Raw genomic sequence first — 114,051 nt, 5'->3', positions numbered from 1 at the left:
TCCAGGACGCCGCAGACGCAGACGCCGTCGCGGGAGCGTTCGACGTCGCCGACATCGCGGGGGAGACGCTCGCCCTCGACCACGCGCTACTGCTCGAGGGCGAGGACGCGCACGTGCCGGCCGATGCCGCGATCGAGGTATGGCAGGCGGGCGCGTTCGGCGCCGCGCCGGAGCATGTCGCATACGTGCGCACCGGTCAGTACGCGAACGCAGGCGGCTTCTGGGTCGCCGTGACGAGGATCGAGGCAGCCGAGTGAACGACCGTAACCGCGCCGACGCCGTCTACGAGTCGCTGCTGCAGCGACAGGGGGAGCAGTGGGTGCAGCCGCGGGTCGAGCGCACGGCTCGCGTCCTCGAGCTGCTCGACGATCCGCAGAAGACCTACCGCGTCGTGCACATCAGCGGCACGAACGGAAAGACCTCGACGGCGCGCGTCATCGAGAGCCTGCTGCGCGCGCACGGCCTGCGCACCGGCCTGTTCACGAGTCCGCACCTCGAGCGGTTCACCGAGCGGATCACGATCGACGGCGAGCCGATCTCGGATGCCGCGATCGCCGACGCGTGGGACGAGATCGAGCCGTTCGTGGATATCGTCGACGCCGAACTCGCCGCCGCCGGCGACGCGGCGCTGACCTTCTTCGAACTGCTCACCGTGCTCGCCTTCGTCGCCTTCTCGGACGCGCCGATCGACGTGCTCGTGCTCGAAGTGGGCATGGGCGGCGCGTGGGACTCGACCAACACGGCCGACGGCGACGTCGCCGTGTTCACCCCGATCGCCATCGATCACGCCGATCGTCTGGGCGAGACCATCACCGAGATCGCGACCGTCAAGGCCGGGATCATCAAGGACAGCGCGGCGGTCGTCTCGGCACGCCAGCAGCCCGCCGTCGAAGCCGTGCTCAAGGCCGTGGCCGAGGCACGGGGCGCCACGATCTCGTTCGAGGGAGACGACTTCGCGCTCGTTTCGCAGCGTCTCGCGGTGGGCGGGCAGCTCATCTCGGTACGCGGCCTCGCGGGCGTCTACGAAGACGAGTACCTGCCGCTGTACGGCTCGCACCAGGGCTTCAACGCATCTCTCGCGATCGCCGCTGTCGAGTCGCTCCTGGGCGGTGCCACCCGTGCGATCTCGAGCGACGTGCTCGCCGAGGCCTTCGGCCAGACGACCTCACCCGGACGCCTGCACCTCGCCGGCACGCATCCGACGGTCCTGGTCGACGCGGCGCACAATCCGCACGGTGCACAGGCCCTCGCGACGGCTCTGCGCGAATCGTTCGACTTCGACGACTGGGGCGTCGTGCTGGGCGTGCTCGACGACAAGGACGCGGGCGGAATCGTCACCGCGCTCTCGGATGTCGCGACCCATGTCTTCGCGACCGCGCCGGCCTCGGAACGTGCGTCCGAACCCGACGCGATCGCCGACGTCGCCGAGGCGGCGGGCCTGTCTGTGACGGTCCATGACGACCTCAGCGCGGCAGTGGAGGCGGCACGAGAGTGGGCCGCAGCATCCGATCGTCGTGCCGTCGTCGTGACGGGCTCGGTCGTGCTGGCCGGCGAAGCGCTCACGCTCGCCGAGATCGAGGACTGGAAGTCGGGTTGGACATCATGACGGGAACGCAGACACCCCAGCCGCGCCGCCGCCGCGGCGCCGCGGAATCTCTCGCGTCGATCGTGCTCGCCTTCGAGTCGGTCATCGCCTTCCTGGGAGGGCTCGTCATCTTCGGGCTGGACACGCTGCCCGACGGCATCGAACGGTGGTGGGGCGTCGTGGCGGGAACGACCCTGGCCGTTCTCATGATCCTGACGGGTCGTCTCGTGCGCTACCGGTGGGGGATCGCGATCGGCTGGCTGCTGCAGCTCGTCGTCGCCCTCGGGGCGCTCCTCGAGCCCGTGCTCATCATCGTCGCGCTCATTTTCGGCGGCATGTACGGCTATGCCACCATCAAGGGAGCGGCTCTCGACCGGCGCAACGCCGCGATCGAGGCGCAGCAGCCCGACCAGGCCTGACAAACGGAATGGAAACACGCATGACCACGGAAGAGACCCTCGTCCTCATCAAGCCGGACGGCGTTGCCCGCGGGCTCACCGGGGCGATCCTCGCCCGCATCGAGGCGAAGGGCTACGCCCTCGTCGACATCCGCCTCGTCGAGCCCGACCGCGCCCGTCTCGAGCGGCACTACGCCGAGCACGAGGGCAAGCCCTTCTACGAGCCGCTCCTGGACTTCATGATGTCGGGTCCGTCGGTCGCGATCCGTGTCGCCGGCAACCGCGTCATCGAGGGCTTCCGCTCGCTCGCCGGCACGACCGACCCGACGACGGCAGCCCCGGGAACCGTCCGCGGCGACTTCGGCCGCGACTGGGGCCTCAAGGTGCAGCAGAACCTCGTGCACGGCTCGGACAGCCCCGACTCCGCCGCGAGGGAACTCAGCATCTGGTTTTGATACGAGACGGATCAATGCTGCGCAGCAGCGTTGATGCGGCTCGTATCAAGATCGAGTAGCAGCGCGAAGCGCAGCGTATCGAGATCTCGCGTCCCGGGATCAATGCTGCGCAGCAGCGTTGATGCGGCTCGTATCAAGATCGAGTAGCAGCGCGGAGCGCAGCGTATCGAGATCTCGCGTCCCGGGATCAATGCTGCGCAGCAGCGTTGATGCGGCTCGTATCAAGATCGAGTAGCAGCGCGCATCTCGATACGCGCTTCGCGCTACTCGATGACCGGGGGTTTGCGGTCCGCGCTACTCGATGACCGGTCGGGGGCTTCGCGCTACTCGATGAGCGGGGTTTCGCGGATCAGAACAGCGAGTTCACAATGCTCACGACGGCATTCATCTCGATCTGCGCGAGCAGAAGCACGAGCGCATAGCTGAGGATCGTCGCCAGCGGCACCCACGCCATGAGCTTGTCCGCAGTCCGGCGCACGCCGGCCGGCACGGCGAGCACTCCCGAGCGCAGCACATGCAGCGTCACAACATAGAACGTCGGGATCGTGACGGCCCACGTGACCATGCACCACGGGCACAGGGTGTGCAGGTTCGGCGCGTAGATGCTCTGGCCGATGAGCCAGATGACGAAGCCGAAGGCGAACGCGGTGCCGGCCCAGAACAGCAGCCAGAACCATCGCGCGAAGCGTGCGCGGGCGAGGATCGCGACGCCGACGGCGATCGGTGCCACCCAGCAGGCGAGCCCCAGCAACGGGTTCGGAAAGCCGAAGATCCTGCCCTGCCACGCGTCGAGGTTGGCGCTGCACTGCACGAGCACCGAGATGTCGCAGGCGGCGGCTGCACCGGGATTGGCGAGGCCGTCGAGCTTCGCGAGGGTGAGCGAAAAGGCTGCCCACCACCCGATCGCGCCGGCGATGATGAGCCACACCGCGAGGACGGTCGGGCGCGTGTGGGTCTGAGACGGGGGCATGCCTCGGATTATCGCAAAGATGGCCTATGGGTGAGGCGTGGGCGGGCCATGAAAGTCTTCACACGTCGATGTGTGAGCATTCGGTCCGGGAAAGTGCGATAATGATGCGGATGCGCCGCGGCCGCGCCGCCACCGCATCATCGAAGACTTCAGGGCGATGACAGCCCTTCGCAGCCTGGGCGCACAGCCGGCTGCAGACCGAGTGAGTTCGCGGCACCGCAGGTGCGGCACCGCACGAGATTTCGCCGGGCGACGCGCGGTGTCGCCCCGCAGGGAGTACGCCAGTGATGGCTGATGACAGCACCTCAGAACACCCCGACGGCGACGAATCGAGCGCCCCGACGACGACGGAGACCGCTCCGCCTGACGTGACCGGCCTTCCGGTCGCACTCGAGGGGCCCGACATCGACGTGCCGACCGATGCCGAGCCGCCGCCCGCCGTCGTTGCGGCCGGTGACGACGCGGACCCCGCCAGCGAGGCGCCCACCGGCGACGCCGGCGCACCCGCGTCGGACGAGTCCGACGACGGGTCGGATTCGCCGGAGACCGGCGGCGCGGTCGCGGACGAGCCGGAGCAGTCCGGCCCCGTCACGGCCGTCTCGCTCGGCCTGCTGCCCGAGACCTTCGTCTCCGCGGTGTCGACGGCGCTGCACTTCTACGCGCCCGAGATCGTGCCTCTGCCGGCCCTGCCGGACGAGCGTCCGCACCACGACGACCAGTCGTCGTCGAGCTCCCGTCGGCGTGGGCGTCGCCGCGGGGGAGACCCGCGCGACGACGAGCAGGCCGAACACCCCGCGCCGCACCGTCAGCGTGCCGTCGAGCTCATCACCGAGCCTCAGCGCATCAAGGGTTCCACCCGTCTCGAAGCGAAGAAGCAGCGTCGTCGTGACGGCCGCGAAGCGGGTCGCCGCCGCGCGGTCGTGACCGAGGCCGAGTTCCTCGCCCGCCGCGAGGCGGTCGACCGCGAGATGATCGTGCGATCGAAGAACGGCCGCGTGCAGATCGCGGTGCTCGAGGACAACGTGCTCGTCGAGCACTATGTCGCGCGCAACCAGGACGCATCCCTCATCGGCAACGTCTACCTCGGTCGCGTGCAGAACGTGCTGCCGAGCATGGAAGCGGCATTCGTCGACATCGGTCGCGGACGCAACGCCGTGCTGTACTCGGGCGAGGTCGACTGGGATGCCGTCGAGACCGGCAACCAGCCGCGCCGTATCGAGCTCGCGCTCAAGAGCGGCGACAAGGTTCTCGTGCAGGTCACGAAGGACCCCGTGGGCCACAAGGGCGCACGCCTCACGAGCCAGATCTCGCTGCCCGGCCGCTACCTCGTGTACGTTCCCGGCGGCGCGATGAACGGCATCTCGCGCAAGCTGCCCGACACCGAGCGGGCCCGCCTGAAGAAGATCCTCAAGGAAGTCCTGCCGGAGTCCTCGGGCGTGATCGTGCGCACGGCGGCCGAGGGAGCGACCGAAGAGCAGCTCACCCGCGACGTGCAGCGCCTCACGAACCAGTGGGAGCACGTCTCACGGCAGATCGATTCGATCCAGGCGCCGGCCCTGCTGCATTCGGAGCCCGATCTGCTGGTGAAGATCGTCCGCGACGTCTTCAACGAGGACTTCACGCGCATGCTCATCCAGGGCGATGAGGCGTACGCGACGATCACGAAGTACCTCGAGTCGGTCGCACCCGACCTGCTCGACCGTGTCGAGGCGTACGAAGACGATGTCGATCCGTTCGACGCGCACCGCATCACCGAGCAGATCGAGAAGGCTCTCGATCGCAAGGTGTGGCTGCCGTCGGGCGGATCTCTCGTCATCGACCGCACCGAGGCGATGACGGTCGTCGACGTCAACACCGGAAAGTTCGTCGGCTCGGGCGGCAACCTCGAAGAGACCGTCACGAAGAACAACCTCGAAGCCGCCGAAGAGATCGTCCGTCAGCTGCGCTTGCGCGACATCGGCGGCATCATCGTGATCGACTTCATCGACATGGTGCTCGAATCCAACCGCGACCTCGTCCTGCGCCGTCTCGTCGAGTGCCTGAGTCGCGACCGCACGAAGCACCAGGTGGCCGAGGTCACGTCGCTCGGCCTCGTGCAGATGACGCGCAAGAAGCTGGGCCTCGGACTGCTGGAGACTTTCAGCGAGGCGTGCGATGTGTGCGCCGGTCGCGGCGTCATCGTGCACCACGACCCCGTCGTCAAGCACCGCGGCACGACAGGCGGCGCATCGGGCGGACGTCGCTCGCGCGGCGGCTCGAACCCGCCGGCCGGTTCGAACGGCACGCATGTCATCACGGAAGGCGCGAAGTCCGCGCTCGCGCAGATCGCGGCGTCGACGATCCATCACCCCGACGAGCCGGCCGAACAGGCGCCGATCGTGGAGGCTCCCGTCGAGCGGCCGAAGAAGCAGCGCAAGAAGCGGCAGGACTCCGCCGCCAAGAACGCGGGCCCCGCAAAGAACGCCAACGCGTCCAAGACCGAGAAGGACCTTCTTCTCGATTCGGTTCTGAGTGCGCTTCCCGAGCCCAAGGCTCCGGGACAGGGACGGTCACGCCGTCGTGTCACGACGGCTGCGCTGACGGGGACTCCCGTCGCGCCGACGACAGCGCCCGCGAAGCCCGCGTCAGAGGACTGAGCCGTGTGTCACAGCCCGCGCCGCTCGCGGGCTGTGACACGCAGGCCCGACGCGATCAGGCGCCGCACCAGTTCGTGACCGCCGACGTGCTCGGCACCCGCGGCGACGAGCCGGGCATGGCTTTCGGCGGGCACGTCGTAGTGGTCGAGGTCGAATCCGCGGCGCGGGATGCCGTTCGCCGCGGCGAACTCGTGCAGTTCCGTCAGATCGGCGTCGCTCACCAGATGCGCCCACAGCCTCCCGTGAGCGGGCCAGACCGGGTCATCGAGGAGGATCGCCACGTCGAGAGCCTAAGCGCGACAGGCCGGAAGGCCGCGCTTTTGCGGCAGATCGCGGCATCCGGTAAAGTATCCCTTTGGTGCGTCCCATGTCGCACGCCTCCCGGCGTGCTTCGACAGCTCGGCCGCGGCTCAGCAGTCCGCACCAAGACTTTCCAGTCTCAATCGGAGCATCGTGCTCCCAGACGAAATCAGGTGTGAAGTGGTTTACGCAGTTGTGCGAGCCGGTGGCCGGCAGGAGAAGGTGGAGGTCGGCACGATCGTCGTCCTCGACCGTCAGGCTGCCTCGATCGGCGACAAGATCGAACTTCCGGCCGTCCTCCTCGTCGACGGCGATGCCGTGACGAGCGACGCCGACAAGCTCGCCAAGGTCACGGTCACGGCCGAGGTTCTCGGTGAGCTTCGCGGACCGAAGATCGTCATCCAGAAGTTCAAGAACAAGACCGGCTACAAGAAGCGCCAGGGCCACCGTCAGGACCTCACGCGCGTCAAGATCACCGGCATCAAGTAAGTCCAGGAAGAGACGCAGAGATGGCACACAAAAAGGGCGCAAGCTCCACCCGCAACGGTCGTGACTCCAACGCACAGCGCCTCGGCGTGAAGCGCTTCGGCGGCCAGACCGTCAACGCCGGCGAGATCCTCGTCCGCCAGCGCGGCACGCACTTCCACCCCGGCGCAGGCGTCGGTCGCGGTGGTGACGACACGCTGTTCGCCCTCGAGGCAGGCGCGGTCCAGTTCGGTCAGAAGGGCGGCCGCAAGGTCGTCAACATCGTCGCCGCCGCAGCGGCGGAGTGACCTCGGCAGGTTTCGGCTACCGACGGTAGTAGACCTTCAGCGAAAGGGGCGGGCTCTGGCTCGCCCCTTTTCGCATACCTCAGACAGATAGGAGACGCAGATGGTCACGTTCGTGGATCGAGTGACGCTGCACCTGCGCGCCGGCAAGGGCGGCAACGGCTGCGTCTCGGTACGTCGCGAGAAGTTCAAGCCACTGGCCGGACCCGACGGCGGCAACGGCGGTCAGGGCGGAGACATCGTCCTCGTCGCCGACCCGCAAGTCACGACGCTGCTGTCGTACCACCACTCGCCGCACCGTTCCGGTGGCAACGGCGGCTTCGGCATGGGCGACAACCGCTCCGGTGCCGCCGGCGAACCCGTCGAGCTGCTGGTCCCGGTCGGCACGGTCGTGAAGGATGGCACGGGCGAGCCGCTCGTCGACATGATCGAGCCGGGCATGCGCTTCGTCGTGGCCCCTGGTGGGCTCGGCGGCCTCGGCAATGCGGCACTGGCCTCGCCCAAGCGAAAGGCCCCCGGCTTCGCGCTGCTGGGCACCCCCGGCTGGGAGGGCGATGTCCAGCTCGAGCTCAAGACGGTCGCCGATGTGGCGCTCGTCGGCTTCCCGTCGGCGGGCAAGTCGAGCCTGATCGCCGCGGTATCGGCAGCGCGGCCCAAGATCGCGGACTACCCGTTCACGACGCTGCATCCCAATCTCGGTGTCGTGCAGGCGGGCGACATGCGCTACACCGTCGCCGACGTGCCCGGTCTCATCGAGGGGGCGAGCGAGGGCAAGGGCCTGGGCCTGGAGTTCCTGCGCCACGTCGAGCGCTGCACGGCGCTCGTGCACGTGCTGGACTGCGCGACGCTCGACCCCGGTCGTGACCCGCTCAGCGACCTCGACGTGATCCTCGAAGAACTCGCCGCGTATCCCGTGCCCGACGGGCAGACTCCGTTGCTCGATCGGCCTCAGCTCGTCGCTCTGAACAAGATCGACGTGCCCGAGGCCAGGGATCTGGCAGCGCTCGTGCGGCCCGAGCTCGAAGAGCGCGGCTTCCGCGTCTTCGACATCTCGACCGTCAGCCACGAGGGCCTGCGGCCGCTCACCTTCGCGCTCGGCGAGATCATCGCGCAGCACCGCGCCGAACTGGCCGCCGTGCCGGTCCCCGAGCGCATCGTGATCCGCCCCAAGGGCGCCGTCAAGGAGTTCGTCGTCCGCGTCGAAGGCGGCACGTACGGCAACGTCTACCGCATCCTGGGAGAGAAGCCCGTCAAGTGGGTGCAGCAGACCGACTTCCAGAACGAAGAGGCCGTCGGCTATCTCGCCGACCGGCTCGATCGACTCGGTGTCGAGGACGAGCTCTTCCGTGCGGGTGCGACACCCGGTGCGACGGTCGTGATCGGCGAGGGCGACGGCGTCGTCTTCGACTGGCAGCCGTCGCTCAGTTCGGCCGCCGAGCTCATGACGGCTCCCCGCGGCATGGATCCGCGTCTCGACGACAACGCACGGCGCACGACCGCTCAGCGTCGCGAGCGCTACCACGAGCGCATGGACGCGAAGGCGGCCGCCCGGGCCGAGCTCGACGCGGAACGGATCGCAGATCGGCAGCGTGACACCGGAGAAGCCGAATGACCGCACGCGAGCGCGCGGACATCCCCGGTGCACGACGTGTCATCGTGAAGGTCGGCTCGTCGTCGATCAGCGGCGCGCACGCGTCACGCATCCAACCCCTCGTCGCCGCTCTCGCGAAAGCGCACGGCCGCGGCACCGAGGTCGTCCTCGTCTCGTCGGGTGCGATCGCGACCGGCATGCCGTTCCTCTCGATCGAGGAACGTCCGAGTGACCTCGCGACGCAGCAGGCGGCGGCCGCGGTCGGCCAGAACGTCCTGATCTATCGCTATCAGCAGGCGCTGCACCCGTTCGGCATCGTCGCGGGACAGGTGCTGCTCACGGCGGGAGACCTCGAGAACCCCACGCCGCGTTCGAATGCGCGCCGAGCCATGGAACGACTGCTCGGCCTGCGCATCCTGCCCGTCGTCAACGAGAACGACACGGTCGCCACGCAGGAGATCCGCTTCGGCGACAACGACCGGCTCGCGGCCCTGGTCGCCGACCTCATCGGAGCCGATGCGCTCGTGCTGCTCAGCGACATCGAATGCCTGTATACGCGCCCGCCCGACGAGCCCGGCGCCCGCCCGATCGACCGTGTCGCCTTCGGCGAGGACCTCGGCGGCTTCGAGTTCGGCTCCACCGTCGTCAACAGTGTCGGAACGGGCGGTGCGGCGACCAAGGTCTCGGCCGCACGCCGGGCCGCGGCATCCGGGATCGGCGTCCTCGTGACCCGCACCGATCTCGTCGACCGCGCCCTCGCGGGCGATGCGGTCGGCACCTGGTTCGACCCCAACCCCGACCCCGTCGCGCCCGTCGCCACGGGCCCCGTCCGCACGTCGATAGGCTGAGCGGATGACGACCACCGCCGCGACGGCGCGCGATCGGATGCTGCGCGCCAAAGACGCCTCACGCTCCATCGCGCTGCTGAGCGATGAGAGCAAGCGCGCGGCGCTGCTCGCGATCGCCGACGGCATCGACTCCGCGGCATCCACCGTCATCGCCGCCAACGCGCAGGACATCGAGCGCGGACGCGCCGGGGGACTGTCGACGGCACTGCAGGACCGCCTCACGCTCGATCAGGCCCGCGTCTCGGCGCTCGCGGACGCGGTGCGCGAGATCGCGGAGCTGCCCGACCCGGTGGGCAGGATCCTCGACGAGCGCACGCTGGCCAACGGCGTCGCGCTGACGAAGGTGACGGTGCCGTTCGGCGTCGTGGGCGCCATCTACGAGGCGCGCCCCAACGTCACGGTGGACATCGCCGCGCTCGCCCTGCGCTCGGGCAACGCCGTCGTCCTGCGCGGCGGCACCGCCGCTGAGCGCACGAACGCCGAACTCGTGCGGGTCATGCGCGCCGCGCTCGGCGAGCAGGGGCTCGACCCCGAGGCCATCCAGACCGTCGACGAGTTCGGCCGGGACGGCGCCCGCGACCTCATGCAGGCGCGCGGCCTCGTCGACGTGCTCGTGCCGCGCGGCAGCGCTCAGCTCATCGAGACCGTCGTGACCGAATCGACCGTGCCCGTCATCGAGACAGGAGCCGGCGTCGTCCACATCGTGCTCGATGCCTCGGCGCCCCTGGATTGGGCGCGCGACATCGTCGTGAACGCCAAGGTGCAGCGGCCGAGCGTGTGCAACGCGGTCGAGACGGTGCTCGTGCACCGCGCCGCCGCCGACCGCGTCGTGGCACCTCTCGTCGCCGCCCTGCGCGAGCACGGCGTCGTCGTGCACGGTGACGAGGAGGTCGGCGCACGGGCATCCGATGTCGTTCCGGCGGCGGACGAGGACTGGTCGACGGAGTACCTGAGTCTCGACGTCTCGATGCGGATCGTCGACGACCTCGACGCCGCGCTCGCGCACATCCGGCAGTATTCGACGCATCACACCGAGTCGATCATCACGACCGACGAGGCCAACGCGGAGCGCTTCCTCGCCGAGGTCGACTCCGCCGTCGTCATGGCCAACGCCTCGACGCGGTTCACCGACGGGGGCGAATTCGGCTTCGGCGCCGAGGTCGGCATCTCGACGCAGAAACTCCACGCACGCGGCCCCATGGGCCTCGCAGAACTGACGAGCTCGAAGTGGCTCGCGCGCGGCTCAGGACAAGTACGCGCCTGACCGCCTAAACTGGAGCCGCGCTGTGCCACAGGCGCGGAGACACCCTCGAAACGGAGCCGGAATGACCATCGCCACGCTGCTCGCCTTTGCCGCCGAAGAGGCGGACCACGGGAACGTGGCCCTCGAGACCGTCGGGTACGGCATCGTCTCGATCGTCGTCTTCGCCTCGCTCGGTCTGGTGACCCTCTCGTACCGCAACGTGGCGAACCGTCACTCCGCCAAGGCCGCCGCGTACGCGAAGGCGCACGCCGACGACGTCCAGCACGCAGGGCACGGACACGGCCACTGAGGCCGAAACCGCATGACGGTTGCGCGCCCCCCGCGGATCGGGGTCATGGGCGGGACGTTCGATCCCATCCACCACGGACACCTCGTCGCCGCGAGCGAGGTCGCGCAGTCATTCGATCTCGATGAGGTCGTCTTCGTTCCCACGGGACACCCGTGGCAGAAGGAAGGCGTCACGCACGGCGAGGACCGCTATCTGATGACCGTCATCGCGACGGCGTCGAATCCGCGCTTCACCGTGAGCCGCGTCGACATCGACCGCGACGGACCGACCTACACGATCGACACGCTGCGGGAGCTGCAGGCCGAGCGTCCCGGAGCCGAGCTCTTCTTCATCACCGGCGCCGACGCCATAGCGCAGATTCTCAGTTGGAGGGACCATGATGAACTGTGGGATCTCGCCCACTTCGTCGCGGTCTCCCGCCCCGGCCACGTCCTGACCACCGACGGACTCCCGACCGACGGCGTCAGTCAGCTCGAGATCCCGGCCCTCTCGATCTCGTCGACGGACTGCCGGGAACGCGTGCGGAGCGGGAATCCCGTGTGGTACCTCGTTCCCGACGGGGTCGTCCAATACATTGCAAAGCACCACCTGTACCGGAGCGAGGCATGAGCACACCCGAGCAGCCGAACACCCCTCCGCTGACCCGCAAGCAGCTGCGCGAAATGCGCAACACGGGGGCGACGCCCATCGTGACGACGGATGCTGCACCAGCGGAGCCCGCCGAATCGATTCCGGTCGCACCCGCACCGCTTCCGCGGCCCGCGGAGCCGGTCGCGGTGCCCGCGCCGCCCGTCGACGATTCGTCGGTCGACCTCGACGCCGTACCGCTGACCCGGCGCCAGGCGCGCCAGCAGGAGCGGATCCGCACGGCTTCGGTGCCCGTCATCACGCCCGAGCTCGCGGCCGCCCACGCGGCATCCATCGCTGCCGTTGCACCCATCTCGACCGTGCCGCAGAGCGACGAGCGCGCAGATGACGACGTCGACGCGCTGCGCAGCATGTTCGCGCCCGCCGACGAGCACGAGGCGGACGACGTCGTCGAGGCCGAGTCAGAGGTGGTCGTCGAGGCCGAATCGGAGGACGTCGTCGAGGCCGAATCGGAGGATGTCGTCGAGGCGGAGCCCGGCGATGGCACCGCTGACGACGTCGCATCCGACCTCGTCGCGTCCGAGGTGGACGACAGCGGCGATCTCACCGACGACTCGGTGGAGATCGACGACCAGATCGACGAAGTCGCACCCGCTGACGTCGCCGAGAGCGACGTCGAAGCCGAGCCCGAAGCCGATGTCGAGGGCGCGCAGGCCGAAGCCAGCTCGCGTGAGGACACGACCGCCGAGCGCATCGTCAATCCTGCACTCGGCGCGGGTGTGATCGCCGGCGAACCCGTGCAGCTCGATCTTCCCCCGTCGTTCGATCAGCTTCTCGCGCGCGGAGCGACCGGCGCCGTGGGCACACCCAACGCCCTGATCCTGTCGCAGACGACGGGGGAGCTGCCCATGGTCGCGCCCGTCACCGCGACGGGTGACGTGCTCGTCACGGGCACCTTCACACTCCCCGAGGGCCTCGGCTCGACGGGGCATGCGCGCGGCACGACCGACGGCAAAGAGCTCGACGCCGTCCTTCTCGACGGCGAACTGCCGGCGCACTCGTCGCCGACGCCGATCGCCGCGAGCGCGGCCGTCAGCACCATCAAGCCTGCCGGCGAAGTCATCCGGCCTCCCGTACCCGAGAAGGGCAGCCGCCTCATGATGTGGCTCGCGATCACGGCGGGCGTGCTCTTCGCCGCCGTCGCCGGGCTCCTCATCGTCGCCGTCCTGACGGGGCTACTGTGATGGCCGCGGGTGCGCAGTCGCACGAGATGCTCGCGGTCGCCGCTGCTGCGGCCGATGCGAAGGGAGGCGAGGACCTCGTCGCGATCGATGTGTCGCAGCCGCTCCCGCTCGTCGATGTCTTCCTCCTCGTGACCGGACGCAACGAGCGGAACGTCGCTGCGATCGCCGACGAGATCGAGGACAAGCTGCTCGAGGCCGGTCACAAGCGGCTGCGCCGCGAGGGCCGCCAGGAGTCCCGCTGGGTGCTGCTGGACTTCGGTGATCTCGTGGTGCACGTCTTCCACGAGCAGGAGCGCGTGTTCTACGGTCTGGAACGTCTGTGGAAGGACTGCCCGGTGGTTCCCGTCGCGCTGCCGAAGCCCCAAACGGGCGAGTGACGCGGTCAGAAGACACCTCCGCCGTGTAGTAGCATTGTCGAGTTGCCTGGAGCGATCGAGGCAGTGTCAGGGCCTGTGGCGCAGCTGGTAGCGCACCTGCATGGCATGCAGGGGGTCAGGGGTTCGAGTCCCCTCAGGTCCACCATGATGCTCTTACTCGAACCCTCGACAAGAGCAATGAGATTATCGGACATTGTGTCCAGGGAGAGCCCGCCGGTTTCGGCGGGCTCTTTCGTTTTCCCCGTGCTGTCGGGGATTCCGGTGGTTGACTGCGCGCGCCGTGCGTCGTGGACCAGTGCTCGGCTGGCTGGGCTGTAGATGATGTCGAATGGCGTTGCGCAGGTCGCTTCCAGCTGGTGCTGGCCGTTGTCGTCGGTGGTGACGAGGATCTTGTCGAAGAGGAGCTGATTGAGCATGCGGCGGATGTGCTCGGGGGCTTGCCGGTAAGTGCTTCCGGCGTGTTGGGCGATGTCCAGCGCGATCGCAATGAGTTCGTCGGCTTCTGTGAGGTCGGCGGTGAGGTTGCTGAGGCTGCGGTTCGTGGCGGCAAGTTCCATGTCGAGGCGTCGTTGCTCGGTGCGGAGCATGTCGATCGGGATCGCGTCGTTGTAGTGAGCTTCGAGGAGCTTGCGTTGGCGGCGCTCGATGGTCTGCTTCGTGGCCTCGAGCTGTTCCCGCTCGGTATCGGTGTCGGTGCGCAGCAGTGTGATGCCGTGGCGGAGGAGTTGTTCGAGGTCGCGGCGGAAGTCGGGTGTGAGGCTGATGCGGTCGTAGAGGTCTTGGATGAGGTCTTCGGCATGTTCGATCTGGATCGATCGGAGGGTGCAGTCGGTGCGCTTGGAGTGTCTGCCGAGGCAGGAGTAGTACGGGTACGTCTCACCGTGACGGTTTTTCACGACCTGCACGACCATGCGGAAGCCGCAGTGCCCGCAGTGCAGGGTCGACTTCAGGTAGTGGTCGTGCTTGATGGAGCGTTCGCCGTTGATCTTCTCCTTCAGGATCGTCTGGACTTTCTCGAAGGTTTCGCGGTCGATGAGTGGCGTGTGGCTGCCGGGGTACTCGGCACCCTTGAACGTGGTGACGCCGGTGTAGTAGCTGTTGGTGAGCATTGAGTGCACGTGGCGGACCTCGACGGGCTTCTCAATCAGGCGTGCGGTGGGCACGGTTGTCAGGCCTCGGCGGACGAGTTCGGCGGTGAGGGTACGGATGGAGTGCTCGCCGGTCGCGTAAGCCGTGAACGCCCAGGCGACCAGGGGCGCGCGGCTGTCATCGACGGTGACGATGCGGTTCTCGCGTCCGTTCTCGATCGTGCGGGTGTTGAGGTAGCCGATGGGTGCTCGGCTGACGGATCCGCCGTTCTTCACTTTCTCGCTCATACCTTTGACGACTTCGTTGGCGAGGTTGCGGGAGTAGAACTCGGCCATCGAACTCATGATGCCGTGCAGCAGGATCCCGCCAGGGGTCTGGTCGATGTTCTCGCTGGTGGAGATGAGGCGGATGCCGAGCTCGTTGAAGCGCTGGTTGAGTGTGACGTCGTCGGCGCGGTTGCGTGCGAGACGGTCGAGCTTGTGCACGATGACGTAGTCGATGTTGCCCTGCTCTGCTTCGAGGTAGCGGAGCATCTCTTGCAGCGCGGGACGGTTGGTCGAGGTGCCCGAGACGCCGCGTTCGACGAACTCTTTGACGACCATAGCGCCAACAGCTTGCGCTTTCTTCTTGTTCGCGTCGCGCTGCGCGGGGATCGAGAACCCTTCTTCTCGGCCGCCGCGTTCGGCCTGCTCGCGGGTCGAGACGCGCAGATACGAGACGGCCCGCTTCGGGGTGAAGCTCTGGGTGAGTGCCGCGAACGGGTCGGCGGCGGGTAGCGGGCTGGCGGCGTGTGGAGTTGTGGTCATGTTTCCATTGACGCTCTCTTGCCCGATTGAGTCCAGTGTGAAATGTTCCTCCTGGTCAAGGTTTTCCACAGGACGCTGATGCGTGTCGGGGTCAGGGCTATGCGATGAAGACATGTACTTCGCCTCCTCGCTCGTGGAACTCGAAGTCGCCGCGCAGATGCTCGAGCATCGCGGCGCGGTCGAAGACGAGGATGTCGTTCGGGATCGCCCATTCGCGGGCGGCGTGGTCGCGGGCGTCGGCCCAGCCGAGGCTTTCGATGAAGTCGTCGATGAACTGCTCGATACGTTCATACGACGCCCAGTGCAGGTTGCTGAAGTCCGCTTCCATGTCGGTGATCGCTTCGACGCCGTTCCATACATGGTCGAGGTAAACGTCGAAGGCTGTGCCGTGTTCACGGCGGAGCCGGTCCAGCTGGCGGGCTTCGTGCCGCGTGGTCGGTTCAGGCGGTGCGCGTCGTTCGGGGGTCCTCGGTGAGGTTGTTCTGTTTTCGGCGTTGTCGCGCGTCAGACTATGTGGCAGGGCTGTTAGTTGAGTCCTGAACGGAGAGTCCGACATGGGAAGACCACCAGTGATTCCGGTGGAGAAGAAGACGAGGATCGTGCTCAGCATCCTCGCTGGCGAGATCACTATCGCTGAGGCCGCGCGCCGCGAGAAGGTGTCTGAGCAGTCGATCGGCAGGTGGAAGGCCGACTTCCTCGAAGCGGGGAAGACCGGGCTCGCGGCGGGCAAGTCCGGGCCGTCGACGCGGGAACAGCAGCTCGAGGCCGAGGTCGCGGACCTCACCCAGGCCCTCGGTGAGGCCGCGGTCGAGATCCGCGTGTGGAAGAAGTCCGCGGAGGGCCGCTTGGGCCCTTCGAAGACCTCGAGGTGATCCGCATCGAGGCGGGCATGTCGACTTCGAGGTTCGTGGAGCTGATCGACATGCCCGAACGGACCTGGCGGCGCTGGCAGGCCAAGGCGCGCCAGGAGCAGCCGCCGAAAGGGCCGTGGCCGCAGCCGGCGAGGGACGCTGCCCGCCCTCTGGTGACCAAGCACGCGTTGGCGAAGCCTGCGTGGGGTCACCGGAAGATCTGGGCGCTGACTCGTCACGACGGTCACAAGGTGTCGCAGGCGACCGTGCTGCGGTTGCTGCGCGATGACGGGCTGATCCTGCCGTCGGAGTATCAGAAGCAGCGCCGCGAACTGGCGAAGGATCGGAAGGCGGCGTTCGCGAAGAACCCGACAGGCCCGAACCAGGTCTGGCAGTTGGACTTCAGCGAGTTCGAGACCACGCAGGGCGGGACGTGGCGGATCGCGGGGTGCCGGGACTGGTACTCGAAGCTCGAGCACCCGTTCCATACCTCACCCACCGGGAACCAGTACGACGCGATCGCCGCGATCGAGCTTGCCCTCGCCGACTACGAGCACATGTTCGGGCACCCGCTCGTCGACACCTGCCCCGTCGATACCGAGACCGGTGAGCTGCTGCCGGTGGTGACGATCGTCACAGACATTCAAGCTGGGTGGGCAGCATTCGAGCAGGTTCGTCGGCCGGCGGGCATGATCGATGTTGTCCGGCACCTGCCCGCCGTCGTTTCATCACCGAGTGGAGCGCATCGGCGACTTCTTGCCTGTTGATCGCGTTGGCGGGTGGGGCCACTGCCGGAGCTCGAGATGCCCTGTTAGGAACCCGGAGACCTCGCCGCCACCGGTCGAGGATCCCTGTTAGCGAATGTCCGGTGCGGATCGACTCCCTCGCGCAGCACGGCCGCCGGCCACGGGATGAACAACGCGAAGGAGTCTCAGATGATCGTCCGAATCGGCGTGGACATCGCCGGCCGCGCCCCGCATCAAGCCACGCTTGCCGACGAACACGGTGACCTGCTGTGGTCCGGTTATCGGTTTCGCACCAGCCCTGCCGATCTTGAGCAGCTGTGGTCGAAACTGCCGGCGAGCGTCACCGCGGAAGACGTGACCGTGGTGATGGAGCCCACCCGCAACGCCTGGGTCCCGTTGGCGGCCTGGTTCCGCCGCCGCGGCGCGACTGTGGTGCTCGTGCCTGCGGAACGATCCGCGGATCTGCGTGCGTACTACGCGAAGCACACCAAGAGCGACCGCCTCGACTCGGTGCTGCTCGCACGGCTGCCGTTGCTGCACCCCGAGGGGCTCTACGCAGAGCGGGGCCTGGGCCCGGGCGACCCGCTGCGGCGGGCCACGAAACTGCACTCCACCCTGGTCAAGCGACGCACCACCAGCATCGCCCGCCTTGACGCCCTGCTCGAGATCCTCGGGCCCGACTGGCACGGAGCGTTCAGCGGCGACCTGTCGAACAAAACCCCGCTGCTGTTCCTTGCCGCAGGCTACGGGGACCCGATCGCGGTGCGGCGGCTGGGACGAGCACGACTGGTCAGGTTCCTCGGCCGTCACTCGCGCGGAGCATGGGGAGAAGCCGTTGCTGACATGATCCTCGCCGCCGCGGCGGCATCACGCGAGCTTTGGGGCGAAGACCTGGAGTTCGCTGAACTCGCCGAGGACATCGCCGTCGAAGCGAGACTCGCATTGCGGATCACGGAAGAACTCAAGGAGGTCGATGACCGTATCGACGCACTCGTCAGGGAACGCGACCCGCGCGGCATCATCACCTCAGCGCCCGGCGTCGGACCCGTCACCGGCGCCGTCATCCTCGGCAGGCTCGGCGACCCGGGCCGGTTCCGTTCCCTCGCCGCCGTGCGCTCCTTCAGCGGCCTGGTCCCCTCGCTCGACTCATCAGGCATCTCCGGCCGCCACGGCGGCCCCACCAAACACGGAGACGCTCTGCTCCGAGAGGCTCTGTTCATCAGCGCAGACCAAGCCCGCAGACAGGACCCGACCCTCGCCGCGAAATACCACCGACTCATGGTCGAGACCGGCAAGCACCACAACACCGCGATCTGTCACATCGCCGCGACCCTGCTCACCCGGATCGCGTCCTGCTGGAACGCGAACACGCCCTACGAGCTGCGGGACATCGACGGCGCCGCCGTCACCCTCGACCAGGGTCGCGCGATCATCCGAGCCCGATACACCGTCCCCGAATCCCTGCGCCGCGCCCGCACCACAACAAGAACGAGCCGGCGAAGCAAGGAGTCGCAACGCGCTCCATCAACCGGCCCGTCCCACCCACAGGCTACCCACCCCGCCGCTTGACATCGCTTAGGAACTCAACGGCGGACCGTTCCGGTCGCTGAACTTCGAGCTGTTCATCATGCGCCACCCCGAGCTGCGGCACGTCCGCACCCGGGTGAAGTCGCCGGGCCAGAACGGGTCACGCGAACGCGGGTTCGGGACGTTGAAGTATGAACGGCTGTTCCTCGACGAGATCCCAGACGCTCTCACCCTGATCGAGCGGGCGGAGGACTACCGGGCCGAGTACAACACCGAGCGCCCTCACGAGGCGATCGCCTGGAACCGGCCGCTGGAGGTGCACATGGGCCTGGCCGACCCCACCATCCCCACCTTTGAAAGAGAAGAAATCCTGCCACCTACTTGACGCGGGACAACCACGACCCCTTCTGGATGGTCGCGCAGTATCTTGTGAGCGCACGATCGATCAGAGTGAAATTGCCCTCCGTTGACACCGTCACGCTAACGAGCCTTCGCGAGTGGGGATGTGATGGAAATCCCCGCGGGTTAGGTTGAGGCCGACGGCTAGGCGAGCGTGAGAAAGAGTTTCTCGAGTTCGTCTTGATCGGGGGCGCCCTCCGTGCCTGGGTGGTTCAAGCATTCTTTCAATGCGCTGGAGATCACAAGGAACCCCGCCCGGTCGAGCGCCTTGGAGACGGCGGAGAGCTGCTGCACGACATCGCGGCAGTGCGCGTCCTGCTCCACCGCGGCGATGACCGCGGCGAGCTGCCCGTGTGCACGACGCAAGCGGTTCACCACCTTGCGCTTCGCCTCCGCATCATGCTGAGCAGGAATAGGGTCTGCTGTTGTCTCATGCCCCATGACCTCTGCCTCCTTCACTGTGTTGAAACGACCTGACTTGACCAACATGATACCCCCCTGGGTATAGTTATCCTATTCCACAGGATACCCCCTGGGGTATATAGAACTAAGGAGAGCGTGATGTGTCGAGCGGTGACCTGTCGTACATGCAGGAAGACGACCTGGGCGGGATGTGGGCAGCATGTCGCGATGGTGAAGGCGGGCGTGCCCGCATCGGACTGGTGCAACGGCAAGCACACTCAGGCGCAAATCGATGCCGCGAAGGCAAACCGGGGCGGGTTCTTCTCCCGCCTGTTCGGCCGCTAAACCGCAGAGAAGGAACGGAACAGGCAATGGCTACGAGGAATCTGACGCTGGACACCTTCGAGGGTGCCGTGAACGGTGATGGCATCGTGTTCGTCGATTTCTGGGCGGCGTGGTGCGGGCCGTGCCGGGCGTTTGCCCTCACCTTCGAGCAGCATCCAGACATTGTGTTCGGCAAGGTTGACACCGAGGCCGAGCAGCAGCTCGCAGCGAGCTTCCGCATCAGCTCGATCCCGACTCTCATGGTGTTCCGCGACGGGATCCCGGTCTACGCCCAGCCTGGGGTTCTCCCTCCTGCGCAGCTCGACCAGCTCATCCAGGGCGCCCGTGACCTCGATATGGACGACGTGCGTCGGCAGATCGCCGAGCGCGGCACGCAGCCCGCCTCCTGAAACCGGCTGAGATCCACTCATCCATCCAGCACATCGTCAGAAAGGACCCTCATTATGTGCGCACGAATCACCTGCTCTGCCTGCGGCAGGCCCACCTGGACCGGCTGCGGCGAGCACATCGAGGATGCCCTCTACTGCGTACCCGAGGCCGACCGCTGCACCTGCAACTGACTCCTGAATCACTACATCACTCGAGAAAGAACTGATCATGCTGCTCGAACGCATCTATGACGAGGATCTCGCACAGGCGAGCTATTTCATCGGCTGTCAGGCGAAGGGCGAGGCCATCGTCATCGATCCCCGCCGCGACATCGATGTCTACCTCGACCTGGCCGAGAAGAACGGCATGCGAATCGTCGCCGTCACCGAGACGCACATCCACGCCGACTACCTGTCGGGCACCCGCGAACTCGCTGCGAGAACCGGCGCCCGGATGCACGTCTCCGACGAGGGCGGGCCAGACTGGACGTACGGCCCCGACTTCGACAGTGCCGTGCGCATGAAGCACGGCCACCGCATCCGGCTCGGCAACATCACCGTCGAGGCCTCGCACACGCCCGGGCACACGCCTGAGCACCTGTCGTTCCTCATCACCGACGGGGCGCAGGCGAGCGAGCCGGGTTTCATGCTCACCGGCGACTTCGTGTTCGTCGGCGACCTCGGTCGCCCCGACCTGCTCGACGAGGCCGCCGGGTTCGTCGACACCCGCTTCCGGGGCGCGAGGGATCTCTTCGCAAGCCTGCGCGACCGCTTCCTCACCTTGCCCGACTATGTGCAGGTGCTGCCGGCGCACGGCTCCGGTTCGGCGTGCGGCAAAGCGCTCGGCGCGATCCCTGCGTCGACCGTCGGCTACGAGCGAAACTTCTCCTGGTGGAGCCAGTATCTGAAGAACGACGACGAACAGGGCTTCGTCGATGAACTGCTCAGCGGTCAACCGGATGCTCACGCCTACTTCGGCCGCATGAAGATCGAGAACAAGATCGGCCCAGCCGTGATCGGCGACATGCCCGAACTCGTTGAATACACGGCAAACGAACTCCGGTCGGCGCTCGATGCCGACTTCGTGATCTTCGTGGACACCCGCCACAACAGTAAGGTGCACGAAGGTACCGTGGAGCGCTCCCTGAACATCCCGGGCGTCGCGAGGGCCGCGAGCTACGGCGCGTGGGTCTATGATCCGCAGATCGAGGATCGCCCGCTCGTGCTCCTCGCCGGCTCGCTCGAAGAGGCGCAGCAGATGCGCGACCACCTGATGCGGGTCGGCATCGACACGGTACGCGGCTACATCACCTCACTCGACGGCCTCGAACTCGTCAAGCCGAAGCTCGTGCAGCCGGAGGCTCTCGACGGCTTTGACGGGGTGATGCTGCTCGATGTGCGCAACCGCACCGAGTACGCTGAGGGCCACCTGCCAGATGCCAAGCAGCTCTCCGGCGGTCGCGTGCTCTGGAACCTCGACCTGCTGCCCGAGCCCGAGGCCGGCACGATCGTCACCTACTGCCAGAGCGGTGTACGCAATAGCGTCGCCGCCAGCGCGCTGCGCCGTCAGGGGTATGACATCGCCGAACTCGACGGTAGCTACGCGGCCTGGGCAGCGCGCCCCGGCAACCAGCCCGTCACCGCCTGACCGGCGCACTCAGGAGTCCGAGTGGAACCCCATCTGATCGTCATCGCGCTCGCTCTGGCGGCGCTGGTCGGCGTGTCCCTCGGGCTCCTGGGCGGCGGCGGATCGATCCTCACCGTCCCGATCCTCGCATATGTGCTGGGGATGGAACCGCGCGAGGCGATCGCCGCGTCTCTCTTCATCGTCGGCGCGACCAGCGCGGTCGGCATGATCGGCCACGCCAGATCGGGACGTGTGCGCTGGAAGACCGGGGCCCTGTTCGGTATCGCGGGCATGGCCGGCGCGTTCGCGGGCGGCCTGCTCGGCGGGTTCATCCCCGGGGTGGCGCTTATGATCCTGTTCGCCATCATGATGATCGTCACCGCGACCGCCATGATCCGCGGTCGCAAGGATCGCGGCGGCGCGGCGCGCGCTGCGGATCACCCGAGGCCGATCCTGCGCATCCTCATCGACGGGCTGCTCGTCGGCATCGCCACGGGCCTCGTCGGTGCGGGTGGTGGCTTCCTCATCGTCCCCGCACTCAACCTGCTCGGCGGCCTGCCCATGGCGATCGCGGTGGGCACCTCGTTGCTCGTGATCGCGATGAAGTCGTTCGCGGGACTCGGCGGCTACCTGTTCTCGGTGCAGCTGCACTGGCCGATCGTGCTCGCTTTCACGGCGACCGCCGTCGCGGGGTCGTTCGCGGGCGTCGCCCTGGCCGGGCGCATCCCCGGACGCGCGCTCCGTAAAGGGTTCGGCGTGTTCGTGCTCGTAATGGGAGCCTTCGTGCTCGTCCAAGAAGCCCCTGCGTTCCTGTCCTTGTTCACCTCAGCCTGAAACGGAAGACGCCTCCAATGATCGCTGACGCCTCAAGCGCCGAAACCCGAGCCTCGCGCATCGGCCGAGTCGTTCCCGGGCACGCGATCCCCGTCATCGACGAGCGGGCTGTGCGCGCGGCCGCGGGAATCATGTTCCTGCTGGGCGGGGCCGCATTCGCGACGGCGTTCTTCACCGGCTCGGCACAGCCGCTGCAGCCCTTCGGCATGTTCTTCATGATCGACATGCTTTTGCGTGTGACCGCAGGTGACCGCTGGTCGCCCACGCTGATGCTCGGCCGCCTTGCGGTGAAAGGGCAGCGCCCGGAATGGGTCGGCGCACCGCAGAAGGAGCTCGCATGGTGGCTGGGCTTCGGCCTCGCCCTCGTCGCCTGCGCGAGCATGGGCCTGTTCGCGGCACCGCTCTGGATCCCCCTCGCGCTCTGCGGCTCCTGTCTCACTCTGCTCTTCCTCGAGACCGCGTTCGGCATCTGCGTCGGCTGCGCCCTACAGAGCCGTTTCAGCAAGCAACCGCCCAAGTACTGTCCGGGCGACACTTGCGATACGGGTTCCAGCACCCACTTTGCTGCGCCCTGGTCTGCGCCAGTCGGACACCCGACCCCTGAACCATCCGTCACCACCAGACCATAATCAAGCTGAAAGGGCCACCCGCCATGCTCCGTTCAATCACTATCTCCCTCTCCGCTGTCGCGCTCCTGCTCGGCTTGGCAGCCTGCTCATCCGCGCCGAACTCGGCTGGCGGTGCGAACCCGGTCGAAGTCGGTGATGCCACGATCCTGCTCGACGTCCGCACCGCCGCAGAGCACTCAGCAGGGCACCTCGATGGAGCCAAGCTGCTCGACTTCAACGGCGGCGACCTCGCCGCCGCGATCCCGAGCCTCGACCCAGACGCCGAATACCTCGTCTACTGCCGCTCAGGCAACCGATCCGGCCAGGCGATCGCGCTCATGGAACAGGCCGGGTTCACGAACCTCACCAACCTCGGATCCCTCGAACAAGCAGCTCAGGCGACCGGGCTACCGATCGTGAACTAAGGACAGACCCTTATCACCTATGGGTATCGGCGCTGCGATGGGCGGCGACGCTATCGGCCCCTACAGTAAAGAGCGTTGCAAAAGTGCTAACGAAAGTGCTAAGCAACCTGTAGGTCAAGGTATCGCGGCGGAGTTATCCACAGGTCACATGTCGTAGATCGTTGATTTTATGCGGCAGAACGCTCGGCCCAGATTCGCGGCGCGAGGGGGTCGAGGTCAGTTCAACTCCCGCGTCGCCGTCGGGTTCATCACCGCGTCTTCGCCCACACCGTGCCCCGGTGCACCCCGAACTGACGAGCCACGGCCTTCACGCTGATGCCCTGTGCGCGGGCTGTTCGCATAGCGTCCACTTCCTCGTCGGTCAGGCGTGTTCGAGGTCGTTTCTTTGGTTCCGCCGACACGCCGATCAACGGGTCGTCGGCCTCGCCGTCGGACTCTGCATCCGCGCAAACCCCTTGATTCCACGCGGAAACCAGCCTCTCGACCCGAGGTCGCCTGTTCCCGCAACGCTCCATTGCTTCCACCGAAATGAAGGCACCCCGAACGGGGTGCCTTCGTCGTTTACGGCAGTATCGCGCCGCTACAGTGAGGACTGAAGCGCACGCGAAGGAGACGACATGAGCAGCACGATCGTGGTGGGTGTCACGGGGGCTCCGGCCGCTCGACGAGCCGTCGATTGGGGGGTCGCCCGGGCGGCAGCGCGTCAGCAGCGTGTCGAGCTCCTCGGCGTCGTCGGCGGTGCCGTCGGCGCAGTGGGCGAGGGCGCTGTGCTCGACGCGGCCACTGCCGCGACCCGCGAACTGCTCGAGGCTGAAAAGGCGCGGGTGGCGGCATCCGGTGTCGATGTCTCGACCCGCATCGAGGTCGGCGATCCCGTTGCGACCCTCGTCGAGGCGACGGCAGGGGCCGATCTGCTCGTGATCGGCAGCGACTACCGCGGTCCGGGTGACGGACCCGCACGCGGCGTGCACGGAATCCGTGTCGTCGCAGGATCCGCGTGCCCCGTCGCGGTCGTGCCCGACATCGATCCCGCAGAGCGGCGCGGCGTCGTGGTCGGCATCGACGGGTCGCCCGTCTCCGAGTCAGCCGTCGCATTCGCGGCTGCAGAGGCCGACCGGCTGGGCGAGCCGCTCATCGCCGTCTGCGCTTGGACGCCCCTCGCGTCGCCGCGCAACGCCCTCATGGTGCTGCCCGAGGAGTACCGCGTGAGCATGGAGCAGCTCGCGCGCGAACGACTCGCCCTCGCGCTCGCGGGTCTGCGCGGGCAGTACCCGGGACTCGAGATCGACGCGCGCGTGGCACAGGGTTTCCCCTCCGACGTCATCAACGACCTGGCCGCCGATGCGCAGATCGCCGTCGTCGGTTCCCGCGGCAGAGGCGCCCTGCGCCGCTTCCTGCTCGGCTCGATCAGCCACGAGGTTCTGCAGCGTCTGGCGACGGTGACCATCGTCGCTCGCTGACGGCAGTTGCACTTTCCCGCCAGGACATGAGAATGTGCTCATGTGGTCGCGTGGATGCGACCTCACCAGCAACGGCACTCCCTGCCCGACCCGAGCGGAGTCCACATGATCGTTCCCGACCTCGTCAACCAAGTCGCGCACGTGCTCAGGCGTCCGGCGGTGCTCGAAGACACGCGCCAGCGCATGATCGCCTTCAGCCCGCAGGATGACCGGATCGACCCGGTACGCGAAGCGACGATCCTGCGACAGCAAGCAGGCTCCGACGTCAGCGATTGGCTGCGTCGCGTTGGGGCCTTCAAGACCGATCGCGCCGTGCACGTGCCCGCGAACGGTGACCTGGAGATGCTGCCGAGACTGCTCGTGCCGGTGCGCTCCGACGGCGAACGTCTCGGGCACTTGTGGTTCATCGAGGCGCCCGACCAGCTGACGGCGGACCAGGTGTCCGTGGCATCCGAATTCGCGACTCGCATCGGTCGCGCGTGGCGGCAGGCGGAGACGGCGATGCAGGACGGCTCTGCAGAGCGGGCGGACCGCTCGATGCGGCTGCTCACCGGCTCGACGAAGATGCGCACCCGCACGGCCCGCGAGATCGTCGGCCGTGGGCACACCTGGAATCAGGGGAGCGTGCGCGTCCTCGTGCTGGCGCTGCAGGGAACCGAGCGCAAGGCGGAACCCTCCGAGGCGCTGCGCAGAGAACTGCGTGCCTCCGCGCTCGGCGCGCTTCGCGCGGTCGGCGGCGCGGGGCTGCACGGATCGATCGGGCAGCAGGGGATCGTCATTTTGACCGGAGGGGCCGGGGCCGACGACGACGCCGTCCAGGAAGCCGCCGAGAGATTCCTCACGATCGCCGAATCGCGCCTGCCGGATGTTCCCGGAGCGGGTCAGGTCGTCGTCGGCACGGGCACGCCCGTCGAGACGCTCGTGCACGCGCGCGCGAGCTACCGCGAAGCGCGGCACGCCATCGAGCTCGGAGCGGCGTTCGGGTTGCAGGAGCGGGTGCTCGCGTGGCCGAAGCTCGGGATCTACCGGGTGCTGCACACGAGCGCGCAGAACGGTCTGCGCGCCGAGGGACTGCAGCCCCGCCTCGACGAACTGCGCACGCAGCGCGACGGCGCCGTGCTGCTGGAAACCCTGGACTGCTACCTCACGACGGGCGGCCAGGTCCAAGAGGCCGCCGCGAGACTGAACCTGCATCGCAGCTCGCTCTACCATCGGCTCGCCCGCATCGAGAAGGTGCTGCGCACCGACCTGCAGGACGGCGCGCAGCGGCTCAACCTGCACGCGTCGCTGCTGCTTCTGCGGCTGGAGTCCTCGCCGCTCTGACCCATCTCCCGCGAGACTGCAACCGCGGGTCGAGACTGCGGGGTCTACCCACGGTTTCGGCGCCCCGATGCGGTCTCGCGGTCTGGGGCGACATTTGTCGCGCGGAGTAGGGTCATCTTCGGACGGCCGCATGATGAGGTCGAGACCGTCACCACCTACCATTACCGAAGACTGGGCGCCGTTGTCGCGCGCGCCAGCGGATGCAGGAGTACCCACGTGAGAAACGTCGCCGCCCGGCTCGGGGCGATCGTCAGTACGCTCGTGCTCGGCCTAGGCTTTGCGGCCGTGTCAGCGCCGGCCGCCACCGCGGCAGACGACGTCACGACTTGGGCCGTGCAGCCCTCGTCCGCCGAGGGGCCGGACGGACGCGACGCCTTCGTCTACACGCTCGCTCCGGGCGAGACGGTGACCGACTACATCGGCGTCTCGAACCTGGGGACGACACCCCTCAACCTGCGGGTCTACGCGATGGATGCCGCCATGACGGCCGACGGCGCCTTCACGCTGCCGCCCGCGGACACCCCCTCGACCGATGTCGGCACCTGGGTCGGGTTCAACGGCGACGGCGTCTTCACCGTCGAGCCGGGGACGCGCATCGACGTGCCCTTCCGCCTGACGGTGTCACCCACGGCATCGCCCGGAGATCACGCGGGCGGGATCGTCGCGTCGGTCGTCGAACTCGCCGGCGGCGGCGACGGCGAGCAGCAGGTCGCGGTCGATCGCCGCGTCGGCGCACGCGTCTACGTCAACGTCCCGGGCGATCAGCTTCCGGCGGTGGACGTGTCGAACGTCTCGATCGCCTACTCGGCGTCGCCCATCTTCGCGTCGGGCCCGGCGACGGTCTCGTTCGACGTGACCAACGACGGCAACATGCGCGTGGGGGGCCCTGCCACGATCGAGATCACCGGCCCCTTCGGGCTGTCGCTCGATGCGGTCCACGAGATCGAGGTGCCCGAGATTCTGCCGGGCGCGACCGTGACCCTCAGCGCCGAGCTGGAGGATGTGCCGCCCGCACTCCTGCTCTTCGCGACGGTCACCCTCGAGCCCATGATGTCCGGCGCGGCAGCCGACGTCGATGGCGAGCATTCGGCGACCGGGATGGCCTGGGCCGTGCCGTGGCTGCTCATCGTCGCGCTCGTGATCGTCATCGCGATCATCGTGCTCGTCTGGCTGCGCGGCCGTCGTCTGCGCCAGCGCCTCGCTGCGGCAGAAGCGGCCGCAGCCGAAGCCACGGCGGCATCCGCTGCGCGCGAATCCGTGACCGAGCCGAGCGGCACCGCCGCCGGTCCGACGGAGGTCGCGCTCGAGCGCGACCTCCCCGAGTCCGATGAACCTGCTCGCTCCAGCTGACGCGAGCACACCCGCCTCTCACCCGATGAAAAGGAGAAGCAGTAACATGCAACATTCCACCAAGGCCACCGCGCGACGTCGCGCTCTGGCCGTAGGGATCGCGGTTCCCGCGGTCGCCTGCAGCCTGGTGTTGGCGGCCAACCCCGCGAACGCCGACACCGCGACGACGCCCACGTTCGTCGACGGGATGGCACAGGCGGTCTTCACGACCGACCGCAACGCCTGGATCCGCGAAGAAGCGTGGGTCGAGAGCGAGATCGACTCCGACGGAGACGGCAAGCTCGACCTCATCCACATCGACGTGACGCGCGTTCCCGAGACCGCCAATGGCCTCAAGGTTCCCGTCGTCTTCGAGATCAGCCCGTACTACGCCGGCGGCGGCGCCGTCGAGAACTGGTCCGTCGACCACGAGCTCGGCGCTCCTCCGACCTCGAAGCCGGGCTTCCCCGCGCCGCGGGAACCCCGCACCAGCCCGAAGATCTCCTCGAGCCACGAGGCGACCTGGGTTCCGCGCGGCTTCGCCGTCGTGCACGCCGAGGGCATGGGCTCCGGCTTCTCGGAAGGCTGCCCCACGACGGGCGGTGTCAACGAGACGCTCGCCGGCAAGGCCGTCGTCGACTGGCTGAACGGCCGGGCGAAGGGCTACACGAGCATGGACCGCTCGCAGCAGGTCACCGCTGACTGGACCACCGGCAGCGTCGGCATGATGGGCACCTCGTACAACGGAACGCTCCCGACCGCCGTCGCCACGACCGGCGTCGAGGGCCTCGACGCGATCGTCCCGATCGCGGCGATCTCGAACTGGTACGAGTACTACCGCTCGGACGGCGCCGTGCGCGCGCCCGGCGGCTACCAGGGTGAAGACGCCGACGTGCTCGCCGACTACGTGCACACGCGTCCCGACCAGGCCACCTGCCAGCCCGTCATCGACCAGATCCGCGCCGAGCAGGACCGCGTCACGGGTGACTACAACGGCTTCTGGGACGAGCGGAACTACCTGAACGACGTCGACAAGATCAAGGCGGCGACGCTCGTGACGCACGGTCTGAACGACCGCAACGTCATGATGACGAACGCGTCCGACCTGTACACGGCGCTCAAGAAGACCAGCACGCCGCACCAGATCTACCTGCACCAGGGTGGTCACACCAGCACCCTGCCCGCGGACATCGTGAACCGCTGGTTCACCCGCTATCTGTTCAAGCACGAGAACGGCGTCGAGAGCATGCCGAAGGCGACCGTGCAGCGCGAGGATCGCGTCAACACGCCGTACGCCAACTGGCCCGACGTGGCTGCGGCCGACGTGACGCTGAACTTCCACGCGGCCGATGTCGCGAACGGTGTGGGAACGCTGGCCTTCGGCACGGAGCGCGACGCCGTCACCGAGACGATCATCGACGACGCATCGCTGCGCACGCAGGCGCTGGCTGCAGCCGCTGAGTCGCCGAACCGCCTCGTCTACCAGACGAACGCTCTGACGGACTCGGTCCGTTTCTCGGGCACGCCCCGCGTGTCGCTCGACATGGCGGTGGACCGCGAGAAGGCGAACCTCTCCGCCGCTCTCGTGGAGTACCCGGCGAACGGTGCACCGAAGATCATCACGCGCGGTTGGATGGACGTGCAGAACCGCGAGTCCGCTGCGCGCACCGACGCGATCGTGCCCGGTGAGTTCAACCAGTTCACCTTCGCGTTCGAGCCGCACGACTACGTGTTCCCGGCCGGATCGAAGATCGGCGTCGTCGTGACGTCGTCGGACAACGAGTTCACCGTGCGCCCCGCGCCCGGCACGAAGCTGACCGTCGACCCCTCGGGTTCGTCGCTCACGCTGCCGGTCGTCGGCGGTGCGCAGGAGCTGCTCGCCCGCCTCGGCGCCAGCGGACCCGGCACCGACCACCAGGTCATCACGACCGAGGTCGAGCAGGGCACGCTCTCGCTCACCGTCACCAGTGACGAGCCCGTCGTGCTCGAGTCGGTCGCCCTCACGGGTATCGACCAGACCACGACCGGCGCGCTGCACCCCGTCGACGTCCTCGATGCGCGCGGCACCGCCGCGGGCTGGGACCTGACGGCGCAGATGTCCGACTTCACGAGCGGAACCGGCAGCATCCTGGGTGAGAACCTCGGATGGACCCCGAACGCGCGTGCGGCGGACAGCGACCTGCCCACCGACGGCTCGCAGAACTCGGTCGTCACCCCGGGTGCACCGGCTGCTCCGGGAACCGGCATCGGCGACTCGGCGACGCTCTGCGCCTCCGCCGCAGGACACAGCGCGGGTTCGTTCACGTGCGGTGCTGACCTCGTGCTCGGCGTGCCGGGCTCGACCCGGGTCGGCACGTACTCGGGCGTTCTGACGCTGACGCTCATCTGAGCCATCGGACGGGTGGTGCGCGGCGGCGAGTCCGCCCGCACCACCCGTTCGTGTTTCCGGACCTTGCGTCGGCGGCGCGTCTGCATGAGCCTGGACATATGCCTCACCGCCGATCCGCCGTGCTCGTCGCGGTGATCGCGCTGGCTCTGGCCGCATCCGGGTGCACCGCCGACAGCCCCTCGCCGCGTCCGACATCCGCCCCTGCGGACACGCCGACTCCGGAGGCAACGATGGCGCCGGCCGGGGCCTGGCGCGTTGCCGATGAACCCGAAACGCTCACGGAGGGCCTTTCGGCGCCCTGGTCCGTCGCGCCGCTCCCCGGGGGCGGCGCTCTCATCTCGGAACGCGATTCGGGCACGATCCTCGAGCTCACGCCGACGGGCGATCTGCGCGAGGCGGGACAGGTGCCGGGGGTCGTCGCCGACGTCGAATCCGGCCTCCACGGGCTCGCCCTGCTCGAGGCCGACGACGCGACGTGGCTGTACGCCTACCACGGCACCGACGCCGACAACCGCGTGATCCGGATGCCACTGCTCGGCCCCGAAGGAGCACTCGAGCTCGGCGCGGGCGAGGTGATCCTCAGCGGCATCCCGCGCGCGACGACGCACAACGGGGGACGCCTGGCCTTCGGCCCGGACGGTTACCTCTACGTCACGACGGGTGACGCGCAGTACGGCGACGGCGCCCAGGACCCGGACTATCTCGGCGGCAAGATCCTGCGGGTGACGCCGGACGGACGGGCCGCGCCCGGCAATCCGTTCGACTCGGTCGTCTGGTCTTCCGGGCACCGCAACGTGCAGGGCATCGCGTGGGCCCCGGACGGCACGATGTGGGCGAGCGAGTTCGGTCAGAACACCTGGGACGAACTCAACCGCATCGAACCCGGAGGCAATTACGGGTGGCCACTCGTCGAGGGCGACAGCACCGACGCGGAGTTCATCGCCCCGGTCGCCGTCTGGGCCACCGCCGACGCGAGTCCGAGTGGCATCGCCGTCGTCGGCGAGACGGTGTTCATCGCGGGACTGCGCGGCGCGCGGCTGCTCTTCCACGATGCGACGACGGGCGAGACGGGCGTCGCACTGACCGGCCAGGGCCGCCTGCGCGACGTCGTCGCCGCGCCCGACGGCACCCTGTGGGTGCTCACGAACAACACCGACGGCCGCGGTCAGCCCGACGCCGGCGACGATCGGCTGCTGCGTCTCACGCTGGTCGAGAGATAGAGGCCGCCTGGGCGGATGAGCCGGCGCGCTTATGCTGTCCGGATGACTCGCCATCGCCCGCTTCTGGCCGCGCTGCTGTGCCTCGGTGCACTCGTGGCGCCGTCTGCTCCGGCCGTGGCAGACACGGGCGCTGAGGAGCCGCTGGTCGTCGTACGCGCCGCGACGCCGGAAGACGGCGCGGCGCGTGCGGCTGCCCTGAGGGATTCGCTGTCGCTGCGTGAGCGGGCCGCGACGGTCGTGATGGGACATATCCCGACGACGGATGCCACGGCGGTGAGCGCGTACGTCGCGTCGACGGGCGTCGGCGGCTTCATCCTGATGGGCTCGAACATTCCGGCCACCGAGGCCGAGCTGCAGAGTCTGACGGCGGCGATGACCGTCGATCCGGCGCTGCCGCCCCTGCTCGCGATCGATCAGGAGGGCGGAGACGTCACACGCCTGCCGTGGGATGACTTCGCCTCGGCCATCGTGCTTAAGGACCGTCCCGTCGACGAGGCGCGGGACGCCTTCGCGGGCCGCGCCGCACTCGTGCAGCGTGCGGGCGTCGCCGTCAACTTCGGGATCGTCGCCGATGTCACGAGCGATCCGGGGATGTTCATCCACCGACGGGCGCTCGGCACGACGCCTGCCGCGGGCGCGGAGCGCGTCGCCGCGGCGGTCGAGGGCGAGCACGGCACCGTGCTCTCCACGCTCAAGCACTTCCCGGGGCACGGGGCGGCGCCCGGCGATTCGCACGCCGGCATCCCCTCGACCGACATGCCCGCCGACCTGTGGCGCGCGACGGCGGGGGAGCCGTTCGCCGCGGGAATCGACACGGGCGCCGAGCTGCTCATGTTCGGCCACCTCGCCTACACGGCCGTCGACGCTGCACCGGCGACCCTGTCGCCCGAGTGGCATCGCATCGCCCGCGAGGATCTCGGGTTCGACGGCGTCATCGTCACCGACGACCTCGGGATGCTGCAGGCCTCGGGAGACCCCGCCTACGCCGATCCCGTCGCGAACGCGGTGGCTGCTCTCGCCGCCGGGAACGACATGGTGCTCGCCGTCATGTTCTCGACGGCCGATTCGGCGACCCTCATCATCGACGGCATCGTGGCGGCGGTGGAGTCGGGGGCGCTGCCCGCCTCGCGGCTGGACGACGCTGCCGCCCGCGTGCTCGAGCTGCGTTTGCAGCTCGCGGCAGACGGGCGGGGCCTGCTGCCGTGCACGGAGTGCGCGCCGGCCGAGTGATCAGCCGGGCTCGACGACGTCGAGCAGGCGGGCACGCAGTGCCTGCCCGCGCGCGGCGAACGCACGCTGCGCACGCACGTACGTCGCCTTGCCCTCCGCCGTTTCGATCGGAACGGGCGAATACCCCCACGCCGCGAGGTCGTACGGTGAAGCCCGCATGTCGAGCGTGCGGATGTCTCGGGCGAGCTCGAACGCGTCGAGCAGCAGATCACCGGGCACGAGCGGCCCCAGCTTCACGGCCCACTTGTAGAGGTCCATGCCGGCGTGCAGGCAGCCGGGCTGCTCGAGGGCAGCCTGCGTCGCGCGCGTCGGCTGCTCGCGGTTGAGCGGTACCGCCGCGGGCGTGAAGAAGCGGAACGCGTCGGCGTGCGTGCACCGCAGCTCGGCCGCCTCGACGACGGCGTCGGTCTCGGCCTGCCCGAGCCGCAGAGGTTCGGGGTGGCGGTGCTCGCCCTGGCGGTAGACCATCGCCCACTCGTGCAGTCCGAAGCAGCCGAAGCCCGCGGGGCGAGCCGCGGTCGCGCCGAGAATCGCGGCGATGCCGGCCAGGAGCGACCCCCGGTCGGCGCGGAACGCGGCCGAATCGACCGTCAGCGATCCCGGGTCGCCGCCCGCAGCGTACCAGCGCCACGTCGCGCGCGGCTCAGCAGCGGCATCCGCCAGCTCGATCCCCGCTCCGGGGTGCCACCGCCGCAGCACGGCCGGCTTGTACGAGTAGTACGTGAAGAGGAAGTCCTCGACGGGATGCCGCTCACCGCGGCGCGCGCGCTGCCGGTGCGCCGCCGTCAGCGCATCGGCGCGCTCTTCGTGCCGCGTCTGGGCCGCACGCCACGCGTCGACGTCGAGGACGGTGCGGGATGCGGCGAGCGTGGACACCGTTCGAGGATAGGCGCCGCGGCTCAGGAAGCCTCGTCGACCGGCTCGATGAGCGCGGGGGAGTCGTTGCGCACGTTGCCCACAGCGGTCGACACGACGTGGTCGTCGAGCGTCTCTGCGACGGCCGGTGCGGCGTCGATCGCGGCGTCGAGCACATCGCGGACGTTGTCGGTGTCGGTGTCGAGCCAGGCGTCGGCGTGGTCGGCGTCGACGAACAGCGGCATGCGGTCGTGGATCGACCCGAGCCGCCCGATCGAGTCGCGCGTCAGGATCGTGAAGCTCAGGAGCCACCGGCTCGGGTCGTCGTCGGCCTTCGCGGGGTCCTTCCACCACTCGTACAGACCCGCGAAGAAGAGCGGCGAACCGTCGGCGGGGTGGATGTAGTGCGGGACCTTCGCGCCGTCGGCGCTCTTCCACTCGAAATAGCCGGATGCCGGGACGACGGCTCGTCGTCGCTGCAGCGCCGTGCGGAACATGGGTTTGTCTTCGAGCTCTTCGGCACGTGCGTTGAACGCGCGGGAGCCGATCTTCGGATCCTTCGCCCACCCCGGCACGAGTCCCCAGCGGGCGGGCTCGAGCCGGCGCGTCGGCGGGTCGGTCTTGCTGGAGTCCAGCACGATCCCGACCGTGCTCGTCGGAGCGATGTTGTAGGACGGCGGCGGCAGGTCATCTCCCGCGACGTCGACGCGCAGGACGCCCACGAGCTCCGAGCCGGCACTGGCCACGACGAATCGTCCGCACATGGCGCCAGCCTACGTCGGGGGGCAGACATCGATGACGCCGACTTCTTCGAGTCTCTCGAGCAGTCCCGCGCCGTCGTTGTCGGCGACCCAGGGGATCCCCGCCGCGGAGTGGTCGTTGACGGCGGTGCGACCGCCCGCGAGAACCGCTTCCGCGGGGGTGAGCCTCCGGATGGCGACAGCGACGACGTTGCCGGGGTGCTCGCTCGTGAACGTCGTATACAGGTCATCGTCGTGCTGGCCGTCATCGCCGATGAGGAGCCACCGCACCTGGGGGAACTCCTGCGCGAGCCGGCGCAGGTTCGTCTCTTTGTGCGCCCTGCCGCTGCGGAACCACCGGTCGTGCGTGGGGCCCCAGTCGGTGAGCAGCATCGCCCCGGGCGGGAAGACATGGCGCCGCAGGAACCGGATCAGGGTCGGTGCGATGTTCCATGCCCCCGTCGACAGGTACACGACCGGCGCGCCGGGGTGATCGCGCACGACCCGCTCCAGCAGCACCGCCATGCCGGGAACCGGCTGGCGGGCGTGCTCGTTGACGACGAACGAGTTCCACGCCGCCACCAGGGGGCGCGGCAGCGCCGTCACCATGACGGTGTCGTCGACGTCGGAGACGACGCCGAAGCGCACGTCGGGTCCCACGATGAACACGCGCGTCTCGATGGGCTCGCTGCCCTCGACCGACATCGTGAAGGTCTGCCATCCCGGCTCGAGCGTCGCGGGCAGCCGGGTGTCGATGACTCCGCCGCGATCGGCGACGACCTCGTGGGTCACACCGGCGATCGTGACGCTCACCTGCGCGTAGCCCACGGGCACGGCGGCGAAGCTGCGCCATCCCCGCACACCGGCGTACTCGCCGGGGTTGCGCGGCTTGACGGGGGGGACGATGAGGACCCGACCGAGCACGCGGATCCAGCCGACGCCGCCGTACCCGGGGAACGGCGTGACGGTCGGCGTGAGGCCGCGTGCGCGCACACGGCGTTCGCGCCACGTGTGCAGACGGTGCTCGAGTCGGGCCAGCCACAGCACCTTCGTGGGCGCCGGGGCCTCGGAGTTCTCGGGCATCCCCTCAGTCTTTCACGTCGTCCGTGTCGATCCTGGACGGCTCGGCGTCGCCGTCGCTGTCGACCGACGGCGTCAGGTGGCGTCGTTCGGAGCGCACGATGATCCTCTTGACGAGCACGACGGCGAGCAGGAAGAGCACGATGACGCCGACGAAGATGTATGCGGCGAAGTGCAGCTGGTCCGCGAGTGCCCGGTAGCCTCCGGCGGCGGCGGCCGAGACCGAGATGTAGGCGGTCGACCAGATGATGCAGGCGGGGGTCGTCCAGGCGAGGAAGCGGCGATACGAGTACTCGCTCATGCCGACGGTGAGCGGCACGAGCGAGTGCAGGACGGGGAGGAAGCGCGAAAGGAAGATCGCCGGACCGCCGCGGCGCTGTAGATAGCGCTCGGAACGATCCCAGTTGTCCCGGCCGATCCACCGGCCCACGCGCGAGTCGCGGATCTTCGGTCCCAGCAGCCGCCCGAGCCAGAACCCGATGCTCTCGCCGATGAGCGCTCCGATCACGACGACGACGACGAGGATGGCGCCCTCGGCGAAACCACCCACCGCGGTGCCGGCGACGATCACGATGGTGTCCCCGGGGACCACGAGGCCCACCAGCACGCTCGTCTCGAGCATGATCGCGATGCCGGCGATGACGGCACGCACGACGGGATCCACGCTCTGAACAGTGTCCAGCAGCCACGTCAGGATCTCGTTCACCCCACGAGCCTAAAGCGCACGCATCGTCCTAGCCTGGGAACATGACGCAGTCTCTCCCGCCGGTCGCCCTGCCGCGCTGGATGGACCCGTCGACGGCGTTCGCGTACTTCGCGCGGCGCCATACCGACGTGTTCTGGCTCGACGCCGGTCCCACCGCGGATTCGGGATGGAGCTGGGTCGGCGTCGGCGACCGTGAGACGGACGTGGAGCGCGTGCGTGCGGTCCGGTGCGGCGGGCCGGCCGAACCGCCGGTGGGCGGTCCGCTCCAGGGTGGCTGGGTCGGCTGGCTCGGCTACGAGGATGCCGCGGGCCGGGCCGGCGCGCCCGTCTCGGCCGATGACGGCACGACTCCGCCCGAGGCGTGGCTGCGCGTGCGTCGCTTCGTCGCGTTCGATCACACCGCGCGTCGCGCGTGGGTGTTCTCGCACGCGGGGGAGCGTGACGCGCTCGTCGCGGGTCTCCTCGGCGCCGCGCCCGCCCCGTCCCCTGCCGCGGCGCCCGACCTGGGGCCGGCACGCGTCCGTCACAGCCCGCGTGAGTACGCGCGCCTGATCCAGCGCTGCCGTGATGCGATCCGGGCGGGGGACGCCTACCAGCTCTGCCTCACGACGCGGTTCGATGTCGCGGCATCCGTCGATCCCGGCATGGTGTTCCGGCGACTGCGCGACGCGACGCCCGCACACCACGGCGGCCTCGTGCTCACCGGCGGGCACGCTCTCGCGAGCGCGAGCCCTGAACGCTTCCTCGAGGTGAGCGGGGGCCGCGTGCGTACGCGGCCCATCAAGGGCACGCGCCCCCGCGGCCGCGACGCCGCCACCGACGCGGCTCTCGCACGCGAGCTTCGTGAAAGCGAGAAGGAGCGAGCCGAGAACGTCATGATCGTCGACCTCATGCGAAACGACCTGTCTCGCGTCTGCGAACCGGGTTCGGTGGGCGTGGACGGTCTCCTCGAGGTGGAGTCGTACCCCGCCGTGCACCAGCTCGTCAGCACCGTGTCGGGGCGACTGCGCGAGGACTCGACCGTGGGAGAGCTGCTCGCGGCGACCTTTCCCGCCGGCAGCATGACCGGTGCGCCGAAGCTGTCGGCCATGACGATCCTGCACGGGCTCGAGGGCGCGCCGCGCGGGGTCTTCTCGGGCGCCTTCGGCTGGGTCGGCGACGACGGGGCCCTCGACCTCGCGATGGTCATCCGGTCGGTCGTCGTGCATCCCGGCGGAGCGTACGTCGGAGCCGGCGGTGGCATCACGTGGCGGTCGGATGCCGCCGACGAGGTCGCCGAGGTGGGCATCAAAGCCCGCGGTCCGCTCGCCGCCCTCGGGGCGCATCTGCCGCACGGCTGGTGAAGCAGGGGTCGGCTAATCTGGAGGGTGGCGCTCCCGCGCTTCGCCCGGCATCCCATGATTGGTGTTTCTCCGTGAGTCATACCCTGCCCCCCGACACCACGGCCGACAGCGGCGCCTACGACCCGCACGCCGTCCAGCGCAAGTGGCAGGCACGGTGGGAAGAGCAGGATCCGTTCCGCGCGGGCGGTGAAGAGGACACCCGGCCGCGCAAGTACGTGCTCGCGATGTTCCCCTACCCGTCGGGCGATCTGCACATGGGGCACGCCGAGAACTACCTCTACTCCGACATCGTCGCCCGCTCGTGGCGTCACCGCGGCTACAACGTGCTCAACCCCATCGGGTGGGACTCGTTCGGTCTGCCCGCCGAGAACGCCGCCATCAAGCGCGGCGCCGACCCGCGTGAGTGGACGTACGCCAACATCGCGCAGCAGCGGGCCGGGTTCCACGCCTACGGGGTGTCGTTCGACTGGAATCGCGTGCTGCACACGAGCGATCCCGACTACTACCGCTGGAACCAGTGGCTGTTCCAGCTGCTGCACGAGAAGGGCCTCGCGTACCGCAAGCAGAGCCCCGTCAACTGGTGCCCCAACGACCAGACCGTGCTCGCGAACGAGCAGGTCGTCGACGGCCGGTGCGAGCGCTGCGGCGCCGAGGTGGTCAAGAAGAAGCTGACGCAGTGGTACTTCAAGATCACCGACTACGCCGACCGCCTGCTCGATGACCTGAACCAGCTCGAAGGATTCTGGCCGCACAAGGTGCTGCAGATGCAGCGCAACTGGATCGGCCGCTCGGTGGGCACCGACATCGAGTTCGAGATCGAGGGGCGCGACGAGCGCGTCACGGTCTTCACGACGCGCCCCGACACGCTGCACGGCGCGACGTTCTTCGTCGTCGCCCCCGACAGCGACCTGGCCGCCGAGCTCGTCGCCGACGCCGATGCCGACGTGCAGTCGCGCTTCCAGGACTACCTCGCCACGGTGCAGAAGCAGACCGACATCGAGCGGCAGAGCACGGACCGCCCCAAGACCGGCGTCTTCCTCGGGCGCCACGCGATCAACCCCATCAACGGCGAGCGACTGCCGATCTGGGCCGCGGACTACGTCCTGGCCGATTACGGTCACGGCGCGGTCATGGCCGTGCCCGCGCACGACCAGCGCGATCTCGATTTCGCCCGCGCCTTCGACCTGCCGGTGCGCGTCGTCGTCGACACGACGGCCCCCGTCACGGGGTCGATCCCGGTCATCGAGCTCGATGACGAGGGTGTCCCGATCGATCCCGGCACGGATGCGGCATCCCTCGAGGATCCGGCGCAGACCGGGGTCGCCCTGACGGGTGAGGGCCGCCTCATCAACTCCGGCTCGCTCGACGGCATGTCCAAGCGCAACGCCATCGCGCGCGTCACGGAAGAACTCGAGGCGAAGGGGCTCGGCCGGGCCACGAAGTCCTACCGTCTTCGTGACTGGCTCATCTCGCGTCAGCGCTTCTGGGGCACCCCGATCCCGATGGTCCACACGGCCGACGGTCGCATCGAGCCGGTTCCCGCCGACCAGCTGCCGCTCGTCCTGCCCGACGCGCACGGCCTGGACCTGTCCCCGAAGGGGACGTCGCCCCTCGGCGGCGCGACCGAGTGGATGCAGACCGTCGACCCCGTGACGGGCGAGCCGGCGCTGCGCGACCCGGACACGATGGACACGTTCGTCGACAGCTCGTGGTACTTCCTGCGCTTCCTCAACCCCGGCGACCCCGATCAGGCGTTCTCGCGCGACCAGGCGGACCGCTGGGCACCGGTGGACTTCTACATCGGCGGCGTCGAGCATGCGATCCTGCACCTGCTGTACGCCCGGTTCATCACGAAGGTGCTCTTCGACTTCGGCTATGTCGACTTCACCGAGCCGTTCTCGTCGCTCATCAACCAGGGCATGGTGATCCTGGGCGGCGCGAAGATGTCCAAGAGCAAGGGCAACCTCGTGCTGTTCTCGGACGAGCTCGAGGCGCACGGCGCCGATGCCTTGCGCGTCGCACTCGCCTTCGCGGGACCCGTCGAAGACGACAAGGACTGGGACGACGTCTCGACGACGGGAGCGGCGAAGTTCCTGGCGCGCGCGTGGCGCGTCGCGCACGACGTCACGAGCGCACCGGATGCCGTGTGGGCCGACGGCGACGCGGCGCTTCGCCGCGTCACCCACCGGCTGCTGTCGGATGCGCCGGGGCTCATCGAGCAGACGAAGTTCAACGTCGTCGTCGCGCGGCTCATGGAGCTCGTCAACGCGACGCGCAAGACGATCGATTCGGGCGCCGGCGCCGCCGACCCCGCTGTGCGGGAGGCCGCCGAGGCGACGGCCATGATCCTCGACCTGTTCGCGCCGCACACGGCCGAAGAGATGTGGGAGATGCTCGGCAACGATTCGTTCGTCGGCGTCGTGCCGTGGCGTCAGGCCGACCCGGCCCTGCTCGTCGAGGAGTCCGTCACCGCCATCGTGCAGATCGACGGCAAGGTGCGCGCGACGCTCGACGTGCCCGCGCGTATCTCCGGCGACGACCTCGAGGCGCTCGCCCGCGGAGACGAGCGGGTGCTGCGCTCGCTCGGCGATCGCGAGATCGTGCGCGCGATCGTGCGCGCACCGAAGGTCGTGAGCTTCAGCACGCGCTGACCGGCTCCTCCCCAGGCGGGTACGGCCCGCGGCAGCGCACGGATCGGAATGCCCGTCGTCACGAGCGGCCTCGCCCGCCCTAGCGTGGCGGCGTGACCACGGCCGAGGATCCGCCCGCGACACGCCGCCGGCTCGGCGTGGGCGCCGCCGTCGTCCTCGTCATCGCGACGCTCGCCGTGACCGTCGGGATCGGCATCGTGCGCGGTGCCGTCGCGCCGGTCGAGTCCGTCGCGTTCGATGAGGTGACGGATGCACCCCGGGAGCGGGCCCCCGACCTCTACGCGCACGTTTCGGGGGCCGTCGTCGCACCCGGGCTCTACGTGCTGCACCCCGGCGCCCGGGTCGTCGACGCCATCGCGGCAGCGGGTGGGTTCGTCGACGGAGCGGCGCGCGACGCCGTCAATCTCGCGCGTCCACTCAGCGACGGCGAACAGGTGGTCGTCCCGAAAGAAGGGGATGAACCGGCATCTGCCGACATCGCACCGGTGACCGACGGCCGTGTCAATCTCAACGTGGCCGACGCGACGACGCTCGAGACGCTGCCGCGCGTCGGGCCGGCCATCGCGCAGCGCATCATCGAGTGGCGCGAGCAGCACGGGCGGTTCACGAGTGTCGACGACCTGCTCGCGGTGGCCGGGATCGGTGACAAGATGCTCGAGTCGCTGCGCGATCTGGTGACGGTCTGAGCGCGTAGGCTCGGATTCATGGCCCTCGGTGCGACGATCCACACGTTCGATGTGCAGCTCGCCGACGTCGACCGCGGAGTCTACGAGGACCTCATGCTCCGTGTCGCGCGGCATCCGTCCGAGACCGACGCCTTCATGATGACGCGCGTGCTCGCCTTCTGCCTCGAGCATGAAGAGGGCATCTCCTTCAGCGAGGGCGTCTCGGCGACGGACGAGCCGGCGGTGCTCGTGCGAGACCTCACGAACCGCGTGACGGCATGGATCGAGGTCGGCTCGCCCGACGCGGCGCGACTGCATCACGGCAGCAAGCTCGCCGACCGCACCGTCGTATATACGCACCGCGATCCCGCGAAGGTCATCGCGACGTGGTCGGGCAAGCGCATCCACCGATCGGCCGAGATTCCCGTGCGCAGCTTCGATTCGGGCTTCATCGATTCGGTCACGCCGGCGATCGAACGCCGCAACACCGCGACCCTCTCGGTGACCGAGGGCCATGTGTACCTCGAGCTCAACGGGCAGTCGTTCACCTCGACGATCCACGAGCACGCGATCCCCTGACACTCCAGCTCCTCCCCACCCGCGCAGTCACCGCACTTCTGCACGGATGACCGGCGTGGCCGCCGTGGCCCCGAGGCGCGTCACTAGCGTCAGGCCGTGGCGGATGACGGTCGGCTCAGACGGCGCCTGCGGCTGCTTCCCGCCGCCGGTGTCGCGTGGGCGACGGCGGCCTTCACGACCGCCGCCCCCGACAGGGCGACCGAGGTCGCGGGCGGTCTGTGGGCGACGGCGCTGACCCTCGTGCTCGTGCTGTCCGTCCGTCCACGAGCGGGGCGGCGGGACACGTTCCGAGGCGTGGCGGTCGTGCTCGTCGTGGCGCTCGCAGCCGGTGGTGCCGCGGCATCCCATGTCGCCCTCGCGCACGGCGCGCGCGCCGAGCTCGCGACACTCGCCGTCGACGGCGGCCGCTTCATCGAGGTGCGGGCGAACGTCATCGGCAAGGTCGAGCGCCGCGTCGACGGCACGCTCGCCTTCGATGCCCGGGCGAGCGCCGTGCGCATCGGGTCCGTCGAGCACTCCGTGACGGGCGAGATCGTCGTGCGCGTCGCTCCCGGCGATATCGAAGGAGACCGCGACGACCTCGATGTGGGAGCCGTCGTGGCGGCCCGCGGAACCGCGAGACCCGGCGATGCGGGCGAGCGTGCCGTGCTCGAGCTGCGGGCCGGGCAGGGGCTGACGGTCCTCACGCCGCCGCAGGGCATCCTCGCCGTGTCCGCGGGTCTGCGGCACGGGCTCGTGCGTGCCGTCGCCGGACTGCCCGAGCCGGGGGCAGGGCTCGTTCCCGGGCTGTCCGTCGGGGACACCTCCGCCGTGTCCGTCGAGCTCGACGCCGCGATGAAGCGTTCCGCGCTGTCCCACTTGACGGCGGTGTCCGGGGCGAACTGCGCACTCGTCGTGGGGATCGCCTTCTTCGCGGCCGCCGCGCTCGGCGCGCGACGTTCGGCGCGCGTCGTCGCGGGTCTGAGCGCACTCGCGGGCTTCGTGGTCCTCGTGACGCCCGAGCCGAGCGTCGTGCGCGCCGCGACGATGGCGGCGATCGCGATGGTCGGGCTCCTCCTGGGGCGCACCGGCGTGGGCGTCAGCGTGCTGAGCCTCGCCGCCACCGTCCTGCTGATCGCCGATCCGTGGCTCGCGCATTCGCTCGGCTTCGCACTGTCGGCGGCGGCGACGGGCTCGCTGCTCGTCTTCGCACGTCCACTCGCTGACGGGCTGGCGCGACGACTGCCGCGCGCACTGGCGCTCATGCTCGCCGTGCCGCTCGCGGCCCAGCTGGCGTGCGGACCTCTCCTCGTGCTCATCGAGCCGAGCGTGCCGCTGTACGGCGTGCTCGCCAATCTGCTCGCGGCGCCCGCGGCGCCGGCGGGAACCGTCGTCGGGCTCGCAGCGTGCCTCGCCGCGCCCCTGCCGTGGGTGCAGCAGGGGCTGGCGGCTGTCGCGTGGCTGCCGGCGGCGTGGGTCGCGGCGACCGCGCACACCGCGACCGCGCTGCCGGGCGATCTTCTGCCGTGGGTCGAGGGGCCGGCAGGGGCCGTTCTGCTCGGCGCGGTGGGCGCGGCGCTGGGCATCCTCATCGGGCTGCGCCCGGGCAGAGGCCGCAGGCGGGCAGTGGGGGCGGCATGCGGCGCACTGGTCGCGATCGTGATCGGGGTCGCGACGGGAAACGCCGCGGCGGGCACCGTCGCGGGCAGCTGGACTCTGCCCGGGGACTGGCGCGTGCTGGTGTGCGACGTGGGCCAGGGCGACGCGGTGCTCGTACGGTCGGGCGCCGCGATCGCGCTCATCGACACCGGCCCCGAACCCGAACGACTCGAGGCCTGTCTCGCCCGCGTCGGCGTCTCGCACATCGATCTGCTCGTGCTGACGCACTTCGATCTCGACCACGTCGGCGGTGTCGCCGCCGTGCGCGGACGCGTCGACGCGGTGCTGCACGGGCCTCCCGCGACCGCCGACGACGAGCGACTTCTCGCCGGACTGGCGCAGCACGGTGCCGACAGCGTCTTCGCGACGGCGGGCATGCAGGGGATGCTCGGCGCGGCGCGATGGCGCGTGCTGTGGCCGCGTGCGCACAGCCCGGCGTTCCCGCACGGGAACGATGCGAGCGTCGTGCTCGACATCGGCGGGGGAGACGTGCCACGGACCCTGCTGCTGGGCGACCTCTCCGCGGGGGCGCAGACCGGCCTCGCGGCATCCGGACAGCTCGATCCGCCGTACGCGCTCGTCAAGGTCGCGCACCACGGCAGCGCCGACCAGCACGTCGCTCTCTACGCCCGCGCCGACCCCGCCGTGGCACTCGTGACCGTCGGGGCAGAGAACCGGTACGGCCATCCGCGGCGGGAGATCCTCGACGCCCTCACGGTGTTGGGCGGGTCGATCGCGCGCACCGACACGCACGGCATGATCGCGCTGTCCGTGCGCGAGGGATCCCTGCGGATCTGGCGCGAGCGCGGCTGAAGCCTGTCGGTGCCGGTCGGTAGGCTGAAGTCATGGCTGCCGCACCCCGACGATCCTCCGCGTCGTCGGGTCGAGCATCGAAGTCGGTCATCCCGCAGGTGTCGTGGCGCGCACCGCAACCCGCGCCGATCGTGCTCGTCTCGGGCCCCGAAGAGGTGTGCGCCGAGCGGGCCATCGCGGGGGTCCGCGAGTTCCTCCGGGCCGAGGATCCGAGCCTCGAGGTGTCCGACCTCCGCGCCGACGACTACACGTCCGGCTCGCTGCTGGGCATGACCTCGCCCTCGCTCTTCGGCGAGCCGCGTCTCGTGCGGGTGTCGGGGGTCGAGAAATGCTCCGACGCCTTCCTGACCGAAGCCATCGCCTACCTCGCCGGCCCGCAGGATGGTGCGACGGTCGTGCTGCGGCACACCGGCGCGAGCGTGCGCGGCAAGAAGCTGCTCGACGCGATCCGCGCCGGCACCGGCGGCGGCATCGAGATCGCCTGCCCCGCGATCAAGCGCGACTCGGATCGGTTCGACTTCGCGGCCGGCGAGTTCGCCGCCGTACGCAAGCGCATCGCTCCGACCGCGCTGCGCACCCTCGTGTCGGCCTTCGCCGACGATGTGACCGAGCTCGCCGCCGCCTGCCAGCAGCTGATCTCCGATGTGCCCGGCGACATCACGGACCAGGTCGTCGAGCGCTATTACGGCGGTCGCGTCGAGACCTCGGCGTTCGCCGTCGCCGACACGGCGATCGCCGGCCGCTACGGCGACGCGCTCGTCGCACTGCGCCACGCCCTCGCATCCGGCGCCGATCCCGTGCCGCTCGTCGCGGCCATCGCGTCGAAGCTGCGCACCATGGCGCGGGTCGCGGGCCACCGCGAGTCGTCGTCGGCGATGGCGGCGCGCCTGGGCCTGAAGGACTGGCAGGTCGATCGCGCGCGCCGCGACCTCACGGGGTGGAACGAAACGACGCTGGGCATGGCGATCCAGGCGGCCGCGCGGGCCGATCTCGAGGTCAAGGGCGGCTCGCGCGACCCGGTGTTCGCCCTCGAGCGGCTCATCACGGTCATCGCCACGCGCGCGCCCTTCGGCGCCTGACCAGCGGTCCCGCCCTGCCCCGCGGCATCCCCGGCAACACGAAAGGCCCGCCCCCGGAGGGACGGGCCTGTAGATCATGCGGCTCAGAGAGCGGCGACCTGCTTCGCGATGGCCGACTTGCGGTTCGCGGCCTGGTTCTCGTGGAGGACGCCCTTGCTGACGGCCTTGTCGAGCTTCTTCGTCGCCTGCTTGAGCGCCGTCTCGGCTGCGGCCTTGTCGCCCGTGGCGACGGCATCGCGCGTGTTGCGGATGACGGTCCGCAGCTCGCTCTTGACGGTCTTGTTGCGCTCGCGCGCCTTCTCGTTGGTCTTGTTGCGCTTGATCTGCGACTTGATGTTCGCCACGTTCGACGTCTTTCGTTCGGAGTGAATTCGATGGAAGTGCCGGGCGCCGGGAGAGGGCCGTCGCGTCGGCGGTCGTGAGGGCAGAACCCACACGCAAGCCAATCACCGACTCTATCAGTTCTCGTGCACTGCCTGATCCCGCACGTCGAGTGTCGCGATCGCGAGATCGAGCACGGCGTTGAAGACGCGCGGGCGCATGGCCGTCACGAGGTGCGACGTGCGCGGCACGACGACGAGCTCGGCGTGCGGGGCGATCCTCGTGAAGAGCCGTTCGTTGACCCGCAGCTGGTCGTACTGACCGTTCACGAACCACAGCGGCATGTCGATGCGCGAGAGAGCGGCGAGCAGATCCAGCACCGACAGACTGCGCAGCGCGACGTCCTGAGCATCGAAGGCGTAGCCGCCGGCGCCGAAGTCGGCACGCGTCTCGACTGGAAGCGTCGAGGCCAGCCAGCGATTGCTGAGCCACATCCCGCGATCGGGCAGCGCATCGAAGCGCCGCGCGAGGAACCGGTAGGCGGTGAGTCCCACACCCCGCGGAAGCGCCGTGCAGGATGCCGCGATGAAGCCCGCGACCGCAGGGCGCTGCTCCGCGCCCACGTAGGCCGTCGACAGCAGGCCGCCCATCGAGTGCCCCACGAGCAGCACGGGACCCCGGGTCGCGGCATCCGTCACGGCCGCGTCGATCGTGGCGAAGGCCTCGTCGAGGTCGAAGATCTCCGTCCGTCGCGCACCGTGACCGGGCAGGTCGACCGCCGTCGCGGCGTGACCGCGCTCTTCGAGATGGGCGACCTGAGCACGCCACATCGTGGCGGACGTGCGGATGCCGTGTACGAACACGACCTGGACCGCCATGGCCACAAGGCTAACCCCGCGCCCGCCGGGTAGGATCGACAGGATATGTCACCGCGCGCCCTGAAGCCTCTCGAGCCGTCCGCGACTCCGCCCGAGATGATCCGGAACTTCTGCATCATCGCTCACATCGACCACGGCAAGTCGACCCTCGCCGACCGGATGCTGCAGATCACGGGCGTCGTCGCCGACCGTGACATGCGCGCTCAGTACCTCGACCGGATGGACATCGAGCGCGAACGCGGCATCACGATCAAGTCGCAGGCCGTGCGCATGCCGTGGGCGCTCCAACAGGCGCAGGGACCGGACGCGACGTACGCGCTCAACATGATCGACACCCCCGGGCACGTCGACTTCACCTACGAGGTGTCGCGCAGTCTCGCGGCGTGCGAAGGCGCTGTCCTTCTCGTCGACGCCGCGCAGGGGATCGAGGCGCAGACCCTCGCGAACCTCTATCTCGCGCTCGAGAACGACCTGCACATCATCCCCGTCCTCAACAAGATCGACCTGCCCGCCGCCGACCCCGAGAAGTTCGCGGCCGAGCTCGCCGGCCTCATCGGCGGCGACCCCGAAGACGTCCTGCGCGTCAGCGGAAAGACGGGCTTGGGCGTCGAATCGCTGCTGGACCGCATCGTCGAGCAGATCCCGCCTCCGCGCGGTGACGCCGACGCGCCGGCACGCGCCATGATCTTCGACTCGGTCTACGACTCCTACCGCGGCGTCGTGACCTACGTCCGCATGGTCGACGGAAAGCTCGAGCCCCGCGAGCGCATCCAGATGATGTCGACGAGGGCGACCCACGAGCTGCTCGAGATCGGCGTGTCGAGCCCCGAGCCCGTGCCCTCGAGGGGACTCGGCGTCGGTGAGGTCGGCTACCTCATCACGGGTGTGAAGGACGTGCGCCAGTCCAAGGTCGGCGACACGATCACCAACCTGCGCAAGCCCGCCGCCGAGGCGCTGCCGGGCTACACCGACCCGAAGCCCATGGTCTTCTCGGGCGTCTACCCGATCGACGGCAGCGACTACGCCGAGTTGCGCGAAGCGCTCGACAAGCTCAAGCTCTCGGACGCGTCGCTGCAGTACGAGCCCGAGACCTCGGTCGCGCTGGGCTTCGGCTTCCGCTGCGGCTTCCTGGGACTGCTGCACCTCGAGATCATCACCGAGCGGCTGTCGCGCGAGTTCGGCCTCGACCTCATCACGACCGCGCCGTCGGTGACCTACGAGGTCACGACCGACACCGGCGAGACGGTGACCGTCACCAACCCGAGCGAATACCCCGACGGACGCGTCGCCGAGGTCACCGAGCCCGTCGTCAAGGTCGGCATTTTGCTGCCCAAGGACTACGTCGGCACCGTGATGGAACTCTGCCAGGGCCGCCGCGGCACGCTCCTGGGCATGGACTACCTGAGCGAGGATCGCGTCGAGCTGCGCTACGACATGCCGCTCGGCGAGATCGTCTTCGACTTCTTCGACCACCTCAAGAGCCGCACGCAGGGCTACGCGAGCCTCGACTACGAGCCGACCGGCTCGCAGACGGCCGATCTGGTCAAAGTCGACATCCTGCTGCAGGGCGAGAAGGTCGATGCGTTCAGCTCGATCGTGCACCGCGACAAGGCGTACGCGTACGGCACGCTCATGACGGAGCGGCTGCGCAAGCTGATCCCGCGTCAGCAGTTCGAAGTGCCGATCCAGGCTGCCATCGGCGCACGCATCATCGCGCGTGAGAACATCCGCGCGATCCGCAAGGACGTGCTGGCGAAGTGCTACGGCGGTGATATCAGCCGCAAGCGCAAACTGCTCGAGAAGCAGAAGGAAGGCAAGAAGCGCATGAAGATGGTGGGCCGCGTCGAAGTCCCGCAGGAGGCGTTCATCGCCGCGCTCTCCGGCGACACCGACGGCAAGAGCTCGAAGTAGGAGGCCTGCATGCGCCGCGGAACCTTCCGAGACGGAACCGTCGACTACGCCGCCGTCGGGGCGACGCAGGCCGCCGACCTCATGGGCTACCCGCCCGAGCGCAGCATCCCCGCCGAGGAGTCCTGGCGGATCGGCAGCGGTGAGGAGCGCTTTCGCAGCGCCGGCGAAGCGCTGCTCTCGTGGGGCGCCCAGCGCGGCGCGGGTTTCGCGCTGACCGACGTGCGCCCGGCAGCCGGACCGATGTACTCGGGCGTCGGATTCGACGCCGACGGCAACCCGGTCGCGCCGAGCCGCACCGATGCCGAGCAGCGCTTCGACGCCGACGGCACGCCGTACGTCTCCAGCGGCACGACCGTGCGACTGCACGGGCGTGCCGGGGGCCTGAACGGCGATGCCGAGCTGCGTGTCATCTTCGTCGTCGAGGAGCCGCGCCGCATCGGCTTCGCGCTGGGCACGGTCGGCGGATCGGTCGTGAGCGGCGAGGAGTCGTTCATGCTCGACTGGCGCGACAACGACGAGGTCTGGTTCACGGTTCGCGCGTTCGACGCGCCCGCAGCGCTGCTCTACCGCCTGCTGCCCGGCCTGACTCGACGTCGCCGCCGCGAGCTGTTCACGCGCTACCTGCGTGCCATCTCGCCGCTGTACACGACGCCCGCCTGACGATGGGCGCTGCACTTCCGCTCGGCGACCCTGCTCCGCCAGACGGGCGTCTTCCCGACGGCGTACTGGTCGATCCGGTCACCCCGTTCGGGGTCTACCTGCATGTGCCGTTCTGCATCGTGCGCTGCGGATACTGCGACTTCAACACCTACACGGCGACCGAGCTGCGCGGCACGCGACAGGACGAATACGCCGACACCCTGCTGCGCGAAGTGGCCCTGGCCCGCGAAGTGCTCGCCGAGCGGGGCGACATCCGTCCCGCCGCCACGGTCTTCTTCGGCGGGGGCACACCGACGCTGCTGCCGCCCGGCGACCTCGGACGCATGCTGTCCGGCGTGCGCGACGGCTTCGGCCTCGCGCACGACGTCGAGGTCACCGTCGAGGCCAACCCCGACACCGTCACCGATGCGGTGGCCGCCGATCTGGCGGCATCCGGTGTCACGCGTCTGTCGATCGGCATGCAGTCCGCCGTGCCGCACGTGCTCGCGGCCCTGGATCGCACGCACGAACCGCGCAACGTCGCGACGGCCGTGACGGCGGCTCGTCGCGCGGGACTCGGGGTGAGCCTCGATGTCATCTACGGTGCACCGGGGGAGTCGCTCGAAGACTGGCAGCGCTCGCTCGATGCGGTGACGGCCCTCGAGCCCGACCACGTCTCGGCGTATGCCCTCATCATCGAAGACGGCACGAAGCTCGCGCGGCAGATCCGGCGCGGCGAGGTGCCGGCACCCGACGACGACCTGCAGGCCGACATGTACGAGCTCGCGGACCGCGTGCTCGCCGACGCCGGGTTCGGCTGGTACGAGATCTCGAACTGGTCGCGCACGGTCGCCGACCGGTCGCGCCACAACCTCGCCTACTGGACGGGCACCGACTGGTGGGGCTTCGGTCCCGGAGCGCACAGCCACATCGCCGGGACGCGCTTCTGGAACGTCAAGCACCCCGCCGCCTACGCGCAGCGGCTCGCGTCGGGTCAGTCACCCGCCGCCGGGCGCGAGACACCGGATGCCACCGCCCGGGCGCTCGAGAGCGTGCTGCTGCGCACGCGCATCCGAGAGGGGATGCCGGTGGCCGAGCTTCCGCCTGCGACGCGCGGCGCCGTGGCCGGTCTCATCGCCGACGGACTCGTCGAGGGTGCCGCCGCGATCGCGGGGCGGATCGTGCTCACCCTGCGCGGTCGCCTTCTCGCCGACGCGGTCGTGCGAGCCCTCACCTCATGACGGACTGTCGTGCGGGCATCCGCTAGAATTGGCACTCTCTTGCGGTGAGTGCCAGCAACGATATTTCGAAGGAGCCGCCCGTGGTCAGCGAACGAGGTCTGCAGGTGCTGCGGGCGATCGTGCAGGACTACGTCGACACCCACGAGCCCGTCGGCAGCAAGTCGATCGTCGAGCGGCACGCCTTCGGCGTGTCGGCCGCGACGATCCGCAACGACATGGCCCAGCTCGAAGACGAAGAGCTCATCGCCGCTCCGCACACGTCATCGGGCCGTGTGCCGACCGACAAGGGATACCGCGTCTTCGTCGACCACCTCGCCGAGCTGCGTCCGCTCAGCACGGCGCAGCGCTCGGCGATCTCGTCGTTCCTCGACGGCTCGGGCGACCTCGACGACGTGCTCTCCCGCACGGTGCGGGCGCTGACGAAGCTGACCGGCCAGGTCGCGATCGTGCAGTACCCGTCGTTCGCGCGAGCCAAGCTCACGCACGTCGAGCTCGTGCAGATCGGCGGCGGGCGCATGCTCGTCGTCGTGGTGACCGACACCGGCCGCGTCTCGCAGCGTCTGGCGTTCGTGGGCGACGACTACGACGAGGCCGAGCTCGGCGGCATCCGCGCCGAGATCGCGACCCTCGTCGTGGGGCGTCCTGTCCGCGACGGGCTGCAGCGCATCGCCGATGACGCCGCCGTGCGCGCGGCGAGCACCTCGTCGCGCGACGTGGCGATCAGTGCGATCGCCCGCACCGTCGCGGAAGAACTCGAAGAGTTCCGGCAGGATCGGCTCGTGATGGCCGGTTCGGCCAATCTCGCCCGTCGTGAGGCGGACTTCCGCGGCAGCATCTATCCGCTGCTGCAGGCCATCGAAGAGCAGGTGACGCTGCTCACCCTCATGAGCGAGATGGTCGCCGACGAGCACGGCCTCGCGGCGAGCATCGGGCGCGAGAACGAGGCCTTCGGCCTCACCGAGGCCTCGGTGCTCGCAAGCGACTACGACGCGACGGGTTCGCGCGCGCGCGTGGGGCTGCTCGGCCCGACGCGTATGGACTACTCCAACAACCTCGCCGCGGTGCGGGCGGTCGCCCGCTACCTCACGCGGCTGCTCGAAGAAGACGAAGCCGCCCGCTGACGCGGTGACGGCATGACACGACCCCGCGGCGAATCCGCGGACGGAAGGCGACAGTGGCTGACCACTACGAGGTCCTCGGCGTCGGACGCGACGCGACCCCCGACGAGATCAAGAAGGCGTACCGACGCCTCGCTCGCGAACTGCACCCCGATGTCAATCCGGGGGACGACGCGTCGGAGCGCTTCAAAGAGGTGACGCACGCCTATGACGTGCTGAGCGATGCGGATCAGCGGGCGCGCTACGACATGGGCGGCGATTCCCCGCTCGGCGGCGCCGGCGGCTTCGGCGGGTTCGGCGACATCTTCGAGACGTTCTTCGGCGCGGCGGGCGGCGGCCGCAGCGGACGACCGCGTTCCCGGCGGGAGCGCGGTCAAGACGCGCTCGTGCGCGTCACGCTCGACCTGCAGGATGTCGTCTTCGGCGTCCACCGCGACATCGAAGTGGACACCGCCGTCCTGTGCGAGACGTGCGAGGGCTCGTGCTGCCAGCCCGGGACATCGCCCGTCACCTGCGACATCTGCCATGGCAGGGGCAACGTGGAGCGACAGGTGCGGAGTCTGCTCGGCAACGTCGTCACGATGCAGCCGTGCAACGTGTGCCAGGGCTACGGCACGACGATTCCCTACCCCTGCGCGACGTGTCAGGGCCAGGGTCGCGTGCGCTCTCGTCGGACGGTGTCTCTCGACATCCCGGCGGGTGTCGAGACGGGACTGCGCCTGCAGCTGCCCGGTTCCGGCGAGGTCGGACCGGCCGGCGGCCCGAACGGCGATCTGTACGTCGAGGTGAACGTCACGCCGCACGCCGTCTTCAGCCGGGACGGCGACGATCTGCTCGCGACGCTCGACGTGTCGATGCCCGACGCGATCCTCGGCACCACGACGACGATCGAGTCGCTCGACGGTCCGGTCGAGCTCGAGATCCGACCGGGCGTGCAGGCCGGCGATGTGCTGACGATCAAGGGCCGCGGGATCACGCCGCTGCGCAGCACGCAGCGCGGTGACCTGCGGGTGGGCGTGCACGTCGTCACCCCCACGCGCCTGGACGGCAAGGAGCGCGCGCTCATCGAGGACTTCGCGAAGCGCACGAAGGCGCCCGGTCCCAAGCTCACCGAGTTCCACCAGGGCCTCTTCTCGAAGCTGCGGGACCGTTTCCGGAACGGATGACGGATGCCGCTGCACTTTCTGCTCGACGAGGCCACCGACGCGCAGGCGGGTGACGAGGTCGCCCTGACCGGCGCGGAAGCCCACCATGCCGCGACCGTGCGACGCGTGCGCGTCGGCGAAGAGGTCACGGTCGGCGACGGTCGCGGGGCGTGGCTCACCGGCGAGTGCGTCTCGGTGACGCCGCGCGAAGTGGTCATGCGCGTGGACGCGCGCCGCGACATGCCGCCGCCCGTGCCGCGCGTCGTGCTCGTGCAGGCCCTCGCGAAGGGGGGCCGCGACGAGCTCGCCGTGCAGGCCGCGACCGAGCTGGGCGTCGACGCCATCGTGCCGTGGCAGGCTGCGCGCAGCGTGTCCCGGTGGGCGGAGGCAAAGGCCGAGAAGGGGCGCGCACGCTGGGCCACGATCGTGCGCGAAGCGGCGAAGCAGGCGCATCGTGCGTGGGTTCCCGAGATCGAGCCGCTCACGACCACGAAGCAGCTTGCCGGCCGCGCCGCGGCATCCGTCATGCTCGTGCTCGAGCCGTCCGCAACGGACCGCCTCACCGAGATCCTCGGCCCGCCGACGGGAGCGGATGCATCGGGCGAGCCGTGGCACGGCGGTGCGGACGTGCTGCTCGTCGTGGGCCCGGAGGGCGGTATCGCCCCCGACGAGCTCGACGCGCTGCGCGAGGCCGGTGCGCGCGCCGTGCGGCTCGGCAACACCGTGCTGCGAACCTCGACGGCAGGCCCCGCGGCTCTCGCCGCCGTGAGTGCGGCCCTCGGCCGCTGGTGACGCGTGCCGCTTAGACTGTCCGAATGAGCGAATCGTCGATCTTCGCGCGGATCCTCCGCGGCGAGATCCCCTCCGAGATCATCGCCGAGACCGAGAATGCCTTCGCGATCCGTGACATCGCGCCGCAGGCCCCGGTGCACCTTCTCGTGATCCCAAAGACCGAGGAGTACCGCAACGTCGTCGAGCTCGCCGCGGGCGATCCCGAGCTGCTCGCCGAGCTCGTCGGTCTCGCCAACTCCCTCGCCGCCGAGCACGCCGACGGCGACTTCCGGCTCATCTTCAACACGGGTCCGAATGCGGGACAGACGGTCTTCCACGTGCACGCGCACGTCCTCGGCGGCGGCCTGTCAGAGAAGAGCCTCGGTGGTTGACGACATCCCCGACGGCGCGACCGTCGAACGCGTGTACGTCGACGGCGTCGCGATGGTGCAGCTGCTCGGCCCGCAGGACCGCCTCCTGCGCGTCGTCGAGGCCGAACACCCCGACGTCGACGTGCTCGTGCGCGGGAACGAGATCACGCTCACGGGAGCACCCGACGTCGTCACGGCCGCGCGCGCGCTCGTCGACGAGCTGATCGAGATGACCAGGGCAGGGCAAGGTCTCGAACCCGCTGACGTCTCGTCGTCGAGCCGCATCCTGCGCACCGAGGGCGGACCCCGTCCGTCCGAAGTGCTCGGCGAAGCGATCCTCTCGTCGCGCGGCAAGGTCATCAGGCCCAAGACGCTCGGGCAGAAGGCGTATGTCGACGCGATGGACGAGAACACGATCGTGTTCGGCATCGGCCCTGCCGGTACGGGAAAGACCTACCTCGCGATGGCCAAGGCCGTCCAGGCGCTCCAGCGCAAAGAGGTCAGCCGCATCATCCTGAGCCGTCCGGCGATCGAAGCGGGGGAGCGTCTCGGCTTCCTGCCCGGAACGCTCACCGACAAGATCGACCCCTACCTGCGACCGCTGTACGACGCGCTCAACGAAATGATGGATCCCGAGCTCGTGCCCAAGCTCATGGCCAGCGGCACGATCGAGGTCGCGCCGCTCGCCTACATGCGAGGCAGAACCCTGAACGACTCGTTCGTCGTCCTCGACGAAGCGCAGAACACGACTCCCGAGCAGATGAAGATGTTCCTCACGCGCCTGGGGTTCGGAACCCGCATGGTCGTCACGGGCGACATCACCCAGATCGACCTGCCCGAGGGCGCGTCGGGGCTTCGCCTCGTCACGCGCGTCCTGGGGGACATCGACGACATCCACTTCGCGCAGCTGACCAGCGCCGACGTCGTGCGCCACACGCTGGTGGGGCGCATCGTCGACGCGTACACCGAGTACGACGAGCGGCGGCTGGCGGGCCGTCGCGAACGCGACGAGGCGTCCGAACTGGCCAATCGCGCCGAGCGACGCGCCGCACAGCGCCCCACGGGGCCCCGCGACCGATTCCCCAAGCGAGGACGCTCATGACGATCGAGATCGGCAACGAATCCGGCATGCCCGCCGACGAGACGGTGCTGCTGCGGCTCATGGAGCACAACCTCGCTCACCTGCACGTGAGTCCCGACGCCGACGTGGCCATCCTGCTCGTCGATGAGGGCGCGATGGAGTCGCTGCACGTGCAGTGGATGGATGAGCCCGGGCCGACCGACGTACTGAGCTTTCCCATGGACGAACTGCGCCCCGGCACGGATGACGCCCCGACGCCCCCGGGGCTGCTCGGCGACATCGTGCTGTGCCCGCAGGTGGCCGAGACCCAGGCGGCGGCGGCGCGCCACTCGACGATGGACGAACTGGTCATGCTGACCACCCACGGACTTCTGCATCTGCTCGGCTTCGACCACGCCGAGCCCGCCGAGGAGCGTGAGATGTTCACCCTTCAGAAGGAGCTCATCACCAGCTTCCAGTCGGCCGAGCGCCGACGACGCGCATGATCGCCGGCCTGCTACTTCTCGCTGCCGTTCTGCTCATCGCATTCGGCAGCCTCATGGCTGCGATCGATGCGGCCCTCGCCGTCACATCGCGAGCGGACCTCGCCGAGATGGGTGAGGACGGCGGACGCAATGCGTCGTCGCTGCAGCGGATCGCCACCGACCCCGAAGCCCACGCGACCGCCGTGGTCTTCATCCGCATCCTCGCCGAGACGGGCGCTGCCGTCCTCGTCACGGTGGCCCTCACGATCCTGTTCGAGGACATCTGGTGGGCGATGCTCGCCGCCGTCGTGCTCATGACCGGCATCTCGTTCGTCGTGGTGGGCGCGAGTCCCCGCGCGTGGGGTCGGCAGCACGCGACGCGCCTGCTGCGTTCGGCGGCTCCCGTGATCCGCGGCGTGCGGCTCATCCTCGGTCCGCTCGCGCACGGTCTCGTGGCGCTCGGCACGCGTGTCACCCCGGGAGTCCGGCGCAGTGCGTCGTTCGCGTCCGAGGAGCAGCTGCTCAGCATCATCGACGAAGCGACCGAGAACGAGCTCATCGAAGAAGACGACCGCGAGCTCATCCACTCGGTCTTCGACTTCACCGACACGATCGTGCGAACGGTCATGGTGCCGCGCACCGACATGGTGACGGTGGATGCCGCGGCCACGGCCCGCGACGCCATGAGGACCTTCCTCGAGAAGGGCATCTCGCGCATCCCGATCGTCGATGACGAAGCCGACGACCTCGTCGGCATGCTCTATCTGAAGGACCTCGTGCAGTTCGCGTTCCGCGACGAGGCAGCGTGGGCGGACGCGCCGGTCACGCGCGTCGCACGCCCGGCCGTGTTCGTACCCGAGTCGATGAAGGCCGAGTCGCTCCTGCAGCAGATGAAGCGCGAAGCCGTGCATGCCTGTCTCGTGATCGACGAATACGGCGGCGTGTCCGGGCTCGTGACGCTCGAAGACCTCATCGAAGAGCTCGTAGGCGACATCGCCGACGAGTACGACCCGCGCGCCGACGAGGTCAGCGAGATCGAACCCGGGCGCTACCGCGTGAGCGCGCGTCTCGGTCTCGACGAAGTGGGCGACCTGTTCGGCATGGAACTCGAAGACGAGGACGTGGATTCGATCGGCGGACTGCTCGGCAAAGCGCTCGGGCGCATCCCCCATCCCGGCGCGGCGGCGGAGTACGCCGGCCTCGTGCTCACCGGCGGCGCTTCGCGCGGCCGCGGTCGGGGGATCTCGACCGTCTTCGTCGAACGCGGTGAGACGCCCGTCGACGCGGGCCGCAGCCCCCGGACCGGAGAGCTTCGCCTGCCGCGGACCGGCGAAGTCCGGGCAGCGCGCACGGGTGAGCCCCGCAGACCCCAGAACGAGGAGACACCATGACCGATCCCGAGACCACGGTTCACCGTTCCGGGTTCGTGACGTTCGTCGGCCGCCCGAACGTCGGCAAGTCGACGCTCACCAACGCCCTCGTCGGCGAGAAGGTCGCGATCACGAGCGACAAGCCCCAGACGACGCGCCGCGCGATCCGCGGCATCCTCAATCGTCCCGACGGCCAGCTCGTGATCGTCGACACCCCCGGCATCCACAAGCCCCGCACGCTTCTGGGGCAGCGTCTCAACGACCTCGTCGAGACGGTGCTCGGCGACGTCGACGTCATCGGATTCTGCGTCCCGGCGACCGAGAAGGTCGGCCCCGGTGACCGGCGCATCGCCGAATCGCTGTCAGGCTATGCGCGGGCGAAGAAGGTCGCGATCGTCACCAAGACGGATGCCGCGACCCGTGAGCAGATCACAGCGCGTCTCATCGAGGTCGATCAGCTGCGCGAGGACTGGGCGGCGGTCATTCCGCTGTCAGCGCTCACGCACGAACAGCTCGATGTGCTGACCGGCGAGCTTCTCTCGCTCATGCCCGAAGGCCCGCCGTTGTATCCGGACGATGTCGTGACCGACGAGTCGCTCGAGGATCGCGTCGCGGAGATCATCCGCGAGGCCGCTCTCGAGGGCGTCCGCGACGAACTGCCGCACTCCATCGCCGTGACGATCGAGGAGATGTCGCAGCGTGAGACCGGGTCGATGACCGACATCCACGCGAACGTCATCGTCGAACGCGACAGTCAGAAGGCGATCATCATCGGCCACCGAGGGTCGCGCCTGCGCGACGTGGGCGCGCGTGCCCGCGCGCAGATCGAACCGCTCGTCGGCACGAACGTCTTCCTCAAGCTGCACGTGAGGGTCGCGAAGGAGTGGCAGCGCGACCCGAAGCAGCTCGGCCGACTGGGGTTCTAGGCAGCATCCGGGTTCGCGCGGGTCATCGTCGCACCGCTCGAACGCGGGCTGCTTCGACGTCGTCGTACGACATCGCATCCGGCGCGGGGAGGCCATCGCGATAGGCCACGGCAGAGCGGACAGCCTGCGTGATCGCGGTGCGGAACAGCCTGGAGCCGGTGCTGATACGTCGAACACCGAGCTCGTGAAGCTGCGGGAGGGGGAGCTCGGCCAAGACATTGAGCGGTGAATCGCCGAGCACGGAGACCAGCTTCTCGATTTCGTGCGGATCCCTGAGCCCGGGCACGAAGATCCCGTCTGCGCCCGCGTCGACATACTCGCGGGCCCTCCGGATCGTCTCCTCTGTCTGCGCTCCAAGCCAGTAAGTGTCGGTACGGGCGTTGACGAACAGTTCCGGCGCTGCGCTCTTGAACCCGGCGATGAGTGCGCGCTGGCGTTCGACGGATTCCAGGCCTGTGCCGCGACCGTCCTCGATGTTGACGCCGGCCACGCCGATTGTCGTGAGCTCTGCGGCCAGCGCAGTGGGATCCGCGCCGAAGCCCGCCTCGATGTCGACGGTGATCGGCACCCGCAGGCAAACGAGCGACCTCGCCAGCGCGAGCGTTTCGTCGAGTGTCGCACCGGCGGCGTCTGGAAGCCCGCGAGACGCGGCGACGCCCAGACTCGTCGTCCCCACTGCCGAGAACCCCTGTTCGACAAGGGCCGCAGCCGAAGCGAAATCCCACGCGTTGGGGAGCACGAGAGGCTCCTTCGCGTGATGCAGCCCCCGAAACGACGAAGCCCCCTCCGCGATCGCGACGGCATGAGCCTCGCCGGGGCATGAGTGTCGCCCGGCACCGAACGGCCGACCGTCGAGGCTCTCGACGACTTCCTCGCCGGAGGGCGAGATCCGGCGCGTGGAAGGCACGGGAGGTTCGTGGCCCGCGATCAGCGATCGCGTCGCGCCGCAGGCTTGAACCAGCAGACCGATTCGCGTCGCCGTTTCCTCATCCCATTGACCCCCGGCAGCCACGACGAGGCGGGCAACCGCGGCATCGGCACCTGGGGTTTCGCCATCGTGCGGCTGATAGCTGGCCGCTACAACCTCGACATCAGCAGCGACCTCTCGCGGGAGGCCCAGCGCCTCAGCGAGCGTGGACACCGGATGACCTGGCCGACGGAGCGAACCTGGATCGATCTCATCGAGGAGGCGGACAGCCAGCTGGCGCCTTCGTTCGTGGTCCGCGCCCTCAGAGAAGCGCGCGACATGCGCGCGGAGCCAGGCGATCCCTGCGGATGCGTACGGAACACGCGGGACTGTGAACTGCGGATCATCGAGAATTCCCATGCGTGCCATTGTGAAGGCAGATCAGTTCGGTGGACGCCGAACGATGACCGGTGCATACTCGACCACGTGACCGCGGAGAATCTCGCGTCCGTCGCTGCCGCGATGGCCGACACGACGCGCGCTCGCATGCTCGTTGCGCTCATGGACGGCAGAGCATGGACCGCGCGCGAATTGGCGCAGCAGGCGTCCGTGGCCGCCTCGACGGCGACCGAGCATCTGAACCGTCTGGTCGGGTCGGGTCTTCTCGCCGAACGCCGCCAAGGCCGGCATCGCTATGTTCAGCTCGCGGGCGCGAACGTGGCTGGCGCGTTGGAGGCCGTCGCCGCACTCGGCCACCGGCCCCCCGAACCGATACGCAGCCTGCGACAAGCATCCATCAACGCTGCGCTCGCCCACGCACGCACCTGCTACGACCACCTGGCGGGGGCGCTGGGCATCGGGATCACGGACGGGATGGTCGAACGGGGGATTCTGACCGAGGAATCGCTCGACCTCACCCCCCACGGGGCGGCGTGGTTCCACGACACGTTGCACGCCCCCTACGAGCCGGCCCGGCGGACGGCTACTCGCGCCTGCCTGGACTGGACGGAGCGGCGCGTTCACCTCGGCGGCGCTGTCGGCGCACACATCGCCAGCGTCTTTCTCGAGCGACATTGGGTACGGAAGTCGCAGTCCAGCCGCGCGATCGTGGTCACGCCCACGGGTGGTGCCGCGCTCCGACAACTTCTCGACATCGACTACGACGTTCTCCGACGCGTGAACAGCAGGACGGCCGACAACATTTAGGCGGGTATCCCGCGGATGGGAGACACGCCTAGGCGCTCAGCGCGCTTCCTCGACGCGCAGGGTGCATGCGCGCGCGTCGGCGCTCAGCATCATCCGCACCGAGTCGGGGCTCGAGGCATACTTGCGCCAGAGCTCGTCGTCGATCTCGGCCTGCACCTCGTCGTCGACGGGAACGTACGAGGTGGTGACCTCCTCGCGCTCGAGAGCCAACGCGGCGACGCGATCCCGCTCGGCGATCGATCCGTCACCGAGCGCGAAAGCGACCGGCCGGCCGGCACGCACATGGCGGTACCACGCGGCCTCGGGGCCGTTGACCGATCGGATGTACGGCACGCCGTCGATCACCATGGACCAGATCGGGGTGGCGACCGGCTGCCCGTTCGCCTTCGTCGTGACCACGGCGACGACCGCGGTCTCATCCAGTACCTGCACGATGTTGTCGAAGCTCATGCTGCCGAAGCTACCCCACCCGGTGACGCGTCGCGTCAGCCCCGTCGAGTCGCGGCACTCCAGCCGAGCCACGACCGCGTGTCATGTGCGCCGGCCGCCGATGAGATCGAGAATCCGGGTCGGAGATTTCGTGACGGCGCGCCATCGAGGTCGGGTCTCGATCCAGTCGGGTGCGAGCACCTCGGGAACGCCCCTGTTCATGCGGATCCGCCACCCGATGTGGCCGAGGAACCGATGGTGCGCCCAACAGAGGAGCACTCCGTTGTCGCAATGCGTCGGGCCGCCCTCGGCGTGTTCCATGACGTGATGCACTTCGCACCAGCCTGCGGGCACACCGCAGCCGGGAATGATGCAGCCGCCGTCGCGAAGGGCGATCGCCCGGCGCTGGTGGCGATTGAAGACACGCTCCTCCGTGCCGATCTGCTTGATTCGACCGTTGCCGCCAAGGAGGACGCGCTGGATGACGCCAGCGCAGCCCGCGTGCCGTGCGCTGGCCAGCGATACGGGTTCGTCACTCCCGTCGACGTGCGCCCAGCCCGTCTGCGAGACGAGATCGCGGTCTCGGACCGACACCACGAGCGTCGGAGCAGCGCCGCCGATCGTGGGCAGTTGCTCGCTGGATGCTGCGACGAACAGGGCCGTCGCCAGAGCGTCATGCTGCTTCTGCGTCCACGTGCGCGGGTCGACGGGGGCGAACTCGTCGTCGGCATCGCCGGTCGCTTCGGCTGAGGGGCGGAATCGCACTCCGGCGCTGCCGTCGACCCGGGGCGAGGTCACCGCATCGCTGATGCGCCGAAACTGAGCCGCGACTTCGGGGAGCAGCATCCCTCGGATCGGCACGAGGCCGTCGCGCACGCTGCCGAGCGTGATTCCGCGCAGTCGGATCGCGCGCTCTTCGCGCGGTTCGGCGCCGTCCTGGTCGAGGTAGGCCGACCACGCGAGCGCCTGCACGCGCAGCAGCTCGGCACACGCTGGGGGCGCACCTTCCGGACCTTCGCCGCGCGCTTCGGCCGCAAGCACGGCATCCGCCGCGAGCAGGTCGTCACGCCCGACCCGGCGCCCCATTCCCTCGAGCGGACCGGAGACGGCGAGAAGCCCGTCGACGCCGACCTCGCCGTCGAGCAGCGCGTCGCGCAGAGCGGGCAGCCGGGGTTCGATCGGCGACCCGGCGAACGAGATCCCCACCATGGTCGGCTTCGCTCCGCGGATCAGACGAGCTGCCGTGGCTGGGGCGAGACGCGTGTGACGCTGGACGAGTTCACTCACGTCATGGCAGCCCCTGCGCGTCGTCAGCCGCAGATCGCGGTCGCGCTGAACTGACCGTCGGGACACTTCGCCCACCGTCTCGACGAGAACCGCGTCGGTGAGTCGCTGCAGCTCGGCCGCGAGCGTCATGGCCGTCACGACGTGGGTGTCGGACGCATCGATGATCCGACCCGAGCCGAGGGTGTCTGACACGACCCCGCGAGACTGCTCGATGACCTCTTTCAGGTGATCCAGCAGTGCGTCCATACCCACGATTCTGCCAAGGGCCTCCGACATTCCCGTCTGGTTTTCACCGGTACTGCGCGGGCAGTTCGCGCGACGCGATCTGCGACGATCCGACCGCGTCACAGTGATGCCCTTACCCCGTGGAAGCCAGGCGGGGTACGTGCATGCACGGCGTCGCGGAAACCCGGTGCCTCACCCCGCGACGGGGGTCAGCGCCGATCGGATCAGCACGATGTCCTCGCCGAAGTCGTCATCCGCGGCCTTCTGCCACGTGCCGTCGTCCCAGACGACGTCGACCAGCAGCCACCCGTTCTCGGGCATCGACATCAGGTAGGCATCGCCGAGGCGCTGGGGCAGCTCGTCCTGCAGCTCGGTGAGCTGCGGCTCCGTGCCCGCCCCGGGTTCGCCGCCGGTCGGATCGGGCGCGACCATCGGGTCGTACAGCGCCAGCATGACGGGGTCCTCCGTGAGCACGAAGGTGTCGCCGTCGTACGTGCCCTGCACGGCATACGCGCCCCATGTGACGCCGCTCGCCGTCTCGTGTCCGTCGAGCCCCTCCCAATCCCACCCTTCGATCGGGATGCCGGAGCACTGCGGGGGATAGGACTCGGCGATCGCGCCGAGACACAGCTGGGGGTCGCCTCCCGTGTCGAGCACGGTGCCCTGCGCCATGACGTCGCCCTCGGGCGGCGCCGGCCAGACCGAGCCCAGCGAGGCGCCCGGGGGAGCATCGGACGCGGAGGGCGTCGCGCACCCCGCGAGTACGAGAGCGGATGCCGCGCCCACGACGAGGGCGAGGAGGTATCGGCGGTGACGTGTCATGTCGTTCTAGTGTCGCGCGCGGCCGATTCGTCTCATCCCGATCCGGTCCTGTTACCATCTATCCATGCGCTTCGGCGGGCTCCTTCTTCTTAGCCGCCGCGACGAGTCCTCGATCTAGGACCTTCCTCGTCGCGGCGATCGTCGTTGGTCCGCTATCCATCCGGCACTCAGCCAGCCCGATCGGGCGATGAAAGAAGCGACGAATCATGAAGAACACCCAGCAGCCCTCCGGAATGCCGATCCACAAGTATCGGCCGTACCACGAGCAGATCCGGGTCGATCTGCCCGACCGCACGTGGCCGTCCAACCGGATCACGACGGCCCCGCGCTGGTGCGCCGTCGACCTGCGCGACGGCAACCAGGCGCTCATCGATCCGATGAGCCCCGAGCGCAAGCGCATCATGTTCGAGCTGCTCGTGAAGATGGGCTACAAAGAGATCGAGGTCGGGTTCCCCTCGGCGAGCCAGACCGACTTCGACTTCGTGCGCCAGCTGATCGAAGACGACCTCATTCCCGACGACGTCACGATCCAGGTTCTGACGCAGTCGCGCGAGCACCTGATCGCCCGCACGTACGAGGCGATCGCGGGGGCCAAGCAGGCGATCGTGCACCTGTACAACTCGACGAGCATCGTGCAGCGCGACGTGGTGTTCCGCACCGACAAGCAGGGCATCAAGGACATCGCCCTGTCGGGTGCGCGTCTGTGCCGCGAGTACGAGAAGCGCATCCCCGAGACGACCGTCTACTACGAGTACTCGCCCGAGTCCTACACCGGAACCGAGCTCGAGTTCGCTCTGGAGATCTGCAACGACGTGCTCGAGGTCTTCGAGCCGACCCCCGAGCGCAAGGTCATCATCAATCTGCCGGCGACCGTCGAGATGGCCACGCCCAACGTGTACGCCGACTCGATCGAGTGGATGTCGCGTCACCTGAATCACCGTGAGAACGTCATTCTGTCGCTCCACCCGCACAACGACCGCGGCACGGGGGTCGCCGCCGCCGAGCTGGGGTACCTGGCCGGCGCCGACCGCATCGAAGGATGCCTGTTCGGCAACGGTGAGCGCACGGGCAACGTCGACCTCGTCGCGCTGGGGATCAACATGCTCACACAGGGCATCGATCCGCAGATCGATTTCAGCGACATCGACCATGTCAAGCGCACGGCCGAGTACTGCAATCAGCTGCCCGTGCCCGAGCGCAGCCCCTGGGCGGGAGACCTCGTCTTCACGGCGTTCAGCGGCTCGCACCAGGACGCCATCAAGAAGGGCTTCGAGGCGATGCAGGCCCGCGCCGACGCCGCCGGTGTCACGGTCGACGAGATCGACTGGGCCGTGCCGTACCTGCCGATCGACCCGAAGGACCTGGGCCGCTCGTACGAGGCCGTCATCCGGGTCAATTCGCAGTCGGGCAAGGGCGGCGTCTCGTACCTGCTCAAGACCGACCACGCGCTCGACCTGCCGCGTCGTCTGCAGATCGAGTTCTCGGGCGTCGTGCAGGCCAAGACCGACGAGCACGGCGGCGAGGTGACGAGCGACCAGATCTGGTCGGTCTTCACCGACGAGTACCTGCCCGCGGCGGCCGAGGCCGACCGCTGGGGTCGGTTCGAGATCCTCGCGACGCGCAGTACGAGCGACATGACCGGCGACGTCGAGCTCGCGGTGCGTCTGCGCGACGGCGACGAAGTGCAGGATGCCACGGCTCACGGCAACGGCCCGATCGCCGCATTCCTCGAAGTGGTCCGGGCGCACGGGTTCGACATCTCGCTCTACGACTACGTCGAGCACACGCTGAGCGCCGGCGGCGACGCGCAGGCGGCCGCCTACGTCGAGCTGCAGGTCGACGGCGACCGGCTCTGGGGTGTCGGCATCGACGGTGACATCTCGACGGCGTCGCTCAAGGCCGTCGTCTCGAGCGTCAACCGCGCGATCCGCACCCGCGAGCGCTCCGCGTCGCTCGTCACCGCCTGCCCCTGACGGCGAGACTGCAACGGGCGGCCGAGACTGCGGGGTTCACCCGCAGTCTCGGCGCTCCGTTGCAGTCTCGCGGACGATCAGGGCTTGATGATCGGGATGGCCGAGGTCTCGACGGCGACCTTGCGGCGGTGCAGGGCGCGCTGCTCGGGCAGCGAGATGTCGAAGACGACGGCGAGCAGGCGGATCACCGCCGTCACGACCATTCCGGCGATGGATGCTGCGATGAGCGGCGCGCCGAGCGCATGCGCCCCCGCGAGCACGACGCATCCGGCTCCGGCGGCCACGGCGTACAGCGACCCCACGTGCATGATCGCAACCGGCAGGCCCATGATCATGTCGCGCAGGATGCCGCCGCCCACCGCCGCGCACACCCCGACGAAGATGGCGGGGATCTCGGGAAAGCCGAGCGCGAGCGCCTTGCTCGTGCCGAGCGCCCCGAACATGCCGATCACGAGGGCGTCGAGCCCGACGATCACCCGGTTCAGCCGCTGGAAGATGCCGGCGAGGAGCATGCCGACCAACGCGGCCCCCGTCGCTGTGATCAGGTACCAGTTGCTCTGCAGCGTCGCCGGCGGGACGTTCAGGAGCATGTCGCGGATGAGACCGCCGCCCATGCCCATCACGATGCCGATGATGGCCACGCCGAGCAGGTCGAGGCGGCGCTGGCCGCGGAAGCCCGAGGCGAACAGGGCGCCCTGAACGCCTCCAAGACCCACGGCGGTGAGGTCTGCCCAGAGCGGGATCACGAAGAGCGGCTCGTTCACGCGTCCATTCTCTCGCCTGGACGGGATAATCGAGTGGTGCCCACCTACCGCGACGAGGTCGTGATCCTGCGCACCCACAAACTGGGTGAAGCAGACCGCATCCTCACGATGCTCAGCCGCCGCCACGGCAAGATCCGCGCGGTCGCGAAGGGTGTCCGGCGCACGTCGTCGCGGTTCGGAGCACGTCTCGAGCCCTTCATGGTCGCCGATGTGCAGCTCTACCAGGGCCGGTCGCTCGACATCGTGCAGCAGGCCGAGTCGCTCGGATCCTACGGCGCCGACATCGCCGCTCACTACGACCGTTACACATCCGCCCACGCGATGGTCGAGGCCGCCGACCGGCTCAACGAGGCCGACGCGACACGCCAGCAGTACCTGCTCCTCGTCGGTGGCCTGCGCGCGCTCGCGCGCGGCGAGCATGCTCCGCGCAGCATCCTGGATTCGTACCTGCTGCGCGCGATGGCTCTGTCCGGGTGGGCGCCGGGTCTGTCGGAGTGCGCTCGATGCGGCAGACCGGGCCCGCACGACGCCTTCGTCGCTCAGGCGGGCGGCACGGTGTGCACCGGGTGCGCTCCCGTCGGCTCGGCCCGTATCGGCTCGGCGACCTCCTCCCTCCTGCGGTCGCTCATGGCGGGGGAGTGGGAAGCGGTGGATGCCGCGACGCCGGCCTCGACCGCCGCGGCGTCCGGCCTCATCGCGGCGTACGCGCAGTGGCATCTCGAGCGCGGCATCCGCTCGCTCGCGCATGTCAGCTCGGAGGGAGCCCGATGAGCCCGAAGCCGTTCACGCACCGCGACGCCGTGGCGTATCGTCCGCTGGATTGGACCGGACAGCATCCGCCCGAGTTCCCGAAGGGCGCCGTGCCGAAGCATGTCGCGATCGTCATGGACGGCAACGGCCGGTGGGCGAACCGGCGCGGCCTCACCCGCGTCGAAGGGCACAAGGCGGGCGAGGCGGCTCTGCTCGACGTCGTCGCCGGCGCCGTGCAGGCGGGCGTCACGCATCTGTCGGTGTACGCCTTCTCGACCGAGAACTGGTCGCGCTCGCCCGACGAGGTGCGCTTTCTCATGGGGTTCAATCGCGATGTGCTGCACCGACGCCGCGACCAGCTCAACGAGTGGGGGGTGCGCGTACGGTGGGCGGGCCGCAAGCCGCGCCTGTGGGGCTCGGTCATCAAGGAGCTGCAGTTCGCCGAGCAGCTCACCCGCGACAACGACGTGCTCACCCTCACGATGTGCGTCAACTACGGCGGGAGGATCGAGCTCGTCGACGCGATGCGATCGATCGCGCAGGACGTCGATGCGGGGCGCCTGCGTCCGTCAGCCGTCACCGAACGTCTGATCCGCAGCCGTCTCTATCAGCCGGATATGCCGGACGTCGATCTCTTCATCCGCTCGAGCGGCGAGCAGCGCACGTCGAACTTCCTGCTGTGGGAGTCCGCGTACGCGGAGTTCGTGTTCCTCGACACACTGTGGCCCGATTTCTCGCGCACCGACCTGTGGCAGGCGATCGGCCTGTATCTCGACCGCGACCGTCGCTTCGGTGGCGCCGTCGACACCCCGCGAGATTCCCAGAAGCATTCGCCGGAATAGACGCCGCACGGGCGCCGTTGCACCGTGCTGTGAGTGAATCCATCAAGATCGACGTCTGGTCCGACATCGCGTGCCCCTGGTGCTACATCGGAAAACGCAACCTCGAGAACGGTCTCGCGGCGACCGCCGCCGACGACGACGCGCCGCGAGTCGAGGTGACCTTCCACTCGTACGAGCTCTCGCCCGACACCCCCGTCGACTTCGACGGTGACGAGGTCGACTTCCTCGCGAATCACAAGGGGATGCCGGCCGACCAGGTGCGTCAGATGCTCGATCGCGTGACCGGTGTGGCCTCCGAGGTCGGACTCGAGTACCGCTTCGACCTGCTCCAGCACACCAATACGCTCAAGGCGCACGAACTGCTGCACTTCGCCAAGGAGCAGGGCCGTCAGCCCGAGCTCGCCGAACGGCTGATGGCCGCGTACTTCACCGAGGGCCGGCACGTGGGGCGCGAGGACGAGCTCGTCTCGCTCGCCGCCGATGCGGGTCTCGACGCGGATGCCGCCCGCGAGGCGCTCGAGTCGGAACGGTTCGCCGAGGCCGTGCGGGCCGACAAGGCTCAGGCTGCCGCCTACGGCATCACCGGCGTGCCCTTCTTCGTCATCGACGGCAAGTACGGCATATCGGGGGCGCAGCCGGCCGAGGCGTTCAGCCAGATCGTCCGCCAGGTGTGGACCGAGTCCCGCGGCGGCGCACCCGTCGCGGGCGCCTGATCAGCGCGGCAGGTTCTCTTCGATCACGGCCACGACGGCCGGGTCGTCGGGCTTCGTGGTCGGGCGGAACCGGTGCACGTCGCCCGAGGGCGTGATGACGAACTTCTCGAAGTTCCAGGCGATGCGCCCCTTCTTGCCCTCGAGGTCGCGCGCCGCTTTGAGCGCCTGGTAGAGGGGTGCGGCATTCTTGCCGTTCACCTTCACCTTGTCGTGCACGGGGAATGTGACGCCCCACGTGGTCGCGCAGTAGTCGAGGATCTCGTCCATCGACCCCGTTTCCTGCCCCATGAACTGGTTGCACGGAAAGCCGACGACGGTGAACCCTCGGTCGCCGTAGGCCTTCTGCAGCTGCTCGAGCTGCGCGTACTGCGGGGTCAGCCCGCACTTCGATGCGACGTTGACGACCATGACGACGTCTCCCTCGTACTCCGCGAGCGTCGAGGTGCCGCCGTCGGCGGTCTGGAAGGGGATGTCGCGCAGGTCAGGCGTGGTCTCATCGGTCATATCCCCAGGCTAGAGCCTGACCGAGCAGCGGGATCGAAAGGGATGGGAGAATGGTCGACGTGACGACTGCCCTCGCTCCCGCACGGACGCTGCGCATCGGGCCCATCGAGCTCGATGCGCCCGTCGTGCTCGCGCCCATGGCGGGGATCACCAACACCGCCTTCCGGCGCCTGTGCCGCGAGTACGGTGCGGGGCTGTACGTCAGCGAGATGATCACGACGCGAGCGCTCGTCGAGCGCAACGCCGTGACGATGCGCCTCATCACGCACCACGAGTCGGAGACGCCGCGCTCGATCCAGCTCTACGGTGTGGACCCCGCGACGACCGAAGCCGCCGTGCGCCTGCTCGTCGACGAAGACCGGGCCGACCACATCGACCTGAACTTCGGATGCCCCGTGCCCAAGGTCACCCGCAGGGGCGGGGGAGCGGCTCTCCCGTGGAAGCTCGGCCTGTTCCGCGACATCGTTACGCGCGCCGTGCGCGCCGCGGGCGATGTGCCGTTGACGGTCAAGATGCGCAAGGGCATCGACGCCGATCACCTGACGTATCTCGACGCGGGCCGCATCGCCGAAGACGCGGGTGTCGCTGCCGTCGCCCTGCACGCGCGGACGGCGTCGGAGTTCTACTCGGGTCAGGCCGACTGGTCGGCCATCGCGGCGCTCAAGCAGGCCGTCACGAGCGTGCCGGTGCTCGGCAACGGCGACATCTGGTCGGCCGACGACGCGGCGCGCATGATGGTCGAGACCGGATGCGACGGGGTTGTCGTCGGACGCGGCTGCCTCGGGCGGCCGTGGCTGTTCGGAGACCTCGCGCGCACGCTCGGCACCCCCGATGCCGCGGCGGGTGACCCGGTCGATGCGACGCTCGCGTTCGTCGCGCGCGCCTTCCGCCGTCACGCCGAACTGCTCGTCGACTTCTTCGATGACGAAGGCCGAGGCTGCCGCGACATGCGCAAGCACGTCGCGTGGTATTTCAAGGGCTACCCCGTCGGCGGTGAGACCCGGGCGGCGCTCGCAGCCGCCTCGACGCTCGCCGAGATCGACGACCTGCTGGCCACGCTCGACCTGACCGCACCGTACCCCGGCGCGGGGGCCGAGGGTCAGCGCGGTCGCGCCGGTTCGCCCAAGCGACCCGCGCTGCCCCAGGGCTGGCTCGACTCGCGCGAGCTCGGCTCGGCTGCGACCAGCGCCCTCGCCGAAGCGGAGCTCGACCACAGTGGCGGGTGAACGGACCCCGGTCGAGCCTCTCGCGCGACCGCTGGGGTACGACGACCGCGACGCCGAACGCCTCTTCACCGAACGCCACCGGTCGCTGCGCGACGATTTCGCGCGCGATCGTGCCCGCGTGCTGCATTCCGCGGCCCTGCGACGGCTCGCGGCCAAGACGCAGGTGCTGAGTCCCGCGAGCCCGGCCGACTTCGCGCGCAACCGGCTGACGCATTCGCTCGAGGTCGCGCAGGTCGGGCGCGAGCTCGCGACGGCGCTGCAGCTGTCGCCCGACGTCGTCGACACCGCGTGTCTCAGCCATGACCTCGGGCATCCGCCGTTCGGACACAACGGCGAACGCGCGCTCAACGACTGGGCAGAGGACATCGGCGGCTTCGAGGGCAACGCGCAGACACTGCGCATCCTGACGCGTCTCGAGCCGAAGACGATCGACGCCGACGGAACGACGTTCGGCCTCAACCTGACGCGTGCCAGTCTCGACGCGACGTGCAAGTACCCGTGGACGGCCGCGCACCCCCTGCCCGATCCCGGCGGCCGGCTGAAGTTCGGCGTGTATCCCGACGACGAGCCCGTCTTCCACTGGATGCGCGCCGACGCCCCCGGCCGCGTGCGCTGCATCGAGGCCGAGGTCATGGACCTCTCCGACGACATCGCCTACTCGGTGCACGACTTCGAGGACGCCATCGTCAACGGATACCTCCGCCCCGACTGGCTCGCCGATGCCACGCAGCACGAGGCGCTGCTGAACGGCATCCAGGCGTGGGTGGGCTTCGACTTTCCCCGCGATGCGCTCGCGGACGCGCTGTACCGACTCATGCGGATGCCGGAGTGGATCACGTCGTTCGACGGCACGCGCGGCGACCTGGCCCGGCTGAAGAACCTCACCTCCGACCTCATCGGCCGGTTCGCGCGCGCCGCGACGGCGGCGACGCGCGACGCGTACTCGGCCAGCGCCCTGACCCGCTACCGTGCGCACGTCATCGTTCCCCCCGTCGTCGAGGCCGAGATGGCGGTGCTCAAGGGCATCATCGGCACCGCGGTCGTGTCGATCGAGGGGCGCAAGGAGCTCTACCGAGAGCAGCGGCGCGTGCTGAAGCGGCTGGCGACGGCGCTGTGGGATTCGCCGGACGCGCTCGACGCCCTGCACGCGGCCGACTTCGCCGCCTGCGACACGGATGCCGCCCGGCGACGGGTCGTCGTCGACCAGGTCGCGAGCCTCACCGACCAGCTCGCGATCGCCTGGCATGGGCGTCTCGTCGGAGACGTCGATGCGGCATCCATCGGAGTGTGGGCGCCCGGTGCGAACGCGCCGTCGACGCGCGCCGAGGCGACCTGATGGCGGGACGCATCCGTCAAGCCGACGTCGACGAGGTCAAGGCCCGCACCAACATCGCCGACATCATCGGAGAACGCGTCGCCCTCAAGAACGCGGGCGTGGGGGCGATGAAGGGGCTCTGCCCCTTCCACGACGAGCGCAGCCCCAGCTTCAACGTGCGCCCGCAGGCGGGCTTCTACCACTGCTTCGGATGCGGCGAGTCGGGCGACGTCTACTCGTTCCTGCGCGCCATGGACCATGTGTCGTTCCAAGAGGCCGTCGAGCGGCTCGCGGGGCGCATCGGCTTCACCCTGCACTACGAAGACGGCGGTGCCGCCCCCGAGACGAGTGGCCGCGCACGCCTGTATGCCGCCAATGCCGCGGCGGCCGAGTTCTTCCGCGAGCAGCTCATGACGCCCGAGGCCGAGACCGCACGCCGGTTCCTCGGAGAGCGGGGCTTCGACGCGGGAGCGGCGGCGCATTTCGGGGTGGGCTACGCGCCACGGGGCTGGTCAGGCGTCATCGCGGCGCTGCGACCCCAGGGGTACACCGACGAGATCCTGAGCCAAGCGGGCCTCGTCTCGCAAGGACAGCGCGGTGTCTACGACCGATTCCGCGGGCGCTTGGTGTGGCCCATTCGCGACGTGACGGGGCAGGTCATCGGCTTCGGGGCGCGGCGACTGTTCGACGACGACAAGGGGCCCAAGTACCTCAACACCCCCGAGACGACGATCTACAAGAAGGCGCAGGTGCTCTACGGTCTCGACCTCGCCAAGCGCGACATCTCGCGCCAGCACCGTGTCGTCGTGGTCGAGGGCTACACGGACGTCATGGCATGCCACCTCGCCGGCATCACGACCGCGGTCGCCACGTGCGGCACGGCGTTCGGCACCGACCACATCACGGTGCTGCGCCGCGTCATGGGCGACGATTCGACCGCCGGCGAAGTCGTCTTCACGTTCGATCCGGATGCCGCCGGCCAGAAGGCGGCGCTGCGCGCCTTCGCCGACGCGAAGCGCTTCAACGCGCAGACCTACGTCGCGACCGGACCGGAAGGGCTCGATCCGTGCGATCTGCGCCTCGAGCGCGGTGACGGTGCGGTGCGCGCCCTCATCGAGCGCAAGACGCCCATGGTCGAGTTCGTGCTGGACCAGCGCATCGGCGGCTTCGATCTCGCCGCCGTCGAAGGTCGCGTCGGAGCACTGCGCGCCGCCGCACCGGTCGTGGCGGACCTGCGCGACGCGCTGCTGCAACCGGAGTACATCCGCGTGCTCGCGCGGCGCCTGGGGATGGACACGGAAGACGTGCGCCGTGAGGTGGAACGCGCGGGTCGGAGCGCACGACGCGGCGAGGAACAGGTCGCGACGCGCGCGGGTGGCCGACCCGACGCCGAGCCGCCCGTCGAGCGCGTGACGATCGCCTCGCTCCCGCGTGTGAAGGACGTCACGCTCGAACGCGACGCGCTGATGGGCTTCCTGCAGTTCGGCCACCGCCTCGACGAAGCGCTCGTCGCACGGGCGACGGCGCTGGAGTTCCGGCATCCGGCGCTGGATGCGGTGCGGCAGGCGATCGCGTCGGCACCGGATCGACAGCGGATCGGATGGGCTGCCGAAGCCGTCGCCGCCGTGCGCGAGCCGTATCGCTCACTCGGGGCCGAGCTTCTCGCCGCCGACTTTCCCGCGCTCGACGACGACGTGGCCGTCGCCTCGGCCGCCGACCTCGCGCGTCGCCTCATCGGCCGCGCGCTGGAGTCGGAGAAGAGCGAGCAGCTCGGCGCGATCCAGCGTGTGCCGCCGGACTCCGAGGCCGGTCGGGTGATCCGGCTGCGACTGCGCGAGATCGATGCGGAGCGCCGCCGGCTCGCAGAGGAGTCCTGACCTCTCAGTCGTGTCCGCTGGCCGCTCGCGCGCGCAGCGGGCAAGATGGCGTCATGAGCTCCCACCGAGAAGCCGACGTCGCCATCAGGGCCGGCGATCTCTCGATCGCCCAGGCAGGCCGACTCGGCTCGGAGCGGCTCGTCGACGGGGTCTCGTTCACTCTGCAGCACGGCAGCACTCTCGCGCTCATGGGGCCGACCGGCTCGGGCAAGTCCAGTGTGCTCGGAGTGCTGGCCGTCGATTCCGCAACGGGATTGGCGATCGTCGGGGGCGACGCCTGGATCGACGGCATCTCGGTTCGTCGCCCCGGTCGTTCGCAGCGGCTGCTCGACTACATGACGGGATATCTGCCGCAGTCAGCCGGCGCGGGGCTGCCCGCCCGCCACACGGTCGCCGAGGTGATCGGCGAGCCGATCACGAGCCGTGACCGGCACATCAACCAGCGCGCCCTCGCCGTGCGGGTCGCCGCGCTGCTGGACGAACTCATGCTCCCGCTCGGAGCCGCCGGCAAGTACCCCTATGAGCTCAGCGCCGGAATGCGCCAGCGCGTGGCGTTCGCGCGCGCCCTCGTGCTGCAGCCCAAGGTGCTGCTGGCCGACGAGCCGTTCGCCAATATGGACGTCGAGGTGCGCGTCGCGGCGCGCGAGGCCATCATGCGCCGTCGTGACGAGTACGGCATGTCCACGCTCGTCGTGACGAACGAACCGGATGTCGCGACGGAACTGCGTGCCGATGTGCTCGTGCTGCACTCGGGTCACCCCGTCGCATACGGACCGAGCCCGGACGATCTGCTGTGGACGCCGGGCATCGAATCCGATCGGCGATTGATCGCCACCTGATGTCAGAATCGGGCCCGGAGTTTTGGTAAGCTATCGGAAGTGCCTCGCGAAAGCGGGGCTCTTCCTCGGTAGCTCAATTGGCAGAGCAATCGGCTGTTAACCGATAGGTTCTTGGTTCGAGTCCAAGCCGGGGAGCGAGGACCTTCGCGCTATCTACGCGGAACCTCACCAAGACCCGGGCTTCCACCCCGGGTCTTACCTTTTTCCCGGGTGCCGGGTCTGGTGTTCACCCCTCGAGGTCGTCGATCCCGGGCGTCCATGCCTGACCCGGACGGCCCCACCCGCGCTTGCGGGCGATCTTCTGCACGGTCTTCCAATCGCCGTCGTCGAGTCGATCGATGTAGAGGACACCGTCGAGGTGGTCGAACTCGTGCTGCACGATACGGGCTCGCCAGCCGTCGACCTCGATGCGGACGGGCTCGCCCTCGAGATCCGTGCCCGTCACGAGAACGGCGTCGGAGCGGCGCAGCGGAAACCGTTCACCCGGGAAAGACAGGCAGCCTTCGGATTCCTCGTCGGGATCGGGGTGCCCGGGCAGCGGAGGACGGATCCACAGATCGGGGTTGATGATCACGCCGCGCCAGGGGAGACCCTCGTCGTCTTCGTAGTTGTAGGTGAAGATGCGCAGCGCCACGCCCACCTGCGGAGCGGCCAGCCCCACACCGGGTGCGGCATCCATCGTTTCGTACATGTCCGCGACGAGGGTGCGGATCTCGTCGGTGATGTCGGCGACGGGGGCGGCGGGGGAGTGCAGGACGAGATCGCCCATGATGCGAATCGGGAGAACAGCCACGCCTTGAGCCTATCGAGCGACGGCGGCGGCTAGTGTCGAGGGGTGATTCTGATGGACGGGATGATCGGCGACGTCACCGACGAACTCCTCGGTGTCTTTCGTGACCCGGCGATCCTGATCGGAATCCCGCTCGCCCTGCTCGGCGCCGTCTTCATGTCGTTCGGAGCGCAGTATCAGCACCGCGGCGTCGTGAAGGTCGAGCGTCTCACCGGGTCGTCCGGAAGCGGCGGCCTGTCGGGCAGGCAGCTCGCAAGCCTGCTGAAGAGACCGTCCTGGGTGTTCGGCTCGGCGATGCTGGGCGCGGCGATCCTCTGCCAGCTCGGGGCACTGGCGTTCGCTCCGCTCATCCTCGTGCAGCCTCTCGGGGCGATCTCGCTCGTGATCACGACGCTGCTGAACGCTCGCGTCAGCGGGCACAAGCCCACCCGCCAGTCGATCCGCTCGATCATCGCGTGCGTCGGGGGAATCTTCATCTTCGTCACGATCGCCGCCTTCGTCGCGACCGAGCAGGAGATCGACGAAGGCGAGCTCGTGACGATCCTCGGCCTCCTCGGCGTCGTGATCGTCATCTTCGGCGTGCTGTGGGCGTGGTTGCGCAAGCGCGGACAGGCACTGTTCTACATCGTCGCTTCCGGCGTGATCTACGGGTTCGTGGCCACCCTCGCCAAGGTGGTCATCAAGCGGGTGCAAGCCGGCGACTTCGAGTGGCTCACACTGCTGTGCCTCGTCGCGCTCATCGCCGCGACCGCCGCGGGTGCCTACTTCGTACAGACGGCATACTCGGTCGGCCCTCCCGATCTCGTCATCGCGGGTCTCACCGTGATCGATCCCATCGTCGCGGTGCTCATCGGCCTGATCATTCTGCAGGAGGCCGCGACCGCACCCGTAGGCGCGTTCATCGGGTTCGCCGTTGCAGGGGCGATCGCGATCTACGGCGTCATCACGCTCGCGCGCAATCATCCTCAGATCATCAACGACAGCCAGGAGCTGCCCTTCCGACGCGGCAGCACGGGCACGCCCAAATCCGGTGCCGGTGAGGACCCGCTCGTCTGACACCGGGGCGATCGCGGGGCGCGCGTGCACGAAACCGGTATCCGCGTGTGTTTCCGTCGTGCGCGAATGCAGGCTTCTTACGCGGACGCGTGAGCGATGCCGGTAGGCTCGATGCTCGTCAGGGGGCGGTGGCCAAGCTGGTCAAGGCAGCGGGCTCATAACCCGACGATCGTGGGTTCAAGTCCCACCCGCCCCACAAACGAGGGATGAGCCGCCGTTTCGCGGCTCATCCCTTTTCGTCGCCCGGACATCGGCGCACGCGGCCCGATGACGCCGTCTCCGCCTTCCCGGCGAAGCCCCAGCGCGTCTCCCTGTCGCCGGCGGGACTCGTCCGAACCCGCGACACCCGGCATGCGAAACGCGACCCCGCCGAAGCACCGCTTGACACGCGGGAAACTGCGCCGTCTATACTTTGATTGAACGCTCGTTCAAATCTGAGTGGTCATCAACGAGTCAAGGGAGATCTTCGGTGACAGGTAAAGCTTCGCGTACGACAATCGGGGTCGCGATCTCCGTGCTGGCGCTGCTCGCAGTGGGCTGCAGCAGTTCTTCGGGCGGCGCGTCCGAGGGGCAGCTCACGTTCGTCTCCTTCGGCGGCGCACTGCAAGAAGGCGGCGAGGTCGCCTACTCGGAGCCGTTCACGGCCGAGACGGGCACCCGCGTCATCAGCGACGGCCCGACCGATTACGCGAAGCTGCGCTCGATGGTGGAAGCAGGACAGGTGTCCTGGGATGTCGTTGAGGGCGATCCGTTCTTCGCCATCCAGGAATGCGGCACCCTCTTGGAGCCGATCGACACCGAGATCGTAGACACCTCGGCGATGCCGGCTGCATTCGTCTCCGAGTGCTCTGTGCCATCCATCGGCGTCGCCGACGTCCTGCTCTACGACGAGACCGCCTACGACAGTGCCCCGCAGGGGTGGGCGGACCTGTTCGACACGGAGAACTTCCCCGGAAAGCGCGCACTGTGGAGTGACGTCTATGCCGGCAACCTCGAAATCGCTCTTCTCGCCGACGGTGTCGCGCCGGAGGACCTCTATCCTCTCGACGTCGATCGTGCCATCGCGAAGTGGGACACGATCAAGGACGACATCGTCTTCTGGGACTCGGGCGCCCAGTCCCAGCAGCTGATGGCATCCCAAGAGGTCTCGATGCTCTGGGCATGGAGCGGCCGCGCCTACGACGCGATTCAGAACGGCGCCCCGTTCGCCGCGGTCTGGGATCAGAACCTCTTCGTCCCCAACGCGTGGATGGTTCCGAAGGGGTCCGACAACGTCACCGCGGCGATGGAGTTCATCGCCTTCGCCACCTCCGCACAGGCCCAGACCGCCATCGCAGAACTGATCCCTTACGCTCCCACGAACGCGGATGCTTCTCCGCAGCTCGATGAGCTGGGCATGGCCTTCCTGCCGTCTGCGCCGGCCATCCAGGAGACGCAGGTCTCGGTGGACTTCTCCTGGTGGGCGGACAACTACGAGGCGACCCAGAAGCTCTGGGACGCTTGGCGCATCGGCTGATCGGACATGTCAACGGACACGAAGAGCCGGATCTACGCCGAGGCGGTACGCCAGTTCGCGCTCCTGGGCTACCACGGCACCAGCATTCGGAGCATCAGCTCCGAGCTGAAGATCCAGGTGGCGGGGATCTACTACTACTACCCGAGCAAGCAGGAGATCCTGCTCGAGATCATGTCGAGCTTTCTGGATTTCCTCTCCGAGCAAGTCGGCAGCGCGCTGCACGAGGCGAGTCCCGATTCAGGGGCCGCTGCCCGTGAGACAGCGACGGATGTTCTCCGGCGGGCGATCACGACGCACATCCTCTGCCACGCCGAGCGCCAGCCGGAGGCGTTCATCGCCGACACGGAGCTGCGCTCACTGATGCCGGAGAACCGCGCGGCGATCGTCGAGAAGCGCGACCGGTACGAGCTGCTGTTCCGCGGCCTGATCACTGCGGGCGCCGACGCGGGAGAGTTCACCGACATCGACGAGTCGATTGCGGCGAAGGCGATCATCACCATGTGCACCGGCGTGTCCGGCTGGTTCCGACCGGACGGCGCTCGCTCGATCCAGGAGGTTGCGGCCGACCACGTCCGGATCGCCCTCAACGGCCTGGTCCGCACCACACCTCAGAAGGACTGACGTGCTGCACCACCTGTACAGATACCGGTACTACCTGGCGCTCCTGCCTCTGCTGATCTTCCTGGCCGTCTTCTTCCTCATCCCCTTGGTCGAAGTACTGTCGATGAGCGTTCGCGAGGGCGACGGCGGACTCAGCAACTATGCCGAGTTCTTCTCCACGCCGGCGTACGTCGGAGTTCTGCTGCGGACCGTGGGCATGTCGCTTCTCGTCACGGCGGTCTGCTTGCTGCTCGCGTTCCCCTACGCGTACACGATGAGCATCGCAACACCGAACTGGCGCAAGGTGCTCATCGCTCTCGTCCTGCTGCCTTTCTGGACCAGCCTGATGGTGCGCAGCTATGCGTGGGTGATCCTCTTGCAGGACACAGGGGTCGTGAATTCGCTTCTCGAACTCGTCGGGCTGGGGCCCATCCCGCTCATCCGGAACAACACCGGTGTCGTCATCGGCATGGTGCAGGTTCTCCTGCCGTTCCTGGTTCTGCCGCTCTTCTCAACGCTCAGCAACATCGACCGCCGCTACGTGACCGCCGCCATCAGCCTCGGCGCTCGGCCCATCTCGGCCTTCCGCAAGGTCTACCTTCCCCTGGCCGCACCGGGGATCGCAGCCGGAAGCCTCATCGTGTTCGTCCTGAGCCTGGGCTTCTTCGTCACGCCGCAGCTGCTGGGGTCGACGCAGAACATCCTCCTCTCGCAACTGATCCAGCAGCAGACGAACAGGCTCCTGAACTTCGGGATGGGCGGCACGATGGCCGCCGTGCTCCTTCTCAGTACGCTGCTCATCCTGCTCGTCGCGTCGCGATTCGTGAACCCGATCCAGGCATATGCCAGCACGACGACGCCGAAGGGAGCCGGCAAATGAAGGCCCATATCGTCCTCACCCGCGTCCTGACGGCCCTTGTCGCGGTCTTCCTCGTCGCGCCGTCGCTCGTTCTGATCCCGCTGAGCTTCACCGGGAAGAAGTCTCTCGCGTTCCCTCCCGACTCCTGGTCGCTCCAGTGGTACGAGAACCTCTTCGCCCGGCCGATCTGGATCGACTCGATCATGACGAGCCTGCAGGTATCCCTGCTCGTCGCGCTGCTCTCGCTGCTGCTCGGAGTCCCCGCGGCGTTCGCGCTCGCCCGCGGGGGATTCCCGTTCACCACGGCGATCTACGGAATCGTCATCGCGCCGATGATCGTGCCGGTGATGGCCCTCGCCGTCGGAATGTTCTCGCTCTTCCTCAACTGGAAGCTCACGGGATCGGTCGCCGGCTTCGTGCTGGCACACACCGTGCTCGCTGTCCCGTTCGTCGTGGTGACCAGCAGTGCCGCCATCAGCGGCTTCGATCAGAACCTGGAGCGCGCAGCTTCCAGCCTCGGAGCCTCACCCCTGCGCGTCTTCCTGAAGATCACTCTGCCCGGAATCGCCGGCGGCGTCATCGCGGGCGGACTCTTCGCCTTCGTCACGTCGTTCGACGAAACGGTCATCGCGCTGTTCCTGCAGGGTCCGACGGCGCGGACTCTTCCGGCGACCATGTACGCCAGCGTCGTCAACGAGGTGGACCCCACGATGGCCGCCGTCGCCACGCTGCTCATTCTGGCCACCGCGCTCGTGATCGGCGCGACGTTCGTTCCCTGGAGGAAGAAGAAGTGACTACTGTTCTGAAGACGACCGGGGCCTCACTCGACCTCGTCGGCCTGTCGAAGCACTACGGAGACTTCGCTGCCGCCAGCGATGTCTCGCTGTCGATCCAGCCCGGCGAGTTCATCACGTTCCTCGGCCCGTCGGGGTCGGGCAAGACCACGACCCTCAGCATGATCGCGGGATTCATCTCACCGGACAGCGGCACGATCGACATGGACGGAAGCGGGATCCTGAAGCTCGCGCCGCACAAGCGCGACCTCGGTGTCGTGTTCCAGAATTACGCGCTGTTTCCCACCATGACCGTGTTCGACAACATCGCCTTTCCGTTGCGCGCACGCCGCGCTGCGAAGGATGAGGTCGCGAAGAAGGTCGCCGCCGTCCTCGAACTCGTCGGCCTCGACCACCTCGGTGCGCGCTATCCGAAGGAGCTGTCCGGCGGGCAACAGCAGCGTGTCGCGTTCGCGCGCGCCATCGTGTTCTCGCCGCGTGTCCTCCTGATGGACGAACCCCTCGGCGCTCTGGACAAGCGACTGCGCGAGCGTCTCCAGGTCGAGATTCGACGCCTGCACCGCGAGCTCGGGATCACTTTCGTCTACGTCACGCATGATCAGGACGAGGCGCTCGCTCTCTCGGATCGAATCGCGGTCTTCAACGAGGGCCGCATCGAGCAAGTCGGCACCCCCGAAGTCATGTACTCGCGCCCGGCGACACCCTTCGTGGCGAGCTTCATCGGCGAGTCGAACATGCTCGATGCCGTCGTCGACCACGTCGACGGGCACACCCTCCGCGCGCGCACCGATTTCGCGACGTTCGAGCTCGACTCTCGGCGCACGCCGCGGTTGGACGTCGGCGATCCGATCAGCGTCCTGATCCGTCCGGAGAAGATCACCGCCGCCCTCACGGAAGGTCCCGGCTCGTTCGACATCCTGGTGAGCGAGACCTTGTTCCTCGGCACCCATTACCGGGTACGCGGGACCACCACGACGGGCCAGACGATCCTCGTGGACGGCGCGGTGGCCGCAGGGCTGCTGCCTTCCGAGGGCGACCGCTTCCGGGTTCGGTTCGACCCGGCTGAGGCTCATGTGCTCGTGCGCGAACCCGCCACGGAAGGAGCGGCTCGATGAGTGCCGGCGAATCTCGGTCCGTCGCGATCGTCGGCGCGGGCACGATCGGCCTGAGCTGGGCCACTCGATTCGCGTTCTACGGATGGGACGTCCGTGTCTTCGACACGAGCGAGTCCCGCCGGGAGAGCGCTCCGCGGGAGATGGCGCCGATGCTCGCCGAGCTCGAAGCCGTGACCGGTGCCCGCGCCGGCGAGCGTGTCTCGCTGCTGCAGGTTTCCCCGTCGCTGGCAGAGGCCACGAGCGGTGCGAGTCTGGTCCTTGAGAATCTTCCCGAGCGCCTCGATCTGAAACGGGCCTTCTACGCGGAACTGGCAGACCTCGTTCCCTCGAACGCCGTCGTCGCCTCCAGCACGTCCGCGCTGCTGCCCAGTGCGCTGTTCGGGGGACTCGCCATCGCCGAGCGCGCTCTCGTCGCGCATCCGCTGAATCCGCCGCATCTGCTGCCGGTCGTGGAGCTGGTGACGCATCCCACTCTGTCATCGACCGCGCTCGAAGCTGCACGGGAAGTGTTCGCCTCCCTCGAGATGACGGCGGTGGTGTGCGAGAAGGAAGAACCCGGCTTCCTCGCCAACCGACTGCAGTACGCATTGTTCGGCGAGGCACTGCGTCTTCTGCAGGATGGCGTCGCCTCGCTGCACGACATCGATGCGGTCATACGCGACGGACTCGGTCCCCGCTGGGCCCTGCTGGGTCCGTTCGGCGTGGAGGCTTCCAACGCCGAGAGCATCGAGGACAACTACGGCAAGTACGGCAACACGATCCGCGAGCTCGTCCAGGCGGTCGCGAGCACGCAACCCGCGCTGGACGATCCGTCTCTCGCCGCCGTCGTTCCGCTCACGGTGGACGCCATGGCGTTGAGCGGCGCGCCCCTCATCGCGTATCGCCGTGCGGCGCTCGTCGGGATCCAGGCGCAGAAGCGTCGCGCACCCCAGCCCTACCGCGGGGGCACCACAGCACCGACAGGCCGCGATATGGAACGGCGCTCTGAACGAATCGCAGATCCGAAGGAAGACATGACCCTCGCCGTCACTCAGAAGCACTACGTCCCCGATTCCGCCGCCCACTACGGCGGAGGGGTGATTTCCGGCGGCTACATCATGACCTGTTTCAGCGATGTCGCCACGGAAGTGTGCATCCGTCACGACGGGACGGAAGGCCTCTTCGCGTCCTACAGCGGTGTCCAGTTCGGCGCTGCACTGTTCGCGGGTGATCTTGTCGAGGTCTCGGCACGCATCACACGGGTGGGCACGCGCAGCCGTGATCTCGCATTCGAGGTCCGCGTGCTCGCGCGGCGGGAGAACCGCGACTCGGATCGCTCCACGCTCCTGGAAGAGCCGATCGTGGCGGCCACCGCGAACGGGACCGTCGTGATCCCCGTGCGTGAGAAGGCCTGACCGATGACGAACCAGAAGACTCTGATCACGGCGGCGATCACGGGCGGCGAGATCGACAAAGCGGACGTTCCGCACCTTCCGGCAACGCCCACTGAGATCGCGCGCGCGGCCGAGGAATGCGAGGCTGTCGGCGCGGCGATGATCCACATCCACGTACGCGATGAGTCGGGCGCACCGACGCTCGATCTCGCGCGCATCACGGAGACGGTCGCGGCGGTGCGAGAAGCGTCATCACTCGTCGTGCAGCTTTCGACCGGCGGCAGCATCACCGACCCCTTCGAGGAGCGACTGGGTGTGCTCGAAGCGCGCCCTGAATCGTGCTCGATCACGCTCGGGACGGTGAACTTCGGCGACGGCGTCTTCTCGAACCCCTGGGGATTCATCGTCGAGCTGTTCCAGGAGGCGAAGCGTCAGGAGGTCGTCCCCGAATTCGAGATCTTCGAACTCGGCCATATCGCCACCCTGCGCCGGCTGATCGACGCTGAGGGCCTGCCCTTCGGAGGCAAGGTGCATTGCGACCTCGTCCTGGGAGTGCCCGGTGCAGCTCCCGGCTTGCCGCGGATCGTGCAGACCGCGGTGGACATGTTCCCGGAGGAGGTCACGAGCTGGAGCGCGACGGGCATCGGGCGCTCCACCCTCCCCGTCGCACTGGCATCCTTGGCACTCGGCGGCAATCTCCGTGTCGGCATGGAGGACACGCTGACTTTCGCGCGCCACCGACCGGTCCGGGACAACGCTGAGCTGGTAGAGCGGGCGCGCGATCTCGCAGTGCTCGCTCAGCGGCCGCCGCTCACTCCGGACGAGGCACGGTCGCTCCTCGCTGTACGAACGGCCAGGTGAGTCGAAGACTCTCGCCGTGCGAGCGAGGACGCGAGTCCCACCCGCTTGCGACGCAAGGGCCGCCCACCGGGCGGCCCTCCCGTCGTTCCCGGGGAACTACGCGAACGTCAACTGGCCCCGCACGATCGAGTCGCCCGAGTGCGCGGGATCCCCGTCGAGGGGCTCGAACGAGATGTCGACGAGGTCGTAGTCGGCCAGGTCGATCCCGCTCGGGATGTCGAAGCGACCAGTCTCGCCGGTCAGCACGCCGAGGCTCACGAGTGCCTGACCGTCGTTGCGGATCAGCCACACTTCGCGATACGAATCCGGCTCGTCGGCTCGATCGAGGCTCACGGTGAGGAACCGTGCACCGTCACGATCCCGCTCGACCGCGGCCGACCCGACCGAATCCGGGTGGTCCGGGAAGGGGTCGAGGGCGGCGGTCGCGATCGATGTCGGTGCCATACGCACGTTGACCACACCCCAGGTGCCGGCTCCCACCACGGCGATTCCCGCGAGGGATGCCGCCAGGACCCAGGCGGTCCGCCAGCCGGCTCTTCGCGGTCGACGCGGCGGGGAAGCCGCGGCATCCGGCTGGGCAGGAGCGATATCGCTGAGCGGGGGAGTCGCGGTCGGCGCGGGTCGTTCCAGCAGAAGCTCGTCGGCGATTCTCGCCCACACCCGCTCGGGCGGAGCCTCGAGGTCGCCGTCGTCGATCGTGGAGCGCGCGATCGCCGTGACTCGGATCATCTCCGACACTTCCCCCGCACACGCGGGGCAGGAGGCGAGGTGTTCGGTCTGCTCGTGGTCCTCGAGCGGTTCGCCCAGCGCGATGAGCGCGAGCTGTTCAGGATCAAGATGCGACATGGTTCACCTCCAGACGATCGCGCAGGCGATTCAGGCTGCGTCGGATATGGCTCTTCACGGTACCGAGTGGCATCGCCAGTCTTCGGGATATCTGGTCGTGCGTGAGGTCGTCGAAGAATGCCAGACGCATGACCTGCTGTGCGTCGGGTTCGAGATGCTGGAGTTCATCGGCCACGAGGATCTGCTCGGACAGGTCATCATGATCCTGCACGAGGTCATCCGGCCGCGTGAATCGCTCCATCTCCTGTTGGAGTGCCCGCACCTTCGAGCGGGACTCGAGAGTGTCCGCGATCCTCCGACGGGCGATGGCGACGAGCCAGGTCGACAGCTTCGCCTTGCGCGGATCGTAGGACGCGCGTGATGTCCAGGCCGAGACGAATGTGCGCTGCGTGATGTCCTCGGCGTCGCCGCGATCCCCGACCGACCGCAACGCGAGCGTGAAGACGACGGGGGACCACCGACGATACAGCTCTGCCAGTGCGCGCTCATCTCCCGCGACGAAGCGGGTGTTGAGGGCCTCTTCGGCATCCGGATGCGTGTTCACGATCTCCTCGTCGGCGCTCACGGGTCATACCTCCCGGGCGACCGCGACGACATTCTCGCGGTAGCGGCCCGTGGCACTGTCGTAGGCACCGCCGCACGTGATGATCACCACGGCGGGATCACCGTCTCTGCGGAAGAGTTCGGCGGTGGGAAGCCCTGTCTTGTCGTAGTTGACGACGGATTCGACGACGTAGCTGCGTGTCGTTCCGTCGGGTGCGACGAGGTCGACCTGTTCTCCGACGCCGGCGTCACGAAGACGGGCGAGCGGACCGATCGGATAGTCGGGGGCGTCGACATGGGCTGCCAGGACGATGTTCCCCGCGTTGCTGGCGGCGTGGGGGCCGTAGCGGTACCAGCCGGCGACAGCGGGATCCACCGGGAGCTCCATCTGGCCGTTCCCTTCGATCCCCACCGGAACGATCGGCATGTCGACTCCGAGTCCGGCCATGACCAGCCGTTCAGGCTGCACGTGGGGCGTGGGAGCCTGCAGCGCCCCGGATCGAACCGGAACGCTGACGGCGGGGGTGGGAGCGGGCGACGACGTGACCGCACGGTCGTCGCTCGGGGGACGCGACCGGGTCGCGTCGCCCGCCCCCACGGGGGTGCATGCGACGAGGCATGCCGCGGCGGTCACAGCGAGGAGTCCGCGAGCGAACACCGCGCCGATCGGTCGCGACATGCCCCTGCTCATCAGCGGCCCGCCTGCTGACGCGTGCGCATGGTGACGACGGCTCCGGCAGCGATCACGATCGCGCCGATCGCCGCGATCCAGCCGACGCTCGCCGCGGTGTCACGAGCGGCGAGGTAGCCGGCCGAACCCGACGGCACGCCGTCCGGGGTGGAGTGCAGACCCGAGATCGTCTGCGAGGCCAGTGCGAGGTTGCCGTCTTCGGCGCTGCCCCAGGCGTAGACGATCGTGAGGACGCCTTCCTGGATCTGCACGTCGGCCGGGCCGATGACGGGGTCCGTCGTGCCGGTGAGCGCGACGGCTGCGGGCACGGTCCCGGCGGCGAGGTTGAGCGTGGCCTCATCGGGGTTCGAGAGGTCTTCGATGACGGGGCTGCCGCCCGCGAGGACGTCCACGGCCGGCGCCGCGGCGACGTGGCGGACCGTGAGGCGACCTTCGCCGGCTGCGGTGGTGGCGGTGTCGTTCGTGAAGAGGTTCAGCCCCGGGTCACCGGCCTCGGTGAGGTGGGCGACGGCGGTGTAGTTGCCTCCCGCTGCGAGCGTGATCGTCGCGGGACCGAGCACCGGTGAGCTGGCGTCTGCGGCATCCGGCGCGGTGAGGGCGACCTCGTAGTCTCCGGCAGGAAGGTCGAGCGGCCCGGCGAGATCACCCGGCTGGAAGTCATCGAGCGTGAGCTCACCGTTCACATAGACGTCCACCGGCGTCGCGGGAATGCCGTGCAGCACCGAGAGCTGGGCGGAATCGGCGGTGGATGCCGTGGCGGGGCTTGCGAGGCCGAGGGCCGCGATGATGCCGACGGTGACGCCGGCAGCTGCTGTCTTTCGCACTGTCTTCCTCCTTATGAGAAGGCGGTGATTTCCGCCTATGAAAGTGCTTTCTCCTCGAACAGCAGTTTTGGATGCACCTGAATGGAACTTTCTGGAAGAATTTTCACGGCGTCCCCTCTCGCGCGCCTCGACGCGGCGTCGTGTCCGCCTCGGCGGCTGCCGTGATGTGGTTGGCCATGCCCCGGAAGATCACGCCATGGAAGGGCAGGACAGCCAGCCAGTACACCCGGCCGGCCAGGCCGCGGGGAAAGAAGATGGCGCGCTGCCGATAGCGGGACCCGTCGTCTTCCGCGCTCGCCCGCATCTCGAGCCACGCTTCGCCGGGCACCCTCATCTCGGCCCGCAGGCGCAACAGCGAACCGTGCTCGACGGCTTCGACCCGCCAGAAATCCAGCGCGTCGCCGACCTGCAGACGAGACTGGCTGCGTCGACCCCGTGCGAGTCCGACGCCGCCGACGAGCTTGTCGAGCCATCCCCGCAAAGCCCACAGCACCGGGCTCGAATACCAGCCGTTCGCGCCGCCGATTCCCGAGATGACCCGCCACAGGGAGTCGACCGGGGCGCTGGAGGTCGCCGACCGCTCATCGAGGTAGGCCGTGCGCCCCGCCCATTCGGGGTCACTCGGCAGCAGGTCTCCGGGCGCTGTCAGGACTCCCGCATCCTGCCAACTCGTCTCCACACCGTCCTCACCCAGCCGCCGCAGCGCCAGGCGCACGGCCTGACGATACGGCGTCAAGCCGCCCTCGGGCGGGGGGATGACCGCGTCGATGCGGTGGTCCGCCATGACGCAGTCGTTCTGCAGGGACTCCACGAGTGGCCGCGCCAGCGCCCGCGGAATAGGTGTGACGAGGTTCACCCAGTGCGAGGCCAGACGTGGAGTGAGCACCGGCAGCGCGGCGATCGCACGCTGCGGCAGGCCCGCTTCGACCGCGTAGCCGTTCATCATCTGGCCGTAGCGCAGGACGTCGGGGCCGCCGGTGTCGAACGGGCCGCTCACGGGGGTCGGAAGCCGGGCGGCGCTCAGCAGATAGTGCAGCACGTCGCGGACGGCGATCGGCTGGATTCGGTTGCGCACCCAACGCGGAGCGGGCATGTACGGCAGCACGTCGGTGAGGTGGCGCACCATCTCGAACGACGCGGAGCCGGAGCCGATCACGGTTCCCGCCTGTAGAACGAGCGTCGGCACCCCACTGGCCCGCAGGATCTCGCCCACCTCGACCCGCGAGCGAAGGTGCGGCGAGAGGTCTGCCGCCGGATGCAGGCCGCCCAGGTACACCAACTGTCCGACCCCCTCTTCGGCGGCCGCGGTGGCGACCGTTCGCGCGATGACCCGGTCGGTTTCCTCGAAGTCACGGCCGGCTCCGAGCGAATGCACGAGGTGGAACGCGACGTCGGCTCCTCGCATCGCGCGCGAGACGGCCGGGCGGTCTTGCGCGGCCCCCTCGATGACCTCGACGTCGGCGCCCCATGGGAAGGCGAGGGCGCGCTCCCGAGAGCGCGCGAGGACGCGCACGCGGTACCCGGCGTTGAGGAGGCGGGGCACGAGTCGACCGCCGATGTAGCCGGTGGCTCCCAGCACGAGGACGAGCGGGGGCGGAGTGCGGCCGTCAGGCGCGCGAAGGTGACGTTCTCGGCCGGAGGGTGACGAAAGATCCATGGTGATCCATTGGTTGATTGCTAGCCAGGCTAGCTATCTCGCCCCCGAATCACCACCCGCACGCGCGGTCGCTACATCGCGGCAGCGATATAGGAGTATTTGACGAAGACCTCGTGAGCGATGCCCGCCTCCTCGAGGACGCCCTGCACCGCTGTGAGCATGTACTTCGAATCCCACCCCATGTACAGGTGGGTGTCGTCGTCGAGCTGGTCCCACTGTCCGTTCCACGAACGGGTCGGATAGAGGGGGCCGCCGCGGCGGGCGCTGAAGGCGATGACGCTCTCGCGGGAGTCGGCCCACAGCCGCTTGAAGACGCGGTTGAACAGATACTTCACGTCGTGCACTTCCCAGTGCTCTCCGCGGTACTCGGTGTAGTCGAACTCGCGCTCCCAGCCGCGCGGCCAGCCGCGTCTGCGGACGGCGTCGAGGATCGGCGTGAGACCGTCGTCGTCGATGAGCACCGAGGCGGGCCGCGCCCAGATCTCGAGGAACAGGGCGCCGAGCCGCGCGGTGCGCGCCGTAATCGCAGCGGTGTCCCAGGATGCCTCGTGGGCGAGGGCGCGAGTGTCGTCGATGCCGCTCGCGCGATAGAGCTCGCGCTTGGCCGGGAAGTCGCGATCCAGTGCGCGCTCCGCGAGCGGCTCCTCGAGCAGTGCGAGGTTGCCGAGGGTCTGCGCGAGGGCGCGGTGACTGTTCTGCTCGTCTTCGGAGTACTCCGCCCATGTGCGGGCGCCGTCGCCCGTCCACGCGTCCGAGGGGGACAGCGGGAAGAGATGCTCGACGTCGAGTGCGTGCGCAGACGAGATGCCGGCGATTCTGCCGAGGACATAGTGGGCGTGAGGAAGATCGCCGTACTTCAGCGCGACGCGCACCCGCTCGTCCGAGGGCGTGATGCGAGCGATGGCGTGCACGAGCGCCTGCGCACTCTCGTCGCGCGCACGGCAGAGCCGCGCGACGAGGCGTTCGTTCGGGAGGCCCACGATCGTGCGACGCAGCAGGAGCGCCTGCATGTGCTCGAGGGTTGCCAGCAGGTCGGAGCGTTCAGCCTGTCCCGTACTCGCTTCGCGGTAGGCGCGCAGGATCAGGGGATAGGCGATGCGGCCGAAGGTGTTGATGTAGGTCAGGTGGCGCGAGACCTCGGGGTCTTCCTCGAGCGAGGGGTCGAGGAACGTCCGATAGATCTCGGAGTGCGCCCGCCACTGCTCGGCATGCGTGCGCAGGGTCGCGACGTCGATGCGCGGGAACTCCTCGCGAAACGCGCTGTAGACGCCGTGCTCACCGGCGACGGCGACCTCACGACCCGTGAGCATGATGAGGTAGTGGCGCCAGAAGGCGCCGATCGCCGAGCCGGTGTTCTGCTCGATCGGCACCCAGTAGTCCTGCTCGATCTCGGTCTGCTCGTCGTGCGTCAACCCCATCAGCACGTAGTTGTGGATGAGCTCGTGGTCTCGCAGCGGCTCACCCGTCGAATTGAGGCTCGCGAAGATCTGCTGGGCGTTCGCGCCGGCCCCGAGAGTGATCGCGACGTGCTCGAGTCGCTGCAGACCGCGCCAGATGCTCGGCGCTTCACCCGGACTGATCTGGCTGCGGAAGAAGGCGTAGTTGTCGTCGAAGCGCGAGTCGCGCTCGCCGATGTCGGTCGAGCGACGGTCCAGGACGACGTCTTGGAAGACACCGGCCCACGCGCGGTGCGGGCGCAGCTTCGTGCGGGTCGGATCGTCGGCGCGCACGAGCACCGCCTGGAGTTCGGCGGCGAGATCCGGGTCGCTCTCGGCGATCGTGTGGTGCAGCGCCGCGACGAGCAGCATGAGCGTCGTGACGCGCTGCTGGCCGTCGATCAGCACGAGGTCGGCGGTATCGCCGGCGGAATCGGCGTCGACCGACGAGAGGATCGATCCGATGAAATGCATCGTGCGCGACTCGGAGTCGGCGACGGCCCGGATGTCGGCGAGCAGCTGCTCGCACCCGCCGATATCCCAGCGGTACTGCCGCTGATAGACGGGGACGACGATCGTGGTGTCCGGTGCCGAGAGCCACGCGATGGTGTTGACCGCGGTCGCATCGATGTTCGTGGCTGTGGCCATCACGTCGCTTCGTCTCCTGCTCGTCGGCTGTGCAGCATCCGCGGAAGAATCGTCGCGGCCCCGCCGCCGTCGAGTTTAGCCCGGCGCCGCCAGTGCGACTCGGAGGACCCCACCCTCCCGCTTGTCCTCCGGGAATCACGCAGACCGCGGAGGTAGGCTTGCCTAAGTTGGGCCTGTTAAAACGTGCTGGCCCCCTACGAAAGGCTGATCCACCTCATGGGTTACATCACCTCCGCCGCTCTCGAAGAGACCGGCTATGTCGTCCTCGACAGCTACAACCAAGAGCTCGACCCCAAGGAATGGCTCGACATCGAGTACAACGATTGGAAGTCCTCGGGCGACACGCGCTTCGCGCCGCTCGCGAGCGCGTTCGGAGAGATCGAATGCAACGGCTTCTGGAACCACAAGCCGCCGCGCACCGACAAGGACGGCGTCTGGATCGACTCGCAGGTGGCCAAGGCGCCCAACCTCGCCCGTCGCGCGCAGGAGCCCGGTGCCAACGTCGGTCGCTGCCGCGTCATCGAACTGCAGCCGACCCCGTACGGGGAGTGCCTCTACAACCTGCACCAGGACGACAACAACCGTCTCAACCCCGACGGCACGGGCTGGGTCGTCCGCGGGTTCTTCAACCTGACCGACGACGCGACCAGCTACTTCGTCCTGCGTGAGAACCGCACCGACCCCGAGGGCGAGGTGCGCATCGCGCTGCCGGCCGGCGCGCAGCTGATCGTGGACACGCAGCGCCTGTGGCACGCGGCCACGCACAACGGCGACGAGCCGCGATACTGCCTCATCACCTCGTGGACCTCGGGGCCCGAACTCGACGCCTACATCGAGAAGTACAACGGCGTGAACCGCGTCGACAACGTCGAGGTCCCGCAGGACGTGCTCGAGGCCGGCTACGCCGAGCAGGCGCGAAAGGATGCCGCGCGCGCGGCCTACTACGCCGCGAAGGGCCAAGCCATGCGCAATGTCATGAGCGAGGCCTGAGTTCTCGTCTCTGCAATGCCCCCGACCGCCTTCTGGTCGGGGGCATCGCTCATGACACGCCGGAATGACACGGTTGTCATTCATGCCGCGTTCGGGTGATAATGACCACAGCACAACAGAACAAGCCACGATGAACCGAGTCAGGTCGTAGGGGAAGACGCACCTGACGAAACGGAGAACATCATGGCGACACCGCAGGCGCGTGGAGTGGTTCTCATCCACTCTGCGCCACGAGCGTTGTGCCCCCACCTCGAGTGGGCAGTCGGTCGCGCCCTCGGGCGCGCCGTCAACTTCGAATGGAGCGACCAGCCCGTTCTCGAGGGCAGTCGTCGGGCCGAGTTCTACTGGGACGGCACGGCCGGCACGGGGGCTGCGCTGGCGACCGCGATCCGCGGGTGGGAGCACCTGCGTTTCGAGGTGACCGAAGACCCCACTCCGCGCAGCGACGGAGGCCGGTGGATGCACACCCCCGGCCTCGGCATCCATTACGCGCAGACCGACTCCGCCGGCAACGTCGTGATCGGCGAGGATCGCATCCGGTACGCGATGGAGCTCGCCATCGGCGACGCGCAGGAGCTGCAGCGAGAACTTCAGATCGCGCTGGGCTCGGCGTGGGACGACGAACTGGAACCCTTCCGGCACGCCAGCGACGACGCACCGGTCGTGTGGCTGCACAAGGTGGGGTGAGATGTGGGCGGCGGCGAGGCGCGACTACCGGAAGCCGGTGACGTGACCCGGTGCTGAGAAGGCGAATCACCGCCGCCCGATATGAGAAACGCCCCCGTGATCCATCGATCGCGGGGGCGTTCTCGCGCGCTCAGGCCGAAGCGAAGGCGACGACCGCGTTGTGACCGCCGAAGCCGAAGGAGTTGCTGATCGCCAGCTGGTCGCCGTCGCCCAGGGGCGTCGGCGTCCCGGACAGCCGGAACGGCACCTCGGGATCCTGTTCGGTCAGGTTGATCGTGGGGGGAGCGGTGCGGTCGCGCAGCGCCAGCACCGTGAAGATCGCCTCGAGAGCTCCCGTTCCGCCGAGCAGGTGACCCGTCGAGGCCTTCGTCGCCGAGACCGGGATCTCATCGACACGGTCGCCGAAGACGCTGCGCAGCGCCTGGTACTCGTTCGGGTCGCCCACGGGGGTCGACGTCGCGTGCGCGTTGACGTGCGTCACATCGTCGGGGGCGGCATCCGCCATCTCCAGTGCCATCCGCACGGCGCGTGCCGCACCCGCGCCCTCGGGGTCGTTCGCCGTGATGTGGTACGAGTCTGCTGTCACGCCGCCCCCGACGACGGCGCCGTAGATCTTGGCGCCACGAGCCTTGGCATGCTCTTCGGTCTCGAGGATGAGCACGCCGGCGCCTTCGCCCATGACGAACCCGTCACGGTCGATGCTGCCGGGCCGGGATGCCGTGCCGGGCGAGTCGTTGCGCCGCGAGAGGGCCTGCATCGACGCGAACGAGGCGATCGTGATCGGGTGGATGGCGGACTCGGTGCCGCCGGCGATCACGACGTCGGCCAGCCCTGCGCGCAGATGCTCGACGGCGTTGACGATCGATTCCGTGCTCGACGCGCACGCGCTGGCCACCGTGCGCGCGTAGGCGCGTGCACCGAAGTGGAGCGAGAGGTTCCCCGCGGCCGCGTTGGGCATGAGCATCGGCACCGTCATCGGCATGACCCGGCGCGGTCCCTTCTCACGAAGCGTGTCCCAAGCGTCCAGCAGCGTCCAGACGCCGCCGATGCCCGTCGCGAAGTCGACACCGAGACGCTCCGGGTCGACTTCGGGACTGCCGGCGTCAGCCCACGCCTCGAGTGCGGCGACGAGCGCGAACTGCGACGACGGGTCGAGCCGCTTGGCAATCGGACGCTCGAGGACTGTGTCGGGGCGCACGAGCGCCTCGGCCGCGAAGGTGACCGGCAGCTGGTACTGCTCGACCCACTCGTGCTCGAGGGAGCGGGCTCCCGAGACGCCGGAGAGCAAGGCGGACCAGCTTTCGGGTGCCGTGCCGCCGAGGGGCGACGACGCTCCGATGCCGGTGACGACGATGCGTGACATGGTCATAGAGGGATGTTCCTCGCAAATTGATCCGGTGGGGGCCGAGGCCCCCACCGGTGATCGTGCTACGCCTGGTTCGACGTAATGAAGGTGACGGCGTCGCCGACGGTCTTGAGGTTCTTGACCTCGTCGTCGGGGATCGTGACGCCGAACCTCTCTTCCGCGTTGACGACGATCGTCATCATGGAGATCGAGTCGATGTCGAGGTCATCGGTGAACGACTTCTCGAGGGCGACCTCATCGGCCGAGATTCCCGTCTCGTCCGTGATGAGCTCAGCGAGCCCGGCGAGGACCTCGTCGTTGGTGAGTGCCATGGTTTCTCCTGTTGTTTCGGGATTCGCGGACCGGCCGGCCCGGATTCAGTTTAGAGCGGGGGCCGCTCGCGTCACGGAAGCACGACGACCTGCGCGCCGAACACGAGGCCGGCGCCGAAGCCGATCTGCAGAGCGAGTCCGCCGCTGAGTTCGGGATGCTCCTCGAGCAGACGATGCGTCGCGAGAGGAATGGACGCGGCCGACGTGTTTCCGGTCGTCTCGATGTCGCGACCGACGACGACGCTCTCGGGCAGCTTCAGCTGCTTGGCGAACTCGTCGATGATGCGCATGTTGGCTTGGTGGGGAACGAAAGCGGCGAGATCGGATGCCTCGATCCCGGCGGCCTCGAGTGCTTGGCGGGCGACCTTGACCATCTCCCACACCGCCCACCGGAACACGGTCGGCCCCTCTTGACGGAGCGTGGGCCACGGCACTTCGCCGTCGCGGAACTGCGTCAGCGTGGCGTTCATGGTGACGGCATCCGCTTTCGAGCCATCCGATCCCCACACCGTGGGACCGATGCCGGGCGTGTCGCTGGGTCCGATCACGACGGCGCCGGCGCCGTCGCCCAGGAGGAACGAGATGCTCCGGTCCGTCGGGTCGACGACGTCGCTCAGCTTCTCGACGCCGACGACGACGGCGTAGTTCGCGAGGCCGCCGCGGATCAGCGCATCGCCCTGCCCGACGCCGTAGGCGAAGCCCGCGCACGCGGCGTTCAGGTCGTAGGCCGCCGCGGGGTTGGCTCCGATGCGATCGGCGACGATCGCCGACACGGACGGCGTCTGCCGGGGGTTCGAGATCGTCGCGACGAGCACGGCGTCGATCTGGGCCGGGTCGATGCCCGAGCGCTCGACCGCCTCACGCGCGGCATCCGTCGCCATCTCGATGGCAGTCGTCTCCTTGACGGCGCGCGTGCGTGTCACGATGCCCGTGCGCTGGCGGATCCATTCGTCGCTCGAATCGATCGGGCCGATGAGGTCCTCGTTCGGCACGGAGATCTCACCGCGTGCGGCGCCGTACGCGTAGATGCGCGTGTGGGCCGGTCCGGTCTGCTGGACGATCGTGCGGGTCATGCGTTGCCTCCTGAGAGCAGGGCGACGGCGGCGTCGAGGTCACCGGGGGTCTTGAGCGCTACCGTCGGCGTACCGCGCAGTGCGCGCTTGGCGAGCCCGACGAGGGTGCCGGCGGGAGCGAGTTCGATGATGCCGGCAGCGCCCGCGTCGCCGAAGGCCTGCATGCAGAGGTCCCAGCGCACGGGAGAGGCGACCTGGTCGACGAGCAGGCGAGTGAAGTCCGATCCCGCCGCGACCGCGGATCCGTCGTGGTTGGTCCACACGGTGCGGGCGGGATCCGTCGCGTCGACGCCCTCGATCGCAGAGCGCAACGCCTCGACGGCCGGTGCCATGTAGCGGGTGTGGAATGCGCCGGCGACCTGAAGTGGAATGACGCGCGTGCCGGCGGGCGGCTCGGCAGCGAGGGCGGCGAGAGCGTCGAGCGCACCGGCCGCCACGATCTGGCCGCCGCCGTTGTAGTTGGCGGGGGTCAGGTCGAGTTCGTCGAGGCGGGCGACGACGGTCGCCTGGTCGCCTCCGATCACGGCGCTCATCCCGGTCTGCTCGAGCGCGGCGGCCTCAGCCATGGCGCGGCCTCTGATGCCGACGAGGCGCAGGGCGTCTTCTTCCGAGAGGATGCCGGCGGCGGCGGCGGCCGCGAATTCACCGACGGAGTGCCCCGCGAAGCCGTGGATGCCGTCCGTCGCGCCGAGCGCGGACCAGGACAGCAGGCTCGCCGCGACGATGAGCGGCTGCGCGACGCGCGTGTCACGGATGCGATCGGCGTCCCACTCCGTCCCGGCGGCGATGAGGTCGACCTCGGCCCATTCGGAATACGCGGCCAGACGGGCGGCGACGCCGTCGAGCTCGAGCCATGGAGCCAGGAAACCGGGGGACTGAGAGCCTTGACCGGGGAAGACCGCAATGATCACTTACTCATCCTGCCAATCATCGTTGAGGCGGATCTGGCGAGTCTCGCACAAGAATCCCGCGATGGTTTGTGTGCGTCGTACAGATCGTCGACGCCGGTCATGAGGCCGTGCGTCGGGCTGCGGGGCGTCGGCGCACCGAATCCGAGCCGATCGAACCGAGAATGAGCGAGGTCTGGAGGATGAGGGCCTCGCGCGGGCCCGTCGCGTCCCAGCCGATCACTTCGGAGACGCGTTTGAGCCGGTACCGCACCGTGTTGGGGTGCACGAACAGCTCGCGGGCGGTCGCTTCGAGCGAGCGACCGTTGTCGAGATAGCTCCACAGGGTCGCGACGAGATCGGGGCTGTGTGCCTGCAGGGGACGGTAGATGCGCTCGACGAGGGTGATCTTGGCCAGCGGGTCGCCCGCGAGGGCGCGCTCGGGCAGCAGATCGTCGGCCTCCACGGGCCGGGGCGCATGCCGCCAGGCGCGCGCGACGGCGAATCCCGCAAGCGCTGCGCGGGCGCTCTGGCTCGCGTCGACGAGCGCCGGCACGGTCGGCCCGAGCACGAGGTGTCCGGGACCGAATCCGGGCTCCAGGCGTTTCGCGATCTCGACGAACGGCAGATCCATGGGGACGTCCTCACGGCCCGCGGCATCCGCTCTTCCCACGACCAGCACGAGGCGCGAGCCCTGCACGCCGATCAGCACGTCGATGCCGAGTTTGCGCGCGACGCGGCGCAGCTGATCGACATCGAGCTGCGGGGGAGTCGTGCCCACGAGCACGGCGACCTCGCCGTGACCGTGCCAACCCAGAGCCGCGATCCGACTGGGCAGTTCCTCATCGGCCTCGCCCGTGAGGATCGAGTCGACGACGAGCGCCTCGAGCCGCGCATCCCACAGCCCGCGCGCCTCGGCGGCTCGCGCGTACACGTCGGCGGCGGCGAAGGCGACATCGCGCGAGTAGAGCAGGATCGCCTCGCGCAGATGCTCGCCCTTGCCCGCGACGCGCTCCTCGGTGACACCGACCGTGACGCGGATGAGCTGCAGCGTCTGCTGCAGGCTGACGCTGCGCAGCAGCTCACGCGGCGCGGCGGCGAAGATGTCCGCCGCGATCCACGGCGTCGACGTCGGGTCCTCGTACCACTGGATGAACGCCGTGATCCCGGCTTGCGCGACGAGTCCGACGGCAGACCGCCGCGCGGGCGGCATGTCGGCGTACCAGGGCAGGGTGTCATCGAGGCGCTGGATCGTCGCGGTCGCGAGATCGCCCGAGATGCGCCGCAGCCAGGCGAGCGTCTCGGTCTTGTCTCCTTCTTCGGAGGCGGCCATCGCGCGGGTCAGCTCTCGCCGCCCGCGTTTCCGCTCGTGCCCGCGTTGACGTCGTGCAGACGGTACTTCTCGATCGCCTGCGCCGCGAGCGACGCGTCGACCGTGCCTTCGGCCGCGAGGGCCTGCAGGGTGCGGACGACCATCGAGGGCCCGTCGATCTTGAAGTAGCGACGCGCCGCCGCACGCGTGTCCGAGAAGCCGAATCCGTCGGCGCCGAGCGTCCAGTAGTTGTGCTCGACCCAGGGCCGGATCTGGTCCTGCACGGCGTTCATGAAGTCGCTCACAGCGACGACGGGGCCGGGCGTGCCGCGCAGCTTGTCGGTGATGTACGCCGTCTTCGGCTCGTCGGCGGGATGCAGGAAGTTGTGCTCGTCGACGGCGAGGCCGTCTCGACGCAGCTCGGTCCACGACGTGACCGACCAGACGTCGGCCTGGACGCCCCAGTCCTCGCGCAGCAGTTCCTGCGCCTCGAGCGCCCACGGCACGCCGACACCCGACGCCAGCAGCTGCGCGCGGGGCCCGTCGCCCTCGGACGACGAGATGCGGTGGATGCCGCGGCGGATGCCTTCGACATCGACGCCTTCGGGCTCGGCGGGCTGCACGAGCGGCTCGTTGTACACCGTGAGGTAGTACATGACGTTGGGATCGGGGTGCGCACCGCCGTACATGCGCTCGAGTCCGTCGCGCACGATGTGCGCGATCTCGTAGCCGTAGGCGGGGTCGTACGACACCGTCGCGGGGTTGGTCGAGGCGAGCAGGTGCGAGTGCCCGTCCGCGTGCTGCAGGCCTTCACCCGTCAGGGTCGTGCGCCCGGCCGTCGCGCCGATGATGAAGCCGCGCGCCATCTGGTCGCCGGCCGCCCACTGCGCGTCACCGGTGCGCTGGAAGCCGAACATCGAATAGAAGACGTAGACGGGGATGAGCGGCTCGCCGTGCGTCGAGTACGAGGTGCCCGTCGCGGTGAACGCGGCGACCGCACCGGCCTCGTTGATGCCGACGTGCATGATCTGCCCCTGCGGGCTCTCCTTGTAGGCCAGGAGCAGCTCGCGGTCGACCGAGGTGTAGTTCTGGCCGTGCGGGTTGTAGATCTTGGCGGTGGGGAAGTACGCGTCCATGCCGAACGTGCGGGCTTCATCGGGGACGATCGGCACGATGCGGTGTCCGAAGTCCTTCGAGCGCAGCAGGTCCTTCAGCAGACGCACGAACGCCATCGTCGTGGCGATCTCCTGCGTGCCCGAGCCCTTCTTCGGCAGCGCGTACGCCTCGTCTCCCGGCAGCTGGAGGCCCACGTGGTGCGTGCGGCGCTCCGGCAGGAATCCGCCGAGTTCGCGACGACGCTCGCGCAGGTATTGGATCGTCTCGTCCTGCTCGCCGGGGTTGTAGTAGGGCGGCAGGTACGGGTTCTCTTCGAGCTGCTCGTCCGAGATCGGGATGCGCATCGAGTCGCGGAACTGCTTGAGGTCCTCGAGCGTCATCTTCTTCATCTGGTGGGTCGCGTTCCGACCCTCGAAGTGGTGGCCGAGACCGTAGCCCTTGATGGTCTTGGCGAGGATGACGGTCGGCTGCCCCTTGTGCTCGGTCGCGGACTTGTAGGCGGCGTACACCTTGCGGTAGTCGAGCCCGCCGCGGCGCAGCTTGCCCCAGATGTCCTCGTCGGACCAGTCCTTCACGAGAGCGGCCGTGCGCTCGTCGCGCCCGAAGAAGTGGTCGCGGATGAACGCACCGTCTTCGGCGCGGTAGGTCTGGTAGTCGCCGTCGGGCGTCGTGTTCATGAGACGGACGAGGGCACCGTCGGCGTCCTGCGAGAGCAGTTCGTCCCATCCGCTGCCCCAGACGACCTTGATGACGTTCCAGCCGGCACCGCGGAAGAAGCTCTCGAGCTCCTGGATGATCTTGCCGTTTCCGCGCACCGGACCGTCGAGGCGCTGCAGGTTGCAGTTCACGACGAACGTGAGGTTGTCGAGCCCCTCGTTCGCGGCGACCTGCAGCTGACCGCGGCTTTCGACCTCGTCCATCTCGCCGTCGCCGAGGAACGCCCAGACGTGCGAATCCGACACGTCTTTGATGCCGCGGTTCGTGAGGTACTTGTTGGTCATCGCCTGATAGATGGCGTTGATAGGACCGAGGCCCATCGAGACGGTGGGGAACTGCCAGTAGTCGCCCATGAGCCGCGGGTGCGGGTAGGAGGGGATGCCGTGCGGCGCCCGCGACTTCTCCTGGCGGAACCCGTCGAGCTGCGCTTCGGTGAGGCGTCCTTCGAGGAACGAACGCGCGTAGATGCCGGGGGAGGCGTGGCCCTGGATGAAGATCTGGTCTCCGCCGCTCGGGTGATCCAGTCCGCGGAAGAAGTGGTTGAATCCGACTTCGTACAGCGACGCCGACGACGCGTAGGTCGAGATGTGGCCACCGACCCCGATGCCGGGGCGCTGCGCGCGATGCACCGTGACGGCGGCGTTCCACCGGATCCACCGACGGTAGCGCCGCTCGAGCTCTTCGTCGCCGGGGAACTCGGGCTCGTTGTCCGGAGCGATCGTGTTGATGTAGTCCGTCGTGGGGACCTGCGGCACGTTGAGCTGCAGTTCACGCGAGGTGTGCAGCAGGCTGAGCATGATCTCGCGACCACGTCCGTGCCCCTTGGCCTGCACGAGCTGCTGAAGGGACTCCTGCCACTCCGAGGTTTCCTCGGGGTCGCTGTCCTGCGGCTCCTGGGAGTAGGGGTCCTGGTCGTTGACAGTCACGCGAGACCTTTCGTCGTTCTGGCGGGTCATGCCAGGTATTCGCTACTGATGGACGCACGACGTTGTCGCTCGTGCACAATCACCGTCTCTCAGCCTAGCGCGGTTGGGGTGCGCGGAGCCGGGGATGCGTGCACCCTAGAATCGACGAGCAAGGGCCTTTAGCTCAGCTGGTAGAGCGCCACGTTTACACCGTGGATGTCGTCGGTTCGATCCCGGCAGGGCCCACCGACATTCCCGCGGCGGTTCTGCGATGATGCGGCAATGGATGACGAGTTCGAAGAGCTGCGTTCGAGGATCGAACCGGTGCTGCGCGATCGTGACCTCGCGGGCCTGGGCGGGCTCCTCGCCGAGCAGGATGCGCACGAGATCGCGCGCCTGCTCGAACGCGAAGACGCCGCCGACCGCGCCGTGCTCTATCGACTGCTGCCCCGGGCGAAGGCCCTCGAAGTCTTCGAGCTGCTCGACAACGGCATCCGTGCGGAGCTGTTCCGGGGACTCCGCGATGAGGACGTCACGCGCGTCTTCGAAGAACTCGATCCCGATGATCGGGCCCAGCTCATCGACGAGCTCCCCGCGGGCGTCGCGCAGAAGCTCATGAGCGGGCTGTCGGCGCGGGAGCGCGAGCTCACCGCGCCCATGCTCGGCTACCCGGGCGGCAGCATCGGTCGCTTCATGAGCACGGAGTACGTGCGCCTGCAGCCCCAGCTCACGGTCGGCGACGCCCTGAGCCACGTCCGACACCGGGGGCGCGATGCCGAGACGGTCTACACCCTGCCCGTCACCGACGCCGAGCGGCGCGTGCTCGGTGTCGTGGGCCTGCGCGATCTCGTGATGGGCCCGTCCGACACGCTCATCTCGGACCTCATGACCGATGCCCGTCACGTGCACGCGAGCGACGATGCTGAAATCGCCGCGCGCTCGCTCGTCGACGCGCAACTGCTCGCAGCACCCGTCGTCGACGGCGAGGACCGGCTGCTCGGCATCCTCACCGTCGATGACGCCGCGCGCATCCTCGAGCGGGCAGAAGACGAGGATGCCGCCCGCCAGGGTGCATCCGAACCGCTCGGCCGCCCGTACCTCACGACACCCGTGCTCGGCATCGTGCGCTCGCGCGTCGTCTGGCTTCTCGCCCTGGCGGTGTCGGCCCTGCTGACAGTCGGCGTGATCGACGTCTTCGAAGCGACGCTCGAGCAGGTCGTGACGCTCGCCCTGTTCATTCCGCTCCTCACCGGCACGGCCGGCAACACGGGCGCGCAGGCGGCGACCACGGTGACGCGCGCTCTGGCCGTCGGCGAAGTGTCCACGCGGGACGTGCTCGCCGTCGCCTGGCGCGAAGTGCGTGTCGGCGCGCTGTTGGGCGGCATGCTCGGCGTGCTGGGCTTCGCAATCGCGGGTCTCGTCTTCGGCGCGGCCCTGGGCCTCGTGATCGGTGCAACGCTGTTCGCGATCTGCACGCTCGCGGCGACGGTCGGCGGCATCATGCCGATGCTCGCGCGCACGCTGCGGGCCGACCCTGCCGTCTTCAGCACACCGTTCATCTCGACGTTCTGCGATGCGACGAGCCTCATCATCTACTTCCTGGTGGCGACCTGGGTCCTGCAGCTCTGACCCGCGAGGCGCCGATCGGGCGGGGTAGGTTTGAGGGGTGAATGCCAGCCCCGCAGACCAGCGTCGCCTCTTGGATCTCGCCGACCTCGACGTCCGCATCCGCCAGTCCGAGAACCTGCGCCGCAATCCGCCGCAGGCGGCGCGCGTGAAGGAGCTGATCGCCCGTCGGCAGGAACTGTCTCAAGAGCTCACGACCCGCCTCGGCGTCCGCGACGACGTGCGCACCGAGATCTCGCGGCTGGAGTCCGATGTCGCCATCGTCGACGCGCGGGCCGCACGCGACTCCGAACGGCTCGGGGCAACCTCGAACGTGAAAGAGGCGCAGGGTTTCGAGAGCGAGCTGCAGGCGCTCGCACGCCGCAAGAGCGAGCTCGAGGACGCCGAACTCGAAGCGATGGAACGTCTCGAGCAGGCCGACGCCGCCGTCGCGGAACAAGAGGGCCTCATCGATGCGACCAACGCCGAGGGCGCCGAGCTGAGTGCCGAGGCCAAGCGAGTCGTCGCCGAGGCGACGGCCGCGTTCGATGCCGCGACGCGCGATCGCGCCGCGGTCGCCGGCGATGTTCCGGCAGACCTCCTCGCCCACTACGAACGGCTGGCCTCTCGCGGGATCGGTGCGGCGCTCGTGCACGCGCGCACGTGCGAAGGATGCCGCATGGTGCTCTCCGGCACGGATCTGCAGACCCTGCGCACCGCGCCCGATGACGCCGTTCTCACCTGCCCCGAGTGCGGCTGCATCCTCGTGCGCACGGAGGAATCCGGCCTGTGAGCAGTGACGGGCGCTGACGCCCCCGCCTGGATCGTCGTCGGCCGCGCGGGCGACGACGTCGGCATCGTCACGCTCGACGCCGGGGGAACAGAGCTCGAACGGCTCACCCTGGCCCGGTCCGAGTTGGGCACGTGGGTCGCCGCGCAGGAGCGTCTGGGCCATCCGCGCTGGGTGTGGAGCGACACGCCTGCCTGGTACGCACCGCTTCTCGGGAGCGGCGTGCGCGTCGAGCGCTGTCACGACCTGCGCCTGTGCCGCGCGATCCTGCGGGACAGCGAACTGGTGACGGATGCCGCTTCGCGGGCACCGTCGCCATGGGATGCCGCCCCGGTGCCGGTCGATGACACACCGGCGCTCTTCGACGTCGTCGACACGGCGGCATCCGCCCTGCCCGACCGGCTCGACGCGGCGCGCGACGAGCTGCTGCGTCAGCGCGCCGCGATGGCGACCTCTACCGACCCCGCGCGCCTGCGCCTGCTGACCGCCGCGGAATCGGCCGGGGCGCTCATCGCGGTCGAGCTGCGTGCCGCGGGAGTTCCGTGGGACGCCGCCGAGCACGATCGCATCCTGACGGGAGTGCTCGGCCCGCGCCCCGCGAGCGGCGGATCGCCCGCCCTCGTCGTGCAGGCGGCGCAGCGCGTGCGTGAGGGTCTCGGCGATCCGCACGCGAACCTCGACTCGCATCCCAAGCTGCTGCGGGCCCTCCACCGCGCGGGTGTGCTCGTCACGTCGACGAGCCGCTGGGAGCTGGCCGAGCACACGCATCCCGTCATCGAGCCGCTGCTGGAGTACAAGAAGCTCACCCGGCTGCTGTCGGCCAACGGCTGGGCGTGGCTGGACGAGTGGGTCGCTGACGGCCGCTTCCGGCCGGTCTATGTGCCCGGGGGCGTCGTGACGGGCCGGTGGGCGTCATCGGGCGGGGGAGCGTTGCAGCTGCCGCGGCAGCTGCGCGCCGCTGTGCGCGCCGATCCGGGCTGGAAGCTCATCGTGGCCGACGTCGCGCAGCTCGAGCCCCGCGTGCTCGCCGCGATGTCGCGCGACACCGCCCTGGCGGCTGCGGCGAACGGTCGCGACCTGTACGAGGGCATCGTCGACGGCGGCGCCGTGCCGACCCGCGCCGAGGCGAAGCTCGCGGTCCTCGGCGCGATGTACGGCGCGACGACGGGGGACTCGGGCCGTCTCGTGCCGCGACTGCGTCGCGCATACCCGCGAGCGATGGGGCTCGTCGACGCGGCAGCCGCGACGGGCGAGCAGGGCGGCGTCGTGTCGACGTGGCTCGGCCGCACGTCACCGCGCCCGTCGGCCGAGTGGGCCGATGCGCAAGCGCGCGCGAGCGATGACGGCGCGTCCGCCGGTCAGCAGTCGCACGCTCGCCGAGCGGCGCGCGACCGCGGGCGCTTCACGCGCAACTTCATCGTCCAGGGGACGGCCGCCGAGTGGGCGCTGGCCTGGCTGGCCGAGATCCGCCGGCGCCTCGCGGCGATGCCCTCGGCGACGCACGCTCCGGCTCCGCGGTCCGGCGCCGTGTTCGCGCGCACACCGCACCTCGCCTTCTTTCTGCACGATGAGGTCATCGTGCACGCGCCCGCGGCGATGGTGGACGACGTCTCCGTGGCCGTCACGGATGCCGCGGCTGCGGCGACCCGGCACCTCTTCGGCGACTTCCCGCTGGATTTCCCGTTGGATCTGCGCGTCGCCGACTCGGCGCAGGAGTAGGGCCGGGTCAGCGGCAGGTGGGGGTGTAGTCGCTCACGACGAGCTCTCGCATGAGCGGCGTGTGCAGCACCGTCGGCGATGAGGCGTGCGCATCCTCCGCGATGAATCGGAATTCCACAGCGCTCGATTCGCCGGGCGCCACGGTGATCCTCGCTCTGCTCGCCGCGTAGGTGTCATCCTCGGCCTCGACCGAGGGCACGATCTCGCCATCGACGGTCACACCTCCGAAGAACGCCGTTCGTGGTGCCGCCGCCGTGACGTCGGTCGCGATATGACCGGGTGGTACGCCTTCGATGCCGCCGCCCGTGACCCACCACGGCCAGTCCGCGGCTGTCGGCGGCGCCGTGTTGGTGAGCGTGACGGCGATCGAAGTCTCTGCACGACCGTCGCTGCGACACATGACCTCGCCCGCCTGGATATCGACGTCGAGGTTGCTGCTCATCTTTCCCGTCGTCGCATCGTTGAGCCAGACGGCGTACGCGGCGTCGCCGGCTGAAGCCAACCGCGAAGACGGCCCCCCGAACTCCGTGCCGGCGATCACAGCCTGCTCACCGGGATCCGGGCTCCACAGCGAGATCCGTCCGTCGCGAAGCGGCGACATGAGTCGCTCGGCCCACGAGATCGGATCCGCGCCCTGCGTGAGCGCACGCGAGATCGCCGCGCCCACGACGACCCTGTGGAACTCCGTCTGCGCGTCACGGTCGAGCTCGAAGTAGCTGTCGACGAGCATCTTCTGCACGAGGTCTTCGCTGGCAAGCTCCGATCCATCGGCGAGGACGAGTGGATCGGACGTGAGGAGGGCCGCGACCGCGGGTACGTCCAACGACAGCACGAGGTCGGGAGCCTCGCCCGAGTACTCCTCCCACCACGCGCTCGCGAGCTCCCCGGTCAGGGCGAAGTCCGGCGTCATCGAGATGTTCTGGACGTAGCGCTCGAAGACATCGCCGTAGAGCTCGCCCGACGGATCCGACGCCTCGATGACCGGCTTCGACCTGCCCTCGAAGGAGGACGAGTCCGCTTGATCCACAACGGTGATCTCGCCGCCGTCCGATCGCAGGAGGACGAACGACCCGGCGACACCTCCGGCGGTCCGCAGCTCCGCACTGTTCTGCAGCATGACGAGGATGGTGCGCGGCTGATCGGCACCGAGGGCGCGGGGCAGCACGTCAGCGCTCTGGGCCAGCGTCGTGACGAGCGGCACGGCGGCTCGGGTGAAGCTCCGGATCGCCGTGACGCCTTCCGTGACCTGGTCGATCAGGTCGTCGCCCGGCACCGCACGCAGGTCGCCATCGGCCCTGGTGAAGGCGTCGGCCGCGTCACGCAGCGGTTCCCGCGCCTGCGCGAGCAGCTTGACGGAGGAGACGGTCGAATCCGAGGCGGTCGCCGACGCCAATTCGAGCAGCGGCTGCCCTGTGCGCGACATCTCGGCGAGGCTGTGCGAAACGAGACGGACCGCCGTCATGTTCGGGCCGAGCATCGGCACGGCCTCTGCCAGTCGCCACACCGGATCGCCCGTCAGAGACTGCGCGTGGGCGGAGTGGGTGTGAACACGGCCGACGAGCTGCTCCAGGCGATCGACATCACGTGCGTCCGCGGCTTCGCCAACCGGACCCATGAGCTCCATCATCGATTCGAGCTCGTCCTTGACCAGGACTGCGCGGACGCCGACCCACACGACTGCCCCGACGAGAAGCACCGACACGGCGACGCATGCTCCGACGATCCAGCGTCGCGAACGAGACGGCGTCCGCGTGCGCGACGACCGTCCGGAACGCTCAGGCACGCGCGCGGCGCCGGTGGATCGCCAGCAGGCCGAGCCCGGCGATCGCGACGAGCGCCCCACCGATCCCGAGGGGGATCACCGCGGCGCCGACTCCCGTCGCCGGCAGCCCCGCAGAGAAGACGGCAGGTCGCGGGCCGAGCACGCAGTTCGGTGACGCATCGGGGTAGGACAAAGGCACCGCCAGTTGCGGATTGACCTCGATGTACGCCGTGATCGGGCCACGTGTCCAGCCGAAGTTCGCGTCGGTTTCCCGCCACTCGCCGCCGGGCAGCTGCTCCCAACCGGGCCATCCGGTCGCCGTGCCATCCGAACCGACGGATGCCCCAGGCCACAGGACTCTCCCGGCGAGCCTGTCGTCGACCAGCTCTCCGAGTGGAATCTCGACGGTGTTCCCGCCCCCGGCCAGAACCATCGTGGCGGTCTTGTCCGTTGCGAGATCGTCCGGATCCGTGAGCGCGATCGAGAAGTTGATCCACGGCACGTCCGCCTCGCATTCGCCCACCGCGGTGGAACCTGCAAGCGTCGGCGCCGTGGGTTCATCCGGCGTGTATCCGTCGGCGTCTGCGACCGGCGCTGGACTCGCTTCGGAGTCCTGGGCGGCCGCAGTGAGTGGTCCGGTGATGATGAGTGCCGCTGCGATCGTCGCTGCAGCCATGATCGTTCGCATGGTCGCCTCCCCAAAGGCTTCGCGACCGCAACGCGTTTCCCCTCCGCGCGCGGTGCACCACAGGCTACTCCTGTTCGGCGCGATTGTGGCTGTGACTTCGCCGTACGAGCTGGTCCGTCGCGGCGCGGTGTGCGAAGACGTCTCAGACGCGACGGCGGCGCTGCATCACCAAGAACCCCACGCCGGCCAGGAGCGCGATCCCACCGACGATCGCGATCGGCATGACCGCCGCGTCGAGCCCCGTCAGGGGAAGCTGCGCGGGGGATCCGTCGCCGTCGGTGAGCGGCAGGCTCAGGCACTCCGGAGTCGACAGCGGGTACGACAGCAGCACGGCGAGTTCTGCATCGGCACGGATCACCGAGCGGATGTCATCGCGGGTCCAGGCGTAGTTGCCATCGGTCGCGACCCATGCGCCGTCGGCATTCTGAACCATTCCGGTCCAGCCTGTGACGGCACCCGACGCGTCGACGGTGGTTCCGGGCCAGAGCACGCGACCGCTCACACGGTCGTCGACGAACTCACCGAGATCCAGGGTGACCCGTTCGACGCCGTTGGTGATCTCGAGTTCCGCCGCGGTCGTCGTGGCCACACCCTCAGGGTCGTGCCGGACGACGTCGTAGCCGATCCACGGCACACCCTGCACGCATTCACCGGTGACGACGGTTCCCGCGAGCGAGGGCTCCGTCGGCACACCCGGCGTGTAGCCCGCATCGATGTCGACAGTGATCGTGACCGGCGCGTTGCTCTCGGGTTCATCGGCGAAAGCCGCGAGAGGTCCGACCAGAATGAGTGCTGCTGCGACCGTCGCAGTAGTCATGATTTTTCGCATGCCTGTTATGCCTCCCCAAAGGCTGACGACCACGGGGCGATCCCAGTTCGCTTCCGTGGTGACCCACAGGCTATCGGATTCGGAGCCGGTGAATCGGCATTTTCACGAGGAAGGTAGAATCATTCCTGCGAATGGGTCGGCTGGACGGTCGCGTCGCGCACGGTTCGCCGTGTCGCGCCGAGGAACGTCCGGGCTCCACAGGGCAGGGCGGTGGATAACACCCACCCGGAGTGATCCGCGAGACAGTGCCACAGAGAGCAGACCGCCCCGGCGCGAGCCGGGGTAAGGGTGAAAGGGTGGAGTAAGAGACCACCGGGTTCGCGGTGACGCGAATCGCACGGCAAACCTCGCCCGGAGCAAGGTCATACAGGGGATGATGACGCGGCCCGCCGAGTCCCCGGGTAGACCGCTGGAGCGGCACGGCAACGTGTCGCCGAGAGAGATGACCGTCCACGGGGCTTCGGCCCCCGGACAGAACCCGGCGTACAGGCCGGCCCATTCGCACCTGAACTGCCCACCGGTCCCTGAGCACGCACCGGTCCCTGAGCGCGCACCGGTCCCTGAGCGCGCACCGGTCCCTGAGCTTGCACCGGTCCCTGAGCGCGCAACCGGTCCCTGAGCTTGTCGAAGGGTCGTCAGCCCAGCGCGAGCGCAGCCGCGCCGATGATTCCGGCGTTGTTGCGGTGCACGGCCGGCACGATCGGCGTGTCGAGATCCAGCAACGGCAGAAAGCTGTCGGCGTGCTTCGACACGCCTCCGCCCACGATCAACAGGTCCGGGCTGAAGAGGGACTCGATGTGGCCGTAATACCACTGCAGCCGGCTCGCCCATTCCTTCCAGCTGAGGTCGTCGCGCTCCATCGCCGAATAGGCGGCATACGCCTCGGCATCCTTGCCGTGCTTCGCACGCTGGACATGCCCGAGCTCGGTATTGGGCACGAGCACGCCGTTGTAGAGCATGGCGGTGCCGATACCTGTTCCGAGCGTCGTGAGGATCGTGAGTCCGGCTTGCCCCTTCGCCGCGCCGTAGCGCAGCTCTGCGACCCCGGCGACGTCGGCGTCGTTCGCGAAGTGGATCTCGCGACCGAGTCCGTCCTCGAAGAACTTCTCCGCCTCGAACCCGATCCAGGCATCGGACACGTTGGCGGCAGACAGGGTGCGCCCGTGCTTGACGACCGCGGGGAAGGCCACGCCGAGCGCGGTGTCCTCGTCTCCGATCCCGAGCCGGTCGAGCACCTCACGAACGGCGGCCAGCACATCATCGGGCTCGGCTCCCGCAGGCGTCGAGACCTTGATGCGCTCGCTCGCGAGCGCTCCACGATCGAGATCGACGACGCCGGCCTTGATCCCGGTGCCGCCGATGTCCACGCCGACGGCCCGTGTCGCGAGTTCTGCCATGCCTGCCAGCCTATCCAGCAGCATCCGCCGCATCAGTAGGATCGACCATGGCGGATCCGTCCACACACGCCCGGGAATCCGGGCGCGGCCGCCCCATGGGAGGAGCCACGGTGTCCAGCGAGAACGAGAAGTACTGGTACAACCTCACGACGGGTGACGTGGAGAAGGGCTTCGAGTCTCCCGCGATCGACCGGGCAGGTCCTTTCGACACGGCCGAAGAGGCCGCACGGGCACCTGAGGTCCTGCGTGAGCGTTCGCGCGCGTGGTCCGAGGACGAAGCCCGCGAGGACGGCTGGGGTTCGGGGCAGAGCGAGTCCTCCGAGGACACCGGCAAGTGACATTGGACAAGCAGCGCGACTTCGTCCTGCGGACGATCGAGGAGCGCGGCGTCAAGTTCGTCCGGCTGTGGTTCACCGATGTGATCGGAACCCTCAAGTCGGTCGCCATCGCACCCGCCGAGGTCGAGGGAGCCTTCACAGAGGGTCTGGGGTTCGACGGGTCGGCCATCGAGGGTCTCACCCGTTCGTACGAGTCGGATCTGCTGGCACACCCCGACCCCTCGACGTTCCAGACGTTGCCCTGGCGCGGCGAGATCGATCCGACGGGGCGGATGTTCTGCGACATCACGACCCCCGACGGCCAGCCCGCCGTCGCGGATCCTCGGCACGTTCTCAAGCGTGCGCTCGCGAAGGCCGCCGATGCGGGCTTCACCTTCTACACGCACCCCGAGATCGAGTTCTACCTGCTGAAGTCCTCGTCCTTCGGGCCGGAGGGACCGGTTCCCGTCGACTCGGCGGGCTACTTCGACAACGTCCCCGGCGGCACGGCGCACGATTTCCGTCGCCGCTCCGTGCGCATGCTCGAAGACCTCGGCATCTCGGTGGAGTTCAGTCACCACGAGGGCGGCCCCGGCCAGAACGAGATCGATCTGCGCTATGCCGATGCCCTCGCGACCGCCGACAACATCATGACTTTCCGCACCGTCGTGAAAGAGGTCGCGATCGAGCAGGGCGTCTACGCGACGTTCATGCCGAAGCCCCTCGGCGGCAAGCCCGGCAGCGGCATGCACACGCACATGTCGCTGTTCGAGGGAGACCAGAACGCCTTCTACGAAGAGGGAGCGCAGTACCAGCTCTCCCAGGTCGGCCGACAGTTCATCGCGGGCCTGCTGCGTCACGCCAACGAGATCTCCGCCGTGACCAACCAGTTCGTCAACTCGTACAAGCGGCTGTGGGGCGGTGACGAAGCGCCGAGCTTCATCTGCTGGGGTCACAACAACCGGTCCGCACTCGTGCGGGTGCCGATGTACAAGCCGAACAAGGGTCAGTCCTCGCGCGTGGAGTATCGCGCGCTCGATTCGGCGGCGAACCCGTACCTCGCGTACGCGCTGCTGCTGGCCGCCGGACTCAAGGGCATCGAAGAGGGCTACGACCTTCCGCCCGAGGCCGAAGACAACGTGTGGTCCCTGACGGACGCCGAGCGACGCGCGCTCGGATTCGCGCCGCTGCCGCAGAGTCTCGACCATGCCCTCAGCTACATGGAGGAGTCCGAGCTCGTCGCCGAGACGCTCGGCGAGCAGGTGTTCACTTACGTGCTTCTCAACAAGCGCAGGGAATGGCAGGAGTATCGCGCCCAGGTGACGCCGTTCGAGCTCAAGAACAACCTCGAGATGCTCTGACCGGTCACGCATGTCCGCGAGCGCACGCACATCGTCTCTGACCGCTCTCGCCCGGCAGGGGTTCGCTCGGCTCGCCGAGACGGATGCGCTGCTGCGCGAGCTGCAGGCCGAGACGGGTCTCACGCGCGACGCGCTCACCTCGGCGGCGTCCGCCGCGGCCGATCCGGACGCCGCGCTCGCGGCGATCGCGAGCATCGGGCGCCGAGATCCCGACTCGGTGCGCGCGCTCATCGTCGACGAACCCGGCTGGCGTGCCCTGTGGGCGGTCGTCGGGGCGTCCACGGGCTTCGGGGACTTCTTCTTCCGGCATCCCGAAGAGATCCTCCACCTGGCCGGGGGCGCATCCGCCCTGCCGACGGCGGACGAGCTGCGTGCCGATCTGCTCGATTCCGTGGGCGACGTCGACGGCTTCGCAGCCGACGGCGACGAGGCGTCGTGGGTCGCGCTGCGCGTGCGCTACCGCCGGCAGCTCGCCCGGATCGCCGCATTCGATCTGCTCGACGAGAGCCCCGTCGATGCGGTTCCGGCGGTCGCGGCGACGCTGGCGGATGCCGCGGGTGCAGCGCTCGAAGCATCACTGTCCGTTGCCCGCACCCGGATCTCGACGGGGATCGCCGGTGCCGGGCTCTTTCCGCGCGAGCAGGTCGCCGCGACAGCGCTCGCGATCATCGGCATGGGCAAGGCCGGTGCGCGTGAGCTGAACTACGTGAGCGACGTCGATGTCATCTTCGTCGGCGGTGCCGACGACGACACGCTCGCCGAGGCGGGGGAGAGCCGCGTCGTCGACATCGCGACGCGGCTGGCCGTGCAGACGATGCGCGGCATCTCGGGCTTCGAGATGGAGCCGCCCCTGTGGGAGGTCGACGCCAATCTGCGCCCCGAGGGCAAGCAGGGGGCACTCGTGCGCACGCTCGAGTCCCACCTGTCGTACTACGACCGCTGGGCCAAGAGCTGGGAGTTCCAGGCCCTTCTGAAGGCACGCCCACTCGCGGGCGACGCGACGCTGGGCCAGGCCTACGTCGACGCCGTGCTGCCGAAGGTGTGGACGAGCGCTGCGCGCGAGAACTTCGTCGACAGCGTGCAGCGCATGCGCGAACGCGTGACCGAGCACATCCCGCCCGCCGAAGTGCCTTTTCAGCTCAAGCTCGGGCCCGGCGGCATCCGCGATATCGAGTTCACGGTGCAGCTGCTGCAGCTCGTGCACGGGCTTGCCGATGACCGCATCCGTCAACGCGGCACGCTCGAGGCGCTCGAGGCCCTCGTCACGGAGGGCTACATCGGCCGGGCCGAGGCCGCCGCGTTCTCTCGCGACTATCGCGAGCTGCGCCTGCTCGAGCACCGCGTGCAGCTGCGTCAGCTGAGCCGCACGCACCTCATGCCCGATGACCCCGACGATCTGCGCATCCTGGCACGATCGTCACGCCTGGCCGCGAGCGGTGACGCGCTGTGGAAGCGCTGGGAGGCCATCAAGCGCGAAGTGCGCGACATCCACGTTCGGCTGTTCTACCGGCCGCTGCTCTCGGCCGTCGCCGCACTGCCGGCAGACGAGCGGATGCTGCCCGAAGAAGGGCGCGCACTCTCGATCTCCCAAGCACACGACCGTCTTGCCGCGATCGGCTTCGCCGACCCCGCGAGTGCCCTCCGCCACATCACGGCGCTCACGAGCGGGCTCAGCCGCAAGGCGACGATCCAGCGTCACCTCATGCCCGTCATGATCCGGTGGTTCGCAGACGGCGTCGACCCCGATTACGGCCTGCTCGCTTTCCGGCGCCTGAGCGAAAGACTCGGGTCCACGCACTGGTTCCTGCGGATGCTGCGCGACTCATCGGGGGCGGCAGAGCATCTCACACACGTGCTCTCGGGATCGCGCTACGTGGCCGACCTCATGGAGTGGATACCGGAGTCCGCCGCGTGGCTCGACGACGCCGCTCTGCTGCGCCCGCGTTCGGCAGCGGTGCTCTTCGAGGAGGCGCGAGCGATCCAGACGCGACACGGCACGATCGCTGCCGCGATGCGCGCCGTCCGGGCGCTCCGCCGCCGAGAGCTGCTGCGCACCGCGATGGGCGCTCTCCGAGCCGATTCCGACGTCGCCGACGTCGCCGCGGCGCTCACGAACATCACCGACGTGACGATCCAGGCGACCTTGCGCGCCGTCCGTCGCGAGGTCGTGTCCGACGAGGACGACGCGTTCGAGTTCGCCGTCATCGGGATGGGACGCTTCGGCGGGGGTGAGCTCGGCTTCGGCTCCGACGCCGACATCATGTACGTCTACCGGGCCAACGGCGTCGACCCGCAACGCGCCCAGTCCCTGGCCGTGCGGATCGTCACGGCGCTGCGTCAGCACTCCGAGGATCACCGCATGCCCCTCGATCTCGACGCGGGCCTGCGACCGGAGGGGCGCAAGGGGCCCGTCGCGCGCTCCCTCGACTCGTACGCCGAGTACTACCGGCGCTGGTCGCTGTCGTGGGAGGCTCAGGCCCTCCTGCGCGCGCGCGGTGTGGCAGGCAGTCCCGACCTGCTGGCGGACTTCATGACGCTGGCCGACGACGTCCGGTATCCGGCATCCGCGGATCCGCAGGGTATGCGCGAGATCAAGCGGATCAAGGCGCGCGTCGAAAGCGAGCGGCTGCCTCAGGGAGCCGACCCCGCGCGGCATCTCAAGCTCGGCCCCGGCTCGCTCAGCGATGTCGAGTGGCTCGTCCAGCTGTTGCAGCTCGAGCACGCGCATGCCGTTCCCGGCATGCAGACGACGTCGACGCTCGGGGCGCTCTCTGCGGCGCGAGAGGCCGGTCTCGTGAGCGCGGTCGCCGCAGAACGACTCACGGCGGCCTGGCGACTGGCGAGCCGCCTGCGCTCGGCGAACACGCTGCTGTCAGGACAGACGAGCGATCTGCTCCCGACCGACCGCAAGAAGCTCGACGGGATCGGCCGTCTGCTCGGCTACCCGCCCCGCGCGGCGACCGAGGTCGAAGAGGACTACCTGGGCGTCACGCGCCGCGCGCGCCGTGTCTTCGAGAAGCTCTTCTACGGCTGATCCGACGCCGTGAGCTCGGCGAGCCACGCGATCGTGTCATCCAGCGCCTGCTGTGCCTCGGGCATGTCGAGATGGAACTGGTATTCGTGGGGGAGCGCCGGAGTGTGATCGGCGGGCCAGAACAGCTCGGTGACCTCGACACCGGCATCCTGCAGTGCCGTCGACATCGGGATCGACTGCAGCCACGTGAGGCCGTCGCCGTTGCCTCCGCTGATGTACGTCGGCGGAAGGTCCTCGGTGACGAAATCGATCGTCGACATCGTGGCGCCTTCGTAGGTCGCCGACCAGCTCTTCGTGCCCGTGTAGGCCCATAGGGAGACCTGCAGGCCCCACGCGATCAAGCCGTCGAGCTCGGCCATCGCCGGCATGTCATAGACGCCGCAGTTCAGGATGACCCCGATCAGCTGCGACGCGTCGAGCGAGGGCTCGATGCCCAGCAGCTGGGCATAGCGGTCGTTCGTCGTGAGCGTCGTGAGCTGGCTCGCGAGCTGGGCGCCGGCGGAGTCACCGGCCAGAATGATGCGGTCGGGATCGATCCGCAGCTCGGCCGCGTGCTCGTCGAGGTAGGCGAGCGCGTCATTGAGCTGCCTCACGGCCGTGGGGTAGGTCGCCTCCGGGCCGAGCCCGTAGTTCAGGGCGACGGCCGTGTAGCCCTCGTCGGCGAGGATGCGCAGGTAGGGGTCGACGTTCGCGGAGGATCCCGAGATCCATGCGCCACCGTGGATCCAGACGATCGTGGGAAGGGCCTCGCCTTCAGCCGCGACCGTGAAGACGTCGAGTGTCGTCGTCTCATCGCCCGGCTCGCCGTAGTGGATGTCGAGTGTCTCGTCGACGGGGCCGACGGGCTGGTGCCGCTCCATCTCTGCCGCGGTCGCTGTCCCGCCGCGCTCGAACACGGCGCGGATCAGCATGGCCGAGGGCCACGGTGTGATGGAGCCGACGACGCCGACGACGACAGCGATCCCGACGATGACCGAGAGCGTGATGAGGACGATGCGTCGGCCCCGCCTGCGTGGACGCGTCGGGGCAGCGGCGACGTCTGTCATTGTTCCTCCGGAGTAGGCTCCGGTCAGTCTGGCAGAGCCGAACGCACGAACCCGCCTTCCCCGGCCGTGTCAGGCGGGAAAGGCGGGTTCGATGACGTTCAGACGCCGAAGTACAGTTCGAACTCGAACGGGTGCGGCCGCGCGCTGATCGGGCGGATCTCGTTCTCGATCTTGTATTCGATCCACGTCTCGATGAGCTCGGGCGTGAAGACGTTGCCCCGCGTCAGGAATTCGTGGTCGGCGCGCAGCGCCTCGAGCGAGTCCAGCAGCGAGTTCGGCACCTGCGGGATGTTGACGGCCTCCTCGGGCGGGAGCTCGTAGAGGTCCTTGTCGACCGGCTCGTGCGGCTCGATGCGGTTCAGGATGCCGTCGAGACCGGCCATGAGCTGTGCCGCGAAGGCGAGGTAGGGGTTGCTCGACGCGTCGGGCGCGCGGAACTCCACGCGCTTGGCCTTCGGGTTCGCACCCGTGATCGGGATGCGGATCGCGGCGGAGCGGTTGCCGGCGGAGTACACGAGGTTGACGGGGGCTTCGTAGCCCTTCACGAGTCGCTTGTACGAGTTGAGCGTCGGGTTCGTGAACGCCAGCACCGCGGGTGCGTGCGCGAGCAGGCCGCCGATGTACCAGCGAGCCGTGTCCGAGAGCCCTGCGTAGCCCTTCTCGTCGTAGAACAGCGGCTTGCCCTCGAGCCACAGCGACTGGTGCGTGTGCATGCCCGAGCCGTTGTCACCGAACAGGGGCTTGGGCATGAAGGTCGCGACCTTGCCCCATTCGAGCGCCGTGTTCTTGACGATGTACTTGAACTTGAGGATGTCATCCGCCGAGCTGACCATCGTGTCGAACCGGTAGTTGATCTCGGCCTGACCACCCGTGCCGACCTCGTGGTGTGCGCGCTCCAGGTGCAGACCGGCGTCGATGAGGCGCAGGCTGATGTCGTCGCGCAGATCCGCCTGCTTGTCGACGGGGGACACGGGGAAGTACCCGCCCTTGTAGGGGGTCTTGTTCGCGAGGTTGCCCCCCTCTTCGACGCGGCCGGTGTTCCACGCACCCTCTTCGGAGTCGACGTGGTAGAAGCTCTGGTTCGCCGTCACGTCGTAGCGCACGTCGTCGAAGATGTAGAACTCCGCTTCAGGTGCGAAGAATGCCGTGTCGGCGATACCGGTCGATGCGAGGTACTTCTCCGCCTTCTTGGCCACCTGACGCGGATCCTTGCCGTACACCTCGCCCGTGCGCGGGTTGTAGATGTCGAAGACCATGATGAGCGTCTTCGCCTCGCGGAACGGGTCGAGGTACGCGGTCCCGACGTCCGGGATCAGCTGCATGTCCGACTCATGGATGCTGGCGAAGCCGCGGATCGACGAGCCGTCGAACAGCTGCCCCTCGGTGAAGAACTCCTCATCCACCGTCGAAGCGGGGATGTTGAAGTGCTGCTGCACACCCGGGAGATCCGTGAAACGGATGTCGAGGAACTTGACGTCCTCATCCTTGATGAAAGTCAGGACCTCGGATGGATCTTTGAACATTGACGCTCCAGAGTTAGGGCTTCGTTTCGTACCGCGAACGGGCCGGGCACGTCTGGCACGGTACCGCGCAGGAGTTGCCCTGCCATGACACCGGTGTTTCCGGCATGTTACGCGGTGCTCGGTAGGCTGGGGGCATGCCCGACGCACTTCCTGCCACTTCCTACCCCGGCGAAAGGCTCGGTCTTCCCGCCACCGGGCCCGGCAGTATCGCCAAGCTCGGTCGCCGCGTTCTCGCGCTTCTCATCGATTACGTCACGGCGACGATCATCGCCATCGCGTTCTTCGGATACGACCAGTTCGCACTGCCCGCCGAAGCCGGACTCACGATGTTCGCCCCCATGATCGTCTTCGCCGCCGTGCAGGTGCTGTTCATCCCCACGATCGGCGGCAGTCCCGGACACCGACTGCTGGGCATGCGCCTTCAGCTCGCGACGGGCGGGTGGACCGGACTGTGGCGTCCCATCGTGCGCACGCTGCTGCTGCTGCTGGTCATCCCGGCAGCGATCTGGGATGCCGACAATCGCGGGTTGCATGACAAAGCAGCCGGCACGGTGCTCATCCGCGCCTGACCCACCCCGCACGGATCTCGATACGCCGCATTCGCGGCTACTCGATCTCTCGCCGACGCGGCTCGACAAAGCAGCGGGCAC

The 114,051-nt window shown here is 68.7% G+C and carries 108 protein-coding genes, 4 tRNA genes, 1 other RNA gene and 1 pseudogene (1 of these 114 cut by a window edge); 78 read left to right on the top strand and 36 right to left on the bottom strand.

Translation table 11 applies throughout. The features are described 5' to 3' along the window. The 4 genes in view from ileS to ndk are tightly spaced (at most 20 nt apart) and all read left to right on the top strand, a layout consistent with a single transcriptional unit that may run on beyond the window. Positions 1 to 257: the 3' end of an isoleucine--tRNA ligase gene (gene ileS / locus ACWIBS_RS06720; protein WP_376127483.1), read on the top strand. 3,316 nt of this gene lie to the left of the window's left edge; only the last 257 of its 3,573 coding nucleotides appear in the window; its start codon lies beyond the left edge, outside the window; it ends in the stop codon at positions 255 to 257. Beyond that, positions 254 to 1,606 carry a bifunctional folylpolyglutamate synthase/dihydrofolate synthase gene (locus ACWIBS_RS06715; protein ID WP_376127481.1) on the top strand — a complete coding sequence of 451 codons (1,353 nt, stop codon included), beginning with the start codon at positions 254 to 256 and terminating at the stop codon, positions 1,604 to 1,606. Before ileS ends, ACWIBS_RS06715 begins: the two co-directional genes overlap by 4 nt. Beyond that, a complete protein-coding gene (locus ACWIBS_RS06710; protein WP_376127479.1) occupies positions 1,603 to 2,004 on the top strand; it encodes a DUF4233 domain-containing protein in 402 nt (133 codons plus the stop codon). The genes ACWIBS_RS06715 and ACWIBS_RS06710 overlap by 4 nt, the downstream gene beginning before the upstream one ends. A 20-nt stretch (positions 2,005 to 2,024) precedes the next feature. Next, complete coding sequence (gene ndk / locus ACWIBS_RS06705; RefSeq protein ID WP_376127478.1) at positions 2,025 to 2,438, top strand: nucleoside-diphosphate kinase; 414 nt, start codon at positions 2,025 to 2,027, stop codon at positions 2,436 to 2,438. A 349-nt stretch (positions 2,439 to 2,787) separates the two neighbouring features. Here the strand turns inward: ndk and ACWIBS_RS06700 are convergent, their stop codons facing one another. Next, positions 2,788 to 3,408, bottom strand: coding sequence for a vitamin K epoxide reductase family protein (locus ACWIBS_RS06700; RefSeq protein ID WP_376127476.1), 621 nt, complete (start codon positions 3,406 to 3,408; stop codon positions 2,788 to 2,790). A 287-nt stretch (positions 3,409 to 3,695) separates the two neighbouring features. Here ACWIBS_RS06700 and ACWIBS_RS06695 point away from each other — a divergent pair, with 287 nt between their 5' ends. Further along, the gene (locus tag ACWIBS_RS06695) at positions 3,696 to 6,044 is read left to right on the top strand and encodes an Rne/Rng family ribonuclease (RefSeq protein ID WP_376127474.1); all 2,349 of its coding nucleotides are present in this window, start codon (positions 3,696 to 3,698) and stop codon (positions 6,042 to 6,044) included. 8 nt (positions 6,045 to 6,052) lie between these two features. On the opposite strand, the gene ACWIBS_RS06690 is transcribed toward ACWIBS_RS06695, so the two are convergent. Beyond that, complete coding sequence (locus tag ACWIBS_RS06690; RefSeq protein ID WP_454136668.1) at positions 6,053 to 6,325, bottom strand: DUF4031 domain-containing protein; 273 nt, start codon at positions 6,323 to 6,325, stop codon at positions 6,053 to 6,055. Positions 6,326 to 6,524: 199 nt separating this feature from the next. Here ACWIBS_RS06690 and rplU point away from each other — a divergent pair, with 199 nt between their 5' ends. From rplU to ACWIBS_RS06640, 10 genes are all read left to right on the top strand, one after another. Next, a complete protein-coding gene (gene rplU / locus ACWIBS_RS06685; RefSeq protein WP_376128968.1) occupies positions 6,525 to 6,833 on the top strand; it encodes a 50S ribosomal protein L21 in 309 nt (102 codons plus the stop codon). Positions 6,834 to 6,853: 20 nt separating this feature from the next. Continuing rightward, a complete protein-coding gene (gene rpmA / locus ACWIBS_RS06680) occupies positions 6,854 to 7,117 on the top strand; it encodes a 50S ribosomal protein L27 (protein WP_376128966.1) in 264 nt (87 codons plus the stop codon). 100 nt (positions 7,118 to 7,217) lie between these two features. Continuing rightward, the gene (gene obgE / locus ACWIBS_RS06675) at positions 7,218 to 8,726 is read left to right on the top strand and encodes a GTPase ObgE (RefSeq protein WP_376128964.1); all 1,509 of its coding nucleotides are present in this window, start codon (positions 7,218 to 7,220) and stop codon (positions 8,724 to 8,726) included. Beyond that, on the top strand, positions 8,723 to 9,553 hold the full coding sequence (proB, locus tag ACWIBS_RS06670) for a glutamate 5-kinase (RefSeq protein ID WP_376128962.1): 831 nt from the start codon (positions 8,723 to 8,725) through the stop codon (positions 9,551 to 9,553). The genes obgE and proB overlap by 4 nt, the downstream gene beginning before the upstream one ends. A 4-nt stretch (positions 9,554 to 9,557) precedes the next feature. Further along, positions 9,558 to 10,817 carry a glutamate-5-semialdehyde dehydrogenase gene (locus ACWIBS_RS06665; RefSeq protein ID WP_376128960.1) on the top strand — a complete coding sequence of 420 codons (1,260 nt, stop codon included), beginning with the start codon at positions 9,558 to 9,560 and terminating at the stop codon, positions 10,815 to 10,817. 61 nt (positions 10,818 to 10,878) lie between these two features. Further along, positions 10,879 to 11,106, top strand: a complete 228-nt coding sequence (locus ACWIBS_RS06660) for a hypothetical protein (protein WP_376128958.1) — start codon at positions 10,879 to 10,881, stop codon at positions 11,104 to 11,106. A gap of 12 nt (positions 11,107 to 11,118) precedes the next feature. Beyond that, complete coding sequence (nadD, locus tag ACWIBS_RS06655; RefSeq protein ID WP_376128956.1) at positions 11,119 to 11,715, top strand: nicotinate-nucleotide adenylyltransferase; 597 nt, start codon at positions 11,119 to 11,121, stop codon at positions 11,713 to 11,715. After that, positions 11,712 to 12,938 carry a hypothetical protein gene (locus tag ACWIBS_RS06650; RefSeq protein WP_376128955.1) on the top strand — a complete coding sequence of 409 codons (1,227 nt, stop codon included), beginning with the start codon at positions 11,712 to 11,714 and terminating at the stop codon, positions 12,936 to 12,938. Before nadD ends, ACWIBS_RS06650 begins: the two co-directional genes overlap by 4 nt. Continuing rightward, on the top strand, positions 12,938 to 13,315 hold the full coding sequence (gene rsfS, locus ACWIBS_RS06645; protein ID WP_376128953.1) for a ribosome silencing factor: 378 nt from the start codon (positions 12,938 to 12,940) through the stop codon (positions 13,313 to 13,315). The genes ACWIBS_RS06650 and rsfS overlap by 1 nt, the downstream gene beginning before the upstream one ends. 69 nt (positions 13,316 to 13,384) lie before the next feature. Further along, positions 13,385 to 13,460 (top strand) — tRNA-Ala (locus tag ACWIBS_RS06640). A 691-nt stretch (positions 13,461 to 14,151) separates the two neighbouring features. Here ACWIBS_RS06640 and ACWIBS_RS06635 read toward each other — a convergent pair. After that, positions 14,152 to 15,210 (bottom strand): annotated as a pseudogene (locus ACWIBS_RS06635) (recombinase family protein); the annotation flags it as partial. A gap of 97 nt (positions 15,211 to 15,307) precedes the next feature. Continuing rightward, positions 15,308 to 15,820: a hypothetical protein gene (locus ACWIBS_RS06630; RefSeq protein ID WP_376128952.1), complete on the bottom strand. Its 513-nt coding sequence runs from the start codon at positions 15,818 to 15,820 to the stop codon at positions 15,308 to 15,310. Here ACWIBS_RS06630 and ACWIBS_RS06625 point away from each other — a divergent pair. The 4 genes from ACWIBS_RS06625 to ACWIBS_RS06610 all read left to right on the top strand — a co-directional run bounded on the left by ACWIBS_RS06625 (position 15,810) and on the right by ACWIBS_RS06610 (position 18,719). Beyond that, positions 15,810 to 16,082 (top strand): helix-turn-helix domain-containing protein, encoded by a 273-nt coding sequence (locus tag ACWIBS_RS06625; protein ID WP_376128950.1) that lies wholly within the window; start codon positions 15,810 to 15,812, stop codon positions 16,080 to 16,082. The genes ACWIBS_RS06630 and ACWIBS_RS06625 overlap by 11 nt on opposite strands. Then, on the top strand, positions 16,079 to 16,828 hold the full coding sequence (locus tag ACWIBS_RS06620; RefSeq protein ID WP_376128949.1) for a hypothetical protein: 750 nt from the start codon (positions 16,079 to 16,081) through the stop codon (positions 16,826 to 16,828). Before ACWIBS_RS06625 ends, ACWIBS_RS06620 begins: the two co-directional genes overlap by 4 nt. 168 nt (positions 16,829 to 16,996) lie before the next feature. Next, a complete protein-coding gene (locus ACWIBS_RS06615) occupies positions 16,997 to 18,376 on the top strand; it encodes an IS110 family RNA-guided transposase (RefSeq protein WP_376128947.1) in 1,380 nt (459 codons plus the stop codon). A 58-nt stretch (positions 18,377 to 18,434) separates the two neighbouring features. Continuing rightward, positions 18,435 to 18,719, top strand: a complete 285-nt coding sequence (locus ACWIBS_RS06610; RefSeq protein ID WP_376128945.1) for an integrase core domain-containing protein — start codon at positions 18,435 to 18,437, stop codon at positions 18,717 to 18,719. 158 nt (positions 18,720 to 18,877) lie between these two features. Here the strand turns inward: ACWIBS_RS06610 and ACWIBS_RS06605 are convergent, their stop codons facing one another. Beyond that, the gene (locus ACWIBS_RS06605) at positions 18,878 to 19,174 is read right to left on the bottom strand and encodes a metal-sensitive transcriptional regulator (protein WP_206477275.1); all 297 of its coding nucleotides are present in this window, start codon (positions 19,172 to 19,174) and stop codon (positions 18,878 to 18,880) included. A 120-nt stretch (positions 19,175 to 19,294) separates the two neighbouring features. On the opposite strand from ACWIBS_RS06605, the gene ACWIBS_RS06600 reads away from it, so the two are divergent. The 12 genes from ACWIBS_RS06600 (at position 19,295) to ACWIBS_RS06545 (ending at position 32,293) form a co-directional block, all read left to right on the top strand. Continuing rightward, complete coding sequence (locus ACWIBS_RS06600) at positions 19,295 to 19,480, top strand: hypothetical protein (RefSeq protein WP_206475469.1); 186 nt, start codon at positions 19,295 to 19,297, stop codon at positions 19,478 to 19,480. 26 nt (positions 19,481 to 19,506) lie between these two features. Then, positions 19,507 to 19,869: a thioredoxin family protein gene (locus ACWIBS_RS06595; RefSeq protein ID WP_376128943.1), complete on the top strand. Its 363-nt coding sequence runs from the start codon at positions 19,507 to 19,509 to the stop codon at positions 19,867 to 19,869. A gap of 208 nt (positions 19,870 to 20,077) precedes the next feature. Continuing rightward, positions 20,078 to 21,496 carry an MBL fold metallo-hydrolase gene (locus tag ACWIBS_RS06590; RefSeq protein ID WP_376128942.1) on the top strand — a complete coding sequence of 473 codons (1,419 nt, stop codon included), beginning with the start codon at positions 20,078 to 20,080 and terminating at the stop codon, positions 21,494 to 21,496. Positions 21,497 to 21,517: 21 nt separating this feature from the next. Next, positions 21,518 to 22,309: a sulfite exporter TauE/SafE family protein gene (locus ACWIBS_RS06585; RefSeq protein WP_206475466.1), complete on the top strand. Its 792-nt coding sequence runs from the start codon at positions 21,518 to 21,520 to the stop codon at positions 22,307 to 22,309. Positions 22,310 to 22,326: 17 nt separating this feature from the next. Then, a complete protein-coding gene (locus ACWIBS_RS06580) occupies positions 22,327 to 22,938 on the top strand; it encodes a DUF4395 domain-containing protein (RefSeq protein ID WP_376128940.1) in 612 nt (203 codons plus the stop codon). A 23-nt stretch (positions 22,939 to 22,961) separates the two neighbouring features. After that, complete coding sequence (locus ACWIBS_RS06575; protein WP_206475464.1) at positions 22,962 to 23,342, top strand: rhodanese-like domain-containing protein; 381 nt, start codon at positions 22,962 to 22,964, stop codon at positions 23,340 to 23,342. A 617-nt stretch (positions 23,343 to 23,959) separates the two neighbouring features. Then, positions 23,960 to 24,802, top strand: a complete 843-nt coding sequence (locus tag ACWIBS_RS06570) for a universal stress protein (RefSeq protein ID WP_376128938.1) — start codon at positions 23,960 to 23,962, stop codon at positions 24,800 to 24,802. Between the two features lie 105 nt (positions 24,803 to 24,907). Then, complete coding sequence (locus ACWIBS_RS06565; protein ID WP_376128936.1) at positions 24,908 to 26,125, top strand: PucR family transcriptional regulator; 1,218 nt, start codon at positions 24,908 to 24,910, stop codon at positions 26,123 to 26,125. Positions 26,126 to 26,341: 216 nt separating this feature from the next. Beyond that, entirely contained in the window at positions 26,342 to 27,475 is a 1,134-nt protein-coding gene (locus ACWIBS_RS06560) for a COG1361 family protein (protein ID WP_376128934.1), read from the top strand. 46 nt (positions 27,476 to 27,521) lie between these two features. Beyond that, positions 27,522 to 29,843 carry a Xaa-Pro dipeptidyl-peptidase gene (locus ACWIBS_RS06555; protein WP_376128932.1) on the top strand — a complete coding sequence of 774 codons (2,322 nt, stop codon included), beginning with the start codon at positions 27,522 to 27,524 and terminating at the stop codon, positions 29,841 to 29,843. 98 nt (positions 29,844 to 29,941) lie between these two features. Beyond that, positions 29,942 to 31,063 carry a PQQ-dependent sugar dehydrogenase gene (locus tag ACWIBS_RS06550; RefSeq protein ID WP_376128930.1) on the top strand — a complete coding sequence of 374 codons (1,122 nt, stop codon included), beginning with the start codon at positions 29,942 to 29,944 and terminating at the stop codon, positions 31,061 to 31,063. Positions 31,064 to 31,105: 42 nt separating this feature from the next. Next, positions 31,106 to 32,293, top strand: a complete 1,188-nt coding sequence (locus ACWIBS_RS06545) for a glycoside hydrolase family 3 N-terminal domain-containing protein (RefSeq protein ID WP_376128928.1) — start codon at positions 31,106 to 31,108, stop codon at positions 32,291 to 32,293. Here the strand turns inward: ACWIBS_RS06545 and ACWIBS_RS06540 are convergent, their stop codons facing one another. The 4 genes from ACWIBS_RS06540 to ACWIBS_RS06525 are packed head-to-tail and all read right to left on the bottom strand — an operon-like array spanning position 32,294 to position 35,674. Further along, positions 32,294 to 33,169, bottom strand: a complete 876-nt coding sequence (locus ACWIBS_RS06540) for a 3-methyladenine DNA glycosylase (protein ID WP_376128926.1) — start codon at positions 33,167 to 33,169, stop codon at positions 32,294 to 32,296. Between the two features lie 23 nt (positions 33,170 to 33,192). Then, positions 33,193 to 33,912: an SOS response-associated peptidase gene (locus ACWIBS_RS06535; protein ID WP_376128924.1), complete on the bottom strand. Its 720-nt coding sequence runs from the start codon at positions 33,910 to 33,912 to the stop codon at positions 33,193 to 33,195. Positions 33,913 to 33,921: 9 nt separating this feature from the next. Beyond that, positions 33,922 to 34,971, bottom strand: coding sequence for an App1 family protein (locus tag ACWIBS_RS06530; RefSeq protein ID WP_376128923.1), 1,050 nt, complete (start codon positions 34,969 to 34,971; stop codon positions 33,922 to 33,924). A 4-nt stretch (positions 34,972 to 34,975) separates the two neighbouring features. Then, the gene (locus ACWIBS_RS06525) at positions 34,976 to 35,674 is read right to left on the bottom strand and encodes a DedA family protein (RefSeq protein WP_376128921.1); all 699 of its coding nucleotides are present in this window, start codon (positions 35,672 to 35,674) and stop codon (positions 34,976 to 34,978) included. Between the two features lie 41 nt (positions 35,675 to 35,715). Between ACWIBS_RS06525 and pabB the strand changes: the two genes are divergently transcribed. The 6 genes from pabB (at position 35,716) to holA (ending at position 44,442) form a co-directional block, all read left to right on the top strand. Beyond that, complete coding sequence (pabB, locus tag ACWIBS_RS06520) at positions 35,716 to 37,017, top strand: aminodeoxychorismate synthase component I (RefSeq protein WP_376128919.1); 1,302 nt, start codon at positions 35,716 to 35,718, stop codon at positions 37,015 to 37,017. Positions 37,018 to 37,088: 71 nt separating this feature from the next. Next, positions 37,089 to 39,668, top strand: a complete 2,580-nt coding sequence (gene leuS, locus ACWIBS_RS06515) for a leucine--tRNA ligase (RefSeq protein ID WP_376128917.1) — start codon at positions 37,089 to 37,091, stop codon at positions 39,666 to 39,668. A gap of 92 nt (positions 39,669 to 39,760) precedes the next feature. Further along, positions 39,761 to 40,354, top strand: coding sequence for a helix-hairpin-helix domain-containing protein (locus ACWIBS_RS06510; RefSeq protein WP_376128915.1), 594 nt, complete (start codon positions 39,761 to 39,763; stop codon positions 40,352 to 40,354). Positions 40,355 to 40,372: 18 nt separating this feature from the next. Continuing rightward, positions 40,373 to 40,912: a YaeQ family protein gene (locus ACWIBS_RS06505; protein ID WP_376128913.1), complete on the top strand. Its 540-nt coding sequence runs from the start codon at positions 40,373 to 40,375 to the stop codon at positions 40,910 to 40,912. A 96-nt stretch (positions 40,913 to 41,008) separates the two neighbouring features. Next, positions 41,009 to 43,363, top strand: a complete 2,355-nt coding sequence (locus ACWIBS_RS06500) for a ComEC/Rec2 family competence protein (RefSeq protein WP_376128912.1) — start codon at positions 41,009 to 41,011, stop codon at positions 43,361 to 43,363. A gap of 32 nt (positions 43,364 to 43,395) precedes the next feature. Beyond that, positions 43,396 to 44,442, top strand: a complete 1,047-nt coding sequence (holA, locus tag ACWIBS_RS06495) for a DNA polymerase III subunit delta (RefSeq protein ID WP_376128910.1) — start codon at positions 43,396 to 43,398, stop codon at positions 44,440 to 44,442. An 83-nt stretch (positions 44,443 to 44,525) separates the two neighbouring features. On the opposite strand, the gene rpsT is transcribed toward holA, so the two are convergent. Then, positions 44,526 to 44,786, bottom strand: coding sequence for a 30S ribosomal protein S20 (gene rpsT, locus ACWIBS_RS06490; RefSeq protein WP_376128908.1), 261 nt, complete (start codon positions 44,784 to 44,786; stop codon positions 44,526 to 44,528). Between the two features lie 114 nt (positions 44,787 to 44,900). Beyond that, a complete protein-coding gene (locus ACWIBS_RS06485; protein WP_376128907.1) occupies positions 44,901 to 45,641 on the bottom strand; it encodes an alpha/beta hydrolase in 741 nt (246 codons plus the stop codon). Positions 45,642 to 45,686: 45 nt separating this feature from the next. Between ACWIBS_RS06485 and lepA the strand changes: the two genes are divergently transcribed. From lepA to era, 11 genes are all read left to right on the top strand, one after another. Next, a complete protein-coding gene (gene lepA, locus ACWIBS_RS06480) occupies positions 45,687 to 47,552 on the top strand; it encodes a translation elongation factor 4 (RefSeq protein WP_376128905.1) in 1,866 nt (621 codons plus the stop codon). 9 nt (positions 47,553 to 47,561) lie between these two features. Continuing rightward, a complete protein-coding gene (locus ACWIBS_RS06475; RefSeq protein WP_376128903.1) occupies positions 47,562 to 48,212 on the top strand; it encodes a DUF1990 family protein in 651 nt (216 codons plus the stop codon). A 2-nt stretch (positions 48,213 to 48,214) separates the two neighbouring features. Further along, positions 48,215 to 49,432 (top strand): radical SAM family heme chaperone HemW, encoded by a 1,218-nt coding sequence (gene hemW / locus ACWIBS_RS06470; RefSeq protein ID WP_376128901.1) that lies wholly within the window; start codon positions 48,215 to 48,217, stop codon positions 49,430 to 49,432. Positions 49,433 to 49,512: 80 nt separating this feature from the next. Beyond that, positions 49,513 to 50,553, top strand: a complete 1,041-nt coding sequence (gene hrcA, locus ACWIBS_RS06465; RefSeq protein ID WP_376128899.1) for a heat-inducible transcriptional repressor HrcA — start codon at positions 49,513 to 49,515, stop codon at positions 50,551 to 50,553. A 53-nt stretch (positions 50,554 to 50,606) separates the two neighbouring features. Continuing rightward, entirely contained in the window at positions 50,607 to 51,716 is a 1,110-nt protein-coding gene (dnaJ, locus tag ACWIBS_RS06460; RefSeq protein WP_376128898.1) for a molecular chaperone DnaJ, read from the top strand. A gap of 3 nt (positions 51,717 to 51,719) precedes the next feature. Next, on the top strand, positions 51,720 to 52,487 hold the full coding sequence (locus ACWIBS_RS06455) for a 16S rRNA (uracil(1498)-N(3))-methyltransferase (RefSeq protein WP_376128896.1): 768 nt from the start codon (positions 51,720 to 51,722) through the stop codon (positions 52,485 to 52,487). Positions 52,488 to 52,510: 23 nt separating this feature from the next. Continuing rightward, on the top strand, positions 52,511 to 52,858 hold the full coding sequence (locus ACWIBS_RS06450; RefSeq protein ID WP_376128894.1) for a histidine triad nucleotide-binding protein: 348 nt from the start codon (positions 52,511 to 52,513) through the stop codon (positions 52,856 to 52,858). A gap of 52 nt (positions 52,859 to 52,910) precedes the next feature. Then, entirely contained in the window at positions 52,911 to 53,939 is a 1,029-nt protein-coding gene (locus tag ACWIBS_RS06445) for a PhoH family protein (RefSeq protein ID WP_376128973.1), read from the top strand. Next, entirely contained in the window at positions 53,936 to 54,403 is a 468-nt protein-coding gene (ybeY, locus tag ACWIBS_RS06440) for an rRNA maturation RNase YbeY (RefSeq protein ID WP_376128892.1), read from the top strand. The genes ACWIBS_RS06445 and ybeY overlap by 4 nt, the downstream gene beginning before the upstream one ends. Beyond that, the gene (locus ACWIBS_RS06435; RefSeq protein WP_376128890.1) at positions 54,400 to 55,773 is read left to right on the top strand and encodes a hemolysin family protein; all 1,374 of its coding nucleotides are present in this window, start codon (positions 54,400 to 54,402) and stop codon (positions 55,771 to 55,773) included. Before ybeY ends, ACWIBS_RS06435 begins: the two co-directional genes overlap by 4 nt. Beyond that, positions 55,770 to 56,678 carry a GTPase Era gene (era, locus tag ACWIBS_RS06430; RefSeq protein WP_376128888.1) on the top strand — a complete coding sequence of 303 codons (909 nt, stop codon included), beginning with the start codon at positions 55,770 to 55,772 and terminating at the stop codon, positions 56,676 to 56,678. Before ACWIBS_RS06435 ends, era begins: the two co-directional genes overlap by 4 nt. 22 nt (positions 56,679 to 56,700) lie before the next feature. Here the strand turns inward: era and ACWIBS_RS06425 are convergent, their stop codons facing one another. Next, positions 56,701 to 57,585 carry an isocitrate lyase/PEP mutase family protein gene (locus ACWIBS_RS06425; protein ID WP_376128971.1) on the bottom strand — a complete coding sequence of 295 codons (885 nt, stop codon included), beginning with the start codon at positions 57,583 to 57,585 and terminating at the stop codon, positions 56,701 to 56,703. Positions 57,586 to 57,594: 9 nt separating this feature from the next. Between ACWIBS_RS06425 and ACWIBS_RS06420 the strand changes: the two genes are divergently transcribed. Continuing rightward, entirely contained in the window at positions 57,595 to 58,791 is a 1,197-nt protein-coding gene (locus tag ACWIBS_RS06420) for an ArsR/SmtB family transcription factor (protein WP_376128886.1), read from the top strand. A 36-nt stretch (positions 58,792 to 58,827) separates the two neighbouring features. Here the strand turns inward: ACWIBS_RS06420 and ACWIBS_RS06415 are convergent, their stop codons facing one another. The 3 genes from ACWIBS_RS06415 to ACWIBS_RS06405 form a co-directional block, all read right to left on the bottom strand. Continuing rightward, positions 58,828 to 59,241: a DUF2255 family protein gene (locus tag ACWIBS_RS06415; protein ID WP_376128884.1), complete on the bottom strand. Its 414-nt coding sequence runs from the start codon at positions 59,239 to 59,241 to the stop codon at positions 58,828 to 58,830. Positions 59,242 to 59,322: 81 nt separating this feature from the next. Beyond that, positions 59,323 to 60,753, bottom strand: a complete 1,431-nt coding sequence (locus ACWIBS_RS06410; protein ID WP_376128883.1) for an HNH endonuclease signature motif containing protein — start codon at positions 60,751 to 60,753, stop codon at positions 59,323 to 59,325. Between the two features lie 171 nt (positions 60,754 to 60,924). After that, positions 60,925 to 61,554: a hypothetical protein gene (locus ACWIBS_RS06405; protein ID WP_376128882.1), complete on the bottom strand. Its 630-nt coding sequence runs from the start codon at positions 61,552 to 61,554 to the stop codon at positions 60,925 to 60,927. Between the two features lie 206 nt (positions 61,555 to 61,760). Between ACWIBS_RS06405 and leuA the strand changes: the two genes are divergently transcribed. Further along, complete coding sequence (leuA, locus tag ACWIBS_RS06400) at positions 61,761 to 63,527, top strand: 2-isopropylmalate synthase (protein WP_376128881.1); 1,767 nt, start codon at positions 61,761 to 61,763, stop codon at positions 63,525 to 63,527. Positions 63,528 to 63,604: 77 nt separating this feature from the next. Here the strand turns inward: leuA and ACWIBS_RS06395 are convergent, their stop codons facing one another. Beyond that, positions 63,605 to 64,291: a trimeric intracellular cation channel family protein gene (locus tag ACWIBS_RS06395; RefSeq protein WP_376125630.1), complete on the bottom strand. Its 687-nt coding sequence runs from the start codon at positions 64,289 to 64,291 to the stop codon at positions 63,605 to 63,607. Positions 64,292 to 64,327: 36 nt separating this feature from the next. Between ACWIBS_RS06395 and recO the strand changes: the two genes are divergently transcribed. From recO to ACWIBS_RS06380, 3 genes are read left to right on the top strand one after another with little or no spacing between them, the layout of a single operon-like run. After that, positions 64,328 to 65,062, top strand: a complete 735-nt coding sequence (gene recO, locus ACWIBS_RS06390; protein ID WP_376125632.1) for a DNA repair protein RecO — start codon at positions 64,328 to 64,330, stop codon at positions 65,060 to 65,062. After that, positions 65,059 to 65,883, top strand: a complete 825-nt coding sequence (locus ACWIBS_RS06385) for an isoprenyl transferase (protein WP_376125635.1) — start codon at positions 65,059 to 65,061, stop codon at positions 65,881 to 65,883. The genes recO and ACWIBS_RS06385 overlap by 4 nt, the downstream gene beginning before the upstream one ends. A gap of 29 nt (positions 65,884 to 65,912) precedes the next feature. Further along, a complete protein-coding gene (locus ACWIBS_RS06380) occupies positions 65,913 to 66,596 on the top strand; it encodes a DsbA family oxidoreductase (RefSeq protein ID WP_376125637.1) in 684 nt (227 codons plus the stop codon). Here the strand turns inward: ACWIBS_RS06380 and ACWIBS_RS06375 are convergent, their stop codons facing one another. Next, the gene (locus ACWIBS_RS06375; protein ID WP_376125639.1) at positions 66,597 to 67,100 is read right to left on the bottom strand and encodes a glutathione peroxidase; all 504 of its coding nucleotides are present in this window, start codon (positions 67,098 to 67,100) and stop codon (positions 66,597 to 66,599) included. Between the two features lie 50 nt (positions 67,101 to 67,150). Here ACWIBS_RS06375 and dusB point away from each other — a divergent pair, with 50 nt between their 5' ends. The 5 genes from dusB (at position 67,151) to ACWIBS_RS06350 (ending at position 72,492) form a co-directional block, all read left to right on the top strand. Next, positions 67,151 to 68,326, top strand: coding sequence for a tRNA dihydrouridine synthase DusB (dusB, locus tag ACWIBS_RS06370; RefSeq protein WP_376125642.1), 1,176 nt, complete (start codon positions 67,151 to 67,153; stop codon positions 68,324 to 68,326). Beyond that, the gene (locus ACWIBS_RS06365; protein WP_376125645.1) at positions 68,316 to 69,662 is read left to right on the top strand and encodes a deoxyguanosinetriphosphate triphosphohydrolase; all 1,347 of its coding nucleotides are present in this window, start codon (positions 68,316 to 68,318) and stop codon (positions 69,660 to 69,662) included. Before dusB ends, ACWIBS_RS06365 begins: the two co-directional genes overlap by 11 nt. Then, the gene (gene dnaG / locus ACWIBS_RS06360) at positions 69,662 to 71,518 is read left to right on the top strand and encodes a DNA primase (protein WP_376125648.1); all 1,857 of its coding nucleotides are present in this window, start codon (positions 69,662 to 69,664) and stop codon (positions 71,516 to 71,518) included. The genes ACWIBS_RS06365 and dnaG overlap by 1 nt, the downstream gene beginning before the upstream one ends. 53 nt (positions 71,519 to 71,571) lie before the next feature. Further along, positions 71,572 to 72,357, top strand: a complete 786-nt coding sequence (locus ACWIBS_RS06355; protein ID WP_376125651.1) for an ATP-binding cassette domain-containing protein — start codon at positions 71,572 to 71,574, stop codon at positions 72,355 to 72,357. Between the two features lie 62 nt (positions 72,358 to 72,419). Beyond that, positions 72,420 to 72,492, top strand: a tRNA-Asn gene (locus ACWIBS_RS06350). A gap of 91 nt (positions 72,493 to 72,583) precedes the next feature. On the opposite strand, the gene def is transcribed toward ACWIBS_RS06350, so the two are convergent. Next, a complete protein-coding gene (gene def, locus ACWIBS_RS06345; RefSeq protein WP_376125653.1) occupies positions 72,584 to 73,150 on the bottom strand; it encodes a peptide deformylase in 567 nt (188 codons plus the stop codon). Positions 73,151 to 73,201: 51 nt separating this feature from the next. On the opposite strand from def, the gene ACWIBS_RS06340 reads away from it, so the two are divergent. The 9 genes from ACWIBS_RS06340 (at position 73,202) to ACWIBS_RS06300 (ending at position 81,321) form a co-directional block, all read left to right on the top strand. Beyond that, positions 73,202 to 74,203: a DMT family transporter gene (locus ACWIBS_RS06340; protein WP_376126114.1), complete on the top strand. Its 1,002-nt coding sequence runs from the start codon at positions 73,202 to 73,204 to the stop codon at positions 74,201 to 74,203. A gap of 122 nt (positions 74,204 to 74,325) precedes the next feature. Next, positions 74,326 to 74,399, top strand: a tRNA-Ile gene (locus tag ACWIBS_RS06335). A 273-nt stretch (positions 74,400 to 74,672) separates the two neighbouring features. Then, positions 74,673 to 75,719, top strand: coding sequence for a polyamine ABC transporter substrate-binding protein (locus ACWIBS_RS06330; RefSeq protein WP_376125656.1), 1,047 nt, complete (start codon positions 74,673 to 74,675; stop codon positions 75,717 to 75,719). A gap of 6 nt (positions 75,720 to 75,725) precedes the next feature. Then, positions 75,726 to 76,340, top strand: coding sequence for a TetR family transcriptional regulator (locus ACWIBS_RS06325; RefSeq protein WP_376125659.1), 615 nt, complete (start codon positions 75,726 to 75,728; stop codon positions 76,338 to 76,340). Between the two features lies 1 nt (position 76,341). After that, positions 76,342 to 77,199, top strand: coding sequence for an ABC transporter permease (locus tag ACWIBS_RS06320; RefSeq protein ID WP_376125662.1), 858 nt, complete (start codon positions 76,342 to 76,344; stop codon positions 77,197 to 77,199). Then, entirely contained in the window at positions 77,196 to 77,972 is a 777-nt protein-coding gene (locus ACWIBS_RS06315; RefSeq protein WP_376125665.1) for an ABC transporter permease, read from the top strand. Before ACWIBS_RS06320 ends, ACWIBS_RS06315 begins: the two co-directional genes overlap by 4 nt. Continuing rightward, positions 77,969 to 79,087: an ABC transporter ATP-binding protein gene (locus ACWIBS_RS06310; protein WP_376125667.1), complete on the top strand. Its 1,119-nt coding sequence runs from the start codon at positions 77,969 to 77,971 to the stop codon at positions 79,085 to 79,087. The genes ACWIBS_RS06315 and ACWIBS_RS06310 overlap by 4 nt, the downstream gene beginning before the upstream one ends. Then, on the top strand, positions 79,084 to 80,481 hold the full coding sequence (locus ACWIBS_RS06305; RefSeq protein WP_376125669.1) for a 3-hydroxyacyl-CoA dehydrogenase NAD-binding domain-containing protein: 1,398 nt from the start codon (positions 79,084 to 79,086) through the stop codon (positions 80,479 to 80,481). Before ACWIBS_RS06310 ends, ACWIBS_RS06305 begins: the two co-directional genes overlap by 4 nt. A gap of 3 nt (positions 80,482 to 80,484) precedes the next feature. Then, positions 80,485 to 81,321: a BKACE family enzyme gene (locus tag ACWIBS_RS06300; RefSeq protein ID WP_376125671.1), complete on the top strand. Its 837-nt coding sequence runs from the start codon at positions 80,485 to 80,487 to the stop codon at positions 81,319 to 81,321. Positions 81,322 to 81,417: 96 nt separating this feature from the next. Here ACWIBS_RS06300 and ACWIBS_RS06295 read toward each other — a convergent pair whose 3' ends face one another. The 6 genes from ACWIBS_RS06295 to ACWIBS_RS06270 form a co-directional block, all read right to left on the bottom strand. After that, a complete protein-coding gene (locus ACWIBS_RS06295; RefSeq protein WP_376125673.1) occupies positions 81,418 to 82,167 on the bottom strand; it encodes an anti-sigma factor in 750 nt (249 codons plus the stop codon). Beyond that, complete coding sequence (locus ACWIBS_RS06290; protein ID WP_376125676.1) at positions 82,154 to 82,732, bottom strand: RNA polymerase sigma factor; 579 nt, start codon at positions 82,730 to 82,732, stop codon at positions 82,154 to 82,156. Before ACWIBS_RS06290 ends, ACWIBS_RS06295 begins: the two co-directional genes overlap by 14 nt. A 3-nt stretch (positions 82,733 to 82,735) precedes the next feature. Continuing rightward, positions 82,736 to 83,389 (bottom strand): class F sortase, encoded by a 654-nt coding sequence (locus ACWIBS_RS06285; protein ID WP_376125679.1) that lies wholly within the window; start codon positions 83,387 to 83,389, stop codon positions 82,736 to 82,738. Between the two features lie 11 nt (positions 83,390 to 83,400). After that, a complete protein-coding gene (locus ACWIBS_RS06280) occupies positions 83,401 to 84,225 on the bottom strand; it encodes a DUF4397 domain-containing protein (RefSeq protein WP_376125681.1) in 825 nt (274 codons plus the stop codon). 103 nt (positions 84,226 to 84,328) lie between these two features. Further along, positions 84,329 to 85,882, bottom strand: a complete 1,554-nt coding sequence (locus ACWIBS_RS06275; RefSeq protein WP_376125683.1) for an SDR family oxidoreductase — start codon at positions 85,880 to 85,882, stop codon at positions 84,329 to 84,331. Between the two features lie 71 nt (positions 85,883 to 85,953). Next, positions 85,954 to 87,966 carry a DUF262 domain-containing protein gene (locus ACWIBS_RS06270; RefSeq protein ID WP_376125686.1) on the bottom strand — a complete coding sequence of 671 codons (2,013 nt, stop codon included), beginning with the start codon at positions 87,964 to 87,966 and terminating at the stop codon, positions 85,954 to 85,956. A 216-nt stretch (positions 87,967 to 88,182) separates the two neighbouring features. Here ACWIBS_RS06270 and ACWIBS_RS06265 point away from each other — a divergent pair, with 216 nt between their 5' ends. Next, the gene (locus tag ACWIBS_RS06265) at positions 88,183 to 88,956 is read left to right on the top strand and encodes a hypothetical protein (RefSeq protein ID WP_376125688.1); all 774 of its coding nucleotides are present in this window, start codon (positions 88,183 to 88,185) and stop codon (positions 88,954 to 88,956) included. Between the two features lie 183 nt (positions 88,957 to 89,139). Continuing rightward, entirely contained in the window at positions 89,140 to 89,643 is a 504-nt protein-coding gene (locus ACWIBS_RS06260; RefSeq protein WP_376125691.1) for a DUF3145 domain-containing protein, read from the top strand. A 130-nt stretch (positions 89,644 to 89,773) separates the two neighbouring features. Here ACWIBS_RS06260 and ACWIBS_RS06255 read toward each other — a convergent pair whose 3' ends face one another. From ACWIBS_RS06255 to aceE, 6 genes are all read right to left on the bottom strand, one after another. Continuing rightward, positions 89,774 to 91,012, bottom strand: coding sequence for a beta-ketoacyl-[acyl-carrier-protein] synthase family protein (locus ACWIBS_RS06255; RefSeq protein ID WP_376125693.1), 1,239 nt, complete (start codon positions 91,010 to 91,012; stop codon positions 89,774 to 89,776). Between the two features lie 59 nt (positions 91,013 to 91,071). Further along, the gene (locus ACWIBS_RS06250) at positions 91,072 to 91,320 is read right to left on the bottom strand and encodes an acyl carrier protein (protein WP_376125695.1); all 249 of its coding nucleotides are present in this window, start codon (positions 91,318 to 91,320) and stop codon (positions 91,072 to 91,074) included. Positions 91,321 to 91,391: 71 nt separating this feature from the next. Next, positions 91,392 to 92,393 (bottom strand): beta-ketoacyl-ACP synthase III, encoded by a 1,002-nt coding sequence (locus tag ACWIBS_RS06245; protein ID WP_376125698.1) that lies wholly within the window; start codon positions 92,391 to 92,393, stop codon positions 91,392 to 91,394. Beyond that, positions 92,390 to 93,304 (bottom strand): ACP S-malonyltransferase, encoded by a 915-nt coding sequence (locus ACWIBS_RS06240; RefSeq protein ID WP_376125700.1) that lies wholly within the window; start codon positions 93,302 to 93,304, stop codon positions 92,390 to 92,392. Before ACWIBS_RS06240 ends, ACWIBS_RS06245 begins: the two co-directional genes overlap by 4 nt. A gap of 97 nt (positions 93,305 to 93,401) precedes the next feature. Next, complete coding sequence (locus ACWIBS_RS06235; protein ID WP_376125703.1) at positions 93,402 to 94,613, bottom strand: PucR family transcriptional regulator; 1,212 nt, start codon at positions 94,611 to 94,613, stop codon at positions 93,402 to 93,404. An 8-nt stretch (positions 94,614 to 94,621) separates the two neighbouring features. After that, a complete protein-coding gene (gene aceE / locus ACWIBS_RS06230; RefSeq protein ID WP_376125706.1) occupies positions 94,622 to 97,351 on the bottom strand; it encodes a pyruvate dehydrogenase (acetyl-transferring), homodimeric type in 2,730 nt (909 codons plus the stop codon). A gap of 152 nt (positions 97,352 to 97,503) precedes the next feature. Here aceE and ACWIBS_RS06225 point away from each other — a divergent pair. The 4 genes from ACWIBS_RS06225 (at position 97,504) to ACWIBS_RS06210 (ending at position 101,444) form a co-directional block, all read left to right on the top strand. Then, a tRNA-Val gene (locus ACWIBS_RS06225) sits at positions 97,504 to 97,576 on the top strand. A gap of 36 nt (positions 97,577 to 97,612) precedes the next feature. Further along, positions 97,613 to 98,959 carry a magnesium transporter gene (gene mgtE / locus ACWIBS_RS06220; protein ID WP_376125709.1) on the top strand — a complete coding sequence of 449 codons (1,347 nt, stop codon included), beginning with the start codon at positions 97,613 to 97,615 and terminating at the stop codon, positions 98,957 to 98,959. A 37-nt stretch (positions 98,960 to 98,996) separates the two neighbouring features. Continuing rightward, a complete protein-coding gene (locus ACWIBS_RS06215) occupies positions 98,997 to 99,728 on the top strand; it encodes a zinc ribbon domain-containing protein (protein ID WP_376125711.1) in 732 nt (243 codons plus the stop codon). A gap of 3 nt (positions 99,729 to 99,731) precedes the next feature. Continuing rightward, positions 99,732 to 101,444 (top strand): bifunctional 3'-5' exonuclease/DNA polymerase, encoded by a 1,713-nt coding sequence (locus ACWIBS_RS06210; protein WP_376125714.1) that lies wholly within the window; start codon positions 99,732 to 99,734, stop codon positions 101,442 to 101,444. 7 nt (positions 101,445 to 101,451) lie between these two features. Here ACWIBS_RS06210 and ACWIBS_RS06205 read toward each other — a convergent pair whose 3' ends face one another. From ACWIBS_RS06205 to ACWIBS_RS06195, 3 genes are all read right to left on the bottom strand, one after another. After that, a complete protein-coding gene (locus tag ACWIBS_RS06205; RefSeq protein WP_376125717.1) occupies positions 101,452 to 103,146 on the bottom strand; it encodes a DUF4012 domain-containing protein in 1,695 nt (564 codons plus the stop codon). A 73-nt stretch (positions 103,147 to 103,219) separates the two neighbouring features. Beyond that, positions 103,220 to 103,882, bottom strand: coding sequence for an LPXTG cell wall anchor domain-containing protein (locus ACWIBS_RS06200; protein ID WP_454136639.1), 663 nt, complete (start codon positions 103,880 to 103,882; stop codon positions 103,220 to 103,222). A gap of 154 nt (positions 103,883 to 104,036) precedes the next feature. Further along, positions 104,037 to 104,711, bottom strand: a complete 675-nt coding sequence (locus ACWIBS_RS06195; protein WP_376125723.1) for an LPXTG cell wall anchor domain-containing protein — start codon at positions 104,709 to 104,711, stop codon at positions 104,037 to 104,039. A gap of 144 nt (positions 104,712 to 104,855) precedes the next feature. On the opposite strand from ACWIBS_RS06195, the gene rnpB reads away from it, so the two are divergent. Beyond that, positions 104,856 to 105,225: RNase P RNA component class A (gene rnpB / locus ACWIBS_RS06190), an RNA gene on the top strand. Positions 105,226 to 105,358: 133 nt separating this feature from the next. Here rnpB and ppgK read toward each other — a convergent pair. Continuing rightward, positions 105,359 to 106,120: a polyphosphate--glucose phosphotransferase gene (ppgK, locus tag ACWIBS_RS06185; RefSeq protein WP_376125726.1), complete on the bottom strand. Its 762-nt coding sequence runs from the start codon at positions 106,118 to 106,120 to the stop codon at positions 105,359 to 105,361. A gap of 47 nt (positions 106,121 to 106,167) precedes the next feature. Between ppgK and ACWIBS_RS06180 the strand changes: the two genes are divergently transcribed. The 3 genes from ACWIBS_RS06180 to ACWIBS_RS06170 are packed head-to-tail and all read left to right on the top strand — an operon-like array spanning position 106,168 to position 110,832. Continuing rightward, positions 106,168 to 106,458: an SPOR domain-containing protein gene (locus ACWIBS_RS06180; RefSeq protein ID WP_454136636.1), complete on the top strand. Its 291-nt coding sequence runs from the start codon at positions 106,168 to 106,170 to the stop codon at positions 106,456 to 106,458. A 2-nt stretch (positions 106,459 to 106,460) separates the two neighbouring features. Further along, entirely contained in the window at positions 106,461 to 107,798 is a 1,338-nt protein-coding gene (gene glnA, locus ACWIBS_RS06175; protein WP_376126117.1) for a type I glutamate--ammonia ligase, read from the top strand. A gap of 10 nt (positions 107,799 to 107,808) precedes the next feature. Continuing rightward, complete coding sequence (locus tag ACWIBS_RS06170) at positions 107,809 to 110,832, top strand: bifunctional [glutamine synthetase] adenylyltransferase/[glutamine synthetase]-adenylyl-L-tyrosine phosphorylase (RefSeq protein ID WP_376125732.1); 3,024 nt, start codon at positions 107,809 to 107,811, stop codon at positions 110,830 to 110,832. Here ACWIBS_RS06170 and ACWIBS_RS06165 read toward each other — a convergent pair. Together ACWIBS_RS06165 and glnA (ACWIBS_RS06160) are read right to left on the bottom strand one after the other, a co-directional pair. Next, positions 110,823 to 111,878, bottom strand: coding sequence for an alpha/beta hydrolase (locus tag ACWIBS_RS06165; RefSeq protein ID WP_376125735.1), 1,056 nt, complete (start codon positions 111,876 to 111,878; stop codon positions 110,823 to 110,825). The genes ACWIBS_RS06170 and ACWIBS_RS06165 overlap by 10 nt on opposite strands. Before the next feature lie 98 nt (positions 111,879 to 111,976). Continuing rightward, positions 111,977 to 113,401: a type I glutamate--ammonia ligase gene (gene glnA / locus ACWIBS_RS06160; RefSeq protein WP_376125738.1), complete on the bottom strand. Its 1,425-nt coding sequence runs from the start codon at positions 113,399 to 113,401 to the stop codon at positions 111,977 to 111,979. A gap of 134 nt (positions 113,402 to 113,535) precedes the next feature. On the opposite strand from glnA (ACWIBS_RS06160), the gene ACWIBS_RS06155 reads away from it, so the two are divergent. Then, positions 113,536 to 113,970, top strand: coding sequence for an RDD family protein (locus ACWIBS_RS06155; RefSeq protein WP_376125741.1), 435 nt, complete (start codon positions 113,536 to 113,538; stop codon positions 113,968 to 113,970). Positions 113,971 to 114,051 lie beyond the last annotated feature (81 nt).

It is taken from the genome of Microbacterium sp. NPDC055442 (assembly GCF_053644215.1).
The sequence above is the reverse complement of the archived record's forward strand: the minus strand, read 5'-3'. Positions and strand labels throughout refer to the sequence as shown.

Coding starts and splice junctions, on each gene's coding strand:
- ACWIBS_RS06710 (WP_376127479.1), top strand. CDS start 1,603: ATGACGGGAACGCAGACACCCCAGCCGCGCCGCCGCCGCGGCGCCGCG.
- ndk (WP_376127478.1), top strand. CDS start 2,025: ATGACCACGGAAGAGACCCTCGTCCTCATCAAGCCGGACGGCGTTGCC.
- ACWIBS_RS06700 (WP_376127476.1), bottom strand. CDS start 3,408: ATGCCCCCGTCTCAGACCCACACGCGCCCGACCGTCCTCGCGGTGTGG.
- ACWIBS_RS06695 (WP_376127474.1), top strand. CDS start 3,696: ATGGCTGATGACAGCACCTCAGAACACCCCGACGGCGACGAATCGAGC.
- rpmA (WP_376128966.1), top strand. CDS start 6,854: ATGGCACACAAAAAGGGCGCAAGCTCCACCCGCAACGGTCGTGACTCC.
- obgE (WP_376128964.1), top strand. CDS start 7,218: ATGGTCACGTTCGTGGATCGAGTGACGCTGCACCTGCGCGCCGGCAAG.
- proB (WP_376128962.1), top strand. CDS start 8,723: ATGACCGCACGCGAGCGCGCGGACATCCCCGGTGCACGACGTGTCATC.
- ACWIBS_RS06665 (WP_376128960.1), top strand. CDS start 9,558: ATGACGACCACCGCCGCGACGGCGCGCGATCGGATGCTGCGCGCCAAA.
- ACWIBS_RS06660 (WP_376128958.1), top strand. CDS start 10,879: ATGACCATCGCCACGCTGCTCGCCTTTGCCGCCGAAGAGGCGGACCAC.
- nadD (WP_376128956.1), top strand. CDS start 11,119: ATGACGGTTGCGCGCCCCCCGCGGATCGGGGTCATGGGCGGGACGTTC.
- ACWIBS_RS06650 (WP_376128955.1), top strand. CDS start 11,712: ATGAGCACACCCGAGCAGCCGAACACCCCTCCGCTGACCCGCAAGCAG.
- rsfS (WP_376128953.1), top strand. CDS start 12,938: ATGGCCGCGGGTGCGCAGTCGCACGAGATGCTCGCGGTCGCCGCTGCT.
- ACWIBS_RS06630 (WP_376128952.1), bottom strand. CDS start 15,820: ATGCTGAGCACGATCCTCGTCTTCTTCTCCACCGGAATCACTGGTGGT.
- ACWIBS_RS06615 (WP_376128947.1), top strand. CDS start 16,997: ATGATCGTCCGAATCGGCGTGGACATCGCCGGCCGCGCCCCGCATCAA.
- ACWIBS_RS06610 (WP_376128945.1), top strand. CDS start 18,435: ATGCGCCACCCCGAGCTGCGGCACGTCCGCACCCGGGTGAAGTCGCCG.
- ACWIBS_RS06605 (WP_206477275.1), bottom strand. CDS start 19,174: ATGGGGCATGAGACAACAGCAGACCCTATTCCTGCTCAGCATGATGCG.
- ACWIBS_RS06600 (WP_206475469.1), top strand. CDS start 19,295: ATGTGTCGAGCGGTGACCTGTCGTACATGCAGGAAGACGACCTGGGCG.
- ACWIBS_RS06595 (WP_376128943.1), top strand. CDS start 19,507: ATGGCTACGAGGAATCTGACGCTGGACACCTTCGAGGGTGCCGTGAAC.
- ACWIBS_RS06590 (WP_376128942.1), top strand. CDS start 20,078: ATGCTGCTCGAACGCATCTATGACGAGGATCTCGCACAGGCGAGCTAT.
- ACWIBS_RS06580 (WP_376128940.1), top strand. CDS start 22,327: ATGATCGCTGACGCCTCAAGCGCCGAAACCCGAGCCTCGCGCATCGGC.
- ACWIBS_RS06575 (WP_206475464.1), top strand. CDS start 22,962: ATGCTCCGTTCAATCACTATCTCCCTCTCCGCTGTCGCGCTCCTGCTC.
- ACWIBS_RS06570 (WP_376128938.1), top strand. CDS start 23,960: ATGAGCAGCACGATCGTGGTGGGTGTCACGGGGGCTCCGGCCGCTCGA.
- ACWIBS_RS06565 (WP_376128936.1), top strand. CDS start 24,908: ATGATCGTTCCCGACCTCGTCAACCAAGTCGCGCACGTGCTCAGGCGT.
- ACWIBS_RS06555 (WP_376128932.1), top strand. CDS start 27,522: ATGCAACATTCCACCAAGGCCACCGCGCGACGTCGCGCTCTGGCCGTA.
- ACWIBS_RS06550 (WP_376128930.1), top strand. CDS start 29,942: ATGCCTCACCGCCGATCCGCCGTGCTCGTCGCGGTGATCGCGCTGGCT.
- ACWIBS_RS06545 (WP_376128928.1), top strand. CDS start 31,106: ATGACTCGCCATCGCCCGCTTCTGGCCGCGCTGCTGTGCCTCGGTGCA.
- ACWIBS_RS06535 (WP_376128924.1), bottom strand. CDS start 33,912: ATGTGCGGACGATTCGTCGTGGCCAGTGCCGGCTCGGAGCTCGTGGGC.
- ACWIBS_RS06530 (WP_376128923.1), bottom strand. CDS start 34,971: ATGCCCGAGAACTCCGAGGCCCCGGCGCCCACGAAGGTGCTGTGGCTG.
- pabB (WP_376128919.1), top strand. CDS start 35,716: ATGACGCAGTCTCTCCCGCCGGTCGCCCTGCCGCGCTGGATGGACCCG.
- ACWIBS_RS06505 (WP_376128913.1), top strand. CDS start 40,373: ATGGCCCTCGGTGCGACGATCCACACGTTCGATGTGCAGCTCGCCGAC.
- holA (WP_376128910.1), top strand. CDS start 43,396: ATGGCTGCCGCACCCCGACGATCCTCCGCGTCGTCGGGTCGAGCATCG.
- ACWIBS_RS06485 (WP_376128907.1), bottom strand. CDS start 45,641: ATGGCGGTCCAGGTCGTGTTCGTACACGGCATCCGCACGTCCGCCACG.
- lepA (WP_376128905.1), top strand. CDS start 45,687: ATGTCACCGCGCGCCCTGAAGCCTCTCGAGCCGTCCGCGACTCCGCCC.
- ACWIBS_RS06475 (WP_376128903.1), top strand. CDS start 47,562: ATGCGCCGCGGAACCTTCCGAGACGGAACCGTCGACTACGCCGCCGTC.
- hemW (WP_376128901.1), top strand. CDS start 48,215: ATGGGCGCTGCACTTCCGCTCGGCGACCCTGCTCCGCCAGACGGGCGT.
- ACWIBS_RS06455 (WP_376128896.1), top strand. CDS start 51,720: ATGCCGCTGCACTTTCTGCTCGACGAGGCCACCGACGCGCAGGCGGGT.
- ACWIBS_RS06450 (WP_376128894.1), top strand. CDS start 52,511: ATGAGCGAATCGTCGATCTTCGCGCGGATCCTCCGCGGCGAGATCCCC.
- ACWIBS_RS06445 (WP_376128973.1), top strand. CDS start 52,911: ATGGTGCAGCTGCTCGGCCCGCAGGACCGCCTCCTGCGCGTCGTCGAG.
- ybeY (WP_376128892.1), top strand. CDS start 53,936: ATGACGATCGAGATCGGCAACGAATCCGGCATGCCCGCCGACGAGACG.
- ACWIBS_RS06435 (WP_376128890.1), top strand. CDS start 54,400: ATGATCGCCGGCCTGCTACTTCTCGCTGCCGTTCTGCTCATCGCATTC.
- era (WP_376128888.1), top strand. CDS start 55,770: ATGACCGATCCCGAGACCACGGTTCACCGTTCCGGGTTCGTGACGTTC.
- ACWIBS_RS06415 (WP_376128884.1), bottom strand. CDS start 59,241: ATGAGCTTCGACAACATCGTGCAGGTACTGGATGAGACCGCGGTCGTC.
- ACWIBS_RS06410 (WP_376128883.1), bottom strand. CDS start 60,753: ATGGACGCACTGCTGGATCACCTGAAAGAGGTCATCGAGCAGTCTCGC.
- ACWIBS_RS06405 (WP_376128882.1), bottom strand. CDS start 61,554: ATGACACGTCACCGCCGATACCTCCTCGCCCTCGTCGTGGGCGCGGCA.
- leuA (WP_376128881.1), top strand. CDS start 61,761: ATGAAGAACACCCAGCAGCCCTCCGGAATGCCGATCCACAAGTATCGG.
- ACWIBS_RS06385 (WP_376125635.1), top strand. CDS start 65,059: ATGAGCCCGAAGCCGTTCACGCACCGCGACGCCGTGGCGTATCGTCCG.
- ACWIBS_RS06375 (WP_376125639.1), bottom strand. CDS start 67,100: ATGACCGATGAGACCACGCCTGACCTGCGCGACATCCCCTTCCAGACC.
- dusB (WP_376125642.1), top strand. CDS start 67,151: ATGGTCGACGTGACGACTGCCCTCGCTCCCGCACGGACGCTGCGCATC.
- dnaG (WP_376125648.1), top strand. CDS start 69,662: ATGGCGGGACGCATCCGTCAAGCCGACGTCGACGAGGTCAAGGCCCGC.
- ACWIBS_RS06355 (WP_376125651.1), top strand. CDS start 71,572: ATGAGCTCCCACCGAGAAGCCGACGTCGCCATCAGGGCCGGCGATCTC.
- ACWIBS_RS06340 (WP_376126114.1), top strand. CDS start 73,202: ATGGACGGGATGATCGGCGACGTCACCGACGAACTCCTCGGTGTCTTT.
- ACWIBS_RS06325 (WP_376125659.1), top strand. CDS start 75,726: ATGTCAACGGACACGAAGAGCCGGATCTACGCCGAGGCGGTACGCCAG.
- ACWIBS_RS06315 (WP_376125665.1), top strand. CDS start 77,196: ATGAAGGCCCATATCGTCCTCACCCGCGTCCTGACGGCCCTTGTCGCG.
- ACWIBS_RS06305 (WP_376125669.1), top strand. CDS start 79,084: ATGAGTGCCGGCGAATCTCGGTCCGTCGCGATCGTCGGCGCGGGCACG.
- ACWIBS_RS06300 (WP_376125671.1), top strand. CDS start 80,485: ATGACGAACCAGAAGACTCTGATCACGGCGGCGATCACGGGCGGCGAG.
- ACWIBS_RS06295 (WP_376125673.1), bottom strand. CDS start 82,167: ATGTCGCATCTTGATCCTGAACAGCTCGCGCTCATCGCGCTGGGCGAA.
- ACWIBS_RS06285 (WP_376125679.1), bottom strand. CDS start 83,389: ATGTCGCGACCGATCGGCGCGGTGTTCGCTCGCGGACTCCTCGCTGTG.
- ACWIBS_RS06275 (WP_376125683.1), bottom strand. CDS start 85,882: ATGGATCTTTCGTCACCCTCCGGCCGAGAACGTCACCTTCGCGCGCCT.
- ACWIBS_RS06270 (WP_376125686.1), bottom strand. CDS start 87,966: ATGGCCACAGCCACGAACATCGATGCGACCGCGGTCAACACCATCGCG.
- ACWIBS_RS06265 (WP_376125688.1), top strand. CDS start 88,183: ATGGGTTACATCACCTCCGCCGCTCTCGAAGAGACCGGCTATGTCGTC.
- ACWIBS_RS06260 (WP_376125691.1), top strand. CDS start 89,140: ATGGCGACACCGCAGGCGCGTGGAGTGGTTCTCATCCACTCTGCGCCA.
- ACWIBS_RS06255 (WP_376125693.1), bottom strand. CDS start 91,012: ATGACCATGTCACGCATCGTCGTCACCGGCATCGGAGCGTCGTCGCCC.
- ACWIBS_RS06250 (WP_376125695.1), bottom strand. CDS start 91,320: ATGGCACTCACCAACGACGAGGTCCTCGCCGGGCTCGCTGAGCTCATC.
- ACWIBS_RS06245 (WP_376125698.1), bottom strand. CDS start 92,393: ATGACCCGCACGATCGTCCAGCAGACCGGACCGGCCCACACGCGCATC.
- ACWIBS_RS06235 (WP_376125703.1), bottom strand. CDS start 94,613: ATGGCCGCCTCCGAAGAAGGAGACAAGACCGAGACGCTCGCCTGGCTG.
- mgtE (WP_376125709.1), top strand. CDS start 97,613: ATGGATGACGAGTTCGAAGAGCTGCGTTCGAGGATCGAACCGGTGCTG.
- ACWIBS_RS06200 (WP_454136639.1), bottom strand. CDS start 103,882: ATGGCTGCAGCGACGATCGCAGCGGCACTCATCATCACCGGACCACTC.
- ACWIBS_RS06195 (WP_376125723.1), bottom strand. CDS start 104,711: ATGACTACTGCGACGGTCGCAGCAGCACTCATTCTGGTCGGACCTCTC.
- ppgK (WP_376125726.1), bottom strand. CDS start 106,120: ATGGCAGAACTCGCGACACGGGCCGTCGGCGTGGACATCGGCGGCACC.
- ACWIBS_RS06180 (WP_454136636.1), top strand. CDS start 106,168: ATGGCGGATCCGTCCACACACGCCCGGGAATCCGGGCGCGGCCGCCCC.
- ACWIBS_RS06170 (WP_376125732.1), top strand. CDS start 107,809: ATGTCCGCGAGCGCACGCACATCGTCTCTGACCGCTCTCGCCCGGCAG.
- ACWIBS_RS06165 (WP_376125735.1), bottom strand. CDS start 111,878: ATGACAGACGTCGCCGCTGCCCCGACGCGTCCACGCAGGCGGGGCCGA.
- glnA (WP_376125738.1), bottom strand. CDS start 113,401: ATGTTCAAAGATCCATCCGAGGTCCTGACTTTCATCAAGGATGAGGAC.
- ACWIBS_RS06155 (WP_376125741.1), top strand. CDS start 113,536: ATGCCCGACGCACTTCCTGCCACTTCCTACCCCGGCGAAAGGCTCGGT.